At 64.3% G+C, this 113788-nt stretch carries 105 protein-coding genes, 1 tRNA gene, 1 other RNA gene, 1 pseudogene and 1 riboswitch (1 of these 109 running past the window's edge); of the genes and pseudogenes, 68 read left to right on the forward strand and 40 right to left on the reverse strand.

Going from position 1 to position 113788, the window contains the following annotated elements; genetic code table 11:
- Positions 1–198: a transfer-messenger RNA gene (gene ssrA / locus AC3WJM_RS03055) on the forward strand (it extends 171 nt beyond the left edge of the window).
- Between the two features lie 130 nt (positions 199–328).
- On the opposite strand, the gene AC3WJM_RS03060 is transcribed toward ssrA, so the two are convergent.
- The 3 genes from AC3WJM_RS03060 to AC3WJM_RS03070 are packed head-to-tail and all read right to left on the reverse strand — an operon-like array spanning position 329 to position 3369.
- Positions 329–1582, reverse strand: coding sequence for a hypothetical protein (locus AC3WJM_RS03060; protein WP_492271180.1), 1254 nt, complete (start codon positions 1580–1582; stop codon positions 329–331).
- Positions 1572–2327 (reverse strand): TIGR03943 family putative permease subunit, encoded by a 756-nt coding sequence (locus AC3WJM_RS03065; protein ID WP_059387585.1) that lies wholly within the window; start codon positions 2325–2327, stop codon positions 1572–1574. The genes AC3WJM_RS03060 and AC3WJM_RS03065 overlap by 11 nt, the downstream gene beginning before the upstream one ends.
- Positions 2317–3369, reverse strand: coding sequence for a permease (locus AC3WJM_RS03070; RefSeq protein WP_492271213.1), 1053 nt, complete (start codon positions 3367–3369; stop codon positions 2317–2319). The genes AC3WJM_RS03065 and AC3WJM_RS03070 overlap by 11 nt, the downstream gene beginning before the upstream one ends.
- A gap of 398 nt (positions 3370–3767) precedes the next feature.
- On the opposite strand from AC3WJM_RS03070, the gene AC3WJM_RS03075 reads away from it, so the two are divergent.
- On the forward strand, positions 3768–6275 hold the full coding sequence (locus AC3WJM_RS03075) for a polysaccharide deacetylase family protein (protein ID WP_492271181.1): 2508 nt from the start codon (positions 3768–3770) through the stop codon (positions 6273–6275).
- A gap of 839 nt (positions 6276–7114) precedes the next feature.
- Complete coding sequence (locus tag AC3WJM_RS03080) at positions 7115–8113, forward strand: S1C family serine protease (RefSeq protein ID WP_492271182.1); 999 nt, start codon at positions 7115–7117, stop codon at positions 8111–8113.
- 66 nt (positions 8114–8179) lie between these two features.
- On the opposite strand, the gene AC3WJM_RS03085 is transcribed toward AC3WJM_RS03080, so the two are convergent.
- On the reverse strand, positions 8180–8320 hold the full coding sequence (locus tag AC3WJM_RS03085; protein WP_172465476.1) for a hypothetical protein: 141 nt from the start codon (positions 8318–8320) through the stop codon (positions 8180–8182).
- Positions 8321–8434: 114 nt separating this feature from the next.
- Positions 8435–8815, reverse strand: coding sequence for a hypothetical protein (locus AC3WJM_RS03090; RefSeq protein ID WP_492271183.1), 381 nt, complete (start codon positions 8813–8815; stop codon positions 8435–8437).
- Between the two features lie 74 nt (positions 8816–8889).
- On the opposite strand from AC3WJM_RS03090, the gene AC3WJM_RS03095 reads away from it, so the two are divergent.
- Positions 8890–10341: an MFS transporter gene (locus AC3WJM_RS03095; RefSeq protein ID WP_441432446.1), complete on the forward strand. Its 1452-nt coding sequence runs from the start codon at positions 8890–8892 to the stop codon at positions 10339–10341.
- Between the two features lie 26 nt (positions 10342–10367).
- Here AC3WJM_RS03095 and AC3WJM_RS03100 read toward each other — a convergent pair whose 3' ends face one another.
- The 7 genes from AC3WJM_RS03100 to AC3WJM_RS03130 all read right to left on the reverse strand — a co-directional run bounded on the left by AC3WJM_RS03100 (position 10368) and on the right by AC3WJM_RS03130 (position 17565).
- The gene (locus tag AC3WJM_RS03100) at positions 10368–11081 is read right to left on the reverse strand and encodes a metal-dependent transcriptional regulator (protein ID WP_441432445.1); all 714 of its coding nucleotides are present in this window, start codon (positions 11079–11081) and stop codon (positions 10368–10370) included.
- 29 nt (positions 11082–11110) lie between these two features.
- Positions 11111–11887, reverse strand: a complete 777-nt coding sequence (locus tag AC3WJM_RS03105) for a class I SAM-dependent methyltransferase (RefSeq protein WP_492271184.1) — start codon at positions 11885–11887, stop codon at positions 11111–11113.
- 51 nt (positions 11888–11938) lie between these two features.
- The gene (locus tag AC3WJM_RS03110) at positions 11939–13351 is read right to left on the reverse strand and encodes an aminotransferase class V-fold PLP-dependent enzyme (RefSeq protein ID WP_284988441.1); all 1413 of its coding nucleotides are present in this window, start codon (positions 13349–13351) and stop codon (positions 11939–11941) included.
- A 35-nt stretch (positions 13352–13386) separates the two neighbouring features.
- A riboswitch (SAM riboswitch) is annotated at positions 13387–13499 on the reverse strand.
- Positions 13500–13658: 159 nt separating this feature from the next.
- A complete protein-coding gene (hisN, locus tag AC3WJM_RS03115) occupies positions 13659–14471 on the reverse strand; it encodes a histidinol-phosphatase (protein ID WP_078108436.1) in 813 nt (270 codons plus the stop codon).
- A gap of 59 nt (positions 14472–14530) precedes the next feature.
- A complete protein-coding gene (gene rsgA, locus AC3WJM_RS03120) occupies positions 14531–15646 on the reverse strand; it encodes a ribosome small subunit-dependent GTPase A (protein WP_284988440.1) in 1116 nt (371 codons plus the stop codon).
- Between the two features lie 2 nt (positions 15647–15648).
- A complete protein-coding gene (aroA, locus tag AC3WJM_RS03125) occupies positions 15649–17043 on the reverse strand; it encodes a 3-phosphoshikimate 1-carboxyvinyltransferase (RefSeq protein ID WP_284988439.1) in 1395 nt (464 codons plus the stop codon).
- A gap of 6 nt (positions 17044–17049) precedes the next feature.
- Positions 17050–17565, reverse strand: coding sequence for a DoxX family protein (locus AC3WJM_RS03130; RefSeq protein WP_059387593.1), 516 nt, complete (start codon positions 17563–17565; stop codon positions 17050–17052).
- A 217-nt stretch (positions 17566–17782) separates the two neighbouring features.
- On the opposite strand from AC3WJM_RS03130, the gene AC3WJM_RS03135 reads away from it, so the two are divergent.
- Complete coding sequence (locus tag AC3WJM_RS03135) at positions 17783–18622, forward strand: sigma-70 family RNA polymerase sigma factor (protein ID WP_059387594.1); 840 nt, start codon at positions 17783–17785, stop codon at positions 18620–18622.
- The gene (rsrA, locus tag AC3WJM_RS03140) at positions 18619–18876 is read left to right on the forward strand and encodes a mycothiol system anti-sigma-R factor (RefSeq protein WP_028264789.1); all 258 of its coding nucleotides are present in this window, start codon (positions 18619–18621) and stop codon (positions 18874–18876) included. The genes AC3WJM_RS03135 and rsrA overlap by 4 nt, the downstream gene beginning before the upstream one ends.
- Before the next feature lie 79 nt (positions 18877–18955).
- On the opposite strand, the gene AC3WJM_RS03145 is transcribed toward rsrA, so the two are convergent.
- The 5 genes from AC3WJM_RS03145 to AC3WJM_RS03165 all read right to left on the reverse strand — a co-directional run bounded on the left by AC3WJM_RS03145 (position 18956) and on the right by AC3WJM_RS03165 (position 25277).
- Entirely contained in the window at positions 18956–19030 is a 75-nt protein-coding gene (locus AC3WJM_RS03145) for a 50S ribosomal protein bL37 (protein ID WP_369299106.1), read from the reverse strand.
- A 109-nt stretch (positions 19031–19139) separates the two neighbouring features.
- Positions 19140–19754: a PadR family transcriptional regulator gene (locus AC3WJM_RS03150; RefSeq protein WP_492271185.1), complete on the reverse strand. Its 615-nt coding sequence runs from the start codon at positions 19752–19754 to the stop codon at positions 19140–19142.
- On the reverse strand, positions 19754–20602 hold the full coding sequence (locus AC3WJM_RS03155; protein WP_059387596.1) for a DUF4097 family beta strand repeat-containing protein: 849 nt from the start codon (positions 20600–20602) through the stop codon (positions 19754–19756). The genes AC3WJM_RS03150 and AC3WJM_RS03155 overlap by 1 nt, the downstream gene beginning before the upstream one ends.
- A 119-nt stretch (positions 20603–20721) precedes the next feature.
- The gene (locus tag AC3WJM_RS03160) at positions 20722–21321 is read right to left on the reverse strand and encodes a GDSL-type esterase/lipase family protein (protein ID WP_059387597.1); all 600 of its coding nucleotides are present in this window, start codon (positions 21319–21321) and stop codon (positions 20722–20724) included.
- A gap of 143 nt (positions 21322–21464) precedes the next feature.
- A complete protein-coding gene (locus AC3WJM_RS03165; RefSeq protein ID WP_307053590.1) occupies positions 21465–25277 on the reverse strand; it encodes a multifunctional oxoglutarate decarboxylase/oxoglutarate dehydrogenase thiamine pyrophosphate-binding subunit/dihydrolipoyllysine-residue succinyltransferase subunit in 3813 nt (1270 codons plus the stop codon).
- Positions 25278–25820: 543 nt separating this feature from the next.
- Between AC3WJM_RS03165 and AC3WJM_RS03170 the strand changes: the two genes are divergently transcribed.
- The 5 genes from AC3WJM_RS03170 (at position 25821) to AC3WJM_RS03190 (ending at position 31325) form a co-directional block, all read left to right on the forward strand.
- Positions 25821–27299 (forward strand): hemolysin family protein, encoded by a 1479-nt coding sequence (locus AC3WJM_RS03170; RefSeq protein WP_492271186.1) that lies wholly within the window; start codon positions 25821–25823, stop codon positions 27297–27299.
- Positions 27296–28366, forward strand: coding sequence for a hemolysin family protein (locus AC3WJM_RS03175; protein ID WP_059387599.1), 1071 nt, complete (start codon positions 27296–27298; stop codon positions 28364–28366). Before AC3WJM_RS03170 ends, AC3WJM_RS03175 begins: the two co-directional genes overlap by 4 nt.
- A 95-nt stretch (positions 28367–28461) precedes the next feature.
- A complete protein-coding gene (locus AC3WJM_RS03180) occupies positions 28462–29454 on the forward strand; it encodes a metal ABC transporter solute-binding protein, Zn/Mn family (RefSeq protein WP_492271187.1) in 993 nt (330 codons plus the stop codon).
- A 119-nt stretch (positions 29455–29573) separates the two neighbouring features.
- Positions 29574–30407 carry a metal ABC transporter ATP-binding protein gene (locus AC3WJM_RS03185; RefSeq protein ID WP_492271188.1) on the forward strand — a complete coding sequence of 278 codons (834 nt, stop codon included), beginning with the start codon at positions 29574–29576 and terminating at the stop codon, positions 30405–30407.
- Positions 30408–31325, forward strand: a complete 918-nt coding sequence (locus AC3WJM_RS03190) for a metal ABC transporter permease (protein WP_492271189.1) — start codon at positions 30408–30410, stop codon at positions 31323–31325.
- Here the strand turns inward: AC3WJM_RS03190 and AC3WJM_RS03195 are convergent.
- Positions 31322–31804 carry a Fur family transcriptional regulator gene (locus AC3WJM_RS03195; protein WP_492258878.1) on the reverse strand — a complete coding sequence of 161 codons (483 nt, stop codon included), beginning with the start codon at positions 31802–31804 and terminating at the stop codon, positions 31322–31324. The genes AC3WJM_RS03190 and AC3WJM_RS03195 overlap by 4 nt on opposite strands.
- A gap of 109 nt (positions 31805–31913) precedes the next feature.
- Here AC3WJM_RS03195 and AC3WJM_RS03200 point away from each other — a divergent pair, with 109 nt between their 5' ends.
- Positions 31914–32570 (forward strand): MBL fold metallo-hydrolase, encoded by a 657-nt coding sequence (locus AC3WJM_RS03200; protein ID WP_492271190.1) that lies wholly within the window; start codon positions 31914–31916, stop codon positions 32568–32570.
- Between the two features lie 15 nt (positions 32571–32585).
- Here AC3WJM_RS03200 and cds1 read toward each other — a convergent pair whose 3' ends face one another.
- Positions 32586–33674 (reverse strand): L-cysteine desulfhydrase Cds1, encoded by a 1089-nt coding sequence (gene cds1 / locus AC3WJM_RS03205; protein WP_306960956.1) that lies wholly within the window; start codon positions 33672–33674, stop codon positions 32586–32588.
- Between the two features lie 115 nt (positions 33675–33789).
- On the opposite strand from cds1, the gene AC3WJM_RS03210 reads away from it, so the two are divergent.
- The 3 genes from AC3WJM_RS03210 to AC3WJM_RS03220 all read left to right on the forward strand — a co-directional run bounded on the left by AC3WJM_RS03210 (position 33790) and on the right by AC3WJM_RS03220 (position 36329).
- Positions 33790–34644 carry a sulfurtransferase gene (locus AC3WJM_RS03210; RefSeq protein WP_306960954.1) on the forward strand — a complete coding sequence of 285 codons (855 nt, stop codon included), beginning with the start codon at positions 33790–33792 and terminating at the stop codon, positions 34642–34644.
- A gap of 78 nt (positions 34645–34722) precedes the next feature.
- The gene (locus AC3WJM_RS03215) at positions 34723–35904 is read left to right on the forward strand and encodes an NAD(P)-dependent alcohol dehydrogenase (RefSeq protein ID WP_492271191.1); all 1182 of its coding nucleotides are present in this window, start codon (positions 34723–34725) and stop codon (positions 35902–35904) included.
- A complete protein-coding gene (locus AC3WJM_RS03220) occupies positions 35901–36329 on the forward strand; it encodes an HIT family protein (RefSeq protein WP_306960950.1) in 429 nt (142 codons plus the stop codon). The genes AC3WJM_RS03215 and AC3WJM_RS03220 overlap by 4 nt, the downstream gene beginning before the upstream one ends.
- 167 nt (positions 36330–36496) lie before the next feature.
- Here the strand turns inward: AC3WJM_RS03220 and hrpA are convergent, their stop codons facing one another.
- The 3 genes and pseudogenes from hrpA to AC3WJM_RS03235 all read right to left on the reverse strand — a co-directional run bounded on the left by hrpA (position 36497) and on the right by AC3WJM_RS03235 (position 41723).
- Positions 36497–40498, reverse strand: coding sequence for an ATP-dependent RNA helicase HrpA (gene hrpA / locus AC3WJM_RS03225; RefSeq protein ID WP_492271192.1), 4002 nt, complete (start codon positions 40496–40498; stop codon positions 36497–36499).
- Positions 40499–40511: 13 nt separating this feature from the next.
- A pseudogene (locus AC3WJM_RS03230) lies at positions 40512–41498 on the reverse strand (helix-turn-helix transcriptional regulator).
- A gap of 60 nt (positions 41499–41558) precedes the next feature.
- A complete protein-coding gene (locus AC3WJM_RS03235; RefSeq protein WP_172465477.1) occupies positions 41559–41723 on the reverse strand; it encodes a hypothetical protein in 165 nt (54 codons plus the stop codon).
- Between the two features lie 80 nt (positions 41724–41803).
- Here AC3WJM_RS03235 and AC3WJM_RS03240 point away from each other — a divergent pair, with 80 nt between their 5' ends.
- Positions 41804–42772 carry a GlxA family transcriptional regulator gene (locus AC3WJM_RS03240; protein WP_492271193.1) on the forward strand — a complete coding sequence of 323 codons (969 nt, stop codon included), beginning with the start codon at positions 41804–41806 and terminating at the stop codon, positions 42770–42772.
- Here AC3WJM_RS03240 and AC3WJM_RS03245 read toward each other — a convergent pair.
- The 7 genes from AC3WJM_RS03245 to AC3WJM_RS03275 all read right to left on the reverse strand — a co-directional run bounded on the left by AC3WJM_RS03245 (position 42769) and on the right by AC3WJM_RS03275 (position 47703).
- Complete coding sequence (locus AC3WJM_RS03245; protein WP_306960941.1) at positions 42769–43092, reverse strand: protealysin inhibitor emfourin; 324 nt, start codon at positions 43090–43092, stop codon at positions 42769–42771. The genes AC3WJM_RS03240 and AC3WJM_RS03245 overlap by 4 nt on opposite strands.
- Positions 43093–43125: 33 nt before the next feature.
- Entirely contained in the window at positions 43126–44142 is a 1017-nt protein-coding gene (locus AC3WJM_RS03250) for a M4 family metallopeptidase (RefSeq protein WP_492271214.1), read from the reverse strand.
- 116 nt (positions 44143–44258) lie between these two features.
- Complete coding sequence (locus AC3WJM_RS03255) at positions 44259–44429, reverse strand: hypothetical protein (protein ID WP_492271194.1); 171 nt, start codon at positions 44427–44429, stop codon at positions 44259–44261.
- Positions 44430–44729: 300 nt separating this feature from the next.
- Positions 44730–44802 (reverse strand) — tRNA-Arg (locus AC3WJM_RS03260).
- 87 nt (positions 44803–44889) lie between these two features.
- Positions 44890–46410 (reverse strand): FAD-dependent oxidoreductase, encoded by a 1521-nt coding sequence (locus AC3WJM_RS03265; RefSeq protein WP_492271195.1) that lies wholly within the window; start codon positions 46408–46410, stop codon positions 44890–44892.
- Positions 46407–47279: an FAD:protein FMN transferase gene (locus AC3WJM_RS03270; protein WP_492271196.1), complete on the reverse strand. Its 873-nt coding sequence runs from the start codon at positions 47277–47279 to the stop codon at positions 46407–46409. The genes AC3WJM_RS03265 and AC3WJM_RS03270 overlap by 4 nt, the downstream gene beginning before the upstream one ends.
- Before the next feature lie 4 nt (positions 47280–47283).
- Complete coding sequence (locus AC3WJM_RS03275) at positions 47284–47703, reverse strand: FMN-binding protein (RefSeq protein ID WP_059387607.1); 420 nt, start codon at positions 47701–47703, stop codon at positions 47284–47286.
- A gap of 220 nt (positions 47704–47923) precedes the next feature.
- Here AC3WJM_RS03275 and argS point away from each other — a divergent pair, with 220 nt between their 5' ends.
- The 10 genes from argS to AC3WJM_RS03325 all read left to right on the forward strand — a co-directional run bounded on the left by argS (position 47924) and on the right by AC3WJM_RS03325 (position 60590).
- Positions 47924–49573, forward strand: a complete 1650-nt coding sequence (gene argS / locus AC3WJM_RS03280) for an arginine--tRNA ligase (protein WP_492271197.1) — start codon at positions 47924–47926, stop codon at positions 49571–49573.
- A gap of 5 nt (positions 49574–49578) precedes the next feature.
- Entirely contained in the window at positions 49579–51048 is a 1470-nt protein-coding gene (gene lysA / locus AC3WJM_RS03285; RefSeq protein ID WP_492271198.1) for a diaminopimelate decarboxylase, read from the forward strand.
- The gene (locus tag AC3WJM_RS03290; protein ID WP_284988417.1) at positions 51041–52357 is read left to right on the forward strand and encodes a homoserine dehydrogenase; all 1317 of its coding nucleotides are present in this window, start codon (positions 51041–51043) and stop codon (positions 52355–52357) included. The genes lysA and AC3WJM_RS03290 overlap by 8 nt, the downstream gene beginning before the upstream one ends.
- The gene (thrC, locus tag AC3WJM_RS03295) at positions 52358–53464 is read left to right on the forward strand and encodes a threonine synthase (RefSeq protein WP_059387608.1); all 1107 of its coding nucleotides are present in this window, start codon (positions 52358–52360) and stop codon (positions 53462–53464) included. It abuts the gene before it with no gap.
- Positions 53465–53466: 2 nt separating this feature from the next.
- On the forward strand, positions 53467–54441 hold the full coding sequence (gene thrB, locus AC3WJM_RS03300; protein ID WP_492271199.1) for a homoserine kinase: 975 nt from the start codon (positions 53467–53469) through the stop codon (positions 54439–54441).
- Positions 54442–54742: 301 nt separating this feature from the next.
- Positions 54743–56845, forward strand: coding sequence for a transcription termination factor Rho (gene rho, locus AC3WJM_RS03305; protein WP_492271200.1), 2103 nt, complete (start codon positions 54743–54745; stop codon positions 56843–56845).
- Positions 56846–57021: 176 nt separating this feature from the next.
- Entirely contained in the window at positions 57022–58095 is a 1074-nt protein-coding gene (prfA, locus tag AC3WJM_RS03310; protein ID WP_028264759.1) for a peptide chain release factor 1, read from the forward strand.
- A gap of 18 nt (positions 58096–58113) precedes the next feature.
- On the forward strand, positions 58114–58986 hold the full coding sequence (prmC, locus tag AC3WJM_RS03315) for a peptide chain release factor N(5)-glutamine methyltransferase (protein WP_284988414.1): 873 nt from the start codon (positions 58114–58116) through the stop codon (positions 58984–58986).
- Between the two features lie 12 nt (positions 58987–58998).
- Positions 58999–59814, forward strand: a complete 816-nt coding sequence (locus AC3WJM_RS03320; RefSeq protein WP_492258886.1) for an L-threonylcarbamoyladenylate synthase — start codon at positions 58999–59001, stop codon at positions 59812–59814.
- Entirely contained in the window at positions 59811–60590 is a 780-nt protein-coding gene (locus AC3WJM_RS03325; protein WP_306960921.1) for a WecB/TagA/CpsF family glycosyltransferase, read from the forward strand. Before AC3WJM_RS03320 ends, AC3WJM_RS03325 begins: the two co-directional genes overlap by 4 nt.
- A 22-nt stretch (positions 60591–60612) precedes the next feature.
- Here AC3WJM_RS03325 and AC3WJM_RS03330 read toward each other — a convergent pair whose 3' ends face one another.
- Positions 60613–61509: a glycosyltransferase gene (locus AC3WJM_RS03330; RefSeq protein WP_284988411.1), complete on the reverse strand. Its 897-nt coding sequence runs from the start codon at positions 61507–61509 to the stop codon at positions 60613–60615.
- Positions 61510–61722: 213 nt separating this feature from the next.
- On the opposite strand from AC3WJM_RS03330, the gene AC3WJM_RS03335 reads away from it, so the two are divergent.
- The 14 genes from AC3WJM_RS03335 (at position 61723) to AC3WJM_RS03400 (ending at position 75208) form a co-directional block, all read left to right on the forward strand.
- The gene (locus AC3WJM_RS03335) at positions 61723–62832 is read left to right on the forward strand and encodes an MraY family glycosyltransferase (protein ID WP_284988410.1); all 1110 of its coding nucleotides are present in this window, start codon (positions 61723–61725) and stop codon (positions 62830–62832) included.
- Between the two features lie 128 nt (positions 62833–62960).
- Positions 62961–63449 (forward strand): Cg1360 family ATP-synthase-associated protein, encoded by a 489-nt coding sequence (locus tag AC3WJM_RS03340; RefSeq protein WP_284988409.1) that lies wholly within the window; start codon positions 62961–62963, stop codon positions 63447–63449.
- Positions 63436–63774 (forward strand): hypothetical protein, encoded by a 339-nt coding sequence (locus AC3WJM_RS03345; protein ID WP_284988408.1) that lies wholly within the window; start codon positions 63436–63438, stop codon positions 63772–63774. Before AC3WJM_RS03340 ends, AC3WJM_RS03345 begins: the two co-directional genes overlap by 14 nt.
- Before the next feature lie 81 nt (positions 63775–63855).
- Complete coding sequence (gene atpB, locus AC3WJM_RS03350; RefSeq protein ID WP_059387612.1) at positions 63856–64656, forward strand: F0F1 ATP synthase subunit A; 801 nt, start codon at positions 63856–63858, stop codon at positions 64654–64656.
- Positions 64657–64738: 82 nt separating this feature from the next.
- On the forward strand, positions 64739–64957 hold the full coding sequence (gene atpE / locus AC3WJM_RS03355; RefSeq protein ID WP_028264751.1) for an ATP synthase F0 subunit C: 219 nt from the start codon (positions 64739–64741) through the stop codon (positions 64955–64957).
- 54 nt (positions 64958–65011) lie between these two features.
- Entirely contained in the window at positions 65012–65572 is a 561-nt protein-coding gene (locus AC3WJM_RS03360; RefSeq protein WP_078108476.1) for a F0F1 ATP synthase subunit B, read from the forward strand.
- Positions 65572–66399, forward strand: coding sequence for a F0F1 ATP synthase subunit delta (locus tag AC3WJM_RS03365; RefSeq protein WP_284988407.1), 828 nt, complete (start codon positions 65572–65574; stop codon positions 66397–66399). Before AC3WJM_RS03360 ends, AC3WJM_RS03365 begins: the two co-directional genes overlap by 1 nt.
- An 83-nt stretch (positions 66400–66482) precedes the next feature.
- Positions 66483–68120: a F0F1 ATP synthase subunit alpha gene (atpA, locus tag AC3WJM_RS03370; RefSeq protein ID WP_059387613.1), complete on the forward strand. Its 1638-nt coding sequence runs from the start codon at positions 66483–66485 to the stop codon at positions 68118–68120.
- A 93-nt stretch (positions 68121–68213) separates the two neighbouring features.
- Positions 68214–69101, forward strand: coding sequence for a F0F1 ATP synthase subunit gamma (locus AC3WJM_RS03375; RefSeq protein ID WP_059387614.1), 888 nt, complete (start codon positions 68214–68216; stop codon positions 69099–69101).
- Between the two features lie 86 nt (positions 69102–69187).
- Complete coding sequence (gene atpD, locus AC3WJM_RS03380; protein WP_059387615.1) at positions 69188–70642, forward strand: F0F1 ATP synthase subunit beta; 1455 nt, start codon at positions 69188–69190, stop codon at positions 70640–70642.
- A gap of 1 nt (position 70643) precedes the next feature.
- Entirely contained in the window at positions 70644–70928 is a 285-nt protein-coding gene (locus tag AC3WJM_RS03385) for a F0F1 ATP synthase subunit epsilon (RefSeq protein ID WP_059387616.1), read from the forward strand.
- A gap of 10 nt (positions 70929–70938) precedes the next feature.
- The gene (locus AC3WJM_RS03390; RefSeq protein ID WP_059387617.1) at positions 70939–71370 is read left to right on the forward strand and encodes a DUF2550 domain-containing protein; all 432 of its coding nucleotides are present in this window, start codon (positions 70939–70941) and stop codon (positions 71368–71370) included.
- A gap of 5 nt (positions 71371–71375) precedes the next feature.
- Positions 71376–72647: an alpha/beta hydrolase gene (locus AC3WJM_RS03395; RefSeq protein WP_492271201.1), complete on the forward strand. Its 1272-nt coding sequence runs from the start codon at positions 71376–71378 to the stop codon at positions 72645–72647.
- A 68-nt stretch (positions 72648–72715) separates the two neighbouring features.
- Entirely contained in the window at positions 72716–75208 is a 2493-nt protein-coding gene (locus AC3WJM_RS03400) for a bifunctional lysylphosphatidylglycerol flippase/synthetase MprF (RefSeq protein ID WP_492271215.1), read from the forward strand.
- 73 nt (positions 75209–75281) lie between these two features.
- Here AC3WJM_RS03400 and AC3WJM_RS03405 read toward each other — a convergent pair whose 3' ends face one another.
- The 3 genes from AC3WJM_RS03405 to nucS form a co-directional block, all read right to left on the reverse strand.
- Complete coding sequence (locus AC3WJM_RS03405) at positions 75282–75485, reverse strand: cold-shock protein (protein ID WP_028264741.1); 204 nt, start codon at positions 75483–75485, stop codon at positions 75282–75284.
- A 303-nt stretch (positions 75486–75788) separates the two neighbouring features.
- On the reverse strand, positions 75789–77036 hold the full coding sequence (gene nagA, locus AC3WJM_RS03410; protein WP_492271202.1) for an N-acetylglucosamine-6-phosphate deacetylase: 1248 nt from the start codon (positions 77034–77036) through the stop codon (positions 75789–75791).
- Between the two features lie 64 nt (positions 77037–77100).
- Complete coding sequence (gene nucS, locus AC3WJM_RS03415) at positions 77101–77796, reverse strand: endonuclease NucS (RefSeq protein WP_284988405.1); 696 nt, start codon at positions 77794–77796, stop codon at positions 77101–77103.
- Positions 77797–77865: 69 nt separating this feature from the next.
- Between nucS and AC3WJM_RS03420 the strand changes: the two genes are divergently transcribed.
- Together AC3WJM_RS03420 and AC3WJM_RS03425 are read left to right on the forward strand one after the other, a co-directional pair.
- The gene (locus tag AC3WJM_RS03420) at positions 77866–78198 is read left to right on the forward strand and encodes an Rv1322 family protein (RefSeq protein ID WP_284751215.1); all 333 of its coding nucleotides are present in this window, start codon (positions 77866–77868) and stop codon (positions 78196–78198) included.
- 18 nt (positions 78199–78216) lie between these two features.
- Positions 78217–79011 carry an alpha/beta hydrolase gene (locus AC3WJM_RS03425; RefSeq protein ID WP_306960904.1) on the forward strand — a complete coding sequence of 265 codons (795 nt, stop codon included), beginning with the start codon at positions 78217–78219 and terminating at the stop codon, positions 79009–79011.
- Positions 79012–79035: 24 nt separating this feature from the next.
- On the opposite strand, the gene AC3WJM_RS03430 is transcribed toward AC3WJM_RS03425, so the two are convergent.
- On the reverse strand, positions 79036–80226 hold the full coding sequence (locus AC3WJM_RS03430; protein ID WP_284988486.1) for an AI-2E family transporter: 1191 nt from the start codon (positions 80224–80226) through the stop codon (positions 79036–79038).
- Positions 80227–80525: 299 nt separating this feature from the next.
- Here AC3WJM_RS03430 and AC3WJM_RS03435 point away from each other — a divergent pair, with 299 nt between their 5' ends.
- From AC3WJM_RS03435 to AC3WJM_RS03470, 8 genes are all read left to right on the forward strand, one after another.
- On the forward strand, positions 80526–82352 hold the full coding sequence (locus AC3WJM_RS03435) for a DUF8094 domain-containing protein (RefSeq protein ID WP_441437143.1): 1827 nt from the start codon (positions 80526–80528) through the stop codon (positions 82350–82352).
- A gap of 36 nt (positions 82353–82388) precedes the next feature.
- Positions 82389–83354, forward strand: coding sequence for a tetratricopeptide repeat protein (locus AC3WJM_RS03440; protein WP_284988403.1), 966 nt, complete (start codon positions 82389–82391; stop codon positions 83352–83354).
- Positions 83354–84457 (forward strand): NADH:flavin oxidoreductase/NADH oxidase, encoded by a 1104-nt coding sequence (locus AC3WJM_RS03445; protein WP_059390253.1) that lies wholly within the window; start codon positions 83354–83356, stop codon positions 84455–84457. Before AC3WJM_RS03440 ends, AC3WJM_RS03445 begins: the two co-directional genes overlap by 1 nt.
- Before the next feature lie 97 nt (positions 84458–84554).
- Positions 84555–85346: an ABC transporter ATP-binding protein gene (locus AC3WJM_RS03450; protein WP_284988401.1), complete on the forward strand. Its 792-nt coding sequence runs from the start codon at positions 84555–84557 to the stop codon at positions 85344–85346.
- A complete protein-coding gene (locus tag AC3WJM_RS03455) occupies positions 85328–86899 on the forward strand; it encodes an ABC transporter permease family protein (protein WP_492271203.1) in 1572 nt (523 codons plus the stop codon). Before AC3WJM_RS03450 ends, AC3WJM_RS03455 begins: the two co-directional genes overlap by 19 nt.
- Before the next feature lie 93 nt (positions 86900–86992).
- Positions 86993–87775 carry a glucosamine-6-phosphate deaminase gene (nagB, locus tag AC3WJM_RS03460; RefSeq protein ID WP_059387621.1) on the forward strand — a complete coding sequence of 261 codons (783 nt, stop codon included), beginning with the start codon at positions 86993–86995 and terminating at the stop codon, positions 87773–87775.
- Positions 87776–87811: 36 nt separating this feature from the next.
- Positions 87812–88150: a DUF3039 domain-containing protein gene (locus tag AC3WJM_RS03465; protein ID WP_059387622.1), complete on the forward strand. Its 339-nt coding sequence runs from the start codon at positions 87812–87814 to the stop codon at positions 88148–88150.
- A 180-nt stretch (positions 88151–88330) separates the two neighbouring features.
- Positions 88331–90109 carry a DEAD/DEAH box helicase gene (locus AC3WJM_RS03470; protein ID WP_284988399.1) on the forward strand — a complete coding sequence of 593 codons (1779 nt, stop codon included), beginning with the start codon at positions 88331–88333 and terminating at the stop codon, positions 90107–90109.
- 24 nt (positions 90110–90133) lie between these two features.
- Here AC3WJM_RS03470 and AC3WJM_RS03475 read toward each other — a convergent pair whose 3' ends face one another.
- Together AC3WJM_RS03475 and AC3WJM_RS03480 are read right to left on the reverse strand one after the other, a co-directional pair.
- Positions 90134–90760 carry an isochorismatase family protein gene (locus tag AC3WJM_RS03475; RefSeq protein ID WP_059390254.1) on the reverse strand — a complete coding sequence of 209 codons (627 nt, stop codon included), beginning with the start codon at positions 90758–90760 and terminating at the stop codon, positions 90134–90136.
- Positions 90761–92089, reverse strand: a complete 1329-nt coding sequence (locus AC3WJM_RS03480) for a nicotinate phosphoribosyltransferase (protein WP_284988398.1) — start codon at positions 92087–92089, stop codon at positions 90761–90763. It lies immediately after the preceding gene.
- A 169-nt stretch (positions 92090–92258) separates the two neighbouring features.
- Between AC3WJM_RS03480 and clpS the strand changes: the two genes are divergently transcribed.
- From clpS to rdgB, 6 genes are all read left to right on the forward strand, one after another.
- Complete coding sequence (gene clpS, locus AC3WJM_RS03485; RefSeq protein ID WP_059387623.1) at positions 92259–92657, forward strand: ATP-dependent Clp protease adapter ClpS; 399 nt, start codon at positions 92259–92261, stop codon at positions 92655–92657.
- Positions 92650–93216: a DUF2017 domain-containing protein gene (locus tag AC3WJM_RS03490; RefSeq protein WP_284988397.1), complete on the forward strand. Its 567-nt coding sequence runs from the start codon at positions 92650–92652 to the stop codon at positions 93214–93216. Before clpS ends, AC3WJM_RS03490 begins: the two co-directional genes overlap by 8 nt.
- Before the next feature lie 95 nt (positions 93217–93311).
- Positions 93312–94382 carry a glutamate racemase gene (gene murI, locus AC3WJM_RS03495; protein WP_284988396.1) on the forward strand — a complete coding sequence of 357 codons (1071 nt, stop codon included), beginning with the start codon at positions 93312–93314 and terminating at the stop codon, positions 94380–94382.
- Positions 94379–95176: an MBL fold metallo-hydrolase gene (locus AC3WJM_RS03500; protein ID WP_284988395.1), complete on the forward strand. Its 798-nt coding sequence runs from the start codon at positions 94379–94381 to the stop codon at positions 95174–95176. Before murI ends, AC3WJM_RS03500 begins: the two co-directional genes overlap by 4 nt.
- A 43-nt stretch (positions 95177–95219) precedes the next feature.
- Positions 95220–95978 carry a ribonuclease PH gene (gene rph, locus AC3WJM_RS03505; RefSeq protein ID WP_078108499.1) on the forward strand — a complete coding sequence of 253 codons (759 nt, stop codon included), beginning with the start codon at positions 95220–95222 and terminating at the stop codon, positions 95976–95978.
- Positions 95975–96616 carry an RdgB/HAM1 family non-canonical purine NTP pyrophosphatase gene (gene rdgB, locus AC3WJM_RS03510; RefSeq protein ID WP_441437139.1) on the forward strand — a complete coding sequence of 214 codons (642 nt, stop codon included), beginning with the start codon at positions 95975–95977 and terminating at the stop codon, positions 96614–96616. Before rph ends, rdgB begins: the two co-directional genes overlap by 4 nt.
- 75 nt (positions 96617–96691) lie before the next feature.
- Here rdgB and AC3WJM_RS03515 read toward each other — a convergent pair whose 3' ends face one another.
- On the reverse strand, positions 96692–97456 hold the full coding sequence (locus AC3WJM_RS03515; RefSeq protein WP_492271204.1) for a VTT domain-containing protein: 765 nt from the start codon (positions 97454–97456) through the stop codon (positions 96692–96694).
- Positions 97457–97644: 188 nt separating this feature from the next.
- Between AC3WJM_RS03515 and AC3WJM_RS03520 the strand changes: the two genes are divergently transcribed.
- The 4 genes from AC3WJM_RS03520 (at position 97645) to AC3WJM_RS03535 (ending at position 101003) form a co-directional block, all read left to right on the forward strand.
- Entirely contained in the window at positions 97645–98883 is a 1239-nt protein-coding gene (locus AC3WJM_RS03520; protein WP_492271205.1) for an MFS transporter, read from the forward strand.
- A 147-nt stretch (positions 98884–99030) separates the two neighbouring features.
- A complete protein-coding gene (locus AC3WJM_RS03525) occupies positions 99031–99291 on the forward strand; it encodes a DUF4235 domain-containing protein (RefSeq protein WP_284988392.1) in 261 nt (86 codons plus the stop codon).
- A gap of 71 nt (positions 99292–99362) precedes the next feature.
- The gene (locus tag AC3WJM_RS03530; RefSeq protein ID WP_284988391.1) at positions 99363–100388 is read left to right on the forward strand and encodes a 3'-5' exonuclease; all 1026 of its coding nucleotides are present in this window, start codon (positions 99363–99365) and stop codon (positions 100386–100388) included.
- Positions 100389–100454: 66 nt separating this feature from the next.
- Entirely contained in the window at positions 100455–101003 is a 549-nt protein-coding gene (locus AC3WJM_RS03535) for a DUF4395 domain-containing protein (protein ID WP_284988390.1), read from the forward strand.
- Positions 101004–101015: 12 nt separating this feature from the next.
- Here the strand turns inward: AC3WJM_RS03535 and AC3WJM_RS03540 are convergent, their stop codons facing one another.
- Positions 101016–102101, reverse strand: a complete 1086-nt coding sequence (locus tag AC3WJM_RS03540; RefSeq protein ID WP_441437137.1) for an ADP-ribosylglycohydrolase family protein — start codon at positions 102099–102101, stop codon at positions 101016–101018.
- Between the two features lie 77 nt (positions 102102–102178).
- On the opposite strand from AC3WJM_RS03540, the gene AC3WJM_RS03545 reads away from it, so the two are divergent.
- The 6 genes from AC3WJM_RS03545 (at position 102179) to AC3WJM_RS03570 (ending at position 109794) form a co-directional block, all read left to right on the forward strand.
- Complete coding sequence (locus AC3WJM_RS03545) at positions 102179–102535, forward strand: YidH family protein (RefSeq protein ID WP_059387628.1); 357 nt, start codon at positions 102179–102181, stop codon at positions 102533–102535.
- Entirely contained in the window at positions 102532–102882 is a 351-nt protein-coding gene (locus AC3WJM_RS03550; RefSeq protein ID WP_059387627.1) for a DUF202 domain-containing protein, read from the forward strand. The genes AC3WJM_RS03545 and AC3WJM_RS03550 overlap by 4 nt, the downstream gene beginning before the upstream one ends.
- Positions 102883–103024: 142 nt before the next feature.
- The gene (locus AC3WJM_RS03555; protein WP_306960883.1) at positions 103025–103951 is read left to right on the forward strand and encodes an MIP/aquaporin family protein; all 927 of its coding nucleotides are present in this window, start codon (positions 103025–103027) and stop codon (positions 103949–103951) included.
- 90 nt (positions 103952–104041) lie between these two features.
- Entirely contained in the window at positions 104042–105229 is a 1188-nt protein-coding gene (locus AC3WJM_RS03560) for an exonuclease SbcCD subunit D (protein ID WP_307054199.1), read from the forward strand.
- Positions 105226–108258: an AAA family ATPase gene (locus AC3WJM_RS03565; protein WP_492271206.1), complete on the forward strand. Its 3033-nt coding sequence runs from the start codon at positions 105226–105228 to the stop codon at positions 108256–108258. The genes AC3WJM_RS03560 and AC3WJM_RS03565 overlap by 4 nt, the downstream gene beginning before the upstream one ends.
- Positions 108259–108393: 135 nt before the next feature.
- Positions 108394–109794 carry an MFS transporter gene (locus tag AC3WJM_RS03570; RefSeq protein ID WP_492271207.1) on the forward strand — a complete coding sequence of 467 codons (1401 nt, stop codon included), beginning with the start codon at positions 108394–108396 and terminating at the stop codon, positions 109792–109794.
- A gap of 156 nt (positions 109795–109950) precedes the next feature.
- Here AC3WJM_RS03570 and AC3WJM_RS03575 read toward each other — a convergent pair whose 3' ends face one another.
- Entirely contained in the window at positions 109951–110685 is a 735-nt protein-coding gene (locus AC3WJM_RS03575) for an IclR family transcriptional regulator (RefSeq protein WP_284988484.1), read from the reverse strand.
- Between the two features lie 148 nt (positions 110686–110833).
- Here AC3WJM_RS03575 and AC3WJM_RS03580 point away from each other — a divergent pair, with 148 nt between their 5' ends.
- Together AC3WJM_RS03580 and hpaB are read left to right on the forward strand one after the other, a co-directional pair.
- Positions 110834–111370, forward strand: coding sequence for a flavin reductase family protein (locus AC3WJM_RS03580; RefSeq protein ID WP_059387630.1), 537 nt, complete (start codon positions 110834–110836; stop codon positions 111368–111370).
- A gap of 64 nt (positions 111371–111434) precedes the next feature.
- Positions 111435–112889: a 4-hydroxyphenylacetate 3-monooxygenase, oxygenase component gene (hpaB, locus tag AC3WJM_RS03585; RefSeq protein ID WP_441437134.1), complete on the forward strand. Its 1455-nt coding sequence runs from the start codon at positions 111435–111437 to the stop codon at positions 112887–112889.
- Between the two features lie 169 nt (positions 112890–113058).
- Here the strand turns inward: hpaB and AC3WJM_RS03590 are convergent, their stop codons facing one another.
- Positions 113059–113712, reverse strand: coding sequence for a phosphoribosyltransferase (locus AC3WJM_RS03590; protein ID WP_492271208.1), 654 nt, complete (start codon positions 113710–113712; stop codon positions 113059–113061).
- Positions 113713–113788 lie beyond the last annotated feature (76 nt).

Here is a 113788-nt window from a genome sequence, read left to right on the forward strand (position 1 = left end):
CCGGATCCTGGCGTCATTTAGATAGCCACTGCTGTTTGCCTTCGTCATCGAGGCAAGCGGGACTCTTAGATGACTGGGCCCGGATCAGCTACTTGTTCGCAGGATAGCTGGGGCCGAGAAAGTCCGACGCGAACTGCGCCCGGAGAAGCCCTGACAACACGACATCGGACGGGGGTTCAATTCCCCCCATCTCCACTTTTTGTGATGAGTCGAGACATCCTTCATGGATGAGTCGGGTCATCGGTAACACCCCGGTCTTCGGACCGGGGTGTTTTTCTTTGCCCGCGGGAGCATCAGACCACGATGGCCGGCCGTTGCCCGGGTATGTTCACCCGCACCAACTGGGGAGGAAACCGGGAACGCTTTTCACGACAGTGCCCGATTTCAAGTCCACGAGGTCTGTCCGCATGGGAGTCGGTTCGGGGCGGACCGGGTATTGGTCGCCCGCATATTGGGGTGCCGCTGTTTCGACGGCGAGGTAGTCGCTGGCCGGTGAGACGCAGGTGTCCAGGATGCGCGACCAGGCAGCGTCAGGCCGGTAGAGCACGCGCGATCCGTTCCGGTCGGTGAGATTGACCAATGAGGTCTCCTTTCCGGCGTCGAACTTTCTCACCACCTGCGCAAACTGCCCCGAACCGCCGAGGACCACGGGCTGGCCCACGGTGGTCGTGGCGCTTTGGTTGTTCTCCGGGGCGGCGCCTCCCGCGAGGGTCGCCGGCGTGAGCGCACCGTTGGAGAGATTGATGGTCGAATACCGTGGCGGGTCGACGCCCACCTTCAGCCCCGGGTCGCTCACCGCAAGCTCGTTCGTCCCGGGGAATCCGAGGATTCCGGCATGCGTGCCCAAAGGGGACACCTTGCCGGAGTCGAGCGGATCGATGAGGAAGATGGATTGGTCGTCTGCCTGCGCCACCAAGGTGGCGGCGCCGGGAACAAAGCGCCAGTCCGTCGCAGTGACCGGACCGTGGATTCCCTGGACAGCCCACGGAGCGGACGACGGTTTGTCGACGTCGTAGACAAAGAGCGTTTTCCAGTACTGGCCAGTGGCAGAAGAAGCGGTGAACGTGAAGCCTATGAGGTGATTGGATCCTGCCGCGTGAAGGTTGGCCACCGTCCCGAGGCTTGGCAAAGGAACAAGCGACGGTGGGCCGCCGGTGAGCGGGACCATCTCAAGTGAGCTGGTGTTGTCATCGTTGACGGTGACGACGGCGAGGGCGGACGGCAGGGCAGCATACTCCTGGATGCGGGGGGCACTGACAATGACGGTGCCCTGATCGCTTCCGGAGAGGCTTGAACCGAGGATGGTGTCCGGCTTCTTCAGGCCTGAGTTGTCTTTGCCGGTGTCCCTCTGCAGGGTGTACAGCGAGAAGGCGGCCGGAGTGGCCGAGCGGGCCAGGGCCGAAGTGGAATGGGGGTGCGGTAGCTTCGAAAGGTTTGCTACGGTCAACCCGCCGGCAAGGACGGCAAGGATCGCGATGGCGCCGTAGAGGCGCCGGGCAAAACGGCGTCCGGCCAGTAGCTCTGCTGCGGCAGCAATGGCCGCGGCCCGCTTGGCTGAGACGGGACGGCGCTTAGTAGACATAGGGCTGTGCCGGCTGTGTGGTGGGCTTGATGGAGTCCGGTATCAGAACGATTGACTCCCGGCTGGCCGCATTGGGGTTGGCACGGAAGCTGCTGGTGACGGTGACCCAGCTGTCGGTTTTGTACTCGTTCTGCCAGCCGGGATGATAGACCGGAACACCGATCGGCTGGGCATCGACGGCGCAGCAGGTCACTACAAAACGGGTCACGAAGAATACATTTGGATCTGTCTTGTCCGCGCTGATGAACCCGGTCACGGTGGCAGTCTTGTCGGCAAAAAAGTCCTGCCCCGCGCCGGACCGAAGCAACGATGCCCAGTCCCTCACCGTGAAAGCGGAGTAGTCTCCCTTTCCGGGCAGCGCGGGGGCTTTCAGGGTCAGGGCGGATGCCGAACCGTTGAGGTCCCGTTGCGCGACGGTGGCAGTAGTAAGGGTCGACGGCGGCAGGATGAGTAAGGCGACGACGGCGGCGATGATGGTCAGCACGCTTCCGACCGGCCACAGCCAGCCCCATCGCGAACCGGGCTCATCGGTGTGCTCGTGCCCGTCTTGGGTGCCGGGAGCAAAGGCGAAGGCCGCGAGGGCAAGTACTCCTGCGATCACGGCCATGATGACCGTGAACACGAAATACCGCGGATGGATATACAAGGCAAGCTGCCCTGACACGCCCAGCCAGATCGTTGCGATGAGGCCGATCAGGCTGAGGACCACGCCCTGCCACCGGCCCACGAGCCGCCTAATGACCATAGTTGACCGCCAATCCGAGGACCGCCGCGCAAAGTGCCACCAGCAGGCTGAGCTGAAGGAGGGTTTTCGCGGTGAACGTGGTGCGCATCAGGGCGAGCATTTTCACGTCGATCATGGGCCCGAAGACGAGGAAAGCCACAATGCCCCCCGGCATGAAGGTTGCTCCGAAAGACAGGATAAAGAAGGCATCCACGTTTGAGCAGATCGCAACGACGAAAGCCAACACCATCAATGCCAAGACAGACCAGACCGGGTTGCTACCCAAGGCGACCAGCACTTCGCGGGAAACGGCAACTTGGATCAGCCCCGCCATGCCTGCACCAACAAACAGTGCAGGCATCATTGCGCGTGTCTCCTGGGCGAACATCTGCACGCTGCGCCTGATCCTTCCGGTAGAGCCGGCGTGGTGGTCTGCTATTGAACATGTCTCCTGGAACCGGGCGGTCAGCAGCTCACCTGGCCGCGGATGCCGGCTGTAGATCCAACCGACAAGGTTGGCGATGAAGAAGCCGCCCAGGACACGGGAGGCCAGGATGCCGTTGTCCCAACCAAACGCCTGCGCGGTGGTGACGATGGTGACGGGGTTCAGGATGGGTGCCGCGAACAGGAAAGTCATCGATTCCGCAACCGTCAGGCCGTTGACCACCAGACCCCGGGCAAGCGGAACATTGCCGCATTCGCAAACAGGCAGCAGCATTCCCAAAAGCGACAGGACGAGCCTCCGCAGCACCGCGTTCCGCGGCAGGCGGCGGAGCAGCATGCCCTCCGGCAGCCAGACCTGGACAGCGATCGAGAGGACGATCCCGAGGAAAACGAACGGCAGGGACTCGACGACGACGCTGATCGACAGTGTGGCGAAGTCGCGGGCAGCGTTGGGTAGAGCAAAGACCTCCGGCGTTGATGGTGCCAGCACCCGGACGGCCGCGAACAGTGCAATGAGGGCGAGCCCGACGATGAGACCGGCGGCAGACTTCGACGTGAAAGCACGTGACGGGCTTCCGTGCTCGCGTCCCGGCTGTTCGCGTTTGTCGACTGCAGGCAGCGTCACAGTCACTCCTTACTCCTCGGACCCGGTCGGGGACACCGGAAGGGGCTGCGAAAACCGACTGTACACGCCGCTCACGTTCGCGACTAGCCTGTCAGCCCTGCCGGTTTCCGAACCGGGCAGAGCTCCGCTACTCGCTGCGCGGGAGACCCGGACGAAACCGAGTGGCGTGTCCGAAAGACAGGTAGCCGACACTCAAGTCGCTGTGTGGGAACGACAGTATTTTGGGGAGGGTCGATCACTTGTGGGTGTGGGTGGCCGGCAGTGAGAATGCCCGTTCCGGTTTCGTTCGGGCCATATCCGGGCAGGACATGGGGGACGAACCGCATTTGTGAAACGAGTTCGGTCCTATGAAACGATCAAGGCAGAATGACGCGCCAGTCCAAAATACTTCTGTGGGGGCAGACCGGTGGACGGTTGCCTCAGTGCCCGAGCGGGGCCAGCCGTGGAAAATACTCGAGTGGTGGAAAATTCTCAAGTCCCGTGGCACCGCAGCCACGGCCATCGGCACAGTGGTGCTTGTCCTTGCGACATTCTTCAACGCGGTCCTGCTGGCGCCGGCAGCCCAGGCGGCAAGCCTCGTCACTGTGACCCTTACTTTTGATGACGCCCACGTGGATCAGATGGCAGCCGCTGCCTACATGAACTCGAAGGGCCTTCACGGAACATTCTTCACTCCGTCAGGCTTCCTGAACTCTGACTCCCTGCACATGACGACTGCTCAGGCACTCGCGCTTCAGGCAGCGGGTAACGAGATCGGGGGGCACACGGTGACCCACCCCGACCTCGCCCAGGCTGACGCGGGTGAGGTTACCCGTCAGGTTTGCGATGACCGCACAAACCTGACGAACATGGGGTTGCGCGTAACGAACTTTGCGTACCCCTATGCCTCGTCCACCCCGGCCATAGAGACGATTGTCCAAAGTTGCGGCTACAACAGCGCCCGTGGATTGGGTGACATTGCGAGCCAGATCCCCGCATCGGCCGGCATGCCGCTCTCTGAAACCATGCCGCCAGCCGACCCATATCTGACGAAGGCACCGGACCAGATCGACAGCACGTGGACACTTCAGAACCTGAAGGACCTGACCCTCAAAGCCGAGCCCGGCGGCGGGTGGATGCAATACACCTTCCACCACATCAACATCGCGAACAATCCGCTCAACGTGAGCACCGCAAACTTCAATGCCCTCATTGACTTCCTGGTGGCCGAGCAGGCCGCAGGCCGGATCATTGTCAAGACCGTCGACCAAGTGATCGGCGGCACTGTCAAGACCAACCCGGCCGGGCCGCCGCCGCCGGCGCCCATCACCTCCGGAAATCTTCTCCGCAATCCCGGTTTTGAGACCGCCGGCCCCGTCGCCGGAGGGGCGCCTTCGTGCTGGGTTCCGGGAGGCTACGGCAACAACACCTACACCTACAGCACGGTAACCGGGGCCCACACCGGGACTGCCGCTGAACAACTGGTCATGACCACCTACCTGGACGGTGATGCCAAAATATTGCCACCGCTCGATACGGGCCAATGCACTCCGACCGTGACGCCGGGCAAGAGATACACGATGTCGGCCTGGTACAACTCGACGGCGAATACCCAATTCGAGCTCTACTACAGGCTGGGTCAGGGCAACTGGCAGTATTGGACGTCGAGTCCGCTCTATCCTGCCTCCGCGGCCTACACCCAGGTCACCTATACCTCTCCACCCGTGCCTGCCGGCGCCACCGCCATGACCATGGCACTGACCCTTACCAGCCTGGGAACACTGGTTACCGATGACTACAGCCTGACGGAAGCAGTATTGCCGCCCGGCGCGTTCGAGCCGTTGACCCCGATGCGCTTGCTCGACACGAGGACCAGCAGCGGCCCGGTGGCTCCCGACGGGACCGTCTCATTCCAGGTCGCTGGAGTGAACGGAATACCGGCAAGCATCGCCGCGGTGACGTTCAACCTGACGGTCGCGAACTCAACCTCATTCGGGTTCGTCACGGCCTACGCCTCCGGCACCGTGAGACCTAACGCATCGAACCTGAATTATGACACGGGACAAATTATCCCGAATAGCGTCACGGTTCCGGTCGGGGCCGACGGAAAGGTCACGCTGTACAACCGGTCCAGCGGCACGGCACAACTGATAGCAGACGTTTCCGGGTACTACGTCGCAGGAACAGCGGCCGCCGCGGGCGCATTCCAGCCGATCGCGCCAACCAGGTTCCTTGATACCAGGAACACCCCAACGCCCGTGGCTCCGAACGGCACCGTTTCGGTCCAGGTTGGAGGAGTGAGCGGAGTCCCGGCAAACGTGTCGGCCGTGACCTTCAACCTGACGGTCGCGAACTCGACGTCATTCGGGTTTGTTGCCGCCTATGCCTCGGGAACCCTGAGGCCAAATGCATCCAACCTGAACTACGCCACCGGGCAAATCGTCCCGAACAGGGTGACGGTCCCGGTCGGAGCGGACGGCAAGGTCATACTGTACAACCAGTCCAGTGGCACTGCGCAATTGATCGTCGACGTCTCGGGATATTACCTGTCGGGCGTAGCAACGCTCCCGGGTACGTTCGAGCCGATCGCCCCAACGAGGTTCCTTGATACAAGGAACACCGCGGCGGTGGCAGGGGACGGAACAATCTCCTTCCAGGTGGGTGGCGTGGGCGGAGTCCCAGCTACTGCCGCTGCGACGATTTTCAACCTTACGGTGGCCAACTCGACGTCCTTCGGTTTTGTCACGGCCTATCCCTCCGGGGCGGCACTCCCGAACGCGTCGAATCTGAACTACGCCACCGGCCAGATTGTCCCCAACAGCGTCACCATTCCAATTGGACCGGATGGCAAGGTCAATCTGTACAACCGCTCCGGCGGCACCGCCCAACTCATTGCGGATGTCTCGGGTTACTTCCTCTAACCACGGCGCACGAACAAACCGTCTCACTGAAAACACCCCGGTCTTCGGACCGGGGTGTTTTTCTTTGACGTTGTGCTTCTTTGCCTCGGATCGTGATCCCGCCGAAGATTCGACGTTCCATTCCCGGGTGATCTTAATGATTCGGACTTCGGGCCGCGGGCTCGTCATCCGAGTTCTCGACGTTGTCCGTTGAACTTCCAGGTTCCCCGTTGCGATGTTTGGCAGTGCTCTTGCGATCAACCAGCCTCAGTCGCCGGTGTCCAAAGACCATCACAACGGCTACCACTGCGGCTCCGATGAGGACCATCACGACCCAAATCCATTGTTGCCCGTCCACGTTCGCCCCAATCTCAGCCCGTCGGCTGCGTCCCGCTTTGTACTACGAAAGGCCGTTGCCCTGCCTGCCTAGGCCGGAAGGCGGGCCCGCTGAGGAGTCAGTCTTTCTCCTGATGGTTTGCGTAGGCGATGCACCGACCCCGGTTTTTGAACTGTGGGTAGTCCACTCAGCAAGCCCCCTTGCCTTATTGGCTGCGACCCCTCGCCGGTCTGAGCCCAGTCGTTGCAATCCGCCCATCTGTTGTCGCATGGACGCTGACCGACACCATAGGACTGCGGGCGGTTGCCGTCTTGAGTGGTCCCTACTCGTTTTCGGGGATTCGTACGCGACCGCTGTTGCGGTCCGTCGAGTGTGGTTGTTAACCAGTTCAAAGAAGGTAACGACGGCGGCACTCACCGTGTCGGCGTGCAGTGGCAGAGTTCACCCACGGCGTAGGACGGAACGGACTAACCGAAGCAGCGTATTCGTTGATATAGACACCACCGGTTACAGGAGGTGCACGATGAGTACGTTGCCGGAACAAGTTTTTCCCGAGGACATCCCTGACGCCCCGTCAGATGACGAAGCCTTGGACGCCTACTCGCGGACAGTGATGCACGTCGCAGAGACGGTCACGCCGCATGTTGCAGCTTTGGAGATGAGCAGCGCCCGCAGGAACGGCCAAGTCAGGATTGGAAGCGGATCGGCTGTCGTGTTCACGGGGGACGGCTACATGCTGACCAACGCCCACGTGGTCTCGGGTCTCCGCTCCGGGCGGGCAATCTTCGCTGACGGAACCCACGCCGACGTCGAACTCGTCGGTGCGGATCCTTTGTCTGATCTCGCCATTGTCCGCGGGCGCCACACGCCGCCGCCGGCCATCCTGGGCAACGCGGAGTCGCTGCACGTAGGCCAATTGGTGATTGCCGTGGGTAACCCGCTGGGGCTGGCAGGATCAGTGACCGCAGGCGTCGTCAGCGGGCTCGGGCGCTCCATCCCGGTCAGGTCCGGACGGCACAGCAGGGTCATCGAGGACGTCATCCAGACCGACGCTGCGTTGAATCCGGGCAATTCCGGGGGAGCCTTGGCCGACACCCAGGGGCGGATCGTGGGAATCAACACTGCCGTGGCCGGCCTGGGCCTCGGACTTGCAGTGCCCATCAACACCACCACTCAACGGATCATCGCCGCCCTGCTGAGGGACGGCCGGGTCCGCCGGGCATACCTCGGCTTGGTGAGCACCCCCATTCCTTTGGATGCGAGTGCGGTGATCCGGACTGGCCAGAAGGAGGCGCTGCGGGTGGTGGAAGTCATTGCAGGATCTCCGGCCGAGCGGGCAGGACTGCTCGCGGGCGACCTGGTCCTCAGTGCACAGTCGCGGGCGGTATCCAGCGCCGAGAGCCTTCAAAAGCTCTTGTTCTCGCAGGCCATCGGGGAACCGTTCCTGCTGACGGTCCTGCGCGACGGCAAAGTCGACGCGATTGTCGCAGTTCCCAGTGAAATGACTGACGCGGATTCATGAGGAGCCGCGGACCTGATGGAGCCAGTCCGCGAAAAAGCCGGAGCCAAGCTGGCTCCGGCTTTTTTGCTACTTCTTCCGCATCCTCAAATGGGCCACCGGATCCACTGCGGCGTCGGATTCGTGCTTGGCACGCTTCACTGCCCGTTTCTCCTTGATGGACTTGATGCTCTTCTTCGTCTCGTGCTGGTGAGGCGCTTTGTCAGGCATGTCATGCTCCCTAACTACGGATCTTCCCTGCAGATCCTGCAAAGAGGGTCCTGAAAGGCCCTCTCCTTGTAAGCTACGCCTGTTTCACCCGAAATCAACCGACAGCCGGACGGCCTAGTGGCCAGCCCTCGGAGCCTGGACGTCCACGACGCCCACGAACCGGGAGCCGATTCCTTCGTACTCGCTGCGGACTTCGCCGGGCAGGATTCCGGGAACCTCGCTGTTCCGGTGGTGGCCACAGAAGACGTAGGTGAACTCCGGCCACCATTTCTTGGGACGCGCGGCCTCTGTGTAGCCGCACACGACGCAGCTCAAGTGGACCCAGACAGGGCGCTTGCCGGTGCGGTTGGCGCGGGATTGGACGAGCCACTGGGGCGGATTGTCTTGCAGTTCGTTCAGTTCGGCTTGTGAAAGCCTGGAGGGGATGCCGTGGCGTTGGGCCATTTCCATCGAAATATCAAGGGCCAGTGCGGCGTCACGTCTGCTAATCACCATTCAACGATACGGGACTTTCGCCGAGGCACGATCGGGCTGGGATCCGGACGGGAGCTGACAAGCAGGCGTAGGCTGTGCTCATGACCGACGCAGCGGCCCTGCAGCCAAGCACCCCGCTTCAAAAGCGGGTCCTTGTTGTGGCTATTGTGGCTTCCTTCATCGCCATTTTGGATGGCTTCGTGGTGAACCTCGCGCTCCCGGCGATTGGCCGCGAGCTGGGTGGTGGGCTTGTCATCCAGCAATGGGTGGTGGATGCCTACTTGTTGACCTTGGGCGCGCTGATCCTGGTCGCGGGATCCCTGTCCGACCACTTCGGCCGTGCACGCATCCTGGAATGGGGACTCGCCGGCTTCACCCTCACCTCCGTCACCTGCGGCCTCGCCTGGAACGGCGAGGTGCTGGTGGTATCGCGCGCCCTCCAGGGGATCGCCGGTGCCCTGCTTGTCCCGAGTTCGCTTGCCATGATCGTCACGTTCTTTTCCGGGCCCGCGCAGTCCAAGGCAATCGGCCAATGGTCCGGTTGGACCAGCGCGGCCGCCATCGTCGCGCCGCTGATCGGCGGCGCATCGGTCGATCTGCTGTCCTGGCGCGTCATCTTCTTCATCAATGTGATTCCGGCCGTCGCCGTCTGGCCGATCCTCGCCGGGCTGCGGAAGTCCGATGCCGCCACGGACACGAGCAAGAAGATCGACTACCTCGGCGCGTTCCTTGCCATGGTGGGACTCGGTGGCCCTGTCTACGCCTTCATCGAACAAGGGCGCATGGGCTGGGGCAACATGGTGGTCTGGATGCCGCTCGCCCTCGGAGCCGTCGGCCTGGTCCTCTTCCTGGTCCACGAAGCCAGGACCCCTGAACCGATGCTGCCCCTGAGGCTCTTCGGCATCCGAAATTTCGGCTGGGGAAACATTGCCACGCTCGCCATTTACGGCGCCCTGTCATTGGGCTTCTTCGCCGTGGGCATCTACTTGCAGCAGGTGGGAGGGATGAAGGCCACCACGGCGGGCATCGCGTTGCTCCCCGCGACGGTCCTCCTGATGCTCACGGCCTCATTCTTCGGCGGGCTGGCCGGCAAATACGGTCCGCGGTGGTTCATGACGGCCGGACCATTCATTTGCGGAATCGGTTTCCTCATGACCTTGGCCGTCCAGGAGCCCTTGAACTACTGGACGCAAGTGCTGCCCGGGCAGATCGTCTTCGGGATCGGCCTGAGCACCTTGGTGGCGCCCCTCACCGCGGCCATCCTCGGCGCGGTACCCACGGAAGAGGCAGGGATCGGTTCCGCAGTGAACAACGCTGTTGCCCGTATCGCAGGCCTGATCTGCATCGCGTTTGCCGGGCTCATCATCGGCCCGGTCTTCAGCCGCCAAGGCCTCATGAACGCCGTCGTGGTCACGGCCGTGCTGTTCTTCCTCGGGGCGGTGGCATCCGCCGTCGGGATCCGGAACCCGGTGCTGGGCGCTGCTGTAGTGGACTCTCCCGAAGGTCAAGCGCCCGACGACGGCGGGACGGCTGCCCAGCGCGCCTGAACAGTGCCTTCCACAACACAGCTTCGTTAGTGTTCCGCGAGGACGCAGCCGTCGTGTTCGACGTCGGTGGCCACCCAGAGCGCCGAGGCGACCTCATCCGCGAGATCATAGTCGCGGCTGCCCGGACCCTTTCCGATCCGGACCACAAGGGCACCACCGAACGGCTTGCGGCCAATCACCTGGATGGTGGCGTCGAGGTCGATTTCCTCTGCGGACAAGTACCGCAGCAACTCCGGGTTTTCGTCGCTGATCCGCGTGATCTTGCCGGAATGGCCGTCGTCGAGCTCGATCATGCGGTGCGCATGCGGCAGGCTCACCGAACCGTCCGCGGCAGGGATGGGGTCCCCATGGGGATCGCGTCCGGGGTTGCCCAGCTTGGTGGCCATGCGATCGATGAAGGTGTCCGAAACGGCGTGTTCGAGCATCTCGGCCTCGTCATGGACTTCGTCCCAGCTGTAGCCCAACTCCCTCACGAGGTAGGTCTCGATCAGGCGGTGGCGGCGGACCATGCCCAGGGCAAGCTGCATTCCCTGGGGGGTCAAGGAAATGGCGCTGTAGGGCTGGTGGTCCACCAGCCCTTGGTCCTTGAGCTTGCGGACCATCTCCGAGACGGAGGAATTGGCGACGCCGAGCCGTTGCGCGAGCTGTGAGGACGTGATGGGTTTGTCCTGCCACTCCGTGAAGGAGTAGATGACCTTGACGTAGTCCTCGATCGAGGAGGAGGGCGCACTGGTCTTCACGGTTCCAAGCCTATCGTGAACCGGCCGCATCAGACTTTCCGCGCCCGCCAGCTCTGCGTGAGATAGGGCAACGGGATGACCTCGCCCTCGGCATGGCCCAGATGCTCGAAAAGGTACCACTCGAGATTGCCCGTCACCTTGGCCCGGGTGGTCTCATTCGCCCTCAGGTAGTAACTGCGCGACTTCACGAGTTCGAGGATGTCCGCCGGAGTCACGGGATCCTCCCAACGCGTCACATGGCTTTCGAGGCCCGTGAACTCCCGGCCCACCACAGGCCGGAAGTCCGGTTTGTGGACATCGCCGGCATGCATGATGCGAGACAAACGATGGACCCAGGGCACCGACGTGTCCAGCTGGTTCCAGATCAAGCCGATCACACCCTGGGGCCGAAGGATCCGGGCGATCTCGGTGCTGGCGGCGAGGGGATCGCACCAGTGCCATGCCTGGGCAACGCTGACGACGTCGAATGCTGAGTCCGCGAGTCCAGTTGCCTCGGCCGTGCCCTCCAGGGCGATCACTTGTGGATACGTTTTGCGCAGTTGCGTGAGCATGTCCGCGGAGGGGTCCACTGCGGACACCGCCAGCCCGCGCTCGACGAGGAGCGATGTGAACTTTCCGGTGCCCGCGCCGATGTCTGCCGCGTCCCGCGCGCCTTCCGGCAGCAGCCAGTCAGCTGAATCCGCGGGGTATCCGGGCCGGACACGGTCATAGTGCTCTCCGCCGTCCTGGAAACTCTGACCGAGTTCAAGGCGCCGTTCCTCATAGAGCTTGGGGCCGGCTGACGTGCCTTTGGGTCGCGGGGCCACGCGGAAACTCCTTCGTAGGACAGGAAAAAATACCCTACGAATCTACCGCAATCAGTCGGTGCTGCACGGAGCTGCGCCCGCGGTCCCGGGAGTGTTGGGAGCCCATTCCGGGTAGCTGCGGTGATCGTTCGCGGGCACCCAACGGCCGGCGTCCACCACGTAGTCCCAACCGAGGCCATTGCTCTTGAGCGCCTGGATGCCCGCGATGAGCCGGGTGGCGTCTTCCAAACGCGACCCTACGCCGAAACTGGCCCGGAGGGATCCGGAGGGAAGGCCGAGGCGCTTGAGCAGCGGGTGGGCGCAGAAGCGCCCGTCGCGCAGGCCAATGCCGTGCTCGGCCGCGAGATAGGCCGCCACAAGTCCGGCGTCGTAGCCCTGGAGCGAGAAGTTCACGACGCCGATGGTGTCCTCGGGATCCGTGTCGCTGAAGATCTGGTGCACGGTCACGCCGTCGATTTCCTTGAGGCCTTCGACCAGGTGTGAGCGGATGGCGGCCTCGTGGGCGTGCCATTCGTCGTGGTCGAGGCTGGCGATGACTTGTGTGGCCCGGGCGAGGGTGGCCGCACCGAGAACGTTCGGCGAGCCGCCTTCGTGCCTGGCCGGTCCCGTGGCCCAGCTGACGGAATCGAGGCGCGCCTCCCGGACGGCGCCGCCTCCTGCCAGATGCGGCGTGCCGGCGTCGAGCCAGTCGGGACGGCCCACCAGGACACCCGCGCCGAACGGTGCATAAAGCTTGTGCCCCGAGAAAACCAAGTAGTCGACATCCGCGGCGGCGATGTTGATGCGGCGATGCGGGGCAAGTTGCGCCGCGTCCACCACAATCCGCGCCCCGAATTCGTGGGCCAAGGCAGCTAGTTCCTTGATGGGCAGGATTTCGCCGGTCACATTCGACGCGCCGGTGACAGCCAGGAGGCTGACGCCACCATGGGAGAGGGCTGTGCGGACATTGGCTACGGTCTCCGACAAGGTTTCCGCGGCAACAATGCTTCGGTGGGGGACGCCTTGCCACGGCAGCAGGTTTGCGTGGTGCTCGATGTCCAGGTAAAGGACTTCGTCGGTGTGCTTGCCGTCTGTGACCGGCAAGCAGCCGGCCAGGAGATTGAGGGAATCGGTGGTGTTGCGCGTGAAAATGACGGAATCGTCCGGCCGTCCGCCAACAAAGTCACGGACGATGTTGCGGGCGTTTTCGTAGACGGAGGTGCTGATTTGGGAGGCGTAGCCTGCGCCGCGGTGCACACTCGCGTAGTACGGCAGGATCTCGTTGAGGTACGCGGAAACAACCGTCAGGGCAGGTGCGGATGCGCCGTAGTCAAGGTTGGCGTAGCGGATGTGGCCGCCCTGGATCAGGGGTGCCTGCAACTCCGCGCCGGTGACCGCGGCCAGCGGGCGGGATGCCCGAGGCAGCTGCTGTGCGGTTTCGTGGTGCTGCGAAAGAGCCGTAGAAGTAATTGTGGCTGTGCTCATGGGACCTCACTCAAGAGGGACCCCTGCGTGCAGGGGGTCCGCGCTTGCCGCATCCGTTCCGGACCGGCCGGGTCGTCACCCGGGGCACCCCGCCGCGATGGAGGGTTGCCGGCCAGCAAACCGGGGTTTCGCGCTGGCACTCGTGACCTGTAAAGAGAGTAGGACACCGGCGAGGCGGGTTCCAATGTGACCGCGATTGTTAAGCGGATTGTTACACCGCCCGAAAAATGTGCCTTCAGCCGAAGAAAAAGCAGCGGACGCCCCTAAAAGGGGGCGTCCGCCGTCGTTTATTCAGTGAACAGGGGGGCTACAGAAGGTCGTCGAGTTCGGGGTTGAGCCTCTTGAGGACCTCGGAATGGAGGATCGAGTTCGTGGCGACGGCGTTTCCGCCGAAGGGGCCGTCCGCGCCATCCAGGGATGTGAAGCGTCCGCCGGCCTCGGTGACGATCGGCACCAAGGCGGCCATGTCGTAGACCTGGAGTTCCGGTTCGGCGGCGATGTCCACGGCGCCCTCGGCAACGAGGCAGTAGGACCAGAAATCGCCGTACGCACGGCTGCGCCAGACATCGTTCTCGAGGCCCAGGAAGTTGTCCAGCTTCCCGTGCTGCTTCCACTCGGAAAGCTCGGAGTAGGAAAGCGAGGCGTCTTCGAGCCGGGACACGTTGGAAACTTTCAACCGGGTGGCGGCGGCCAGCGACCGGCCCATGTAGGCGCCGGAGCCCTTGGCCGCCCACCAACGCTTGCCGAGCGCCGGAGCGCTCACGAGCCCCACTACTACTTCGCCCTCGTCCACGAGGGCGATGAGCGTAGCCCAGACGGGTACGCCGCGCACGAAGTTCTTGGTCCCATCGATGGGATCGATGATCCAACGCCTGGAGCCGTGGCCCGTGCTGCCGAATTCTTCGCCGAGGACGGCGTCGCGGGGCCGGGAGCGGGAGAGCTGCCCACGGATTGCTTCCTCGGCGGCTTTGTCGGCATCGGTGACTGGGCTCAGGTCGGGTTTGGTCTCCACCTGGAGGTCCAGCGCCTTGAACCGCTCCATTGTCAGGGAATCGACGGAATCGGCCAGCACATGGGCCAGCCGTAGGTCGTCGTTGTAGCTCGAATCGGGTTGGGTCATGGTTCCAAACTACCGTCTATTCGCCGGTGAGCCGGGGAGGTAGGACGGCATGCGCTGAGTTAGTTGACCGTACCCAGTTCCTTGGCCTCTTGGGCTTCCATGCGCGGGTCCGCACCAAGGAGCCTGCGGAGCGATGCAAGGCGGGCGGGGCCGGCCTCGCCCGCGTGGCCTTCGGCGACCCAGGAATCCAGCCCGCATCGAACGGCGGAGGCATCGTGCTTGCAACCACGCTCGCACCTTTCCGTCCCCGGCTCCAGGTCCGGGAAGGCGTGCAGGATGCGGTCCGGGTTCACGTGGGCGAGGCCGAAAGAACGGATGCCGGGCGTATCGATGATCCAGCTTCCGCCAGGGGCGTCGCTGAGCTTCAGTGCGAGGGCAGAGGACGAGGTGTGGCGTCCGCGCCCCGTCACGGCGTTGACCCCGCCTGTGGCGCGCTCGGCCCCGGTGAGGGCGTTCACCATAGTGGACTTCCCGACGCCTGAATGGCCCAGGAGGACGGTGACCTTGCCGTCGAGGTAGTCCCGCAACTGGCCGACGGCGTCACTGTCGAGGCGGGCGGACAGGCCGTCGTCGGAGCGGGCGTCGATTCCGGAGGCGCCTGCGTCGGCCGTCCGGCTGATGATGATGGGGAAACCGAGGCTCACATAGTTGGCGAGTAGTTCCGTCGGATCCTTGACATCTGCCTTGGTGACGAGCAGCAGCGGCTCGATTCCGGCGTCGTACGCTGCCACCAAGGCGCGGTCGATGAATCCGGTGCGTGGTTCCGGATTGGCTGCCGCAACCACCACCACGAGCTGGTCGGCGTTGGCGACGACGGCCCGCTCGATCGGATCCGTGTCATCGGCACTTCGCCGCAGGAGGGTCTTTCGCTCCTCGACGCGCACGAGGCGGGCGAGGGTGTCCGGTGCTCCGGACACATCGCCGACGAGCGCCACGAAGTCCCCGGGAACCACAGGGGAGCGACGGAGCTCCCGGGCGCGGGCCGCGATGACGATGCGCTCGTTGTCCGAGCTTTCGCCCACGATCGCGGTGTAGCGCCCGCGGTCGACTGTGATGATACGCCCGATCACGGCGTCGTCGTGGCTGGGGCGGTCCTTCGTACGGGGTCGTGTGCCCTTCTTGTTGGGGCGGATCCGGACATCGGACTCATCCCAGGAGCGTGCGTCGCGAGCCATCGTCAGTTGCTTGTCTCCATTGAAACGGTGTCCGCGGCAGCTGCGCCGGCAGTGAGCATCGACGCCCAGATGTGCGGGAATTCCGGCATGGTCTTTGACGTCGTTGCGATGTCTTCAACCTGGACACCCTCGACGGCGAGCCCCAGGATGGCGCCCGCAGTAGCCATGCGGTGGTCGGCGTAGCTGTGCACGACGCCGGCGTGCAGCGCTGCGGGCCGGATCACCAGGCCGTCGCTGGTTTCCTCGGCGTCGCCGCCGAGCCGGTTGATCTCGGCGACCAGCGCGGCCAGCCTGTCCGTTTCGTGTCCCCGCAAATGCGCGATGCCGGTGAGCCGGGAAGGACCGGTTGCCAGGGCGCACAATGCCGCTACGGTAGGAGCGAGTTCGCTGGTTTCATCGAAGTCCGCTCCCAGGATTTCCGGTCCGCCGGTGACCGTCAGTGTGCCGTTGTCCAGCGTGACGGTTGCACCCATGGTGGCGAGGATGTCCCGCCAAAGGTCCCCGACTTGCGTGGTGTTGGCCGGCCAGTTGGGGATGCGGATGGTTCCCTTCGTCGCCAACGCCGCGGCGAGGAAGGGACCCGCGTTGGAAAGGTCCTGCTCGATCCTCTCGTCGAACGCCTGGATGGTGCCGGGGGCGACCCGCCAATGGTTCGGCACGGAGTCATCCACCTGCACTCCGACGCCGCGCAGGACCGAGACGGTCATGTTGATGTGGTCGAGGCTCGGCACGGGCTTGCCGACATGCTCGAGGTGAAGGCCCTCATCGAACCGGGCGCCGACCAGCAACAGGGCGGAGACGAACTGCGACGAAGCGCTTGCGTCGATCACCAAGTGGCCGCCGCGGACAGAGCCTGTGCCGGAAACCTTGAACGGGAGGGAGTTCGCTGTATGCCCGTCGAGGCCGCTGACTTCCACTCCGAGTGTCCGGAGGGCTTCGATGATGGTGCCCATGGGACGAAGCCGCGCGTGGGGGTCGCCGTCGAACACCGAAGCGCCGTTGCGGAGGGCCGCGAGCGGCGGCACAAAGCGCATGACCGTGCCGGCCAGGCCACAGTCGATGGCGGTCTCCGACGCCGTGGCCGCGGGATCGATGGGGGTGACTTCAAGGTCCGGGCCGTAGTGTCCATCGCCGGGAACTTCGGTGATGGTGGCGCCAAGCTGGCGCAAGGCCTCGACCATCAAGGCGGAATCCCGCGAATGCAAGGGTGCCCGCAGCCTGCTTGGGCCGTTGGCCAAGGCCGCCAGGACCAGATAACGGTTGGTCAGCGACTTCGAGCCGGGAACCGTGACCGTGGCATCCACAGGGTGGCTGGCGAAGGGTGCCGGCCACAGGGGGAGTGCGGGCGCCGTGGCGCTTCCTGAATCGTCGGTCTGCGTGGCGGGGGATCCTGGCATGCTTCCTTATGCTCCAACTGCGTTGTCTACGGCCTTGCGGACGGCACGGTCTGTCTTCTTGAACTGCTTGCCCGTGGCCTTCTTGGCGTCCATGGCGAGGTGTTCGGCACGCCATGCGAGGCTTGGTTTGCCCGCGGTGTCGACGGCGGCGAGGAAAACGCCACCCGTCAGCGAAATGTTCTTGAGCAACTGGGCGCGGCGGGCGAGCCGGCCTTCCTTGGTGCTGATGTCGGCAGAACGCCACTCGACAAAAGTGTTCAGGACCGAGATGCCGGCAAGCACGCTTGCCGAGAACCGGGAGCATTTGCCGAGTGCCAGCAAGGCGCCGGCGCCCACTTGCGCACCGCCGATGACCCTCGCCAGCGTCTTCTCGTCCGCCGGGAAAGGCAGTGACTCGGAAGCGCGGCGGAGCAGCGGAGAGAGCTGCTTGGCAGTGTCATCCGCGTTCTTGAGCTTGTCCAGCCCTGCGACGACAAAACTGGAAGCCAACATTGGCCTGGCGAGAAAACGGACGAGGGACATGTTTTGCCTCCTGGATGGCGTGCCACGGTGTTCAGGTGGTGCTGCGTTCAAGTGGTGCGGTGTTCACGGGGTGCAGTCGGATCTAGTCTTGCATCTTTGCGGAATATTTGCCCGGAGCTTGCCGTTGTCAGAAGAAGGTGCGGTATGGGCTGGACCTTGGATTGTGGCGTGTGTGTGGTGCCGCGCTTTGTCATGTCGTTTGAGTGGAGATGGTTTTTTGGCCTTGGTTAAGGACCGCGAGGGACACTTGGCGCTTGGGCGGGAGCTGCCAGGGGACTCCCGGAGGGTGACAGTAGACTTGGATGCAATGAGCACCATGGATCCGGCCGCAGCGGCCATGTACAAGGCAGCGACCGAAGTCACGGACGCAACGTCCGACGGCGACGCGACGGTTGAGTCCGACGTCGAGATTGCGGTGGACTTCGCAACGGAGACCCCCGAACAACGGAGGGCGCGCTTCGAACGCGACGCGATGCAGTATGTCGACCAGCTTTATTCGGCCGCCATGCGCATGGCCAGGAATCCGTCCGACGCCGAGGACCTGGTCCAGGAGGCCTACACCAAGGCCTTCTCCGCCTTCCACCAGTACAAGCCGGGTACCAACCTCAAGGCGTGGCTGTACCGCATCCTGACCAATACGTACATCAACCTCTACCGGAAGCGGCAGCGCGAACCGTTGCAGTCGAATTCGGACACCATCGAAGACTGGCAGCTGGCGCGGGCGGAGTCCCATACGTCGGCGGGGCTGCGTTCTGCGGAGGCGGAGGCACTGGACCATTTGCCGGACTCGGACGTGAAGAGCGCCCTGCAGTCCATTCCGGAGGAATTCCGGCTCGCGGTGTACTTCGCTGACGTCGAAGGCTTCGCCTACAAGGAAATATCAGACATCATGAATACCCCGATCGGCACGGTCATGTCCCGGCTTCATCGCGGCAGGAAAATGTTGCGCGATCTGTTGGCGGACTACGCCGCAGAACGGGGAATCAGCGCCGGCGCGGAAGAAAAGGCCTTGGCCGTGGGCGCGGCCACAAGCAAAAAACAGGAGAAAAGGAAATGAGCTGCCAAGGATTGGGCGACTGCGACGATGCTCGGATGCAGCGTATCTACGAGTACCTCGACGGTGCGTTGACCCGCGAGGACATCGCAGAGATCAAGGTGCATCTGGAAGACTGCCCGGAGTGCACCGAGCAATACGACCTTGAGTGCGTCATTCGCACCGTGGTCAAGCGCTCCTGTACGGAAGCGGCTCCTGAGAATCTCAAGAACTCGATCCTGGACAGGATCCACGCTATGAAGTCCGTGGACGTCTAACAGCCTCAAACGGCAAGGGCCCCGGAAACCTGATGGTTTCCGGGGCCCTCCGCATTAAGTCTTACGCTAAGCCGCTGGCTTAGGTGTTGGGACGCTTGCCGTGGTTTGCGCCGCCGCGCTTACGGTCACGACGCTTACGTGCACGCTTGCTCATAGCTGGCCTCCTTAGATTCTTGATACTCAATAAAGCTGCCCTCCAGTCTCCCACATCACGGGGCCGCCCCGCGAACCGTGCCGGCCAACCGCGGAGGGAATCGGGGGACTCAGCCGCGCAGGGAATTCCGGATGGAGATCCTGGCCTGGTCCAGGACAGTGCGCACGGTCTCAAGGGCGACCGGAGTCAGGGCCTTGGAGCCGGCGTGCTGTCGCAGCTCCACCCGGATGTCATCACGGAAGGACTGGACCATCATTTCGGCTTCCTTCAGGATGCGGTGTCCCTCCGGAGAGTAGCTTCCGGCCCACGACTGGAAGTCCGTGGACTTCGCATTGGCTCGCGCGGCTTCGGCAGTCGCCGCCAGGTCTGCACGCAAGCCGCGCATGTTGCTGCGGATGTCGTCTCGGAGATTGTCGGCCAAGCGCCGCACGGAGGCGGAGATGTTGTCCTCGACGTCGGCCAGTTCCTGCCGTCGGCTGTTGAGTTCGGCCAGTCCGGCCGCGGTGATGGAGTAGTTGGTCCGGCGCCCGTCGCTGCTGGTGGCTACGAGTCCTTCTTCCTCGAGTTTGCCAAGGCGCGGATAGATGGTTCCGGCACTGGGCGAGTAGGTCCCGCCGAAGCGTTCGCCGAGGGCCTTGATGAGCTCGTAGCCGTGCTTGGGGCCTGATTCCAGGAGCGCCAGCAGGTAAAGCCGGAGGGCTCCGTGGGCAAAGACGGGCGGCATCAGGCTTCCTCTTCTCCGGGTGCTGAGTGCGTTGTTCCGGGGGCTGGCGCACTGCCATGGATGATGGAGGTCTTTCCGGACACGGAATTGGTGCGTGCCACCATGAGCCGCTCGTCAGGGCCAACGATGGTCTGGACCCTTCCACCTGACTGGGCATAGAGCTGGTCATCGATCATCACGGTGCCACTTGCCGTCTTGGCCACGATGTCCACGCCCACGTCATGCGGAAGGCGGACAGTAAGGTCCCCTGAAATGGAGTTGGCTCCGAAATCCTGGGTGTAGCCGTGAAGGTCGAAGCTGAGGTCGCCGCTGACAGTATTGGCCCGGATGTTCTTGAAACGGCCCGAAGCCGTGACTTCGCCCGAGACGCTCTTGGCGGTCATGACGCCGTCGTGGTTTCGGGCGATGACTTCGCCGCTCACGGTGTTGACGTGAAGCTCGCCCCGCGTGCCGTCCGCGAGGACTGACCCGGACACTGTGTTGAGGCGGATATGGCCGGTGACTCCCGACACCATGCCGTCGCCGCCCACGGTTCCTGCTTCGACGTCGACGCCGGCTGGCAGTGCGATGCTAATGACGATCGTGTTGGTGCTGGTGTTGTTGACGGTCCCCATCAGGTTGCGGAACCAGCCCTGGGGGCCGTGCAACTGGTGGCGGACCTCGAGCCGGCCGTCAATGAGGCTGACGCTCAGCGGATCGCCGTCGATCTCCGAGACTTCGATCCTGGTGATCGCCTCGTCGTGCGTGACGACGTCGAAGCGACCCTTGACGATCCCCAGCTTGAGTGAGCGGACGCCGTCGACGTCGATGGTCTGCGGACCGGTAACGGTCCAGTTCTCTTCTGACATGGCCCCTCCATTGCTGCGCTACCATTGTCGCGATATATCGCGTTGATGAATTCACGATATATCGCGATATCGCGCTTGGCAATGGGTCCCGAAAGCGAGAGGGGTGCCTCGGGCCCTGGCTATTCCGGCTGGGCGATCCTCAACCACTGGAACCAGCCGCGGTGCAACACGAGCCAGGCCATGAGCCCGTAGCCCGCTTGGCCCGGGGTGCCGCCATTCGCAGCGAGGTCGGTGCGCCACTGTTCGTGGTTGAGTAACGGCGAGAACGTGTCGACGTAGTGGTGGTTGCGGCGGGTGGTGACGTCCGCAAATGCGGCATTGAGTTCCGCGATCCGGCGGTTCTTGGCCGGGTCCAGCGTGGGGGGTGGACCGACGACGAATACTTCGATGTTGCTTTGGGACGCCCCGTCGAGGATATTGGCAAGATTCAGGCGGCTGCGTGCCGTGGAGACACCGAATTCGATGTCGCGGCCGGACAAACCGATCACGAGGCGGTTTTCGTGGACGTTGCTGAAGCGTCTCCCGGCTTCGTCGAGCCAGCGCGCCGCAAGGCCCTCCGTGCCCTCCATGGGGCAGGGAAGCGAGTAGCTCTCCACGGGAACGGAGTCCTGGGGAGTCCGCGCAAGAACCCTTCCGAGCCAGCCCAAGGCCCTGGGGTCACCGAGCCCGGCGAGTAGTTCATCACCAACAGCTGCGATGCGCAGCTTCCTGTCTTCCACGGTTACCTCTTCACCAAACGTTGCGGTCCTTGCACTGTGCCCGGCCGGGCGGCTGGATCACCGGGCACTTGTTCCATTAAACAGAACCGCCCGGCTGGAAGCGGGTATTGAACCTCCAGCCGGGCGGCCTTCTCTTTTGAGGGTTACTTGCGTTCGAATGCCTGCTTGAGCAACGTGGCCTGTTCAGCGCTGTGGCGCTTCATCGAACCGGCTGCCGTAGAGGCCGATGCCGGACGCGAAACGAGCCGGACCTTGCGGTCCAGTGCCTGCGGCAGGTTCAAGCCGATGAACGGCCACGGACCCTGGTTGGCGGGTTCGTCCTGCGCCCAGACGATGTCGGCGTTCGGGTACTTGGCCAGTTCCGCCTCGAGCTGGGCCTGGGGCAGCGGGTACAGCTGCTCCAGGCGGATGATCGCAGTCGACGTGTCGCCGGTCTTCTGCCGGTTCGCCAGAAGATCGTAGTACAGGCGGCCGGAAACCAGGATCACGCGGTCAACGCTCTGTGCCTGAAGGGGCTCGTGTTCGCCGATGACCGGCTTGAAGCCGCCCGTGGTGAAGTCCTCCACCGCTGAAGCCGCACCCTTGAGGCGCAAAAGCTGCTTCGGAGTGAAGATGATAAGCGGCTTGCGCGGACGGCTGTAAGCCTGCCGGCGCAACAAGTGGAAGTGCGAGGCAGCCGTGGTGGGGTTCGCCACGATCATGTTGTCCTCGGCACAAAGCTGCAGGAAGCGCTCGATGCGTGCGGACGAGTGGTCCGGTCCCTGGCCTTCGTACCCGTGGGGCAGCATGAGCACGAGCGAGGAACGCTGGCCCCACTTCTGCTCGGCCGAGGAGATGAATTCGTCGATGATGGTCTGTGCACCGTTGACGAAGTCACCGAACTGGGCCTCCCACAGCACCAAGGCGTCCGGGCGTTCCACGGAGTAGCCGTACTCGAAGCCCATGGCCGCGTATTCGGACAACAAGGAGTCGTAGATCCACAGCTTGGCCTGATCGTCGCTCAGGTTGCCCAGCGGCATCCACTCGCTGCCGTTGGCGCGGTCGTGGAACACAGCGTGACGCTGAACGAACGTGCCGCGGCGGGAGTCCTGGCCGGCGAGGCGGACGGGGACGCCCTCCATGACGAGCGAACCAAAGGCCGCGATCTCGCCGAAGCCCCAGTCGATGCCGCCTTCGCGGGACATCTGCTCACGCTTCTCCAGGAGCTGCTTGAGCTTGGAGTGGACCGTGAAGCCTTCCGGAATATCGAGGTGCGCCTGGCCGATCCGCTGCAGCATTTCGGCTGAAATGGCGGTGGTGGCCGGCGCGTTGGTGCCGAAGTCCGCCTGCTGGGCGATGGGACGCTCGATGTCCGACACCGCGGCGGAATCCGCGGTGATGATCGGGATGGGCGAAGTCTGTGCAGCATGTGTCTCCGCGAAGACGCGCTCAAGGCGTTCCTGGTAGTCGCGCAGCAACTGTTCGGCTTCGTCCTCGGTGATGTCGCCACGGCCGATGAGGGATTCCGTGTAGAGCTTGCGGACGGAGCGCTTGGCTTCGATGAGGTTGTACATGAGCGGCTGCGTCATCGAGGGGTCGTCGCCCTCGTTGTGTCCACGGCGGCGGTAGCACACCATGTCCACAATGACGTCCTTGTGGAAGCGCTGGCGGAACTCGTAGGCCAACTGCGCGATGCGCACCACGGCCTCGGGGTCGTCGCCGTTCACGTGGAAGACCGGAGCCTGGATCATCTTGGCCACGTCGGTGGAGTACGTCGAAGAGCGCGACGACGACGGTGCGGTGGTGAAGCCGACCTGGTTGTTCACGATGATGTGGATGGTTCCACCGGTGCGGTAACCGCGGAGCTGGGACAAGTTGAGCGTTTCCGCGACAACGCCCTGGCCGGCAAACGCGGCGTCGCCGTGGACCATGATGGGCAGCACGGGGAACGCCTCGCCCTGGTCCAGCCGGTCCTGCTTGGCCCGGACAATGCCTTCAAGCACGGAGTCAACCGCTTCGAGGTGGGACGGGTTGGCGGCGAGGTAGACCTTGGTCTCATTGCCGTTGTCCGACGTGAACGTGCCCTCGGTGCCGAGGTGGTACTTGACGTCGCCCGAGCCCTGCACCGAGCGGGGGTCCTGGGTGCCTTCGAACTCGCGGAACACCTGGGCGTACGTCTTGCCCGCGATGTTGGTGAGCACGTTGAGGCGCCCACGGTGGGCCATGCCGATCGCGACTTCGTCGAGTCCGTCGTCGGCGGCGTCGGAAATGATGGTGTCCAGCAGCGGAATCAGGGATTCCCCGCCTTCGAGGGAGAATCGCTTCTGGCCCACGAACTTGGTCTGCAGGAAGGTTTCGAAGGCCTCTGCTGCGTTGAGCTTGGATACGATGCGCAGTTGCTCTTCGCGGCTCGGCTTGGAGTACGGGTGCTCCACCTGGTCCTGGAACCACTTGCGTTCTTCGGGCTCCTGGATGTGCATGTACTCAATGCCCGTAGTGCGGCAGTAAGCGTCGCGGAGGACGCCCAGGATGTCGCGGAACTTGAGCATCGGCTTGCCGCCGAATCCGCCGGTGGGCCACTCGCGGTCCAGGTCCCACAGGGTGAGGCCATAGGTCAGCACGTCGAGGTCCGGGTGCTTGCGCTGGACGTATTCGAGGGGGTTCGTATCTGCCATGAGGTGGCCGCGGACCCGGTAGGAGTGGATCAACTGCTGGATCCGGGCAACCTTGTTGATTTCGTCAGCGGGGTCGACCTGGAGGTCGGGGCTCCAACGGACGGGCTCGTAGGGAATGCGCAGCGCTTCGAAGATCTCGTCGTAGAAGTTCTGGGCACCGAGGAGGAGCTGGTGGACGAGCTTGAGGAACTCGCCGCTTCCGGCACCCTGGATGACGCGGTGGTCGTACGTGGACGTCAGCGTGAGGATCTTGCTGATGGCGTTCTGGGCGATGATCTTCTCGCTCGCGCCTTGCCACTCGGCCGGGTAGTCGAGGGCTCCGACGCCGATGATGGCGGCCTGGCCCTTCGAGAGCCGGGGCACGGAGTGCACGGTGCCGATGCCGCCCGGGTTTGTCAGGGACACGGTGGTGCCGGCGTGGTCGTCCGCCGTGAGCTTGCCGTTGCGCGCGCGCTTGATGAGGTCTTCGTAGGTGTGCCAGAACTCCGCGAAGTTCATCGTTTCCGCCTTCTTGATGTTGGGAACCATCAGGAGGCGCGTGCCATCGGGCTTGGGCATGTCAATGGCGATGCCGAAGTTGACGTGCGCGGGCTGCACGGCAACGGGCTTGCCATCCACTTCGTCGTAGTACACGTTCATCGACGGGAACTGGGACAGTGCGCGGACCACTGCGTAGCCGATGAGGTGGGTGAAGGAAACCTTGCCGCCACGGGCACGGGCAAGGTTGGAATTGATGACAACGCGGTTGTCGATCAGGAGTTTGGCAGGAACGGCCCTGACGCTCGTGGCGGTAGGAACCTCAAGGCTCATGACCATGTTGGACGCAATGGCCTTGGCCGGACCACGGAGGACGGAGACGACGTCCTCTTCCGGCGGGGTGGGAGCTTTGGTGCTCTTGGGAAGCTGTGCCGGAATCGGCTGGGACTGGCTGCCGTCGGATGGCTTCTGCGCGCCGTCCTTGGCGACAGTGGCCGGTGCCTTCTTGACCGGTGCCGCGGGAGCAGCCGGAACAGGTGCGGGGGCGGCGGGGGGAGCTGCCGGGGCAACCACGGGCGCGACCGGCGTCATTGCCGTTGCGGCGGCCTGTGCCACGACAGGAATTTCGCGAGTGGGAGGGTTGGCAGGGGCTGCTGATGTTCCGTTGGAAGAAGTGCCGTCAGCGGTATCGAAGGACTCGAAAAGCGGCCACCACTTGGCGTCGACCGAATTCTTGTCCTGTTGGTACCGCTCGTACAGTTCGTCAACGAGCCACTCGTTTCCGCCAAATTCCTCGGGTAGACGGTGGCTTGGCTGCTCTGGCACTTGAAATACGCCTCTTCCATGAGTGTTGATTTCCAGCTGGCCCGGGGAACTGCAGGGGGGTGCAAGGCGAGCCAGGGTCCGGGTCCCGCGAACTCAGACCCTAGCCAGTCTAGTGACGAGCGGCGGCTATCTGCCAATAGTGGTGACCTAAATCATGCTGAAGGCGGGATGGCCCGGCTTTTGCGTCCGGAGGGGGGTCTTCTTTCCCGGGATTTTCCGGTCGTTTGCTGCGTCGCAGAGCCCGGCTTAGGCCGGTGAAGTCGCGTGAAGCTGCGTCTCGGCCGGACTGTAGACTTGAATTCTTATGGACAGTAATTCTAGGTGCCGGCCTGGGAGCTGCAGGGGAAGCCGTTCGGCAATCTCCGCGCAGCGCACCCGCCGAGCCGGCAATACCCGTACACATGCCCATCGCACTCCGGATCTCCTGGCCGGCCGGTCGGCGGATCGCTCATCCGCTGCGTCCGACCAACCCCCGCCGGGCCAACCAGCCTGTAGCCCTCCTGGTGCCCTGCTCCTGCCCTCCGCACGATCCGGCGGCCTCTAATGGAGTGGCTTTTCCTTCTCGCCGGCGTGCTCCTGATTCTGGGCACCGGCTTCTTCGTAGCCGTCGAGTTCTCACTCGTGGCACTCGACCAGTCAACGGTCCAAAGAGCGGTCGACGGCGGCGACCACGCCGCCGAGGCGTTGCTCAGATGCCTCAGATCCCTTTCTACCCAGCTCTCGAGCTGCCAATTGGGGATCACCCTCACCACCTTGCTGACCGGCTTCGTCATGGAGCCATCGGTCGGCTCCCTCTTGCACGGACCGCTTCTTTGGGCCGGGCTGCCTGAGGCTGCTGCCCAGTCCTTGTCGCTCATCCTGGCCATGGCCTTCGCTACCGGCTTGTCGATGCTGATCGGCGAACTCGTTCCCAAGAACATGGCCCTGGCCTTGGCATTTCCGCTCGGCCGGGCGCTGGCCCGCCCGCAACTGATGTTCACGGCCGTGTTCAAGCCCGCAATCATTGTGCTCAATGGCTTCTCGAACAAGGTGCTCAACCTTGTGGGACTCGAGGCCAAGGAGGAGATCTCTGGCGCGCGCTCGCCTTCTGAACTGGCCTCCCTGGTGCGCCGTTCGGCAGAGCTGGGAACCCTCGACGCCGGGACGGCCAACTTTGTTGCCCGGACCCTGAATTTCTCGGCGCGTACGGCGGCCGACGTCATGACCCCGCGCATCCGCATGGAAACCATCGACGCCGACCAGCCCGTGTCGGACATCATCGAAGCGGCCCGGCGGACCGGGTATTCGCGCTTCCCGGTCATCGGCGAATCGGCCGATGACATCCGGGGCGTGGTGCACATCAAGAAAGCCGTGTCAGTCCCGTCGGAACGCCGGAGCCGGCTGGAGGCCGGAGCCATCATGTCCGAAGTCCTGAGCGTTCCCGAGACCATCCATCTTGACGCCCTGCTTTTGGAACTCCGCGAGGGCAACCTGCAACTCGCCGTCGTGCTTGACGAGTACGGCGGAACTGCGGGGATCGCCACCCTTGAGGACCTGGTGGAGGAAATCGTCGGCGAGGTGGCGGATGAGCACGACAGGGTCCGGCCCGGATTGCTGCAGAGCGCCTCGGGGGATTGGTATTTTCCCGGACTATTGCGTCCGGACGAGGTCAGTGAACAGATCCCGGGCCTCACGGTTCCCGACGACCCCGCCTACGAAACCGTGGGTGGCTACGTCATGAGCCAACTTGGCCGGATCGCGATGGTCGGCGACGTCGTCGAGGCCGGCGGCGGCACGCTGGCCGTCACCCGGATGGACGGCCGCCGGATCGACCGCATATGTTTCCACCCCACGGCGCCCGACACTGACGGTGACGCCGACGACGAAGGCACCGGCGAAATTGGCACAGCGGAGAGCGATTCGGGCGGATGGCAAAGCAGGAAGCAGGCCAGCAAGCGGTTGAGCAAGGGGTCCGGCGGTTCTGCAGGCGATGCGGTTGGCAACCCTGTGGCCAAAACCAGCCGTAAAGGACGTGCCGCATGAGCGACTGGGCAGGAATCCTGTGGCTCGTGGTGCTGTTGATCGGCAACGCCTTCTTTGTCGGCGCCGAGTTTGCCGTAATGTCTGCGCGCCGCAGCCAGATCGAGCCTTTGGCCCAACGCGGGTCAAAGCGCGCGCAGACCACCCTGTATGCGATGGAACACGTCTCGCTGATGCTGGCGTGTGCCCAGCTTGGCATCACGGTGTGTTCTTTGCTGATTCTCCTCGTGGCGGAGCCTGCCATCCACCATTTGCTGGGGGCGCCGCTGGAGTCCGTGGGCGTCCCGGTTGAATTGGCGGACGTCATCGCGTTTGCGGTTGCCTTGCTCGCGGTCACCTTCCTGCATGTCACCTTTGGCGAGATGGTCCCCAAGAACATCTCTGTTTCGGTCGCAGACAAGGCGGCTTTGCTTCTGGCGCCGCCGTTGGTCCACGTGGCCCGCTTCGTGAAGCCCGTCATCTGGACGCTGAACTGGCTGGCCAACCGCATCCTTCGCTTGATGAAGATCGAGCCCAAGGACGAGGTGACCTCCTCCTTTACCCTCGAGGAAGTGCAGTCCATCGTGCAGGAATCGACCCGTCACGGGCTGGTGGACGACGACGCCGGCCTGCTGAGCGGCGCTTTGGAGTTTTCCGAGCACACCGCTGCGCACATCATGGTGCCGCTGGACAAACTCGTCACGCTCAAGCCTGGCTCGACGCCGCGGCAACTCGAGAAAGCGGTCAGCCGCACCGGTTTCTCACGCTTCCCCGTGTTGGACGACGACGGTGAGCTGACCGGTTACCTTCACATCAAGGATGTGCTTTCCATTCCCGAGGAAGGGCGCCGCTATCCGATCGCGGAAAGCCGGATCCGGTCCCTCGTGAACCTCGCACCGGAGGACGAGATTGAAGATGCGATGGCCGTGATGCAGCGGACCGGCTCGCACCTGGGTCGCGTGGTGGGGACGGGCGGTGCGACTCTGGGGGTGTTGTTCCTGGAAGACGTCATCGAACAGCTTGTGGGCGAGATCCGCGACGCCACCCAGGCCAGGGGAATCCGACGGCTGGGCGGAACGGAATCAGCGTAACCTCCTGCTGGCCTCCAACGGGGCCGGCAGGAGCCGCCCAAAATTCTAAATAGGAATCATTCCCATTTGCGGGTACACTTATGGAGTCCCCTGTTGTGCTTGATTCGGTAGATCCGAGGTTTTCCGTGCGTCGTGCCGCCGCCCGCCTTTCCCTTGCCGCCCGCCTTTCGCTTGCCGCTTCCGCGGGCCTGGCAGTCCTGCTTTCCGCATGCGCGGCACCCGCCGCGACGGCGCCGTCGTCGTCCTCCGGGGTGATCGACGTGGTGGCCTCCACCAGCGTGTACGGCGACATCGCCAAGAGCGTCGGCGGTGACAAAGTGTCAGTCGCCTCCATCATCAGCAAGACCAGCCAGGATCCGCACTCCTACGAGGCAAGCACCCAGGACAAGCTGGCCGTCTCCAAGGCCCAATTGTTGATCGACAACGGCGCGGGCTACGACGACTTCTTCAGCAAGCTGGCCGATGACACCAAGGTCGCGGCGGACAAGACCCTTACCGCCGTCAACGTCTCCGGGCTCCTTCCCGCGGCCACGGCCGGCACATCTCCCTCAGCGGTGCCGGAAGGGTTCAACGAGCACGTCTGGTACAACTTCGACGCGATGGCGAAAGTGGCCGATGCTATCGCTGCGAAGCTCGGAAGCCTGAACCCCGCCGATGCCAAGACCTTCACCGCCAATGCAGACAAGTTCAAGTCCTCGCTGACCGGCCTCAGCGCCAAAGTCGCAACGATCAAGGCTTCCAAGGGTTCCGCTCCGGTAGCGGTTACAGAGCCCGTACCGGGGTATTTGCTTGAGGCTGCGGGCTTGGAGAACAAGACGCCCGAGGAATTCAGCCATGCCATTGAGGTCGGCTCGGACGTTCCGCCGGCAGCAGTCAAGGAAGCGAGCGATCTGATTGCCTCGAAGTCGGTTCGCTTCCTCGCGTACAACGAGCAGACCGCCAGTGCTGAGACGGAAAAGCTGAAGGCCGCGGCAACTGCTGCCGGCGTCCCGGTGATCGGTTTTACCGAGACACTTCCCGAGGGCAAGGACTACGTTGCCTGGATGACGGACAATGTGGGCAACGTTGCTGCTGCCCTGAACAAGTAAAGGCCTATGCAGATACGAACAGACGGGCCCCGCAATCGTCCTAAGATATACAGGGCGGCTGCGGGGCCCTCCCTGTTCATCCAAGTGCAGGCCGGCAGCGACATCTCTTCGCGAACCCCATGGATCGAGGATTCTTTTTGACACCGGTAGTGAGCCTTCGTGGCGCGGGCCTCCAGTTTGGCCAACGGGCCCTCTGGAAGGACCTCGACGTGGACATCCGGGCGGGTGAGTTCTTCGCTGTGCTCGGCCCCAACGGCAGCGGCAAGACCAGCTTCCTCAAAGTCCTCCTCGGTTTGCAGCAGCTTCACTCGGGGACGGTGACCGTGGCCGGACAGGCCGTGGAACGTGGCAGCCGGAAAATCGGCTATATCCCGCAGCAGAAGTCCTTTGCGCCGGATACGCCCTTGCGCGCCAGGGACCTCGTGGCCCTCGGCGTCGACGGCCACCGTTGGGGCCTGCGGATCAAGGCCAAGGCCGTCAATGAGCGCGTCGACGCCCTCCTGGACTTGGTGGGGGCGAGTGACTACGCCCGCGTACCGCTTGGCCAATTGTCCGGTGGCGAGCAACAGAGGCTCCGGGTTGCACAAGCCCTTGCCGCGGAGCCTGAACTCCTGCTCTGCGACGAACCGCTGCTGTCTTTGGACCTGCACCACCAGCAGGCCGTAAGTGCCCTCATCAACCAGCAATGCCACGAGCGGAACAGCGCCGTGGTGTTCGTGACGCACGAGATCAACCCGGTCATCGACTACGTAGACCGCGTCCTCTACCTTGCCGGCGGCAGGTTCCGCGTGGGAACACCGGAAGAGGTCATGACCACCGAGGTCCTGTCCGAGCTGTACAACAGCCGCGTTGAGGTCATCCGCGCGAACGGCAGGATCGTCGTCGTCGGCCTTCCGGACGCGACGACGCATTACCACGATGACGCCCACGCCGGTGTGGAGGAAGGTCACTAAATGGATCTCGGAAGCATCCTGCACACCATCTTCAACTTTGAAAACTATGGCGAACTGCTGGCCCTGGTCCAGAATTCCATCTGGGCCGGTGCGGTCCTTGGCCTGCTCGGCGGGCTCATAGGCACTTTTGTCATGAAGCGGGACCTCGCCTTCGCGGTGCACGGCATTTCGGAGTTGTCCTTCGCCGGTGCCTCCTTTGCCCTGCTTATCGGGGCGGACATCATTTTCGGTTCGCTCGCGGGATCCGTTGCGGCTGCGCTGCTTCTGGGACTCATGGGCGTCCGGGCGCGGGACAAGAACTCGATCATTGGCGTCATCATGCCGTTCGGGCTAGGCCTGGGCATCTTGTTCCTGGCCCTCTACCAAGGCCGGGCGGCCAACAAGTTCGGGCTACTGACCGGCCAGATCGTCTCAGTGGACACTGTCCAGCTCCAGGTCCTGGCAGGCACGGCCGTGGTGGTCATGCTCGCGCTGGCCGCAATATGGCGCCCACTCAGCTTTGCGAGCGTGGACCCTGAGATGGCGGAAGCCAGGGGAGTTCCTGTCCGTGGTCTGGCGATTGCCTTCATGGTGCTGCTCGGCGTCAGCGTTGCCTTGTCCATCCAGATAGTCGGCGCGCTTCTGGTGCTGGCCTTGCTGATCACGCCCGCTGCCGCTGCCCTGCGGGTCACCACTTCGCCGCGGCTCGTGGTCTTGTTGAGCGTGGTCTTTGCGATCACGGCCACTGTGGGCGGCATCCTCCTGGCGCTCGGCAGCAGGATTCCCATCAGCCCGTATGTCACCACGTTGTCGTTCCTGATCTATGCGGTGTGCCGGGTCATCGGCAACGTGCGCGCCAAACGGGGGATCAACGGCCGGATCGTCCGTCCCCACGCTGCCGTGGGCCAGGCAGTGGAAGACCAGGCGGTAGCCGGCTAGAGCAGGCCCGCGGCCTTCTTGGCAGTGCACTCGGGGCAGAGCCCGAAAATCTCCACCGTGTGCGCCACTTCGGTGTAGCCGTTCTCGGCAGCCACCCGGGCTGCCCACGTCTCCACCGCCGGAGCTTCCACTTCGACGGCCTTGCCGCAATTGCGGCACAGCAAATGGTGGTGATGGCCTGTGACCGCGCAGCGGCGGTAGACGGCTTCGCCATCGGCATTTCTCAGGACATCGATCAGGCCGTCGTCGGCAAGTGACTGCAGGATGCGGTAGGCCGTGGCCAGGGACACCGAGACGCCTTGGTTCTGGAGGAGCCGGTACAGTTCCTGGGTGCTCACGAAATCGTCGAGTTCGTCCAGGGCGGCGCTGACGGCCAGGCGTTGCTTGGTGACGCGCTGCTCTTTGACGGCGGGATCCTTGGCGGCCGGAAGCGGCTCGGCTGAGGGCCCGGACGTGGCGGCATGGGCGCCCTGTGACATTCGTGGACTCATTTCGATGTGGATGTTCGCAAACACCAACGTTACCAGCCGGCCACGCTTGGACGCCGGTTCGTGGACACCATCGGAGGCCCGCCCCTAGGCTGGCTCCATGAAGCTCACCAAGTTCACCCACGCTTGTGTCCGCCTGCAAAAGGACAGCCAGGTCCTTGTGATCGACCCCGGGACTTTTTCCGAGTCCGAGGAAGCCCTTGCGGGCGCCCACGCGGTGCTGATCACCCATGAGCACGCCGACCACGTGGACGTGGACGCCGTCGTCGGAGCCCTCAAGGGAAACCCAGGGCTGCAGGTGCACGCACCCTCCGGTGTCGCGTCCCAACTTGCCGAGAAGGCGGGCGACGACGGCGAGCGTGTACACGCCGTCGAACCCGGCACCTCTTTTGAAACCGGGGGCTTCGCGATCCGTTCCTTCGGAGGGCAGCATGCCCTCATCCACCCGCAGATTCCGGTGGTGGCCAACATCGGCTACCTCGTGGACGAAAATGTCTTCCACCCCGGGGACTCATTCGTCGTCCCCGATGGCATCGACGTGCAAACCCTGCTGGTGCCCATCCACGCGCCGTGGTCAAAGGTGGGCGAAGTGGTTGACTTCGTGATCGCGGTCCGCGCACCCCAGGCCTACCCGGTCCACGATGGCCTGCTCAATGAACTCGGACGCGGTTTGGTGGAAGGCCACGTAACCCGGATCGGTGCGAAGTACGGTACCCGCTATGCGAGGTTGTCGCCGCTCGAGTCCGTGGAGGTCTAGCTCAGTCTGCGCCGCCTACATGCTGCCTGGCCACGTACCCGTCTCGAAGAAGTCGGCCAGTACGGCCTCGTATGGGGCGGGATCCAGGCCGCGCTCAGCGAGCCAGTCCGGATTGTAGTAGCTGCCCGCGTAGCGATCACCGGCGTCGCACATGAGTGACACGATGCTGCCGCGCTTTCCCTGGGCCACCATCTCGGCAATCAGTTGGCAAACACCCCACAGGTTGGTTCCCGTGGAGGGCCCGGCGTGCAGCCCGGCCAGCCTGCGCAGGTGCCGCATGGCGGCCACAGAAGCGGCATCGGGGACCTGGATCATGGTGTCGATGACGTCCGGGACGAAGCTGGGTTCCATGCGCGGCCGTCCGATGCCTTCGATCCTGGATGGCATTCCCGTCGAGTAGTCCGAGACGCCGTCGCGCCAGCCGGGGTAGAACGCGGAATTTTCAGGATCGACCACGGCCAGCCGCGTTGAGTGGCAGTGGTACCGCAGGTACCGGCCGATCGTGGCGCTGGTGCCGCCGGTGCCGGCGCCCACCACGATCCACTCGGGCACCGGATGTTCTTCGAGGGCGAGTTGCTCGAAAATCGATTCCGCAATGTTGTTGTTGCCGCGCCAGTCGGTGGCGCGCTCAGCAAAGGTGAATTGGTCCATGTAGTAACCGCCGGACGTCCGGGCAACCTCCTCGGCCATTGCGTAGACCTCAGAGGCGTGATCCACGAGGAGGCAGGCGCCGCCGAACTCTTCGATGAGGGCGATCTTTTCCGGGCTGGTGGTCCGGGTCATCACGGCGATGAACGGAAGTCCGATCAGCCTGGCGAAGTACGCCTCGGACACGGCGGTACTCCCGCTGGAAGCCTCCACGATGGTGGTCCCTTCCGTGATCCATCCATTGACCAGGCCGTAGAGGAAAAGCGAGCGGGCCAAGCGATGCTTGAGGCTGCCCGAACGGTGCGTGGACTCGTCCTTGAGGTAGAGCTGGACACCCCAGTGTTCGGGGAGCGGCACTGCGTAGAGGTGCGTATCCGCCGAGCGGTTGTTCTCGGCTTCGATTCGTCGGATTGCCTCGCTGGCCCATGCCCGGTCCTGGTTGCGTAGAGTGCTCACCGATCCAGCCTACCGGCGGAGGCTGCCGCCCAAGGATAGGCTGGTAGCCGGTCGGCAGCTGCACGGCGGCAGCGTCGCAATCGTTTGGTAGACACAGCAAAACAAAGGAGATTTGATGGCCACGATCATTGACGCAGCCGCACTCAAGGACCGCATGGATGCGGGCAAGCGGACTGTGTTGCTCGACGTCCGGTGGGTGTTGGGCGATCCGCACGGCCATTCGCACTTCCGCCAAGCCCACATTCCTGGCGCGGTCTATGTGGACCTCCATCACGAACTCGCCGATCCCACGGCCGAGGGCCAGGGGAGGCATCCGTTGCCGTCCACCGCTGCTTTGCAGCGGAGCGCCCGTGCCTGGGGGATCAACGACGGCGATACCGTGGTTGCCTACGACGACAGCGGCAGCACTGCCGCGGCACGGTTGTGGTGGCTGCTGCGGGACGCCGGTTTCCATTCCGTCTTCCTGCTCGACGGTGGACTGGGTGCCTGGCGCGCCGCAGGCCACCCGCTGGCGCAGGACGAGCAACCGCCGGTTCCGGGCGACGTCGTGCTTGGACACGGCCACATGGATGCCATCAGCATGGAGGACGCGGCTGACTGGCACAGCCGTGGAATCCTTCTCGATGCCCGGGCGGGGGAGCGCTACCGGGGCGAAATCGAACCCATTGATCCCCGCGCGGGACACATTCCCGGCGCGCTGAGCGCCCCCACCAGCGGAAACCTCGGACCGGACGGCACGTTCCTCCGCGCAGCGCAGCTCCGCAATAGATTTGCTGCCCTGGGCATCGACGAAGGCAGCAAGGTAGCGGTTTATTGCGGCTCCGGGGTGACGGCAGCCCACGAAATCGCCGCCCTCGAAATCGCCGGATTCAGGGCAGCCCTCTTCCCGGGCTCCTTTTCGCAATGGTCCTCGCTCGACGCCAACCCGGTTGTCACCGGTGCAGCGCCGCTAGGCACTCCGGGCCCATGAGTCATGGGTCCGGTGACGCCGGAGGGGTACGGCAGCGCGGAGTGGCAGAAAAACCGCACGCAGGGGTAGCGTCGAGGCATGACTCCCGGACGCCCCGTTCCTCCGCCCCTTGGCAAGCCTCTCGTCGTGAGTGACGAGACCGCGGAGGCCAGCCCCGCTCCACCCGTGGCCGCGAAAGGCATGCCGACCCTGGCGGCCGCATACGGCGCCACTTCCGCGGAAAGCGGTCTTGTCCCGCTGACAGTGGCCCGCCGCGTTCCCAAGGAAGACGACGTCGAAATCGAGATCGACTTCTGCGGTCTTTGCCACTCCGATGTCCACGCGACGCGGGGCGAATGGGGTGCCCAGAGCTATCCGCTCGTCCCAGGCCACGAAATCGTGGGCCGGGTCCGTCGGGTGGGCTCCGCCGTCGACGACTTCGTGCCCGGAGACCTGGTGGGCGTCGGTTGCTTGGTGGACTCCTGCCGCGAGTGCGATAGCTGCCTCGAAGGCTTGGAGCAGTATTGCGAACGCGGAAACGTCGGCACCTATGGGGTGAAGGATTCCCGGAACGGCGGCGCCATCACCCAAGGCGGTTACTCCACTTCCGTGGTGGTTGACCGCCGCTTCGTGTTGCGCGTTCCCGAGGGCCTTGACCCGGCCGCGGCGGCGCCCTTGCTGTGCGCGGGCATCACCACCTACTCGCCGCTTCGCTACTTCGACGTCGAGGAGGGGGACGTGGTGGGCGTCGTCGGACTTGGCGGACTCGGCCACATGGCGGTCAAGATCGCGAAGGCCATGGGGGCGCAGGTGGTGGTCTTCACCACCTCGGATGCCAAGGTCGAGGCGGCAATAGAGCTCGGTGCGGACGACGTGATCCTCTCGAAGGACCCCGAAGCCATGGAAGGCGCCGACCGCACTATCGACGTCATTATCGACACCGTCGCGGCGCCCCATGACCTGAACCCGTACTTCCGGACCTTGCGGCTGAACGGCGCCCTCTTCCAGTTGGGGCTGCCTCCCACCGACATGCCTCCGGTCAGTCCTGGCGCGCTGATCCGGCGGCGGCTCTCCTATGCAGGCTCGTTGATCGGCGGCATTGCCGAGACCCAGGAAATGCTGGATTTCTGCGCTGAGCACGGCGTCGTCAGCGAAGTCGAAGTGGTCACCGCCCGGCAACTCAATGAAGCCTACGACCGCATGGTTGCCGGCGACGTCAAATACCGTTTCGTCCTCGATACCAAGACCCTTCAGCCCCCTTCGGAAAAGGCAGACGTATGAGCACCCTCTTCACCAAGATCATCAACGGCGAGATTCCCGGACGTTTTGTCTGGAAGGACGACGACGTGGTGGCTTTCCTGACCATCGCCCCGCTGACCGATGGCCACACCCTCGTGGTGCCGCGCGAAGAGGTGGACCGCTGGACCGACGTCCCTCCCGAGCTCCTCAACAAAGTCATGTCGGTCGCGCAGACAATCGGCAAGGCACAAGTGGAGGCGTTTGGCGCACCACGGGCGGGGCTGTCCGTGGTGGGCTTCGAAGTGGAGCACTTCCACGTGCACGTCTTCCCGGCAACGTCCCTGGCCGATTTCGACTTCGGAACCGTGGAGCACAACCCGGACCCTGCCCGGCTCGACGCGAATGCGGCAAAACTCCGCGCCGGGCTCGTCGCCGCCGGACACGGCGAGTACGTTCCAGCAGATTGAGTTGGGGCAACGCTCGCTCACCTTTGGTGGTGTTTTCCCAAACGCTCGCTCACCTTTGGCAAGGCAATGCCATATAGGTGAGCGGGCGTCTTGGGATTTGGCCATATAGGTGAGCGGGCGTCTTGGGATTTGGCCATATAGGTGAGCGGGCGTTGGTACCGCCCCGGCTACGCGGGGGCCAGCGCCTGGTTGAGAACCGCGCGGATGCGCTTTTCCGAGACCGAGTAGGCCGTGCCGAGTTCGACGGCGAAGAGGCTCACGCGCAGCTCCTCGATCATCCAGCGCACCCGTGTTAATTCAGCTCCTGCCCGTCGGCCCGGCAGCAGCGCGGAGACAGCGTCGTCGTAGTCGTCCTCCAACGCCTGAACAACGGACATATTCAGCCCGTCACGCTGGACATTGTTCGGGAGCTTTTCGAGGCGCTTCTCGATTGCGGCCAAATACCGCGGCAGCTGGCTCAGTTGGGCGTAGCCCGTCCGTGCCACAAAACCGGGGAACACGAGTTGCTCCAGTTGGCTCTTCATGTCGTTGAGCGCGCTGATCAAGGCGAGGCTCGTGCTGCCCTTGAGTTGCTTCTCGATCCGCCGTGTGCTGCCCAAGATGCGTTCGACGACGGCGGTCACCGTGAAGACGGTGTCGATCAGTTCCGCCCGGACCAGCTCGTACAGGGCGTCGAATGCCTCCTTTTCCCACGGAAGTTCGGCCGGAGTCAGCTTGTCGATGGCCGCGAGGACGCAGTCGGCAATCAAGGCACTTACCGAACCATGGGGATTCTGGCTGAACGTCAACTTCTCCGTGTTGTTCAAGTGTTCCAGGACGTAGCGGTCCGGGGCGGGAACCCGCAGCGCGAGCAGCCGGATAACGCCGCCGCGCATTGCCGGCTCCTGCTCCGCCCGGGTCTGGAACACCCGCAACGCAACGGATGTGCCCTCATCCACGAGAGCGGGAAAACCCGTGACATCGTGCCCCTTCACTGTGCGCGTCACCTGGCGTTCGATAGCTCCGAAAGTCCACGCGGTGAGCCCGGTTTGCTCTGAGAGGAAACCGGCGGCCTGCGGGGTCGAGCCGCCGCTGCCGTTTCCACTGGGGGATCCGGCACCGCCGGCATGTGCAGCGCCCTTCGGACCTTTGGTGCGCGCCGTCGTCGCGGGTGTTGCGCCGAGGGATTCGGCGATGGCACGGCGGGTAGCCGGAGCCAGCTGCTCCTGGAGAGCGGCCAGGTCCTTGCCTTCGTCGAGCACCTTGCCGCGGCTGTCCACTACCTTGAAGCTGACGCGCAGGTGCGCCGGAACGGCGTCCCAATTCCACGATCCCGGAGGAACGATGTGTCCCCGGATACGGCGCAGCACCAGCTCAAGTGAGGCCTCAAGATCGTCCGAGGCGGGAGCGAAGTCGGTTTCCAAAGCAGCAGCCGCTTGCCGGGCAACATCCGGGGCAGGCACGAAGTTCTTGCGGATGTGTTTGGGCAGCGACTTGATCAAGGCGGTGACGAGCTCCACCCGCTGGCCCGGTATCTGCCAGCGGAAAGGGGCGTCGTCGAGCTGATTAAGGAACAGCACGGGGACCTCGGCTGTGACACCATCCGACGGATTGGGCGGCGAGCCGGGAGCCACTGGATGGAACTCGTAGCTCAGGGGCAGCTCAAAGCCCTTATGCAGCCAGGTTTTCGGGTAGGCGGAATCATCCAGGGCTTCCGCGTCCTCGCTGATGAGCAGCGATTGGTCGAAGTCCAGCAACGTGGGGTCCTGCTGGCGGGCTTCCTTCCACCATTTGTCGAAGTGGCGTTCAGAGACCACGTCCTTGCCGATTCTGGCGTCGTAGAACTCGAAGAGCGTGTGGTCGTCCACGAGGATGTCCCGGCGGCGCATCCGCGTCTCGAGCTCCTCGATTTCGTGGAGCAAGGCGCGGTTGCGGTGGAAGAACTTGTGGTGGGTTTTCCAGTCGCCTTCGACGAGGGCATGCCGGATGAAGAGTTCGCGGCAGAGCTCGGGGTCGATCCTGCCGTAGTTGATGCGGCGGTTCGGGATGATGGGAACTCCGTAGAGCATCACCTTCTCGTGGGCCATAACCGAGCCCGTCCGGGTGGACCAGTGGGGTTCGCTGTAGGAGCGCTTTACGAGATCCGGTGCAACCTGCTCCGCCCACAAGGGATCGAACTTCGCCGCGACCCGGGCCCAGAGCCGGCTTGTTTCAACCAATTCCGCGGCCATAACGAAGGCGGGCGACTTCTTGAACAACGCCGAGCCCGGGAAGATGGCGAAACGGCTGCCGCGTGCTCCGGCGTATTCGCGCTTGCGTTCATCCAGCATGCCGATGTGGCTCAGCAGTCCGGAGAGCAAGCTGATGTGGATTCCCTCGTTGTTGCCTACGGGGTCGGCCTCGCGCTTGTTGTCGATGGTGATGCCCAGCGGCTTGGCGAGCTGGCGCAATTGCTGGAAGAGGTCCTGCCATTCGCGGACGCGCAGGTAGTTGATGAACTCGTTCCTGCACAGCCGGCGGAACTGCGTGGAGGAGAGCTCCTGCTGCTTTTCCTGGATGTAGTTCCACAGGTTCAGGAATCCGGTGAAGTCCGAGTTCTCATCCCTGAAGCGTGCGTGCTTCTCGGCGGCAAGCTGCTGCTTGTCCGTCGGACGCTCGCGCGGATCCTGGATCGTCAAGGCCGCCGCCAGGATCATGACTTCCTTGACGCAGCCGCGCTTTCCGGCCTCGACAATCATCCTGCCGAGCCGGGGGTCCACCGGGAGCTGGGCCAACTTCTGCCCGACGGCGGTCAGGCCGCCGCGGTTGTCGGTGCCGCCCCCGCGCGCGCTGCGGCCGTCGACGGGTGGGGGAGCGCCGCCGTCGCCCGTGCGGGCCGCGCTCAAGGCGCCGAGTTCGCGCAACAGCGTGACGCCGTCGTTGATGGCCCGGGAGTCCGGCGGCTCAACGAAGGGGAAGTTCTCCACGTCCTTGGGGCCGCGGGCAACGCCCATGGCAGTCATCTGCAGGATGACCGCGGCAAGGTTGGTCCTCAGGATCTCCGGATCAGTGAACGGGGGGCGTGACTCGAAGTCCTCCTCGGAATAGAGCCGGATGGCGATACCCTCGGACACGCGCCCGCAACGGCCGGAACGCTGGCTTGCCGATGCCTGCGACACGCGTTCAATCGGCAGCCGTTGCACCTTGGTGCGGTGCGAGTAGCGCGAGATGCGGGCCGTGCCGGTGTCGACGACGTATTTGATGCCGGGAACAGTCAAGGACGTTTCCGCGACGTTGGTAGCAAGGATGATCCGCCGCTTGCCGCCCGGGTTGAAGACCCTGTGCTGCTCCTGCAGGCTCAAGCGGGCGAACAACGGCAGCACCTCGGTGCCCGCCAGCCTGCGGTTGGCCTGGATCCGGCCGTTCAACGCCTCGGCGGCGTCGCGGATCTCGCGCTCGCCGGAGAAGAACACCAGGATGTCTCCGGGAGCCTCAAGCGCGAGCTCGTCGACGGCGTCGCACACGGCATCGAGTGGGTCGCGGTCTTCCTCGAGCTCGTCGTCGGACGCGTCCTCATCCTCGCCGGATGCACCGCCGGCCGGTTGGGACAGCGGCCGGTAGCGGATTTCCACCGGGTAGGTCCGGCCCGAGACCTCGATGATCGGCGCGGGTTCTTCCTCGCTGCCGAAATGCTTCGCGAAACGCTCGGGGTCGATGGTCGCCGAGGTGATGATGACCTTCAGGTCCGGCCTTTGCGGCAGGATCCGCTTGAGGTAGCCCAGGATGAAGTCGATGTTGAGGCTGCGCTCGTGTGCCTCGTCGATGATGATGGCGCTGTACTTACGTAGCAGCTTGTCCCGCTGGATCTCAGCCAGCAGGATGCCGTCGGTCATCAGCTTGATTTTGGTGGCCTTGCTGACTTCGCCGGTGAAACGGACCTGGAAGCCCACTTCCTGCCCGATCTCGACGCCCATCTCGAAGGCGATGCGTTCTGCGACGGTGCGCGCGGCAAGGCGGCGCGGCTGGGTGTGGCCGATCAGGCCCTTGTCGCCGAGGCCGAGTTCCAGGCACATTTTGGGGATCTGCGTGGTCTTGCCGGAACCGGTCTCGCCGGCGATGATGGTCACCTGGTTTGCGGCGATGGCCGCCATCAAGTCCTCGCGGCGCTCGGAGACGGGCAGCTCTGCGGGGTAGGAAATATGAAGTGTCATGGCTGCTGACAGTCTACTGTGGCGGCGCCTCGGCACGCAGTGCGCGCTTTCCCGCGGCCTTTTCCAATCGCCCGGCCATGGTGCGGGCGTACTCCTTGAATTCTTCAGGAGAGATGATCTCAAAGTCCATGTCCAGCGCCGCGAGGTGCGCCGCCGGCTGGGCCAAGCTGTCCCAGCCGGCGCGGAGCAGGGTTGCGCTCCCGCCGTCGTCGCTCAGGCTAGCGAGCTGCGGGCCGACGACGGCGGCCACGTCGCCGATGGGGGCGTGGAGGCGCACGACGACGTCTTAACGGTAAGGCGAGCGGGTCACGGAGCGCTGGACGTAGTCCGCGAGGTCCTCGGCAGGCAGGGGGCGCGGCACATACTTTTTCCGTTCGGCCGGAAGCGTGGCGATGCGATCGGCACGGAACGTGCGCCAGTCTTCCCGGTCCACATCCCATGCGACCACGTACCAGCGCCGCCCGGTGTCGACGAGCCGGTATGGCTCCACCAAACGCCGGCCAGCGTCACCGTCTGCCTTGACATAGTCGAAACTGAGTTGTCGCTTGTCCGCGATCGCCGCGGAGACCACAGTGAGCTGCTGGGGGTCAACCGACGCCGCGTTGCTGGGCAGTGTGGTGACCGCGGCCTTGAGCATCGCGAACTTCGGGCGGAGACGTGAGGGAAGCACCTGCTCGAGCTTGGCAAGGGCGCGGACCGATGCTTCGCCGATACCGGCCACGGGACCCGCCGCCACCGAGTTCAGTCCCAGGGCGACGGCGAGAGCTTCATTGTCGTCAAGGAGCAGCGGCGGGAGCTGGGCCCCGGCGCCCAGTTGGTAGCCGCCGGCTATCCCAGGCGAGGCGTGGATGGGATAGCCGAGGTTCCGGAGCTTGTCGATATCGCGGCGGACGGTGCGCTCCGTGACACCCATCCGCTTGGCCAATGCCGGGCCGGTCCATTCACGCCGGACCTGCAGCAAGGACAGCAATTGCAGGAGCCTTGCGGACGTTTGGATCATGGCACTGAATCTAGCCCACCATGCGGACAAAAGTCGTCCGTGTTGAGGGGCAGGCTGTCCTTAGAACGCGCGCAGTGTCCAGCACGAGTTGTCAGGCAGGTCCCTCGCCGTCCAGGGCTCGGAACGGTCGGGAAGGCGGCCGCGGCCGTCCCGAAGGACCGCTGAGATGGAAGCGGCGGCAGTGATGATGAGGATGATGAAGAGCAAGACTCCGATGAATTCCATGACTCCATCGTGTTCCTCATGCCCCCAAGAAACAGTGGCAGAAATGACCCATTTAGGCAATTTTCTGCCACACTGGATCTATGTTGAAAACGGTGGCAATCATTGTTGTTCCCAACTTCTCGATCTTCGAATTCGGGACCGCCTGCGAGGTCTTTGGCATTGACCGAGCGGACCGGGGGAGTGGCGTTCCCGGCTTTGACTTCAGGGTCTGCACCCCCGTACCGGGAGACGTGAAGATGAAGTCCGGCCTGTCGATGCATGTCGGACTGGGCCTGGAAGCTACGGCCGATGCCGACCTGGTCATCATGGCCCCGTATGGACGGGACGAGGACGTCCCGGAGCCTGTATTGGATGCGCTACGGGCGGCCCACACGCGCGGGGCTTGGGTCTTGTCGATCTGCTCCGGGGCGTACGCGCTTGCCCGTGCGGGCCTCCTTGACGGGCGCCGCTGCACCACGCACTGGCACTATTCACAGGACCTCGCCAGCAGGTACCCGCAGATTCATGTGGACGAAAATGTGCTTTACGTCCAGGACGGAACGATCATCACAAGTGCCGGCACGGCCGCCGGCATTGACGCCTGCCTCCATCTTGTCCGCGTCGAGCTTGGCGCAAACGTTGCTGCCGCCATCGCCCGCGACATGGTGGTTCCGCCGCACCGCGACGGCGGCCAGGCCCAGTTCATCGACCGGCCCATGCCCACGTGCGGCTCTGCGCCCATGGAGGCATTGCTGCGCTGGATGGTGGAAAACCTCGAGCATGACCACAGCGTCAACGAACTGGCTTCCCGGCTGCACATGTCCGCCCGGACCTTCGCCCGCCGGTTCCGGGCCGAAACAGGTGCCACACCGGCGGCGTGGCTCAATTCGCAACGGGTGCTCCGGGCACAGGAGCTCCTGGAAAGCACGGAGTTGAACATCGACGAAATTGCGCGCGAAGCAGGATTCGGACATTCCGTGCTGCTGCGGCACCACTTCGCCAAGGTCCTGGCCACGAGCCCGCAGTCTTACCGGAGGGCTTTCCGCGGCCAGTTGGCGGAAGTTGGCTAGCGGCGGAGGGTCTCGTGGCCTTCTACCTTGGCGTTCTCCACGAGGGTGTGCCATGGCCCGGTGAGCTCGGTCTCCGGGAGCGTGGCACGGTGTTGTCCGGCGCGGATTGAATACATGAACCGGTCGGCTTGCCCGGCAGCTTTCCCGGGTGCCCGGGCGGCCGCCTGTGCGCTGGCGCGACCGCGGGACGGCACTTGGTCCCAAGGGCAGGCCTCCACGATCGGCATCCAGCGCTGCTTATCTTCGGAGGTGGCGGCATCCACGGTCCAGACGCGTGTGATCGCGGCGACGCCACCGCTGCGCTGGACAGTGATTTTCATGTTCTGCGGCTTCCACTGCTCCGAAGGGTGCTGCTAGAGCTTTACCTTCACAGTTTCCCACGCCGTACGGACGGCGTCATGCTCGTGTGAGCCGGCGCCGAAGAGCTCCTCTGCCGAGGCCACTGTGGCCTTGGCGAAGCGTCCGAAGGTGCACGTGGCAGGCAATGAGCCGCTGGTCAGCGTGTTGTACCAGATCTGCCCCGGAGCCTCCCACGCATTGCCACCCAGCTCCAGGGCAAGAAGGGAGAACGCCCGGTTGGGGATGCCTGAATTGATGTGGACACCGCCGTTGTCCGCGGTGGTGCGGACGTACTTGTCCATGGAGTCCGGCTGCGGATCCTTGCCCAGAACGTCGTCGTCATACGCGGTGCCGGGTGCCCTCATGGAACGGAGCGCGGTGCCTTGGACGGCGTCGGTGAACAAGCCCTCGCCGATCAGCCAACTGGCCTCCGCAGCCGATTGCTTTTTGGCGTATTGCTCCACCAAGGCCCCGAAAACATCCGACATGGACTCGTTGAGGGCTCCGGCCTGGTTCCGGTAGGCGAGGGCTGCCGTGTATTGGGTGACGCCGTGGGCAAGCTCGTGCCCTATGACGCTGAGCGACTTCGTGAACCTCTGGAAGATCTCGCCGTCGCCGTCACCGAAGACCATTTGGCTGCCGTTCCAGAAAGCATTGTCATACAGCTCGCCATAGTGGACAGTGGCATCAAGTTTCAGCCCGGCGCCGTCGATCGAATTACGGCTGAACGCACCTGCATACAGCGCGTGGGTTTCGCCCAGTCCGTCGTACGCTTCATCGGCGGCGGGGTCGCCCGTTGCCGGACCTTTTTCCTTGCGGACGAGCTTGCCGGGCAGGGCTTCGGTGGAGCCAGCGTCGTAGATGGTCCGCTTGGGCGGGCCGGGCTTCGCCTGCCGTGCCGTCGGCACGGGGGCCGGCACGGGAAGCGCGCGGACCGCCTGGAGGTTCTTGATGTGGAGCAGGGATTCCTTGGCCGCCCGTGCGATCACCCGCAGGCGGGGCTCGTGCTGTGCCGCCAGCCTTCGCAGCATGTAGGGAGGAATGATGGAACAGATCACGGCGAACCCTTTCGTACCTGTTGGACGGGTACGAACAGCTTAGGAGTGGCTACTGACTTTTTAGCCGGGCCGGTGCGGCATGTCCGGGATCACGACGACTCGGAGGCCTCCTGCAAGCACGTCGGCAACAGTTCCTCCTCAAATTCGGGGCCCTTCAGGATCCGTTGCAGCTTGCCGAGGTCCACGATGCCATTGCCCCAGGCCAGTTCGATTTCGTAGAGGGCTTGCTTGTTGCGGCGGGCGGCTTCACATTCAGGCATCGGTGTCCACGGGTTGTGGGCAAAGGATGGTTGCGAGATGTGCTGCTGGGAGCCGCGACAGCTTCTTGGCGAGAACCGGGGCAATGGACTCGAGCTCGGGGAACGCTGCTGCGGGCTCCTGTTGAGGTGTCTGCCCTGGTCTTTTTGTTGTCTGCACAAGAACGTTGTGCTGGCAGGCGGCCAATCGTGACGCAGTTTTCCACTTTTTGTTGCCCGACTGGCAAGCGGCGAGGCTCCTCGGCAAGCGGTGAGGCAAAGAAAAACCCCGCCGGTTCCTTGAACTGGCGGGGTTTTCTGTTGTGCCCTCGATAGGATTCGAACCTACGGCCTTCTGCTCCGGAGGCAGACGCTCTATCCCCTGAGCTACGAGGGCATCCGGGGCTCCCGTCCGTTGCCGGAGGGACGTCCACGAGCTTAGCAGGTCACCGCGCCGCAATGGAAAACGGGCGGGGGCGAGCCGTCAGTAGCCCGCGAAAGCGTCCACATGGATGCGTCCGGCTCCGGCATGGCGGGCGGCGGAGCGAAGGGTGTCCACGTTTGCCGGGGACCCGGAGACGTACACGTCCCGCTCGGCCACATCGGGGATGAGCTCCCGCAGGGAGTCGCCGTCGATGCGGCTCCGCCCGGCGTCGTGCATGAACGACGGCGGCGGGGAACCGTCCGAAAGGCGGGCGATGACCCGCGCGCCCGAGGCCTCCAGGACATCTCTCCCGGCAAGTTCTGCGGCGCTGGGGGCGAGATACAGCACGACGATGTCCCGTCGCGCGGAGCTGCCGGACGCCAGCTGGGAAAGGAAAGGCGCAATCCCGATTCCGGCCGCGATGAGCAGCACGGGTTTGCCGGCGTCGGGCGGCAGGACAAAGTCGCCGCCCACCGCGGTTCCGCTGACGCACTCTCCAGGCTCAAGCGCGAGCAACGCACGCTTGGCGGCGGAGACTGGTTCCGCCGTGCCGACGCCGAATGTCATCTCGGGCGAGTCGGGCGAGCTGGTGATGCTGAAGACCCGTCGCCGCCCTTTACCGTCCGAGCGCGAGTGCGGAAGGTTGAGTTCCATGAACTGCCCCGGGAGGAAACGGACGGGCCGTCGTGGCTCAAAGCGGAACTCGGTGGTGAAGGGCGTTAGGGGGCGCGAACCCTTGAACGTCAGCATGATCCCGCCCCGCTGCCCCACGAGGAATGCGAGGAGGTTTCCGATCAGCAGAGCGAGTTCCGGCGAATTGGCCACGCCCGCCACGTTGTACGGCACAGCAAAAAACAAGGCCACGACGGCGGCCAGTACCATTTGCTGCCATCGGCGGGGAGGCAGGGTGAGGGGCTCGGTGAGCATGAAACCGACGAAAAAGAGCAGTGGCTGCTGCGCGATCGGTTGCCACAAAGCGGGTCCGAAGGACATGCCGCCGCGCAGGAGCACGGCGCACACCACCGACAGCGCCACCGCGAAGAAAGTGCAGGCCATGAGCACCTTCAGCGTCCGGTACAGCACCAACAGCACGCCGGGAACCAGGAGCCACAACATGGCCGGGGTTGCCGCCCACCACGTGGCGATGTTCAAACCGGTGAGCCCGGCGATGAAGGCGCCCGCCGCTGCGGGATTGAATATATGCCGGCCTCGGAACGCCAAGACGTATTTGGATGCCGAGGCCAAAACGCATGCCACGGCGACTCCGGCCAGGTCGAGGACCTGGACCGAAGGAATCAGCTCGGAGGGCCAGAACAGGAAGTACAACAAGAGGCCCGTGACGAGCGAGGACTCCGAGTGCGGCTGGACCTTGAAGGGCATGGCCATGAGCCGGTTGGATGCATACGTCAGGCCCAGGCACAGCACAAGATGGACAACCATTTCAGGCAGCCCGAAGCTCAACCAGCCCAGGGCGTTCAACACCATGCTGTACGCCGCGAGAACGGCAAGGACCCAAAGAATCAGCCGGTACATCGTGAAATGGCCGAGCCAGGCGTCCACTCGCGCTTTGATGGCAATCATGAGAACAGTGTCCCTTCGAAGCCGGCCGAATAGGCGGCGTGTCCGTCCGAATAGACCATGAGCCAGGAAAACTCGAATTCTCGCTCAAGTACTTTCGGATCCACCATGAAGAGCGCCGTGGCCAGCGCATCGGCTTCCATTGCGGTGGTAGCCATGGTCCATGTGGCCACCACGGTCTCCACCGGGCGCCCGGTGGCGCCGTCGAGGACATGGTGCAGCCCGTCGCCCCACGCGCGGCGGTTGGCGGCTGAAGCGCACAGCGCCCCGTCAAGGAGTTCGACGACGCCGATCGCCTGGGTGGGGTCGTAGGGGTGTTCGAGGCCCACGCCCAACGGCTCCGCCCCGGAATGAAGCATGTCGCCGCTGGCATCGACCAGGAACTCCGTGGTTCCCGCTTCACGCAGGACCGAGGCCAGAAGGTCCACCAATTGGCCCTTCCCGGCAGCACCGATGTCCAAAACCACAGGGACGGAAGCGGAAATCTCCGTGCCGTTCCATACAAGGGCGTCTTCCCAGCGCGGTGCCGGCACCGGATGGCCGAGGGGCCGCAAGGCATAGTCCGCCCCGTAGCCCAGGTGCTCGAGGCTGCCGCCGATGAGCGGCGTCATGGTGCCGTCGCTGAGGCGGTACAGCTTTTTGAAAAGCCGTTCCAGCTCGCCTGCCCCGGCAGGGAGGGTCACGGTGCCGGGTTCACGGGCGAGCGGCGCAACCAGGGAGTCGTCCCGGAAGCGCGAGTAGCTTCTGTCGTAGTCCTCCACGATGCCGAGCAAGCCGGCGCGCACCTCCTCGGCGAGTTGCTCCGGCGTCGAGATTTCCCACGTGGTTCCGATCCCGTCGAAGCCGAACACGCTCCAGCCCGTGTGCGCCATGCGCCTATTTGGCCTCGGACTTGATGGTTTCCACGGCCTTGTTGAATCCTTGGCTGGTCAGGGAGGAGCCGGCGACTTTTGAGACGTTGATCTCATCCAGTTTCTTGCCGACCACCTGCGCCGCGATGCCGTTCTTGAACTGCCCCTGGAATTCCTTGGTGTTCGGGTTGTTGGCATGGACTGTGATGTCCACCGCGGAAATGGTGCCACCGGCCAATGTCAGCTTGACCCCCACGGTTTCACCGCCGTTGGGTGAAATGTAGTCACCGTCCGCACTATAGGTACCGTCCTTGTAGGGGCCGGAAATCGTGGAGGTCTTTTGCGGGGTGCTGCCTTGTGCCGAGGGGGCGCAAGCTGCCACCGAACTGGCCAAAGAGAGGCCGGCGGCGCCCACCAGGAGGCCCTTGCGGAGTGGCGTAGTCATGGTTCTGCTCGTTTCAACTGGACTCGAAAAGTGGTCAATGCGCGTTCCTTCGGGCCGTGGGCCGATCACACCACTGACGGTGATTTCAGCCTATCGGTTCAGTCTGGGAGCTTTACTGGCCGAAGCTGGGCGCCGGCTGGGTGCGCGCTGGTGCCCGCGTGTGCGCATTGCTAAGCATTAGAATTCCACCACTTGCAAGCCCCACCGGTAGGCTAGACGGGTGACTCCCGAAGAACTCTCAGCCGCCATATCCGCCTGCCTGAAAGACGCTGTCGCCGCCGGCGAGCTTGCGCTTTCCGAATCTGCCCTCCCTGAGGACGTGCGCGTGGAGCGACCCAAGAACCGGGAGCACGGCGACTGGGCCACGAACATTGCCTTGCAGCTTGCCAAGCATGCCGGGACCAACCCGCGTGAATTCGCCACAATCCTGGGCAAGCGGCTGGAAGCGATCGACGGCGTCACCGCCGTGGACATCGCGGGCCCGGGCTTCCTGAACATCACCGTGGACGCGGCGGCCGCCGGTGCGCTGGCCAAGGCCATCGTCGAGGCGGGAAGCTCCTACGGAACCAACCAGGCGCTCGCAGGCCATGTGGTCAACATGGAATTCGTCTCGGCCAACCCCACGGGACCGCTGCACATCGGCCACACGCGTTGGGCGGCCCTGGGAGATTCGATTGCCCGCGTCCTCCGCGCCTCCGGTGCGGACGTCACCGCGGAGTACTACATCAACGACGCGGGCTCGCAGATGAACGTTTTCGCGAACTCGGTGCTGTCCCGCCTGCACGGACGCGGCGTTCCGGAGGGCGGCTACCCCGGTGAGTACATCCGGGAACTCGGCGACGAGGTGCTCAAGGCCCATCCGGCAATCCGCGAGCTGACCGACGAGGCCGCACTGCCGGTGATCCGTTCCGCGGCCTATCAGGCCCAGATGAAGGACATCAGGGACACCCTGGCCGGGTTCGGCGTGGCTTTCGATGTCTTCTTCTCCGAGCAGGAACTGCACGACGGCGGTGCGATCGAGTCCGCCGTCGCCCGCCTCCGCGAGCAGGGCCACGTGTTCGACGACGGCGGGGCGGTCTGGCTGCGCACCACGGACTTCGGCGATGACAAAGACCGCGTGATGATCCGGGCCAACGGCGAACCCACGTATTTCGCCGCCGACGCCGCGTACTACCTGTCGAAGAAGGACCGCGGCTTCACGGAGAAGATCTACCTGCTCGGCGCCGACCACCACGGCTACATCAACCGGCTCAAGGCCATCGCAGCCTGTGCGGGCGACGACCCCGAGGTCAATATCGAGGTCCTGATCGGACAGTTGGTCTCGGTCAACGGCGCCAAGCTGTCCAAGCGTGCCGGCAACATCATCGAGCTCAAGGACTTGATCGAATGGCTCGGGAAGGACGCCGTGCGTTACTCGCTGGCCCGCTTCCCCGCCGATTCTCCGCTGACGCTGGATCCGGAACTGCTGAAGAAGAACAGCAACGAAAACCCAGTGTTCTACGTGCAGTACGCGCATGCCCGCTCCCGCGGCACGGCACGCAACGCGATCGAGGCTGGCGTCGACCACAGCGCCTTCGACGCGTCCTTGTTGGACCACGCCACCGAGAACGAGCTGCTGTCCTACCTCGGCAGCTACCCGTCCATCGTTGCCAAGGCCGCCGAGCTCCGCGAACCGCATCGTGTGGCCCGCCACCTCGAGGTCATCGCCGGTGCCTACCACCGCTGGTACGACGCTTGCCGCGTCTCACCGCTCGGCGACGAGCCGGTCCAGGACGTCAACCGCACACGGCTGTGGCTCAACGACGCCACGAGCCAGGTACTTGCCAACGGACTCGAACTCCTCGGCGTTTCAGCTCCGGAACGGATGTGATCAGCGTGCAAAACAACACCGTCGCCTCGCGCCTTGCCCCCGAGTGGCTCGTCGTGCCGGAGGACGTGAACGCGCTTCACGCGCCGATGTGGGCCGAAGGTGTCCAGAGGACCGACGACGGCGAGCTCGCCATTGACGGCGTTCCCGTCAGCGAGCTCAAGGCGCAGTTCGGCACTCCGCTGTTCGTCATGAGCGAGGGTGATTTCCGTGCCCGCGCCCGCTCCTTCAAGGACGCCTTTGACGCAGCTTTTGAGGACATTTGCGGAGGAGTGGACGTCTACTACGCCGGAAAGTCCTTCTTGTGTACTGCCGTGGCCAGTTGGGTGGCCGAGGAAGGCCTGCGCCTGGACACGTGCTCGGGCGGCGAACTCGCCGTCGCGGCCCGCGCCGGCATCGACGGCGCAAATTTGGGGCTGCACGGCAACAACAAGTCCGACGCCGAGATCAACCGGGCACTGGACATGAAGCTCGGCCGCATCGTGGTGGACAGCCTCGATGAGCTTGAGCGGGTCGCCAAGATTGCCTCCGGCCGCGGCGAGACGGCGAAGGTCATGCTGCGGCTGACTCCGGGCGTGCACGCCCACACCCACGAATTCATCGCCACGGCCCACGAGGACCAAAAATTCGGTCTCTCCATGGCCGGGGATACCACGGAGTCAGCCGGCCTCTCGGCCGCCGAAGAAGCGGTCGCTGCGGCGACTTCGTACTCCAATGTGGAACTCCTGGGCCTGCACTGCCACATCGGTTCCCAGATCTTCGAGCCTGACGGTTTCGCCCTGGCAGCCGAGAAGCTGTTGGGATTCCTCGCCGCGATGCAGGCGAAGTACTCCATCGTCCTGCCGGAACTGGACCTCGGCGGTGGCTACGGGATCGCCTACACGCCCGTGGACACACCCCGCCCGCCGGCCGAAATCGCGCAGGCGATGGCCGCCGTCGTTCGCTCCAAGTGCGCTGAGCTGGGAATCGCCTCGCCGCGCATTTCGATCGAACCGGGCCGCGCAATCGTGGGCACCAGCACCTTCACCTTGTACGAGGTCGGGACGCTGAAAACCGTCCGCGTGGACGCGCCTGTAGATGCCGGTGGCAACCAAAACGTTACGTTCCCGCGCCGCTATGTGTCGGTGGACGGCGGCATGAGCGACAACGCCCGTCCGGTGCTGTACGACGCGGATTATTCGGCCATTCTCGCCTCGCGGACCTCGGACGCTGCCGCGCAACTGTCCCGAGTAGTGGGCAAACATTGCGAGAGCGGCGACATAGTTGTTAGAGATGTATATCTGCCCGAAGACGTGGCAGCCGGTGATCTGCTCGCTGTACCGGGAACCGGCGCTTACTGCTGGGCCCTCTCAAGCAACTACAACTATCTGGCCAGGCCTGGCGTTGTCGCTGTGCGCAATGGATCCGCCCGGCTGATCGTCCGCGGGGAAACCGAAGAAGATCTCTTGAACCGCGACATGGGAGTGGCGAATGTCTGAAGTGCGAACCCTGAAGGTGGCCCTGCTGGGCTGTGGCAACGTGGGAGCCCAGGTAGCGCGGATTCTCCTTGACGACGCCGACGCCCTTGCGGCCCGCACCGGCGCACGCTTGCAGCTGTCCGGCATCGCCGTGCGGAACCTTGATTCAGAGCGCGACGTCGAACTGCCGCGCGAACTGTTCACCACCGACGCCGACACCCTGGTCAAGGACGCCGATCTGGTGATTGAGCTCATGGGCGGCATCGAGCCTGCCCGTTCGCTCATCCTGACCGCCATGCAGAACGGCGCCTGCGTCGTCACGGGCAACAAGGCACTCCTGGCACAGGACGGCCCGACCCTCTACGAAGAGGCCGACAAGGCGGGCGTCCAGCTCTCCTACGAGGCCGCCGTCGCCGGAGCCATTCCGATCCTGCGACCCATCCGCGACAGCCTCTCCGGCGACCGCATCACCAGGGTCCTGGGCATCGTCAACGGCACCACCAACTTCATCCTCGACCAAATGGACAGCACCGGTGCGCAGTTCGCCGACGCGCTGGCCGAGGCCCAGCGGCTCGGATACGCGGAAGCCGACCCGACTGCCGACGTCGAAGGCCATGACGCCGCGGCGAAGGCCGCCATCCTCGCGTCGTTGTCCTTCCACACGCGCTTCGCCCTCGAAGACGTGTACTGCGAAGGCATCACAAAGGTCAGCGCAGCGGATATTGCCGCCGCGAAGGACGCAGGCTTCGTCATCAAGCTGCTCGCCATCGCGGAGAAGATCACCAACGCAAACGGCGACGGCGGCATTTCAGTCCGCGTCCACCCCACCCTCCTGCCCCGCGAGCACCCGCTGGCGGCCGTTCGCGGTGCGTTCAACGCAGTCTTCATCGAGGCCGAGAACGCCGGCGAGCTCATGTTCTACGGCCAGGGAGCCGGCGGAACCCCGACGGCGTCTGCCGTCCTGGGCGACCTCGTCTCGGCAGCCCGCCGGGTGGTACTGGGCGGTCCCGGCCGTACCGAGACCACCACGGGCTACGTGCCTGCGCTGTCGATCGATGCCTCGACCACGAGCTACTACATCGGCCTCGACGTTGCCGACCAGGCCGGCGTCCTGGCCCGGATCACCCACATCTTTGCGGAGCACGGCGTGTCGATCGAAATCATGCGCCAGACGATCCACCGCGACGCCGCCTCGAAGGTTGAGTCGGCCGAGCTGAAGATCGTCACCCACCGCGCATCCGAAGCCGCACTCGCGGCAACCGTCGAGGCCGTCAAGGGCCTGGACGTCATCAATTCTGTGACATCCGTCCTGCGGGTAGAAGGGGTCTAAATGGCTCACCAATGGCGCGGAGTAATCCGCGAATACGCTGATCGTTTGCCTGTAACGGAAGCCACGAAGGTCATTACCCTCGGCGAGGGCGGAACTCCGCTCGTCCACGCGCAGAAGCTCTCCGAACTCACCGGATCCACCGTGTACCTCAAGGTGGAGGGCATGAACCCCACCGGGTCCTTCAAGGACCGCGGCATGACAATGGCCATGACAGCTGCTGTCGAAGCAGGCGCCAAGGCCGTTGTTTGCGCCTCCACGGGCAACACCTCGGCCTCCGCCGCAGCCTACGCCACCGCCGCCGGGCTCAAGTGCGCCGTGCTGGTCCCCGAAGGCAAGATCTCCATGGGCAAGCTCAGCCAGGCCATCGCGCACGGCGCGACCCTCCTGCAGGTGGACGGCAACTTCGACAACTGCCTCGACATCGCCCGCAAGCTCGGCGAGTCCTACCCGGTGTTCCTCGTGAACTCGGTCAACCCGGCGCGTATCCAAGGCCAGAAGACCGGTGCCTTCGAAATCGTCGACGCCCTCGGAGACGCTCCGGACATCCACGTCCTGCCGGTAGGCAACGCGGGCAACATCAGCGCGTACTGGAAGGGCTACAAGGAGTATTCCGCCCCCTTCGAGTCCGCGACCGCCGGCACCCTTCCCGCCGTCTCCACCAAGACGCCAGCCATGTGGGGATTCCAAGCGGCAGGCGCGGCACCGTTCGTGGCAGGCCACCCCATCACCGAACCGGACACGATCGCCACGGCCATCCGCATCGGCAACCCGGCTTCCTGGGACACGGCCATTGCGGCGCGTGATGAATCCGGCGGCTTCATCGACGCCGTGACCGACGAGGAAATCCTCGATGCCCACCGCTGGCTCTCCGCCAAGGAAGGCGTCTTCGTGGAACCCGGTTCCGCAGCAGGCGTAGCCGGGCTCATCAAGAAGCACGCCGCAGGCGAGGTTCCCACCGGCAAGACGATCGTCATCACCGTCACCGGACACGGACTCAAAGACCCGCAGTGGGCACTCCGTACCGAAGACGGCAGTGAGGTCCAACCGGTCAAGGTGCCGAACGACGTCGTAACCGTGGCATCCGAACTGGGACTGGAAGAAAACTAAGAGTGGAAACCACGCAGCCCACCGCGACGGGTCTCACGCTTGTCGCGGCAGGCCAGCAGCTGACCGTCAGGGTCCCGGGCACCAGCGCCAACCTGGGCCCCGGCTATGACAGCCTCGGCCTGGCATTGTCGATCTACGACACCCTGACCGTCGAAACACTCACCACCGGAGAGCTCGAGTTCGAGCTCTCCGGTGAGGGATCCGATTCCCTTCCCCGGGATGCGAGCCACCTCGTCGTGCGTGCCCTCAACACGGCCTTGGAGCGGCTCGGTTTCCGGCACAGCGGCCTCAGGATCACCGCGGACAACGTCAACCCGCACGGCCGCGGACTTGGCTCCTCGGCGTCGGCCGTGGTTGCCGCCGTGACCGCGGCCAACGCCTTGGTGCCCGAATCCGCACAGCGCGACCGCGACTGGATCCTGCAGCTCACGAGCGAGATGGAAGGGCACCCGGACAACGTCGCACCCGCGATTTTCGGCGGATTGGCCCTGTCATGGCAGGACAGCGAGCAGTACAGCAGCACCCGCGCAGAAGTGGTCCCGTCGGTCATCCCGATCGTCGCCGTGCCTGACTACGAATTGTCCACCGAGACCGCCCGCGGTTTGCTGCCCGCTTCCATCGGCCACCACGCAGCAGCCATGAACTCAGGACGCGCGGCGCTCCTCATCCACGCATTGACGGCCGACCCCCGTTTCCTGCTTCCCGGAACCGAGGACTACCTTCACCAGAGCTACCGCGCCGAGGCAATGCGGCCCAGTGCGGCGCTGATCAAGGCATTGCGGTCTTCGGGCCATGCAGCCGTGGTCTCGGGAGCGGGACCCACGGTTCTGGCACTGGCCAACGGCGCGGATGAAGCCGAGGCGATCGCCGAATTGATTAATTCGTTCACCGCGGACAACACTCCGGATGTTGCGTGGCGCGTGATGACACTGGCAGTGGACGTTGAAGGTGCTAGAGTGGACTTGCACCGGCGGTAGAACCGCGGGCAGTTCCCTGACATTGGATCCCGGCTTATTGCCGTTCCCGTCTCCTACTGTGTCGAAGTCTGCCGGTGTCGTCTCCTTATCGGCCTGCCGCAGGTGCCACAGAACCCTTTCTGTTACCCGAGCGGTCAGCCCGCGCCCCGCCCGCCGGAGCATCGAAGACGTATTAGTATCCGGCCCTGCTGAAACTAAACCGGCAAGACCGAAATCACGGCTGCAGATCTGAACTGCAGTCCAGAACAAATCATCGCGTCCAGCTCTAGGTCTGGACGCCGTCGAGGGGGAAGGATCCTTCGTGACAGAAACCACTGAGCTGGCTTCAGCTGTGGACACAACATCTTCTGCAGCTGAATCAACGGCCGCAACCGCTAAGAGCAGCGGCCTTGCAGGCCTCAAGCTCGCGCAGCTCCAGGCTCTCGCCAGTCAGCTGGGCATTTCGGGCGGATCCCGGATGCGCAAGGGGGACTTGGTCTCGGCTATCTCGGCCCACCGTGCCGGTGCAACCACCAGCAAGGCTCCCACCGCGGCCAAGGCCGTGGCAGCAAAGGCCGCGCCTGCAGCCCCGGAAGCTGAGACCGCTGCCGCACCTGCCGCAGCACCTGTTGAAGCTCCTGCGCAGGACGGCACCCGTGCACGTGGCCGTGGCCGAAGCCGTCGCGCCACCAGCGATGGCGTTGTTGCCGCTCCTGCCGCCACGGAAACCGCGGAGGCTCCCGCCGCCGTCGTCGAGGCTCCCGCCGCTCCCGTCGCGGAAGCAAGCGAGGCCGCCGGCGAACGCCGCCAGCCGCGCACGCGGAACCGTCGTCGTGGCGAGGCCGCTCCGGTAGAGGCCGGTGAAGCCGCCGAGACCCGCGCCGCAGAGCAGCCCCAGGCCGAACAGCCCCGCGTAGAACAGCGCCAGCCTGAACAGCGCCAGACAGAGCAGCGCCAGCCCGATCAGCGTCAGACACAGCAGCGCCAGGGCGAGCAGGCCTCTGTCGAAGCCGGCGAACCCGGCCAGCGCGAACGCCGCGACAACACCCGTACGCGTCGCGAAGACACGAACGACGGCGATGACACCGGCAACCGCCGCAATCGTCGCAACCGTCGCGACCGCAACGATCGTCCGGGTCCGCAGGACAACCGTGACAACCGCGATGGAAACACCCGTAGCGACCGCTTCCGCGACCGCAACGAACGCCGCCGTGGCCGTGGCCAGGGTCCCGACGTCGACGACGTCGAGGTCACCGAGGACGACGTCCTGCTGCCTGTTGCCGGCATCTTGGACGTACTGGAGAACTACGCGTTCATCCGCACCTCGGGGTACCTGCCCGGCGCCAACGACGTGTACGTGTCCCTCGCCCAGGTCAAGAAGTACAACCTGCGCAAGGGTGACGCCGTCGTCGGCGCAATCCGCGCCCCGCGCGACGGCGAGGACCGCAGCCAGCAGTCCGCGCGCCAGAAGTTCAACGCGCTCGTCCGCGTCACGTCGGTCAATGGCAAGACGCCCGAAGAGCTCAAGGACCGCGTCGAATTCGCCAAGCTGGTTCCGCTGTACCCGTCCGAGCGACTGCGCCTCGAAACGGACCCCAAGAAGATCGGCCCGCGCGTCATCGACCTCGTGGCCCCGATCGGCAAGGGCCAGCGCGGCCTGATCGTCTCCCCGCCCAAGGCCGGCAAGACGCTCATCCTGCAGTCCATCGCCAACGCGATCACCACCAACAACCCTGAGGTCCACCTCATGATGGTGCTGGTGGACGAACGTCCCGAAGAAGTCACGGACATGCAGCGCACCGTCAAGGGCGAGGTCATTGCCTCCACCTTCGACCGTCCTGCCGATGACCACACCACGGTTGCCGAGCTTTCCATCGAACGCGCCAAGCGCCTCGTGGAAATGGGCATGGACGTGGTAGTCCTCCTGGACTCCATGACCCGCCTGGGCCGCGCCTACAACCTGGCAGCACCGGCCTCCGGCCGTATCCTGTCCGGTGGTGTCGACTCCGCTGCGCTCTACCCGCCGAAGCGCTTCTTCGGTGCTGCGCGCAACATCGAAAACGGTGGCTCGCTCACTATCCTGGCAACCGCGCTCGTGGAGACCGGTTCCAAGATGGACGAGGTCATCTTCGAAGAGTTCAAGGGCACGGGCAACATGGAGCTCCGCCTGTCCCGCCAGCTGGCGGACAAGCGCATCTTCCCGGCCGTGGACGTCAACGCTTCGGGTACCCGTCGCGAAGAGAACCTGCTTTCGGCCGAAGAAGTCAAGATCATGTGGAAGCTGCGCCGCGTCCTCTCCGGACTCGAGACCCAGCAGAGCCTTGAACTCTTGACCAACAAGATCCGGGAGACCGGGAGCAACGTCGAGTTCCTCATGCAGGTACAGAAGACGACTCTTGGAGCCAAGTCGGATAACGACAAATAGCTGTTTTAGGGGCGGGCGCTGGTTCGTTCGTGCGGTTGGTGCCGCGCGGATGTTCCGCTCCCGCCCCTTCCCTTTGCAACGCGGGGTCACTTACGGCCCATGCCGAGGGCCTGGATGGGCCGTAAGTGACCCCGCGTTGCGTTATTAGACTTGTAGAAGTCGAAAGAGGTTTGAAAATGTTTGAGTCCGTACAGGGATTGCTTGACGAGCATGCTGCTATCCAGGCGCAGTTGAGTGATCCTGCCGTTTATGCCGACCAGGCTTTGGCCCGCAAGTTGGGGCGGCGCTCTGCCCAGTTGCAGGGCATCGTCGAGGCGTACAACCGTTGGCGCGGGCTCATGGACGATCTCGAAGCGGCCAAGGAAATGGCTTCCGAGGACGCCGAATTTGCTGCCGAGGTAGACGAAATCGAGGCGAAGCTTCCGGCAGCGCAGGAGAAGTTGCGCAGGCTGCTGATCCCTCGCGATCCCGACGACGCCCGCAACGTCATTCTTGAGGTCAAGGGCGGCGAAGGCGGCGACGAAGCTGCGCTCTTCGCCGGGGACCTGCTGCGCATGTACATGCGTTACGCCGAGTCCCGCGGGTGGAAGACCGAACTCATTTCGGCCACGGAATCGGACCTGGGAGGCTACAAGGACGTCCAGATGGCCGTCAAGGGCAACTCGAACGATCCCGCAGAAGGCGTCTATGCCCGCTTGAAGTTCGAAGGCGGCGTGCACCGCGTCCAGCGTGTTCCCGTCACGGAGTCGCAGGGCCGCATCCACACGTCCGCGGCCGGCGTACTCGTGCTTCCCGAAGTGGATGAGCCTGAAGAGCTCGAAATCAACCAGAACGACCTCAAGATCGACGTCTACCGGTCTTCAGGTCCCGGCGGCCAATCCGTCAACACCACGGACTCTGCCGTCCGCATTACGCACCTCCCCACGGGCATCGTGGTGGCCATGCAGAACGAAAAGTCCCAGCTCCAGAACCGTGAAGCCGGCATGCGCGTCCTTCGTGCCCGTATCCTGGCACACCAGCAGGAGCAGATCGACGCCGAGAACTCGGCCCAGCGCAAGTCGCAGATCCGCACCATGGACCGTTCCGAGCGCATTCGCACGTACAACTTCCCCGAAAACCGGATTGCCGACCACCGGACGGGCTACAAGGCCTACAACCTCGACGCCGTCATGAACGGCGACCTGGAGCCGGTCATCCAATCGGCCATCGAAATGGATGAACAGTCGCGCCTGGATGCCCTGGGCGAGTAACAGCCTGCAAGGATCTTCATGACGTTCTTTCCGGGCCAAAGCCTCGCCGACGCTGTCCGCGAGGCAACAGCCATCCTGTCCGACGCCGGAGTCCCCACTCCGCGCGTGGACGCTGAACTCCTCGCGGAACACCTCCTGGGCGTCGGCCTCGGCCGCCTGCGCGCCATGCTGCTGGGCGATTCCGAGGCCCCGGAAGGCTACGCGGACTTGGTGGCCGAGCGGGCCCAGCGCGTCCCGCTCCAGCACATCACCGGCGTCGCGCACTTCCGCTACCTCACGCTCGCCGTGGGCCCTGGCGTGTTCATTCCGCGACCGGAAACGGAATCCGTGGTCCAGCTCGTCATCGACCACCTCCAGGGACTCGAGCACCCCAAGGTGGTTGACCTTGGTACGGGCTCCGGCGCCATCGCGGCGTCGATCGCCCACGAAGTGCCCGGGGCCGAGGTCCACGCCGTCGAATTCAGCACGTTCGCCCACGCCTGGGCCGCGAAGAACCTGAAGCCCCTCGGGGTGAAGCTCGTTCAAGGCGACCTTCGCAATGCACTGCCCGAACACGATGGAACGTTCGACGTCGTCGTTTCCAATCCGCCCTATATCCCGGCTGAAGCAATTCCGAACGAACCTGAAGTGGCGCTGCACGATCCGCCGGAGGCACTGTACGGCGGGGGAGCGGACGGAATGGAGCTTCCGACGGCGGCTGCAGCCTCCGCTGCCCGGCTCCTCAAGGGCGGCGGCTACTTCGTGATGGAGCACGCGGAAGTGCAGGCGGGCTGGATTGCCGAACACCTGAAGGCTGCCGGTTGCTGGACGCACGTCGCCACCCACCTCGACCTCAATGGCAAGGAACGTGCCACGAGCGCAGTGTTGGCAATCGCTGCCTCCGGGAAATGAAAGAATAGCGCTGTGACCACAAGCTACAACTGCACGTCAGAGGAACAACGCGCCGAAGGCCTGGAGCATGCGCAGCGCGCCATCAGCGAGAAAAAGTGTGTCGTCATGCCGACGGACACTGTCTACGGCATTGCCGCCGACGCTTTCTCGCCGCAAGCCGTGACCATGCTGCTTGTCTCGAAAGGCCGCGGCCGCCATATGCCGCCCCCGGTGCTGATTCCGCGGCTCAATGCGCTGGACGGGCTGGCAACCGATGTATCGGAAGAAGCCCGCAAGCTCGCGGAAGCCTTCTGGCCCGGCGGCCTGACGCTGATCTTCCACGCCCAGCCGTCCTTGGATTGGGACCTGGGGGAGACCCGCGGAACCGTGGCCCTGCGCATGCCCGACGATGAAATTGCGCTTGAACTGCTCAACCGCACCGGACCGCTAGCGGTGTCCTCGGCAAACCGCACCGGCCAGGCCGCCGCGCAGACAGCCTCCGAGGCGAGGACCCAGCTTGCTGAATCGGTCGAGGTGTACCTTGAGGGCGGCTTCCGGCCTGTCGAGGGAACCGAGTCCGTAGCGTCCACGATTGTCGACGCCACCGCGCTGCCGCTTCGGGTGGTCCGCGATGGTGCGATTTCCCTGGAACGCCTCCGCGAGATTGTTCCCGGGGTGCTGGCCCTCGGGGAAGCGGCGCCCGAACCCGCGGCTGAAGCCGCACCTGATACTGAACCGGCGCCTGAAACGGCCGCGGCTGAAACAGCGGCGGAACCGGCGTCCGAGACGGAAAAAGCCCCGGAGGAACAGGCCGAGACCCCTGTCCACACGGAGACCAGGGCCGAATGAGCCTGGTCCGGGATCGCGTTCCCCTTCTGGACGTAGACGTCACCGCACTGTGCGCCGACGAACTCATCGAGGCCATCAGCGGGTACGTTTCGGACGGCACCACCAAGGTTGTCCTCGGGCACAATCTGCACAGCGTCACGCTGTTCCATTCGAGCCCGGATTTCCGCCGCCTCTATGAACGCAGCGATGTGGTGCTCATGGATGGTGCGCCTGTCGCCATGCTCTGGGGACTTGGACGGCGAGGAGCTTCACGGGGCGATGCCGCGGGGTTGATGGAATACCGTCTGGGATCCACTGACTGGGTGCCGGCGCTAGGCGGCGTCGAAGGCCTGCGCAGGATCGCCGTCGTCGGCGCCGGCCCGGAGGCCAACAGCAAGACGGTGGAGCGACTCCGCAAAATCGTGCCGGGCGCCGAGGTCTCCGGGCGGCCCGGTGAGAATTGGGACGATGACAGCGAAGAGGCCGCCGTCGCCTGGCTCGCGGAATTCCGCCCGCAACTCGTGCTTCTTGGCCTTGGAATGCCGCTGCAGGAATCGGTCCTGCACCGCCGTCTCGACGAGCTTCCGCCTGCCGTCTACTGCACCGTGGGTGGCGCCATCGAGCAGTTGGCGGGCCTCCAGAAGCTCGCTCCACGCTGGCTGGGCCGCCTCGGGCTCGAATGGGCATGGCGGCTCGTCCTGCACCCGGGACGCGTCGCCTACAGGGTCTTCGGCGAGCCGTGGGTGCTCCTCGGCCTGCTGGTCCGCCGTCGGCTCTCCGGCAGGAACAGCGCCTGAACCGAAGCGCCCGGCAGGACCGCTAGAACTTCTGGTCCTCCAGGGGGCCAAAGCCCTTGTCCCGCAAGCCGGCGGAGAACGCCCGGAACCATTCGGCGAGCCCGCGGAAGTCACCCCGGGGGAGGAAGTAGCCCAAGTAGCCTCCGACGTCGGCCACCATGGATTTTCCGCGGCGGTAGCGGCGGATCAAGTAGCCGCGGTTGCGGTAGTAGAAGTATCGCTTGAACGCCGAATCCGGCACGATCACGTGCCAGCGCGCGCCGAAGACGTGCTTTGTCTCGGAAAACGCGTGCGGGTGGCTGATCCAGGCCGTCGCGACGGTACCGAAGCGGATTCCCGCTTTCCTGAGGCGGATCATGAAGTCCACCTCGTCGCCCCGGATGAACAGCCGGATATCCGGCACTCCCACCTTGAAGAACACATTGGAACGGATGAGCGCGCCGTTGAAGAAGTGCCCGACGTCGGGCAGGAACCCCGCCTTCTCGACTTCGGCGCGTTCGTGGGTCACCTTGCCGTCGATGCGGAAGAAGAAGGAGAGCTTGTCCGGGTGGCCGGGCGCAACGACGAGCGGCACGACGGCGTCGAGTCCGCGGGCGTCTGCTTCGCGAACCAGGGTTTCAAGACAGGCAGGATCGCCGGGTTCGGCGTCGTCGTCCATGATCCAGACCCATTCGGCGCCGCTGGCGACCGCCTTGAGGATTGCGAGGGCGAAGCCGCCCGCGCCGCCCAGGTTCGCCTCCGAGCGGACGTAGTCCACTTTTGGATGGCTTGACGCAAGCTCCCGCGAAGGAATGGTTCCGCTGTCCACGAGGCAAATGGTGTCCACGGGCATGGACTGCTTGTTGATGGCGTCGAGCAAGACTGCTAGCTCTCCGGGGCGGTCAAAGGTCACAGCCGCTACGGCAACGGAGACAGTCATGTAGGGTTCCTTCCGGGCACTCGCGGGGAGGGTCCTCCCGGCTCGCCCTAGGGGCGCGTGAAACGGAGCAAAGCCGCCGTTGACGCTAGTATCTTGACAGAGTCCAACTGTAGTACAGCAATATTCGGCGGTGCGCAGAGGTGTTGCAGGTGTTGTGCCGGCAGCTAGTCGCCAGGGACATAATCCACCACCACCGCCAACAGGAGCCGCCACGTGATCATGTATTCGCTCATGATGCTCACGGCTGCCGTCGTGTCGTATCTCGCTACGTGGGTAGCCCGCCAGATGGGTAACAAACTCCGGCTTTTCGCCCCCATCCGCAGCCGGGATATGCACTCAGTCCCGATTTCCAGGCTCGGAGGCCTGGGACTCTTCGCAGGCTTCGCCGTGGCCCTCGTGGTAGCCAGCAATTCGTTCTTCGTGAAGGACATCTTCCACGGAAACGGTGCGCCGTGGGGAATCCTGGCGGGTGCCTTGGTGATCGTCGCGGTCGGTGTTGCCGACGACGTGATGGACATCCGCTGGTGGGTCAAGCTGATCGGTCAATGCACGGCGGGTACGATCGTTGCGGTCTGGGGCGTGCAGATGTCCGTGATTCCTTTTGTTCCGGAACCCATCCGGATCGAGGCGGAACCGCTGCGGATTGTCCTGACTGCGCTCCTCATCGTGACCACCATGAACGCCGTCAATTTCATCGATGGCCTCGATGGCCTCGCGGCCGGCGTCGCCGCGATCGGCGGGGTTGCGTTCTTCCTGACGGCGTATTGGGTCCACCGCAATGCAACGCTGACGGACCGCTCGGATCTGGCGGCGCTGCTGATGGCCATCATCGTCGGTTGTTGCATCGGATTCCTGCCGCATAACTGGTTCCCGGCCAAAATCTTCATGGGCGACTCCGGCGCCATGCTTCTGGGCCTCGTGATGGCCTCGGCCGGTGTGGTGTCCACGGGCCAGATCAGTTCCGGACTCTACGACCGCGCCAACGGTATTCCGACCATCGTGCCCATCCTGCTGCCGTTCGCGATTTTGTCGCTGCCGTTGCTGGACCTTGGCTTGGCGGTGTTGCGGCGGACAGCTCGCGGCCAATCGCCATGGTCTGCGGACCGCGGTCACTTGCACCACAAGCTCATCGAGCTCGGCCACACCCACCGCACGGCGGTGCTCATGATGTACGTGTGGACCTGCATTCTGGCGTTCGGAGGCCTCGCGTTCGCCATCTTCCCCTGGCAGATGGTCCTCACGGTCGACATCGTGGCCGCATTGATCATGGCCGGGGTGACGGCCTGGCCCTACTTTGTCCGAAAAGGGCGCGCTGCCCAGTAGACGATGTGTGACGAGGGCGTTAACATCACAGTTCTATCTCATGTAGAATTCTAGGGCGGACAGTCACTCGCCCGCGCACCCACCCTTTTTGAGACTTTGGCATTCTTGCCACGACGATTGGCATCCCCATGACCTCCAACGCCGGCGGACAGCAGTCCGACTCAAGCGGCGTTGCTGCCCCCCGCTCCATGTCTTCGCTGTGGCTCCGGCTTCTTTTCCTCAGCTCGACGACGGCGGTGGCGGCCCTCGCGGCAACGTCGGCTGTTGCGGCGGTCATGAACGGTGGCGTAGGGGTGCTCTCTGCCGCATTCGGCGGGGCGATCGTGATGGCATTTTTTGCTATCAGCCTCCTGATCGGCCATTTCGTCGGCCGGGATAACCCCTCCGGCGCGGTGGGCCTTTTCGTTGCCAGCTACTTTGTCAAGGTGGTCGGCTTCGCGGTGGTGCTCTTCGTCGTGGGAGCGCCCGCCTGGCTGCACGGACGCTGGTTCGTGATCGGCGCCGTCGTCACGGTTGTCTCGTGGCAAGCCGCCGAAATCTACGGCTTCAGCAAGGCCCGGCTCCAGATCTACAACGACCCCGCAGCGGGCAAAGGGGGCGGCGATGTTCACTCCTAGGAACAAGCGACGCTCCGAGACATCCAATGCCCCAAAAACCGGCGATTCCGCTGAGCAAGTGAGCGACGGAAGCGACGGCGGATACAACGCCGGCATAGCCGTCTTCAGCTACATTGTTGGCGGAATCATAGTCTGGAGTTTGATAGGCTGGGGTCTGGATAATCTGTGGGGGACTCGCTGGATTGTGCTCCTTGGCGCTCTGCTTGGAGCCGCAGGAGGGTTCTATCTTTCCCATATGCACGGCCTCACAAGTCATCGCTCGTCTTCCGGTGGAAGCAAAGCAGACAGTGGTCCGTCCCAGGACGGGAACAGTAATGCCAAATAATTTCACACGGGAAATGGCTGCAAGAAACGCGGCCGGATCCTCAACAACGCCCAATGATGGACACTGCAGAGAGGAAACGCGTTGATCGCGCTTGCGCTCCCGGCCCAGGATTCAGGGACCTTCACTCCTCCCGGAATCGACCAAATGCACCTGCCGGCTATCCTGCCGTGGGGTGCGAGCGATGGCTTCTCCAAGCAGATGTTGCTGGTGATCCTGTCGGTGGTTCTTATCGCCACATTCTTCATTGCTGCTGCACGCAAGCAGCAGTTGGTTCCCGGCAAACTGCAGTTCGCAGGCGAGATGGCCTACGGCTTCGTCCGCAACAGCATCGCCAAGGACATTATCGGCGGCCGCGACTTCATGAAGTTCGTGCCGCTTCTGTTCTCCTTGTTCTTCTTCATCCTGGTGAACAACATCTACGGCGCCATTCCCGTGATCCAGCTTCCGAGCTTCTCGCACGTCGGCGGGGCCTATGTGCTGGCCGCAGTCGTGTACGTCACCTGGATCGGCATCGGCATCAGGAAGAACGGCCTGAAGTACTTCAAGCTGGCCACGGTTCCTTCCGGAGTTCCTTGGTACATCCTGCCGATCGTCGTACCGATCGAAATTATCTCCAACTTCCTGGTCCGGCCCGTGACGCACAGCCTCCGTCTCTTCGCCACCATGATGGCCGGACACCTCATCGTGATGATCGCCGGCTCCGGTATTGAGTTCCTTGTCATGCAGGAGAACGTCCTTCTCAAAGGCGCATCCGTGCTGGTACTTGTTGGCGCCGTCGCCATGTACATGCTCGAAGCCTTGATCATGGTGCTTCAGGCATACGTCTTCACCCTTCTGACTGCGATCTACATCGAAGGCGCGCTCCACGCCGACAGCCACTAGGCACAACCCCTCAATCTTCCCCTTCGGGGGTTGAAGCAAACCAAACAACCTGCCGCGACTGCGGCATCTTGAAAGGAATACAATGAACGGCGACATCAACGGCTCCCTTAACCTCATTGGCTACGGTCTCTCCGCAATCGGCGGTGGTATCGGTGTGGGTCTCGTATTTGCTGCTTACATCAACGGTGTTGCACGTCAGCCGGAAGCCCAGCGCGTGCTCCAGCCGATCGCGTTCCTTGGTCTGGCTCTGACGGAAGCCCTCGCCATCCTCGGCCTGGTCTTCGCTTTCGTTCTCAAGTAAACCGCTAAGAACCAAGCGAACATTCAGAACCGAGTAGATAAGGACGGGTGAAACATGAATCAGCAGATCATCTCAGCCGCCGCTCAAGGTGCCGCCGAGTCGGCTAATCCGCTCGTTCCCAATCTCTGGGAAATGGGCGTCGTCTTCGCCGGCTTCGTGGTCCTCTTGTACATCGTGGTCAAGTTTGTTGTCCCGATGTTCGAGAAGACCTTTGCCGAGCGCGCAGAGGCGATTGAGGGCGGCATTGCCAAGGCTGAAAAGGCCCAGGCCGAAGCTTCTGCAGCTCTCGAAGAGTACAAGCAGCAGCTCCACGATGCCCGCGCCGAAGCCAACCGCATCCGCGAAGAAGCTCGAGCCGAAGGTGCCCAGATCCTCGCGGAGCTGAAGACCAAGGCAGCAGCCGAGTCGGCTCGCATCACTGAGCAGGCGTACGCCCAGATCGAATCGGAGCGCCAGGCAGCTGTTGTCTCCCTGCGTTCCGAGGTGGGCACCCTTGCCACGACTTTGGCAGAGCGCATCGTTGGCGAATCGCTCAGCGATGACGAGCGTGCCGCCCGCGTGGTGGACCGCTTCCTTGCAGATCTGGAGACCCAGAGCGCAGGTGCAGCTAAGTAATGGCAGGTGTATCGAGCGAATCGCTGACCAAGGCGCTGGAGCAGTTGGAAGCCACGCTTCCGACGGCCTCGCTGCAGTTGGCTAAGGACCTCTTCGGAATCCTGGGAACGGTGGACAGCTCGGCTGGCTTGCGCCGCGCCCTGACTGACCCCTCCCGCAGCGGAGAAGAAAAGTCGGCGCTGGTCAAGCAGCTGGTTGGCGGGAAAGTCTCCGCTGATGCTGCGGAAATCGCGAGTGGATTGGCCAGCTCACGCTGGGCATCGGCACGCGATATCGGCGATGCACTCGAGACTCTTGCCGCCACGGTGGTCATCGCCGTGGCTGAGAACAAGTCGGCCGTTTCTGCCTCCGGAATCACGGGGCTGGAAGAGCTGGAAAACGATCTGTTTGCTTTCAACCAGACCGTTGCTTCCAGCCACGAGGTACAACGTGCCCTGGGAGAGTCGCAGGCAAGTGCCGCGGCCAAGATCAGCCTGGCTGAGAAGTTGGTTCCTGGCGCAAGCCCGGAAGCCCAGCTCCTCATCGCCCAGGCCGTATCGCAGCCACGCGGCGTCAAGCCGAGCAAGCTCATCGACAATTTCGCCAAGCTTGCAGCCAAGCGCCAGCAGCGCTGGATCGCAACTGTCCGCGTTACCCGTCCGTTGACGGATGCGCAGGCCAGCCGTCTGCAGGCCGGGCTTGATGCCCTCTACGGCCGCGAGCTGAAGGTCAACGTCAGCGTTGATCCAACTCTGATCGGTGGAATCCGGGTCCAGGTGGCAGACGAAGTGGTTGACGCTTCCGTCGTAGCCCGCCTGTCCGAACTCCGCCGGCAACTCGCTGGCTAGCCAGACAAGCACAACTTAACTGATACAAACACCGGTCATCGTGAGCAACGATGATCACGAAAACAGGAGAGCAGGGACTGCAGATGGCCGAATTGACCATCAACGCCGACGACGTCCGTAATGCGTTGAACGAGTTCGCGGCGTCCTACGAACCCGGAAACGCAGAGCGCGTAGAGGTCGGCCGCGTGACCGCCGCAAGTGACGGCATCGCCCGTGTTGAGGGCCTTCCCTCGGTCATGGCGAACGAGCTGCTTCGCTTCGAAGACGGCACCCTGGGCTTGGCCCAGAACCTCGACGTCCGCGAAATCGGCGTCATCATCCTCGGTGACTTCACCGGTATCGAAGAAGGCCAGGAAGTCCACCGCACCGGTGAAATCCTGTCCGTCCCGGTAGGCGACGCCTTCCTTGGCCGCGTAGTTGACCCCTTGGGCCAGCCGATCGACGACCTCGGCGAGATCAAGGCCGAGACCACCCGTGCCCTGGAACTCCAGGCTCCGGGCGTGACCCAGCGTAAGTCGGTTCACGAGCCCATGCAGACCGGTCTCAAGGCAATTGACGCCATGATTCCGATCGGCCGTGGCCAGCGCCAGCTGATCATCGGTGACCGCCAGACGGGCAAGACCGCCATCGCCGTCGACACCATCATCAACCAGAAGGCCAACTGGGCTTCGGGCGATGTCAGCAAGCAGGTGCGCTGCGTTTACGTCGGTGTCGGCCAGAAGGCTTCCACCATTGCCGCTGTGCGCCAGACCCTGGAAGACCACGGCGCGCTGGAATACACCACCATCGTGGCTTCCCCGGCATCCGACCCCGCAGGCTTCAAGTACTTGGCTCCGTACGCCGGCTCGGCCATCGGCCAGCACTGGATGTACGGCGGCAAGCACGTCCTGGTGATCTTCGACGACCTGTCGAAGCAGGCCGAAGCCTACCGTGCAGTGTCCCTGCTGCTCCGCCGCCCGCCGGGACGCGAAGCGTACCCGGGTGACGTTTTCTACTTGCACTCCCGTCTGCTGGAGCGTTGTGCCAAGCTCTCCGATGAGCTCGGCGCAGGCTCGATGACCGGTCTTCCGATCGTGGAAACCAAGGCGAACGACGTCTCGGCCTACATCCCGACCAACGTCATCTCCATCACCGACGGCCAGATCTTCCTGCAGTCGGACCTGTTCAACGCCAACCAGCGCCCCGCTGTTGACGTCGGCGTGTCCGTGTCCCGTGTTGGTGGTGCGGCACAGGTCAAGTCCATGAAGAAGGTCTCCGGTACCTTGAAGCTGGACCTGGCGCAGTACCGCGACATGCAGGCCTTCGCGATGTTCGCGTCCGACCTCGACGCGGCGTCACGCCAGCAGCTGACCCGTGGTGCCCGCCTGATGGAACTGCTCAAGCAGGGCCAGTACTCGCCGTTCCCGGTCGAGGACCAGGTTGTCTCCATCTGGGCCGGTACGAAGGGCTACTTGGACGACGTTCCGGTTGAGGATGTCAGCCGTTTCGAGTCCGAGTTCCTGGAGCACCTCAAGCACAAGTCCTCCATCCTGACCACGCTGGCGCAGACCAACGTCCTGGACGACGACACCGCTGAAGCGCTGAAGTCCTCGATCATCGACTTCAAGAAGGGCTTCTTCGGGGAGGGCGACAACCGCTTGGTTGGCGCCGGCCACGAAGAGCACGAAGCGATTTCCGGTGGCGAAGTCGACCAGGAAAAGATCGTCAAGCAGAAGCGCTAGAGCATTGGTTACCGGGCCTGCGGAATCCGCAGGCCCGGTACCTTCGCCAAAGCCTTAGCCGCTGATCCATCGGGATCTTAGGAAAGGAAATGTATGGGAGCCCAGATCCGGGTCTACCGCCAGAAGATCAGCTCGACGACGTCGATGCGCAAGATCTTCAAGGCGATGGAACTGATCGCTACCTCGCGCATCGGTAAGGCCCGCGCCCGCGTTGCAGCTTCGACGCCCTACGCAAACGCGATTACCCGTGCTGTTTCTGCTGTCGCAAGCCAGAGCGAAATCGATCACCCGCTAGTCACCGAGCCGGAGCAGATCCGCCGTGCCGCCGTCCTGGTCATCACCTCGGACCGTGGCCTGGCTGGTTCTTACTCCGCAAGCGTGCTCAAGAAGGCTGAAGGTCTCAACGAGCTTCTCCGGGCAGAGGGCAAGGAAGTCAAGACCTACCTGGTTGGCCGCAAGGCCCAGGCATACTTCGACTTCCGCAGCCGTTCGTACTCCCGCGTGTGGACCGGCGGAACGGACGCACCGGAATTCGAGACTGCCAAGGAAGTCGGCGCCGCTCTTCTCGAAGAGTTCGCCAACGACTTCGCTGAGGGTGGCGTGGATGAGATCCACGTCGTTTACACCCGCTTCAAGTCGATGGTGACGCAGGAGCCCACGGTTGTCCGTCTGCTGCCGCTCGAGGTCGAAGAGCAGGCAGTCAGCGAGTCCGAGCTTCTGCCGCTGTACGAGTTCGAACCGGAGTCGGAGCAGGTGCTTGACGCTCTTCTTCCGCGTTACATCGAGTCCCGCATCTTCGCGGCAATGTTGCAGGCAGCGGCTTCCGAGCTCGCCGCCCGCCAGCGCGCCATGAAGTCGGCAGGCGACAATGCGACCGAACTGATCAAGAAGTACACGCGTCTGCGCAACACGGCCCGCCAGGCTGAGATCACGCAGGAGCTTTCCGAAATCGTGGCCGGCGCCGACGCCCTGAGCGCGTAGTTGCCGGTGCATGGTTCGGCGCAAGCTGCACCTGCACCAAATAGATAAACTTAACCCCACGCCATCTACTGAGTGAAGTGAGAGAGATGACTGCCACCGCTACCGAGCACGCAGCCGCAACGGCCGGCGCCACCGGCCGCATTGCCCGCGTCATCGGCCCGGTTGTCGACGTCGAATTTCCGGCTGACGCAATCCCGTCGATCTACAACGCACTCACCACCGAGGTAACCCTCAACGGTGAGACCAAGACCATCACGTTCGAGACCTCCCAGCACCTGGGTGACAACCTCGTCCGTGCCATCTCCCTGCAGGCCACCGACGGACTCGTCCGCGGCACCTCCGTGCAGGACTCCGGCTCCCCGATCTCCGTGCCTGTCGGCGACGGCGTCAAGGGCCACATCTTCAACGTTCTCGGCAAGCCGCTGGACGTTGACGAGTCCGAGATCAACGCGGACGCTTACTGGCCGATCCACCGCAAGGCCCCGGCCTTCGCGTCCCTTGAGGGCTCCACGGAGATGCTCGAGACCGGCATCAAGGTCATCGACCTTCTCACCCCGTACATCAAGGGTGGAAAGATCGGTCTGTTCGGTGGCGCCGGTGTCGGCAAGACCGTTCTGATCCAGGAAATGATCACCCGTGTGGCCCGCAACTTCGGTGGTACTTCGGTATTCGCCGGCGTTGGCGAGCGTACCCGTGAAGGAAACGACCTCTGGGTTGAAATGGAAGAGGCAGGCGTCCTCAAGGACACTGCCCTTGTATTCGGCCAGATGGACGAACCGCCGGGAACGCGTTTGCGTGTGGCATTGTCTGCGCTCACTATGGCGGAGTACTTCCGCGATGTGCAGAACCAGGACGTGCTGCTCTTCATCGACAACATCTTCCGCTTCACGCAGGCGGGCTCCGAGGTCTCCACCCTGCTCGGCCGCATGCCGTCCGCAGTTGGTTACCAGCCGAACCTCGCTGACGAGATGGGCCTCCTGCAGGAGCGCATCACCTCGACGAAGGGCCACTCGATCACGTCGATGCAGGCTATCTACGTGCCGGCTGATGACTACACCGACCCGGCTCCGGCAACGACCTTCGCACACCTCGACGCGACCACGGAACTTTCCCGTGAAATCGCCTCCCGTGGTCTGTACCCGGCTGTTGACCCGCTGACGTCGACTTCCCGCATCCTAGACCCGCAGTACATCGGCAAGGACCACTACAACACGGCTGTCCGTGTGAAGCAGATCCTGCAGAAGAACAAGGAACTCCAGGACATCATCGCCATCCTCGGCGTCGACGAACTGTCCGAAGAAGACAAGATCGTCGTGTCGCGTGCACGCCGCATCCAGCAGTTCCTGTCCCAGAACACCTACACCGCAAAGCAGTTCACCGGCGTCGAAGGCTCCACCGTGTCCATCAAGGACACTGTCGAAGGCTTCACGGCGATTTGCGACGGCGAGCTGGACCACATCGCAGAGCAGGCGTTCTTCAACGTCGGCGGCCTGGATGACGTCGAGCGCCAGTGGGCCAAGATCCAGGAACAGACCAAGTAGTATGGCTGAGCTCGAGGTTGAGATTGTCGCAGCGGACCACTTCGTGTGGTCCGGTGCGGCCAAGATGGTCAAGGCCCGTACCAGCGATGGTGAAATCGGGATCCTGCCGGGCCACTCGCCGCTCCTCGCCATTCTGGCCGCGGGCGAGCTGGCCATCGAGCCGGTTACCGGAGACCGCCTTGCAGTAGTTGTGGACGGCGGGTTCTTCTCCGTCGACAACAACCGCGTGGTGATCGTCGCTGACAACGCCCAGTTGGGCGATTCAGCTACTGCGGGGATCCGATAGCAAGACCTTGATGGACGACTCTGCTATTCCGTTCATCGCCTTGGCAACGGCGTTTGCGTTGCTGATCTTTACACTGTGCCTCGTCGGGGTGCGCCGCTTCAATCTGCGGCGCGCCCTGGGCACGGTCGACGCCTCCATTTGCACGGCTGGAAACAGCTGGCGGATGGGGGTTTGTCGTTATCAGGACTCGGAGCTTGAGTGGTTCCGCCTGCTTTCCCTTAGCTTCCGTCCAAGACACAGCTTCCGCCGCAGCTCCCTGGAACTCTTGGGCCGCCGGAAGCCAACGGAGGAAGAACTGACGAGGCTGCAGCCCGACGTCGTGGTCGTCGAACTCCAGCACGAAGGCCAGCGGTTCATGCTGGCAATGAGATTTGATGCCTACGCCGGGTTGTCATCCTGGCTGGAGGCCGGCCCCGTGGTGGGCGTCGGCACCTGGCGCTGAGGACAGTGGAATTCCTGTACAACCTGAGCCTTGTTGATGGTCCCTTCTATTGGACCATCTTTGGCGCTGGAATTGCCGGGAGCGCATTCCTTCTCCTGCGATGGGACCGGCGCTGGCTGCTTTCCATTGTTGTGTCGCTTATCGCCGCAAGTGGAGTTGTTGCGGTCATTCATTGGCTACTCGTCAACGTCCTCACCGTCTTCCCGGAGGATCTCCCCTTCGATGTCCTCGCTTGGTCGACGGTTGCCTTTTCCGCGCTGTCCCTCTTCCTTTTTCGGCTTCCGGGTTCCTCGTGGCGCGGCAGGAGCGCCGCAGGGTTCTCGTTCTTCGCGGTCCTGCTCCTCTCCGCGTTTCAGATCAACAGCTACTTCGGGCTTAACCACACGGCGGCTGATCTCTTCGGCCACAATGTTGGACGGATCCCACAGCTTGAGGAGGGGTTCAAAAGGGGTTCTTCCCGAACCCTCCCGGTGTCGCTGCCTGAGGGGGGACTTGTCCGCAGGGCGTCGATCCCCGGAATCGAATCCGGATTCACGGCCCAGGATGCTTTCATCTACCTGCCGCCGGCCTACCAATCCGCTGACCGCAGCCAACTACCGGTGCTCGTGCTCTTTGCCGGCCAACCCGGACGTCCCGCCGACTGGCTGACCGGCGGTCTCCTTGAACCGGCCATGAATACTTTCGCCGCCCGGCACGGAGGCGTGGCGCCCGTCGTCGTGGTGGTCGATCCCAACGGTTCCGATACCGCAAACACGATGTGCATGGATAGCCGGATCGCACGTGCGGATACCTACCTAGCGATCGATGTTCCGCGTTGGATCAATTCGACGCTCGAGGTTTCGGCCGACCCAAGGAAGTGGACGGTCGGCGGGTTCTCCTTCGGCGCAACGTGTGCCGTGCAGATGACTACGCTGCATCCCGAAATCTATCCTTCGTTCATCGCGTTCTCGGGAGAGCGGGAGCCTTCACTTGGCCCGGACCGCCGGCGGACCATCCAGACCGCATTTGGCGGCGACTCTACGGCCTTCGACGCCCTGACACCGTTGAACCTGATGAAACAGCGAAGCTACGACGGGCTTGCGGGCTTCTTCGCCGTCGGGGCCTCGGACGGCGAATTCGTCGGCTACGCCACCGAGCTTGCGGCGGCCGCCCGCACCTCCGGCTTCGACATCCGGCACGCTTCAGTTTCCGGAGCCGGCCATTCGTGGGCGGTCGCCGTGCAAGAGCTTCCTTCCGCCATGGAATTCCTGGCCCCTCGCTGGGGACTCGTCCAGTGAGCACCCAGGAAGCCCGGTTATCCAAGGACCAGGCGACTGATCCCGAAGAAGGCAAACCCGCCCGGAAGATGGTGGCAACGCTTGCCCGGGCCATCCTGGGCAACGTGGCTGCCCACATCGGGGCAATCCCGTTCACCGTGATTGTGCTCGCCCTGTACCTTCTCACTCCCGCGATCTTCGACTCAGATCTCGGGTACGGTCCCGACGTCTTGCGGCACCTTTCAAGCGTGAGCGGCGGAGGATTGAAGTCGGGGGACTGGTGGTCCATCTGGACGTCGATGTTCTTTGCAGCCAACCCCCTCGATTACGTGATGAGCTCGTTGTTGTTTGTCGTGCTGTTGGGCTCTGCAGAGCGCAAGCTGGGGTGGTTCCGCACGGCGGCGGGCTTCTTTGGCGGACAGTTTGCCACGGTCACCGCTTTTCTGTTGGTGGTCCAGTTGGCAGCCTACGCCGACGACGGCTGGCTGGGGCGGATGATGGACGCCAGGACTTCCGGGCCGCTTCCGGCAACCCTCTTCGTCTCGATGGCGGCCAGCGGCCTTCTCCCGACCCTGTGGCGCAGGCGCCTGAGGGCGACCGCTGTGTCCTTGGCGCTCCTCTTGGTCCTGTACGTCGGCGACCCCTCAGCCGTCATGGCCCTGGCCGGAGCCGTGCTCGGACTGGGGGCGGGCCTGTGGCTCCAGCTCGACCACGGGATTCAACCGAGCCACCGGGCGACCAGGCGTGAAACCCGAAACCTGTTGTCCCTCATGGTGGCGATTTTCGGCGTCGGGCCCTTGGTGGCGGGCGCGGTGAGGAGCCCCGCGGGGCCGCTCGCGTTGCTCCGCGAAATGGTCCTGAACCCGGTCCCGACGCTCAACCAGTTACAGGCGAACTGCGGTGGAACCGTGGACATCAGCTGCCTTGAGCTTGGACGCCAGGGCTATCCCGGGCCCGCCGGCGTGGCCCTCGCGGTGGTGCCCGCGTTGCTTCTCCTGATCTGCGCGGTGGGCATGCGCCAAGGAAGGCGCTTGGCATTGAAAATCGCCATCGCCGTGCAACTCGGTGTGGTGGCTTTGTCCTTTGCCTATCTGGTGTTGTTTGCCAGCATTCCGCATTTTCCAGGGCGGGGCCGCACGGTAGTCATGGGCTCCGCGGTGTTCCACATTCTGACCCTCGCCCTGGTTCCCCTTATCCTGGCGGTCCTGCTCTTCCTTTTCCGGGGCAACTTTGTGGTGGGCTCCAGGGCGCCGCTCCGCCGGAAAATGGCATGGCTGGTTGGCGGTACGTGGCTCATCTTGGCGAGTGGCTACACCGGGGCCTGGCTCGGCTCGGGCGGTATGGCGCACGACGGCGGCATCCTCGGCCTCATTGCGGAACTCGCCCGGCAGTATCTTCCCTTGCCCATACCCACGGCCTTCGGTCGAGTGTTCGCGGAACGTAGCGCCGCCGAGTCGATATTGTTCGCGTGGTCCGGGATCATCTTCTGGCTCGTGGCCATGGCAGCGGTGTGGACGCTGCTCCTGAAACGGCAGCACGGGCCCGGCGGCGACGATCCGGCCCGCCTGACGGCCAAGGCTTTGGTCAAACGCGGCGGGGAGTCGCTTTCGTGGATGGCGCTGTGGGAGCCGAACAAGTTCTGGTTCACTCCCGGAATGGACGCTGGAATTGCCTACCAGCAGCACGGAAACGTGGCACTGACCCTTGCCGGACCGTTCGGTGATCCCGCACAAGCCCCTGCCGCGACCGAGGGGTTCCTGGACTACTGTGCGCACCATGCATTGGTGCCGTGCCTCTATTCCTGCACCGAGGAATTGTGGCCGATGCTGCAATCCGCGGGATTTCGCCGAATTGCGGTCGCCCAGGAAACCCGGCTCTCCATCCGTGACCTTGAGTTCACGGGCAAAGCGTGGCAAAACGTCCGTACAGCAAAGAACCGCGCGCTAAAGGCCGGCGTTGAAGCCCGGTGGGGGCGCTATTCGGAGTTTCCGCAACACGTACGCTCCCAACTCGGCGAAGTGTCGGAAGAGTGGGCCGCCAGGAAAAAAGTACCCGAAATGGGCTTTACCTTGGGTTCCCTCGACGAGCTGATGGACGATGAAGTGCTGTGCTGCATCGCCGTCGACCGCAAAGGGTTTGTCTATGGGGTCACCAGTTGGCTGCCGGTGTTTCGTGACGGGCGGGTGATCAGCTGGACCTTGGATTTCATGCGTCGGCGAAGCGATGCCTTTCCTGGCCTCATGGAATTCATGATTGCCTCGGCAGTGCACGAGTTGCGGCAGGGAGTGGAGGTCATTTCTTTGTCGGGCTCTCCTCTTGCCGGCGAGACCGAGGAATTCTCCAGCGGGGAAGCCGGCCTGGCGGGCATTCTCGACCTCGTGGGCAGGACCCTGGAACCTGTTTACGGATTCCGCTCATTGGCCCGCTTCAAATCGAGGTTCCAGCCGGAGTACAGGACTTTGTATATGTACTATCAGGACAGCCTGGAGATTCCCGCGATCGGCGCCGCGCTAAGCCGCGCATATTTGCCGGGGCTATCCGTTCGCCAAACTGCCAGGCTTCTCCGCACCCTGGTCACCTGAAAAGGAAAAGGGGTCCCGCAGCCTGTGCGGAACCCCTTCCCTGAACCTGCCAAGCAGAATTCAGGCAGTCAAACTAGACGGCGGTTACGCCGGTGGCCTGCGGGCCCTTTGCGCCCTGACCGATCTCGAACTGAACACGCTGGTTCTCGTCGAGGGTGCGGAATCCGCCGGTCTGGATCTCGGAGTAGTGGACAAAGACGTCGCCTTCAGCGTCGTCCGGGGTAATGAAGCCGAAGCCCTTTTCAGCGTTGAACCACTTGACGGTGCCCAGTGCCATTTTTGTTTCTCCTCATTGTGGAACTATTAAGTCCGGCACACCGCGTGCCGGCCTTGGTTACTCCGCGAGAAGACCTGGTATTCCGTCCAAGCAAGGCCTGGTTGGCTTCGCAGGAGCTTCACGCTCGCAACACGTCTTGCGAGCATGAATCACACCTACACAAAGACTGCTACAACACTTTCATGGCGGATAGTGGAGGTCAACGGTCTGCTGGGGAATTCCGACAAATTTTAAGTAAAAAGAAGGTAACGGAAGAAAGCGCGCCGGCCACGGGATCCGCCATAGGGAGCACGCAAATTCGGCCTAGGCCAGCCAATCCCCATTGCGCAATACGCCAGCGAGTTGAAGCTCCTTGTCCACGACGACGAGATCGGCCCGCAAGCCCCTGCGAAGGCCGCCAAGTTCATCGGAGAGCCCCAGGACCGCGGCGGGAACCGCCGTCGCCGAGGCAACCGCGTCGGCGAGCCCGACGCCGGCCGCAACCGTGCGCCTGACGACGTCGAGCATGGTGGCGGTGCCACCCGCGATGGATCCCGTGGCATCCAAGGTAGCGACGCCGTCCGTCACGGTCACGGGGGAGGGGCCAAGCATGTAGTTTCCGTCGGAGAGTCCCGCCGCCGCCATCGAATCGGTCACGAGGACAACGTTTGCTGCGCCTACCAGCTGAAAGACGGTTGCGACCGTGCTTGGGTCCAGGTGCGTGCCGTCCGCAATCAGTTCCACCACGGCCTTGCCTTCCTGGGCCGTGCGAAGGGAGGCGGCCACGGGGCCGGGGGAGCGGTGGTGCATGGGAGGCATGCCGTTGAACAAGTGCGTGACGGTGGGCAGAGAGCTGACGCCGTCGAAACCGGCGGATTCCAGGCCCTCGCGCGCCGCAGTGAGGGAGGCTGCCGCCGTCGCGTCGTCGCAATCCGTGTGGCCAAGGGACGGCGTTACTCCGTGGAACGTCATCAGGTCCACGAGTGCCGCGGCGCCCGGAAGCTCTGGGGCATAGGTCATGGTTGCAAGCTTGCCTGCAGCGGCTTCAACGAGCTCCGTCATGAGGTCCAGGTCCGGTTCCAGCAAATAAGCAGGGTTCTGGGCGCCGCATCGTGCATGGGAGAGGAAGGGCCCCTCAAGGTGGATTCCCGCTACGAGTCCTTCATCGGCCAGGCGCACGAAAAGCTCGATGGCGCGGAGCAGGTCCTCCCGGGGCGCCGTGACCATGCTGGCGAGGAGCGTGGTGGTTCCGGAGCGGTGCAGGAAATCGATGGCCTTGCGCGCCGACGATTCATCAGCCCCGGGGAAGTCGCCTCCATTGCCGCCATGGCAGTGCACGTCCACGAATCCGGGAACGATATACCGTTCAGCGGGGAAATCGGTCCGGGGAGTTTCCTCGAACCCCTCGAAGGCTGCTTCGTGGAATTCGGCGGCCGGCCCGGCGAAGGCGATGCGGTCGTCTTCCACCGCCACCAGGCCATCTTCGATCACCGCACCGTCGCTGACGATGGTTCCGGTGATCAGGTGGCGCACGGGCGCAGAAGAAGATACAGGCCGGTCTGGGACAGTCATGTTTTGATTCTAGTTGCCGGGGCCCGCGCCTGGCCCGGTTTAACCGGGATGAAGGCCGGGACCGCTAGAACAAGCGGGACTCGCTGTCGTCCACGCCCCGCATCGCGTCATAGTCCAGGGTGACGCAGTCGATTCCGCGGTCGTTGGCAAGGACCTTCGCCTGCGGCTTGATCTGCTGGGCGGCGAAAATGCCCCGCACCGGGGCCAGCAGCGGATCGCGATTGAGAAGTTCGAGGTACCGCGTGAGCTGCTCGACGCCGTCGATGTCGCCGCGCCGTTTGAGTTCGACGGCGACCGTCCTGCCGTCGCCGTCGCGGGCGAGGATGTCCACCGGACCGATGGCAGTGAAGTACTCGCGCCGGATGAGCGAATAGCCGGCACCAAGTGTTTCGATCTGCTCGGCGAGCAGTCGCTGAAGGTCGGCCTCGACGCCGTCCTTGATGAGCCCGGGGTCCGTTCCGAGGTCGTGGGACGTGTCATGGAGTTGCTCGTAGATGTTGATGATGAGCCGGTCATCGGTCTTGGCCGACTGCACGGTCCACTGCTCCACCACGCCTTCTTCCACTTCGGTCTCTTCCGGCGTCGTCACCCGGAGGGTTGCGGGCGGGCTCATCCAGTTCAGCGGCTTGTAGGAGCCGCCGTCGGAGTGGACCAGCACCGAACCATCGGATTTGACGAGCAAAAGCCGGGTGGCAAGGGGGAGGTGGGCCTTGAGGCGGCCAACGTAATCTACGGAACAACGGGCTATGACGAGTCGCACCCGCTCCACTTTACTTCCTCTGCCGCATCCCCTGCCCCGCGCAACTAGCGACTGGGGCAGAATGGAGTCATGCCCCGCTCCAACCGCCCCCGACGCACCGAATCAGCCAAGGCAAGCTGGAAACGGACAGGCGAGTCGCCGGAACTGGACCTGGAACGTGCCCGCTCGGGCATTGCCCGCAGGGAAAGCGCCCCCGACGGCGACTGGATGGTCCGGACCATGACCGCACGCAATGCCGAGAAGACGTATATATGTCCCGGCTGTTCGATGGCCATCATGCCTGGCATCGCCCACCTGGTGGTGTGGTCCGAGACGCACCTCTTCGGCGACGCCGCAGGCCTGGCGGAGCGCCGCCACTGGCACAACAACTGCTGGACCGGCCGGACCTACAGATACCGCTGAGCGCTTAAGCTTGGAAGCATGAGTTTCGATCCCGCTTCCCTCGTTTTCAGCCAGCCGGAGTCTGCCACGGACATCAGGGCATCCACCGTTTTGCCGGCGCACCGCGAAAACGTGGAATTCCGCACCGAAGACGGCAAGTTGCTTGTGGGTGAGCTGGCGCTGCCGGAATCCGGCGAGATCTCGGCGACCCTTATTACCCTGCACCCCCTGCCAACGCACGGCGGATTCATGGATTCGCACGTTTACCGGAAGGCGTCCTATCGGCTTCCGGCGCTGGCCGGCGTCGCGGTTCTGCGCTTCAACACGCGGGGAACGCATTCGCCCCGGGGTACCAGCCAGGGGCACTTCGACGAGGGCATCGGCGAGCGGTACGACGTCGAGGCTGCTGTTCGCTTCGCTGTGGAGCGCGGGCTTCCGAACCGCTGGTTGGTGGGCTGGTCCTTCGGCACCGAGCTGGCCTTGATGTACGGTGCGGTGGAACCGGTGGCTTCCCAAGTGGAGGGCGCCGTCCTGCTGTCTCCGCCGCTGCACCGTGCAACGGACGTGCATTTGAAGGAATGGGCTGCTTCGGGAAAGCCGCTGACGGTCCTGGTTCCGGAACACGACGACTATCTTCAGCCCGCCGAGGCCGCGGAACGATTCAGTTTGGTGCCCCAGGCCCGGGTGGTGGGGATCGACGGCGCCAAGCACTTGTGGGTCGGCGAGAAGTACGCTGCCCGGGTTTTGGACGAGATTGTGGACGACGTGACGAAAGCCGGTGCAGGACCCCATGGCTTGCCTCGCCAGTGGGCAGGCCCAGTGGCCACGGCCTAATGGCTACGGTTTAACAGTCACCGCTTAGTGGCGGTCCTGGCGGACGATGAAGACTTCCTTGATCAGCAGCATGATGGCTGCGGCCGTCGGGATGGCGATCAATGCACCGAGCACGCCCAGCAGGCTGCCGCCCGCGATCACCGAGATCACGGCGACAGCACCCGGGACGGCAACTGCCTTCTGCATGATGCGCGGAGAGATGAAGTAGGCCTCGAACTGCAGATAGGCGAAGTAGCAGATGGCGTAGATCACGGCGGTCTGCCAGCCGGCGGTCAAAGCTACCAGGATGACCACCACAGCGGCAATCAGCCCGCCTACCAAGGGGATGAAGGCAAGCAGGGCAACCACGAACGCCAACAGGACGCTGAACGGAATGCCCAGGATGCTCATGACGATGAACGCGAACAGCGCGTTGAGCAAGGCAACACAGACCTGGCCGATCACGTAGTTGCCCACCGAGCGCGTGATTTCTTCGGATAGCGCTTCCACCCGGGGCCTGCGCGAGCGTGGTGCGAGCCTGTATCCCCATCTCTTCATGGCAGGCAGGGCACCGAGGAAGTAGAGGCTGAGGACCAGGACGATCAGGGTCCCGAAGACCCCGTTGGCCACCGTGGATCCGAAGCCGACGACGCCGCCGAAGATACCGCCCATGGCGTCCGGGTTTTTGACGAACTTGTCGAGTTCCTGGCTGATCTTGTCGCGGACGCCGAATTGGCTGTCCAGGGAGCGGAAGAAATCCGAATCCACGAAGCCCCGGATCCAGTCCGGAGCCTGCCGGACGATCTGTGAGACCTGTTCCACGATGGTGGGGATCAGGGTGGCGAAAAACGCCGCCACTCCGGCAACGAGGACCCCGACGGCGATGACGACGCCGGCCGGGCGCGGCACCTTGCGCTCTTCGAGCCCGCGGACCACAGGGTCAAGTCCCAAGGCAATGAACAGGGCCGTCACGATCCACAACAGCAGTTGGGCGGTGTTGGTGCCGATGTAGTACAGCATGAGGGCGACGCCTACGCCGGCCGTGCCCATGAAGCCGACATACAGCGGGTGTTGCGCGGACATCCTCGGGCCAGGGGAACCGAAGCGCGGGCCGTCGGATTCATCCAAGGCGGGTTCGGCGGTTGCATCGTGCTCAAGTTCGGGAGGCATTTCGAAACGGACCCGCGGTTGGGCGCCGGGAATGGGCTGGCGGAGGCGGCGCACGAAGGACGCCATCAGGCCCTCGCCGTGATCCCTGCCGTCGTGGGCAGACCCATCATCCAAGCCACCCGGGCTGGTGCCGGGCCCTTGTTCGGCGGGTGTGGGATCCTTGCGCTCTTTCACGTGTTTCAGCTGCCTTTTCGTTCCGCGGTCAGGCTCGAGGGGTGCCCGATGTCATGTTGTTCGCCACACTATCAGCAGGCCGGAATTGCCGAATTCTAGAGGGTAAGCCCTCCGGCGGGAAGCCCTCTGGGAGGACCCCGAACTGACTCCTTGGTAACAAAACCGTTACCCTTGAAGTTCAACGACCGCTGATGATTGGTATTCCTGTGCGATTGAAGACTGCAGTTTCGCTGGTGCTGCTTGGCCTGCTGACACTGTTGGCCGGCATTGGCCAGCTGACCTTTTGGGCCCCGGCCGAGACCGTAACCGCGTCCGCCCCTGGCGACTCCAAAGCCGCTCCGCTGACGGTGATCACCCAAGACGTGTTGACCCACAAGGGAGGTCCGAGACAGATCAGCGTCAAGGGCGACGGCAAGTTCGTGTTGGCTGTGGGACGTCCGGATGACGTCGATGCGTGGGTCGGCAAGACCGCCCACAACACCATCAACGGCGTCTCCGAGGACGGCAAGTCCCTCCAGCTTGCAGGCACCGACGGCGAAGCAAACGCCCCCTCTCCTGCCGGATCGGACTTGTGGGTGCAAACGGAGAACGCCGACGGACAGCTGGAGTACACCTTCACCCCTCCCGCGAGCGGCAACTGGTCACTCCTTCTGGCGAGCGACGGAACCAAACCGGCGCCGTCGTCGGTCTCCATTACATTCGCCAATGATGCCACCATGCCGTGGGCCGTACCGCTTATCGTCATTGGCGCGATCCTCATTGTCGCGGGTGCGGCGTTGCCGTTCGTCAGCAAGTTCACCAAGGGCCGGGGCGGCCGCCCCAACGGTCCGCGGGGCGGCGTAACCACCGGAAACTCCCCGGAGACCGCCAGCAAAGGCACCGCCGATGAAACCGACAAGGACCCCCTGGGCGAGGACACACCTGCCGGGGACGCACCTGCCCAGGACACCAACAAAGGCACAGCCGCGGGTCCCGCACTTCGTATTTCGCTTGTAGCCGCAGCTGTTGTGACGGCCCTCGTCGGTGGCACCGCGGCAGGTGCCCAAGCGGCCGAGACTCCTTCTCCCTCCGGATCCGCGGCGCCGGGCTCCGGATCCGCGACGGCGAGCCCCGCGGGGACCGCCGGAGCGCAGAACGTCCCCGTCTTGGTGGACGCGCAGCTCAAGCGCATCCTGGACCAGGTCGCCGGCGCCGTGGCGGCCGGAGATGCCGCACGCGATGCCTCCAAACTTGCTCCCAGGGTTGACGGCGCGGAACTGCAGGTGCGCACGCAGAACTATAAAATACGGTCCCAGGTTGCTACTCACGAGGCGCGGATGCCCGTCCGGTCCAGCAAGTTGCTGGGCAGCGTCATCTCCAACCAGCGAACCTGGCCCCGCACTGTGATCGCCCTGACCCAGGGCGATGGCAACGTGGTTCCCCAGGTCCTGACCCTCGTGCAGGCCTCGCCGCGGGAGAACTACAAGCTGAAGAGCACTTCCCCGCTTCAGCCGGGAACGTCCTTCCCGGCGATCCCCTTGGGCGGAACCGCGCAGTTGGCGGCCGGAGACAAGTCCGGGCTGCAGTACAGCGGGACCGAGGCGATGGCAGCCCTGGGCGATCGCTTGACCAAGGCCGATTCGGCATTCAAGGACAAGCTCGTGGAAGGCACCAACTCGCCCTACATAGCCGATGTCCTTGACTACCAGGCGAGCACGGTCAAGTCCGGTACCAACGGCAATTTCACCTTCACGCACACGCCCTCTCCGACGGATACGGCAGTGTTCCGCACCTCCGACGGCGGCGCCGTGGTGGTGGGAAAGCTGAACTTCGATTTCACCAGCAAACCCAAGTCGGATGGAGACACGCTGACCGTGGACAAAGCCGCGGCAGTGCTCGCGGGCGGGGATTCCACGAAAGTCGGCCTTGTGCAGACCTTCTCGGAGTCGGTAGCCGTTTACATTCCGCCGGCAGGCTCGACCGCTCCCATGAAGCTCGTCGCCGCGGTCCGCGGCCTGGTGGGAGCCAGCTTCCAGTAGGCAAATGCTGTCGGCGCAGCGGCTAGAGTGGACGGTATGAGTTCGCCAGGATCCCGTCCCGTCTCTCCAGCCGCTGCCAGCCAGCTCAACCTGCGCGGCGCCGTCGACCTCTCTGCATTGCGGCGCCCTGCGCCGGCGGCACCGAGCGGTGCCCCGGCTGCCTCCGGCGGAAGCCCGGGAAGCGGCCAGCCCCTTCGCGTAGATGCCACCGAGGCCAATTTCCAGGACCTCGTCCAGCTCTCCGCGCAGATTCCCGTCCTTTTCCTCTTGTGGTCCAATCGCTCCTTGGAGGCCTCGACCCTCCTCCATAGCCTCGAAGGCGTCGTCGAAAGCTACGCCGGCAAAGTGGTGCTGGCCGCGGCGGACGTGGACGCGTTCCCGCAGCTTGCGCAGGCATTTCAGGTCCAGGCTGTCCCCACCGCCGTCGCGGTCCTGAAGGGCCAGCCCGTGCCGCTCTTCGAGGGGCCCGCGTCGGACCAGGAAATCCGTGCCCTCATCGATGAACTCCTCAAGGTGGCCGAAGCCAACGGCGTAACGGGCAGCATCGGCGCTGGCCCCGCTGCTGCGGAGGCCCCTCCTTTGCCGCCGCTGCACCAGGCAGCCTTCGACGCCATTGAAGCGGGGGATTACGCCGCCGCCGCCAGTGCCTACCGCCAGGCGCTGGCCGAGAAACCGGCTGACGCCGAGGCGAAGGCCGGACTTGCCCAGGTGGAACTCATGGGCAGGATTGAGCTCCTGACGGCAACGGATGCCGAAGCCATGCGTCAGCGTGCGGCGGAGGAGCCGGACGATATCGAAGTACAGCTCACAGTGGCCGACCTCGACATCTCGGGCGGACACATCGAGGACGCGTTCAACCGCATCATCGCATTCATTGGCCGCAACTTCGGGCCCGAGCGCGAGACGGCTCGTGTGCGCCTGCTGGAGCTGTTCGACGTCGTCGGCATTGCGGACCAACGCGTTGCCAAGGCCCGGCAAGGTCTGGCGCGGGTCCTCTTCTAATGACGCAGCCGGCGTTGTTCAGTCCGCTTCAATTGCGCTCCTTGACGTTGCCGCATCGCGGCTGGGTTTCCCCGATGTGCCAATACAGCTGCTCGCCCGACGGCGGGGGCGGCGTGCCGAACGATTGGCACCTGGTGCATCTTGGAGCATTTGCCACGGGCGGCGCGGCGCTCATCCTCACCGAGGCGTCGGCCGTCAGCCCGGAGGGCCGGATCAGCCCGCGGGACGCCGGACTGTACACGGACGAGCAAGCGGGCGCCTGGGAGCGGATTGTGGACTTCGTCCACCGCAACAGTGCGGTGGGCGGCAAGATCGGCGTCCAACTGGCGCACGCCGGCCGCAAGGCTTCCACCTATTGGCCTTTCGCCGAAGAGAGCGGATCCGTAGCGGAGTCCGACGGCGGGTGGGTTACCCGCGGCCCCGGAGTTGAGGCCTTCGCCGGGCTTGCAGCTCCTCGCGCCATGAGCGAGGCGGACATCCACGCCGTGATTTCGGATTTCGCCGCGGCGGCCGGACGGGCTGTGGACGCCGGGTTCGACACGGTGGAGATCCACGGCGCGCATGGCTACCTCCTGCACCAGTTCCAAAGCCCGCTCATCAATAAGCGCGAGGATTCCTGGGGAGGCAGCGAGGCGGCACGAAACCGCTTGATGCTTGCGGTCGTTGACGCCGTCCGTGCGGTCATTCCGGATTCGATGCCGTTGCTGCTGCGGATTTCCGCCAGTGATTGGGCCGAGGGCGGCATCGACATTGACGCCTCGGTGCGTCTCGCGAGGGCCGCGGCCGAGCGCGGCGTGGACTTGGTGGACGTCTCCAGCGGGGGTGCGGTGGCCCATCAGCGGATCAAGGCCGGCCCGGGATACCAGACGGGATTCTCCGAACAGATCCGGCGCGAAGCGGGAGTTCCCACCGGAGCCGTCGGATTCCTGACATCCTCAGGACAGGCCGAACACACTGTAGCTACGGGCCAAGCCGACGGTGTATTCATGGCACGGGCAGCCCTCCGCGATCCGCACTGGTGGCTCCGCGCGGCATTTGAACTCGGCTTCCCCTTGGATTGGGCGCCGCAGTATCAGCGCGCGGTTCCACGGCACAGCTTCTAGGAGCTAGTCCTTTGGGATGAGGCGGATCCGTAAAGGCGCCCCGTAGTTCCCCCTCCGGGACGACCCCTGGCGCGGCCCCCGGGGCTAGGCTGACTGCATGACTGTCCAGCTTCCCGGTTCCCCTCCCACATCCCCGGTGCCCGCCTTGGCCCTGCGCGGACTGGCGAAACGCTTCGGCGGCAAAATCGCCGTCGACGGCATCAGCCTGGACGTCCCGGCCGGCTCCTTCTACGGCGTCGTTGGTCCCAATGGGGCGGGCAAGACCACCACGTTGTCCATGGCCACCGGCCTCTTGCGGCCGGATTTCGGGACGGCCTACATCCACGGCGTGGATGTGTGGACGAAGCCGCTCGAAGCCAAGAAGCTGATGGGGATACTGCCCGACGGCGTCCGCCTCTTCGACCGCTTGACGGGTGAGCAGCTTGTTACTTACGCCGGCTTGCTCCGCGGCATGGACAGGGACGTCGTTGCCCAAAGGGTGGGAGAGTTGATGGCCGCCCTGGATCTCAGCGCCGACGCCGGCACCCTCGTGGTGGACTACTCCGCCGGCATGACGAAGAAGATTGCCCTCGCGTCGGCGCTCATCCATGCGCCCAGGCTGCTGGTGCTGGACGAGCCCTTTGAGTCCGTGGATCCCGTCTCGGCAGCCAATATCAGGGGAATTCTTGACAACTATGTGGCCTCGGGAGGGACGGTCATCGTCTCGAGCCACGTCATGGACCTTGTGCAGCGCATGTGCGACCACGTAGCCGTCGTGGCTGCCGGCAGGGTCCTCGCCGCCGGTACCGTCGACGAGGTCCGCGATGGCGCCACGCTCGAGGACCGCTTTGTGCAGCTCGTGGGCGGCGGAAACCAGACGGGGGGCCTGGAATGGTTGCGCACCTTCTGAGCCTGAAGTGGCGGCTCCTGCTGAACGGCTTTCGGCGCAGCCCCGGCCAGCTTGTGGGAATCGCGATCGGAGGGCTCTATGCGCTGGGGGTCGTCGCGACCCTCGTGGTGACGCTCGTCGCCCTGCGGTGGGCCGACGCCGAGACGGCCCACACCGCCGTCGTCCTCGGTGGCGCCGCCGCGATCCTTGCCTGGGCAATCGTTCCCCTGATGGCCTCGGCCGCCGATATGACGCTTGACCCTTCCCGCTTCACGACGTCGGCGATTCCCATGCGCCAGCTGCTGGCCGGGCTTACCCTCGCCGGATTCATCGGATTGCCGGGCTTGTCCACGACGATTGTGGCCTTGTTCACTGCGGCCACATGGTGGCGCAGCGTGCCGGCGGCGCTCGGCGCCCTGCTGGGTGCCGTGCTGGGCGTGCTGAGCTGCGTGGTCCTGTCGAAAGTCATCACGACGGCGACTGCAAGCCTCGCGGCCTCCCGCCGTTTCAAAGACGTGAGCAGCATTGTGGTCTTTGTGCCACTCGTGCTGATGGGACCGATCGTAGCCGGCGTCTTCAGGGGAGTATCCGGTTCCACGGGCTATCTCCCGGAACTTGCCCGGACGGTCTCCTGGACTCCACTCGGAGCTTCCTGGTCGCTTGGCGGGGATCTGGCGTCCGGAGATATTGCCGCCGCCGGCCTGAAGGCAGTGATCGGCCTCGCCACTCTCCTCGTGTTGTTTGCCGCCTGGAATGCGTTGCTCAAGCGGGCGCTGGTCACTCCGCCATATTCGGGTGGATCAAGGAAACGCGGCGGCAAACTTGGCTTGTTCGGACTGCTGCCGGCAACTCCCACCGGTGCCATTGCCGCACGCTCCCTCAGCTACTGGGTCCGCGATCCGCGCTACGCAGCTTCGCTGATGGTGGTCCCGTTGTTGCCCGTGATTTTCCTGTTCCAGTCAGCGCAGTCCGGAAGCTACTCCATGCTGGTGATTCTGGGACCCATGGCCGCCTTTGTCCTCGCATGGTCTATTTCCGCGGATGTCTCCTACGACAACACCGCCTTTGCCTTGCATCTGGCCACCGGGGTCCGCGGCATTCACGACCGGCTCGGCCGGGCCTTGGCCTGCCTGGCATTCGCCCTCCCGGTGGTGTTGATCTTCGCCGTCGGGCCCTTTTTCCTGACCGGCGACTGGGGCTGGTTGCCCGGTGTCCTGGGTCTTTCCCTCGGTGTGCTGTTCACCGGCCTGGGCCTGGCCTCCATCGTGTCGGCACGGTACACGTCCACCGTGCCGTTGCCCGGTGACAGCCCGTTCAAGAAGCCGCCGGGAAACGTTGCCCAGACACTGGCGGTCCAGTTCGGGGGAATGGCAGTCTTGTTCCTCCTCGTCCTTCCGGAGCTTGTCCTGGTGATTGTCCAGTCGGTCACGGGCGATCCACTGTGGGGATGGATCAATCTGGCAATTGGTACGGTTCTCGGAGCGGCATTGTTCGTTGCGGGTGTCCGGATCGGCGGCCGATGGCTTGACCGGCGCGGGCCGGAGCTCTTCGCGCAATTGAGCGTCAACCGTTGATTCCATGAACGACAATGACAAGTTATGGGACATGGGATAACCTCGAGTTTGAACCAGTCGATCCGGGAAACACAGCTAGAAAGGTCGTGGACGATGGAAGTTGTCATCCTTCCGGGAAGCAAGCAGATCGGGGCGCTTGCCGCGGATGCCATCGAGGCGCTGCTCCTCCGAAAGCCGAATGCCGTTCTGGGCCTGGCCACAGGGTCCTCTCCGCTCCCTGTCTACGACGAATTGGCGCGCCGCCATCAGGAAAGGGGCCTCGACTTCAGCCAGGCACACGCCTTCGCCCTTGACGAATACGTGGGGCTCGAGCCTGGCCATCCGGAGTCGTACCGTGAAGTCATCCGCCGTGAATTCACGGACCGCGTCAACATCGACCCCTCCAACGTCCACAGCCCGGACGGTACCGCGGCCGACCTTCCCGCGGCCTGCCAAGCGTACGAGGACTCCATGCGCGAACTCGGCGGCGTTGACTTGCAGATCCTCGGCGTGGGCACCGACGGCCATATTGGATTCAACGAGCCCGGCTCATCGCTCGCTTCGCGGACCCGGATCAAGACGCTGATCGAGCAGACCCGCAAGGACAACGCACGGTTCTTCAAGAGCATCGACGATGTTCCCCACCACGTGGTCACACAGGGTTTGGGAACCATCATGGATGCCCGGCACGTGGTCCTGATCGCTACGGGTGCCCAGAAAGCCCAGGCCGTCAGGGACTTCGTCGAGGGGCCGGTTGCGGCCATTTGCGCGGCATCAGTGCTGCAGATGCACCAGCACGCCACCATCTTGATCGATGAGGCTGCGGCGTCCTCGCTCAAGCTCGCCGACTACTATCGCCACACCTATGACAACAAGCCGAAATGGCAGAGCATCTGACACGGTGCATCTGATCGCGAAGCTGCAGCGGCTAAGATGGATGGCATGACGACGCTGCCTCCGGACCCATTCGAAAACGATCCCATGCGCGAGCTTTCCGGAGCCGGAACTTCCACTGCAACCATTGAGCGCGAGGAATTGCGCCAAGAAGTGGAACCCGGTGACCGGGAGCGTTTCTCGCACTATGTCCGCAAGGAAAAGATCATGGAGTCCGCCCTGACGGGCGAACCCGTGATTGCGCTGTGCGGTAAAGTGTGGACCCCTGGCCGGGACCCGCAGAAGTTCCCGGTCTGCCCCGAGTGCAAAGAAATCTATGAAGGACTTCGCCCGGGTAACGACGGCGGAGACAAAGGCGGCTCGGGCGGCTCCAAGTAGCGAGTAAGCCCCAGTAGTCGGGTATTTCCTGGTAGTAGGCGGGGGAGCGCTTTCCCCTGCCTGTGTGCTGCCCTGCGTGATTCGGCGCATTCGGAACAGATTGGTGTTTTTTGTGGTTATTTGGGTTTCGCTGGCTGCAGCGGCCTTGCTTGGAATCGTTGCTGGTCGGGGGGAATCCGCGTGACTGAAACACTCTTCGGCGGCCCGGCGCTGCCTCCGGCCTATCCGGAACGCGCAGCCTGGGGAACCGCCCCGAAGCTGCGCGCCTGGCAGCAGGAAGCGCTGGACCTGTACTTGAACGCGAGCCCGCGCGATTTCCTCGCCGTGGCAACGCCGGGCGCGGGTAAGACCACCTTCGCCCTGCGGATTGCGTCCATGCTCCTTGACAGCGGAACCGTGAACCGCGTGACGATCGTCGCCCCAACCGACCACCTGAAACGGCAGTGGGCGGACGCCGCCGCCAGGGTGGGCATTGCCATCGATCCGAACTTCAAGAATGCGGACGGCCAGCACGGCCGGGGGTTCGTCGGCGTCGCAGTGACGTATGCGCAGGTGGCCAGCAAGCCCATGCTCCACCGGGCCAAGACCGAGGCAGCCCGCACGCTGGTCATCCTCGACGAAATCCACCACGGTGGCGAAGCGTTGTCCTGGGGCGACGGATTGCGCGAGGCATTCGATCCAGCGGCTCGGCGCCTGGCCCTCACAGGAACGCCTTTCCGTTCCGACACCTCACCCATCCCCTTCGTGGAATACGCCGAAGACCGTGACGGCATCCGCCGCTCGAAAGCGGACTACACCTACGGTTACGGCAATGCCTTGAGGGACCACGTCGTCCGTCCCGTGCTGTTCATGGCGTATTCGGGCCAGATGCGTTGGCGCACCAGCGGGGGAGACGAAATGGCGGCTTCCCTCGGCGAGGCCGCCGTGACCAAGGACATCACCTCCCAGGCGTGGCGGACCGCGCTGAACCCCAGCGGCGAATGGATCCCCGCCGTGCTTGCTGCCGCTGACAAGCGCCTCAGTGAAGTGCGGCGCACCGTGCCCGACGCCGGCGGTCTGGTGATTGCCACGGATCACGACGACGCCCGCGCCTACGCTGGTCAGCTCAAGAAGATCACGGGTCAGTCGCCCACCGTGATCCTGTCCGATGATTCCAAGGCTTCGCACAAGATCGAGGAGTTCACCGCCAGCGACAAGCGCTGGATGGTTGCCGTCCGCATGGTGTCCGAAGGCGTCGACGTCCCCAGGCTTTCGGTCGGCGTCTACGCGACGTCCACCTCCACGCCGCTGTTCTTCGCCCAGGCCGTGGGCCGCTTCGTCCGTGCCCGCAAACGCGGGGAAACGGCGTCGGTCTTCCTGCCCTCCGTGCCACCCCTCATGGCCTTGGCCAACTCCATGGAAGCCGAGCGGGACCACGCGCTGGACCGGCCTGAGAAGGAAGATCCGGACGGCCTCTTCAACCCCGAAGAGAACCTGATGGCTGAGGCCAACCGCGAAGAGAAGGCCTCGGACTCCCTGGAGAAGGGCAAATTCGAGGCCCTCGATTCGCAGGCATCCTTTGACAGGGTGCTGTTCGACGGCGGCGAATTCGGTACGGGAGCCGATATCGGCTCCGAGGACGAACTTGATTTCCTCGGGATCCCCGGGCTGCTCGACGCCGAACAAGTGGGAACGTTGCTCCGGCAGCGGCAGCATGACCAGCAGTCGAGGAAGAAACGCCAGTCTCCGTTGGCTGCCGCTGCGTCACCCGCGGTTCCGGACCACCGCATGCTGATGGACCTGCGCAATGAGCTCGCAAAAAACGTCGCGGCCTGGTCGGCCCGTACCGGCACCCCGCACGGCGTCGTCCACAACAAGTTGCGCGAAGTGTGTGGCGGACCGGCAGTCGCGCAGGCGAACGAGGAGCAATTGCAGTCGCGCCTGCGCAAGCTCCAGGATTGGTTCATCGGACGGAAGTAGAAGTGCTTGGCAGGGCTCCTGCCCTTAGCGCTGCCCCAGCTCGACGCCGTTTTCTTCCAGTTCCGCGTAGGTCTCGTCAAGATCTTCCGCGATTCCGGCGGTGAGTTCACCGATCACCGTCACCGAGTAGCCCGCCTGCACGGCGTCCAGCGCGGTGGCCCTGACGCAGTAGTCGGTCGCGATTCCCACCACGACGACTTCTTCCACTCCGTGGCTCTGCAGCCAGTCATCGAGCCCGAGGGCGTCCTCGTCCAGCTCGACGGAGGGGACGGCGCCGGGTGCGAGTTCGCCCATGGGCACTTCGTCTTCGGGCGCCAGGACTCCTTCGAATCCCGAGTAGGCGGCCGTGTACTGTCCCTTGCGGAAGTAAGCCTGGACGTATTCGGCGTCGAGATCCGGGTGGAGCTCGGCGCCCTTGCTCCCGGCGCGGCAATGCGGCGGCCAACTGTCCACGAAGTCCGGAGTTTCCGAAAAATGGCTGCCCGGGTCCACGTGCCAGTCCTGCGTAGCCACGACGTGGTCGAAGTGCTGATGGTTCGCGTCCAGGTATTCGCTGATAGCAGCCGCCGTGGCGGCGCCACCTTCCACGGCGAGGGAGCCGCCTTCGCAGAAATCGTTCTGGACGTCCACGATAATCAGGGCACGGGACATTCAGTCCTCCTCATAGACGGTGGGGATTGCCGGCTCACCGCGCTGCAGCCTGCGCACTACCGGAGGCAATTCGGCCATGGTGGCAGCGTGGCGTTCCTGTGCCCGGACTACGCCCTCGTGTCCGGTCCATCCCGGGAGCAGTTCACCGTTCTTGATGAACTGCTGGAGCAACTGGCGGTCGTTGCCATCGTCTTCCGGGCGATGTCCGATGCCTACGATCTCCTGGGTTGCGATGCCGAGTTCGTTGAGCTTGCGCAGGGCGTATTTGCGGCCGCCCACGCTGGCCTTGTTCTTGGCTACCTTGGCCACGGGAACGAATTCCCCGGCATCGTTGGTCCGGCTGACGAGCTTGTAGACCATGCTGGCGGTGGGCGCTCCCGATCCTGTGACCAGCGAGGTGCCCACGCCGTACACATCCACCGGGGCCGATTGCAGGGCCGCGATCGCGTATTCATCGAGATCCGAGGTGACGACGATCCGGGTGTTGATGTTGCCGAGGTTGTCCAGCAGCTCGCGGACCCATTGGGCTTGGGCCACGAGGTCTCCGGAGTCCAGCCGGACGGCCCCGAGTTTGTCACCCGCGAGTTCCACCGCGGTCCGTACCCCGACCTCGACGTCGTACGTGTCCACCAGGAGCGTGGTTTCCGGTCCGAAGGCGGCGATCTGGGCTTCGAAGGCCTCGCGCTCGGTGTCGTGCAGGAGAGTGAACGAGTGGGCGGCCGTGCCCACGGTCTTGATGCCGTAACGGCGTCCGGCTTCAAGGTTGGAGGTGCTGCCGAAACCGGCGATGACCGCGGCGCGGGCTGCCGCCGTCGCGGACTCCTCCTGGGTGCGCCGGGAGCCCATCTCGATGCAAGGCCGGTTGCCGGCCGCGCTGGTCATCCGGGAAGCAGCAGAAGCAATCGCGGTGTCATGGTTGAGCACGGACAAGATGTACGTTTCCAGGATGCAGGCTTCCGCGAACGTTGATTCGACGATCAGGATGGGCGAGCCGGGGAAGTAGGCCTCGCCCTCCGGATAGCCCCAGATGTCGCCGGAAAACCTGTAGTCGGCGAGGAAGTCCAGTGTTTGCCTGTCAACGACTTTGTGCTGATCGAGGAACGCGAGCTCGGCATCGCCGAAACGGAAGTCCTTGATTCCCTCAAGCAGCCGGCCGGTGCCGGCGACGATGCCGTAGCGGCGGCCGTCGGGCAGGCGGCGGGCGAAGGCCTCGAAGACCGAGCGCCGGTGCGCCGCGCCCGAATGGAGGGCGGCTTCCAGCATTGTCAGCTCGTAGTGATCGGTATACAACGACGTGCGGGGGTGGTCCCAGGCGACGGATCTACTCACGAATTCACTCTAGTCCCCACCGCCTCCCACGTCTCGCTTCGCTCAACGCGGGGCCCTCGGCGGTGTGGGCCCACCCACCGCCTCCCACGTCTCGCTTCGCTCAACGCGGGGCCCTCGGCGGTGTGGGCCCGTCATTAGCTCGCCCATCCATCACCATTAGAATGGACAGATGACCACTACCGTCGCCCCCGGCATTTATGCAGCCACCTGCACAGTGACAGACGCAGGCTTAAAGGGAGAAGAACGGACGGACATCTCGGAGCAGTCGTCCACCGACCTCCTCAGTGCTGCTGATATCCCTTGGAACCTGGTGGTCTGGAACGACCCCGTCAATCTCATGAGCTATGTGAGCTACGTGTTCCAGAGCTACTTCGGCTATTCCGAGGCCAAATCCAACAAACTCATGCTCGAGGTCCACAAGAAGGGCCGTTCCATCGTGGCGCACGGAGGCAAGGAACAAGTGGAGCAGCACGCGGTTGCCATGCACGGCTACGGTCTGTGGGCAACGGTTGAAAAGGCAAGCAGCAGCGGCGACGGCCGGGGACGCAAGGGCGGCGCACGTGGCTAAGGCTTTCAAGTACGGACTCAAGGGCATCACCGGCTATCTTGAGCCCGCCGAGCGCGAACTCCTGCGCGGACTCGTGGATGATGTCATTTCGATGCTGGAACCGGAGCTGTCCAGCAACGAAGATCCCCTGACGGCTTTGATCGGCCTGGATATGAACGTCAAGGAACCGTCCGATCGCGCCCTTTTGCGGCTCTTGCCGAACGTCATGAAGAATGACGACGCCGCGTCCCTCGAGTTCCGCCAGCTCACCGAGCGCTCGCTGCGGGAAGGAAAAATCGGCGCCCTTCGAGCCGCTGCCATGGGCCTGGACCGCAACGAGCTCGTCCTCACCCCGGAGGAGGCGAAGCTCTGGTCCATGGCCCTCAACGATGTTCGTTTGGTGCTGGCGGAGCGCCTCGATATCCGCGACGAAGCGGATGCCGACCATGTCCATGCCATGCAGGACTGGTCCCAGGCCGAAGACGTGGAGAGCTACCTGGCGCTCGTCTACAACTTCACCACGTGGCTCCAGGAATCGTTGGTCCAGGCCATGATGGCCTCGATGGACCGGAAGCCCTGAGTGGGGCTTGTGGGCGTCCGTGTGACAAAACAGACACGAGGCCCCCGCCACATGTCGTCGCTGCAGCACATGCCTTGGCTTATTCTCTAAGAATCATGAACTCAGCATCGGACGCGGTATCGGATGGGGAGAGCGCCGCAGCGGCGTTGGAATCCCAGCGCACGCCGGAAACACTGAACAGCACAGCACCCAACCCCTTGCTGGGATCACGCCCCATCGGTGTCTTCGATTCCGGAGTCGGCGGACTCACCGTGGCACGGTCCATCATCGACCAATTGCCCCATGAGTCGATCATCTACGTGGGAGACACAGCCAACGGACCCTACGGGCCGCTCCCCATCGCCGAAGTCCGGGCCAATGCCCTCGGCGTCATGGACGAGCTCGTGGACTCCGGCGTGAAACTCCTGACCATCGCCTGCAACTCAGCCTCGGCCGCCGTCTTGCGCGATGCCCGCGAACGCTACACGGCCCGCTACGGGATTCCCGTCATCGAGGTCATCCAACCCGCAGTCCGCCGGGCGGTGGCCGCGACGAGATCCGGCAGGATCGGCGTGATCGGGACATCGGCCACAGTGGGTTCCCGCGCTTACGAGGACACCTTTGCCGCAGCCCCGGACCTCAGCATCACCTCGGTAGCCTGCCCCGAATTCGTGAGTTTCGTGGAGGCCGGCATTACGACCGGCCCCGAGCTGCTGGCCGCGGCCCACGAATACCTGGAACCGCTCAGGGAAGCCGGCGTGGACACCGTGGTGCTCGGCTGCACGCACTATCCCTTGCTTACTGGCGTGATCTCCTACGTCATGGGGGACGACGTCACTCTTGTGTCGAGTGCCGAAGAGACCGCCAAAGACGTTTACCGCGCCTTGGCCACCCACGGGATCCAGCGGACCGATGCCGGCTTGCCCCGGCACGACTTCATGGCCACCGGCGACGCCGTCCAGTTTGAGACCCTGGCGCGCCGTTTCCTCGGCCCGGAGGTCCTGTCCGTGCGCCACGTGGACCATGTGGCCGCCCAGTACCCGACCGGAAGCCTCGCCCGCATCACCCCGGAAATGTTGGAGGCCGCCCGCGCGGGCGGCCATCATGCGAGGACGTCCAATTTCGTTGACCCCGCAGCCTTCACAGTGAACGAATTCGGCGCGGCCCGCGGAGGCCGCATCCAGTGAAACTGACCATTGTTGGCTGCACGGGTTCCTTCCCTGGTCCCGGCTCTCCGGCGTCGTGCTATCTGCTGACCGCGCACGACGGTGAACGCCAGTGGAAGATCGTCATGGACCTCGGCAGCGGCGCCCTCGGGGCCATCCAGCGGTACACGGACCTCGAAGACATCGACGCTATCTTCCTGACCCACCTGCACCCGGACCATTGCATGGACCTCTGCGGACTGCACGTAGCCGTCCGCTGGAAGCCGGGCGGTTGGGGACGGGACAGGATCCCCGTCTGGGGGCCCGCCGCGACGGCCGACCGCATGGCCACCGCCTACGGCCTTGAGCTGGACCCCGGAATGCACGAGGAATTCGACTTCAGCAACTGGAGCGAACGGCAATCCGTGCAGCTCGGACCCTTCATCGTGACCCCGTATGCCGTGAACCACCCGGTGGAAGAGGCCTACGCTTTGCGCGTCGAGGTCACCGAGCCGGACAAAGAAGGCAAAGCGGTCAGCAGGGTCCTCACGTACTCGGGGGACACAGACTCGTGCCAGGGCCTTGAGGACGCGGCCCGCAACGCCGATCTCTTCCTCTGCGAGGCCGCCTTCGAAGAAGGGCGCGACGACGACATCAAGGATGTGCACTTGACCGGCAAGCGCGCAGGCCAGGCAGCGACAGCCGCCGGAGCCCGACGCCTCCTCTTGACCCACATCCCGGTCTGGACATCGCAGACCAAGGTCATGGCCGAGGCGCGGCCCGAGTTCGCCGGCGATGTCGCCGTCGCGGTTGCCGGAGTCCACTACACCGTCTGAACCCGCAGTCCAGCGGAGGCCGGGGGATCGCTAAGCTTGCAGTATGACTTCCGAAGCCACATCTGTCCCCGTCATCCGTGCCGACGGCCGCACACCCGATCAACTCCGTCCCATCAGCATCACCCGCGGTTGGTCCAAGCAGGCCGAAGGTTCGGCCCTGATCGAATTCGGCAACACCCGGGTGCTGTGCACGGCTTCCCTGACCGAGGGCGTTCCGCGCTGGCTCAAGGGCGAAGGCCGCGGCTGGGTCACGGCCGAATACGCCATGCTGCCGCGGGCCACGAACACGCGTTCCGACCGTGAGTCCGTCAAGGGCAGGATCGGCGGACGCACCCACGAAATTTCGCGCCTGATCGGCCGCTCGCTGCGTTCCATCATCGACACCAAGGCCTTGGGCGAGAACACGATCGTCCTGGACTGCGATGTCCTGCAGGCCGACGGCGGCACCCGCACCGCCGCGATCACCGGGGCCTACGTGGCGCTCGCCGAAGCGATCCGCTTCGCCCGTGAGAACAAGATGATCGCCAAGAACGCACAGCCGCTGATCGACACCATCGCTGCCGTTTCTGTGGGAATCATCGACGGTATCCCGATGCTGGACCTGCCCTATGTCGAGGACGTGCGCGCCGAAACCGACATGAACGTGGTGGTCACGGGCTCCGGCAAGTTCGTGGAAGTCCAGGGCACCGCCGAGGGAGCCCCCTTCGACCGCGATGAACTGAATGCCTTGCTGGACCTTGCCCTTATCGGCACGGGCGAGTTGGCAGCCATCCAGCGTGAGACCCTGGCCGAGGCCCCGTGAGCGGGGCAACTGCGCCGCGACTCGTCCTCGCCACGCACAACAAGGGAAAACTGCGCGAACTCAGGGAACTCCTCAGGGGGCAGGTACCGGGACTCGACGTCGATACGCAAGTGATTGACGCGGCTGCGGCCGGTGCTCCCGACGTTGCCGAGACCGGCGTGACGTTTGCCGAGAACTCCCTGCTCAAAGCACGAGCCGTGGCTGAAGCCACGGGAATAGTGGCGATTGCCGATGACTCGGGGTTGGCCGTGGACGTCCTGGGTGGAGCTCCGGGCATCTTCTCGGCCCGCTGGTCCGGCCGGCACGGTGACGACGCCGCCAACCTGCAGCTCTTGCTGGCGCAACTCTCGGACGTCCCCGACTCGCACCGGGGAGCCGCGTTCGTCTGCGCGGCGGCACTCGCTGTACCGGCCGCCGTCGACGGCGGGGCACGCGAGGTGGTCGAGTACGGCCAGCTGGAAGGCACTCTCTTGCATGAGCCCCGCGGCGCGGGTGGATTCGGTTACGACCCCGTGCTCCAGCCGCAGGGACTGGACCGCAGTTGCGCGGAGCTGAGTTCGGAGGAGAAGAACGCGATCAGCCACCGTGGCAAGGCGTTCAGGGCGCTGCTCCCGGCGATCGTGGACGCCCTGCGCTAGAACCTGCGCCAGCATTAACGAGAGAGGCACCCCGCAGACAAAGTGCGGGGTGCCTCTTCTGTTGAAGCAACGGGCCTAGCGCTCGCCGTGCTTTCCGGCTTCGCGTCCGTCGACCAATTCTTCGGCGGGTTCTGCTCCGCCGTTCGTTGGCTTGCGCTTGGCCAGCAAGCCGCGGATGACTTCCACGGCCACGGGGACCACCGAGATCAGGACGATGACCACGAAGATGATGTCGAGGTTGTCCCGGACCCACGGAACTTTGTCGCCGAGCAGGTAGCCGAGCAGCGTGACGCCACCGCCCCAGAGCACCGCCCCGATGACGTTGAAAATGAAGAACTTGCGCTTGTCCATTTGCGCGACGCCAACAATCACCGGGACGAAGGTGCGGATGATGGGCACGAAGCGGGCCAGGATCAGGGCCTTGCCGCCGTGCTTTTCGAAGAAGGCGTGCGCACTCTCGACGTTTTCCCGCTTGAACAGCTTGGAATCAGGCTTGTTGAAGATGGCCGGTCCGGCTTTGGAACCGATGAGGTAGCCACTCTGGTTGCCGATGATCGCGGACACGATGATGAGGGCCGCGAGTGCCCAGATGTTGAATTTGATGGTATCCGTGGCGACGAGGAGCCCAGCGGTGAAAAGCATCGAGTCGCCGGGCAGGAAGAAGCCCACCAGGAGTCCCGTCTCGGCGAACACGATGCCGCACACGAGAAGGACTACCCATGGCGCCAAGGCGGGGTCGGCCAGGAAGATCTGGGGGTTCAACCAGTCGGGGAGGAGCGCGGACATATGCGGCTGCACCGGTCCTGCACCCACCAAAGCGGATACGGCAAAGTCGTTCATCGCAGAAAGGGTCACCCTTCAAGGGTACGGGACAACCGCCGTCGGGCCCTTGACACATCCGCTGGGGGTGTCTGACAGACACTGCCTCCACTCGCCCGACATGCGTAGCGTGGTGGACGTGGGCAGAAATGACGAGAACTTCTGCGTCCGCAGCTAACTGAACATGAATGACGAGGAAGAACTTTTTGATGCGCGACGTAGCTATACCCGAAACAGCGGCGACGGCCGCTCCTGCGTCAGCCCCGGTGTTCCCGTGGGGCGGTCTCCTGATCCTCGCGGCAGCAGGCTTCACCGCGGTGACTACGGAACTCCTCCCGTCCGGGCTGCTGCCCCGGATCAGCCGGGACCTGGGAGTAGACGAATCGGCCGTAGGTTCCCTGACTGCCGCCTATGCGGCAGTTATCGTCTTCACGGCGCTTCCGTTGTCCAGGCTGCTCGGCGGACGGGTTCCCCGCAAGGCGCTGTTGATCGGGACCGTGCTCGCGTTCGCACTCAGCAACGTACTGTTGGCGTCAAGCCCGAGCCTGGGATTGGCAGTTGCCGCGAGGCTCCTCGGGGGCGTCGCCCACGGCATGCTGTGGTCAAGCATGGCCCCCTACGTTGCCAGGATCGTCCCGGCGCACTCGGTCGGAAGAGCAATGGCCATGGTCTTCAGCGGTAACAGCATCGCGCTCGCCGTCGGCGCTCCGATCGGCACGCTCATGGGCTCGGTCCTCACCTGGCGCGCCTCTTTCCTGATCCTGGCCGGAGTCGGCGCGGTTCTCGCTTTGCTGGCCATTTGGGTACTCCCCGCAGCCCCCGACGAGGACGGCCATGCGACGCCGACCCTCCGCGGAGCTCTGAAGCTGCCGGGCGTGATCGCCGTGGCCACAGCTTGGCCGCTCTTGCTTTTGGGCCACTTCACGCTCTTCACCTACATAGCGCCGTTCCTCCACGTCTCCGGACTGCCGGATGCCTTCACGAGCATTTCGTTGTCCGTGGTGGGGGCTGCCAGCCTCGTGGGGATTTGGATCGCCGGCCTCACCGCCGATTCCCATCCGCGGCGCTCCCTGATTTCCGCGGTCGCCCTGCTGGTGCTGGCCTTCGGCCTCTTGCCGCTGCTTGGCGGCACGTGGGTGGGTGAGCTTGTGCTGGTGACCGTGTGGGGAACCGCCTTCGGGGCCATCGGCATCTACAACCAGGCAGCTATCCTTCGCGCCGGCGGAGAGCACAAGGACGCCGCGAACGGCTTGACCGTGGTGACCATTCAACTGGGCATCGCCGTGGGCGCCGGATATGGCGCCCTGGCCCTGACCGCTGTCGGCGCGCTGTGGGTGCCGTTAGCCGCAGCCGTCCCGACGGCGGCAGCGCTCGCAATCATCCTGGCGAGCCGCCGCGGCGGCTACCCCGCCGGTCCCCGGGAGACGAAACTGACGAGACGTCGGTAAGTCCCACCGGTGCTGCGCACGGCGTCGCAGGCACGGCCCGCATCGGGGAAGAGAAGATAAGCATGCTGATAATCTTGTGTCCAGGCGGCTGCGTTGGCGTATTTCCCAGCCGCGGACCACACGTCTGGCCACAATCGGAGGAACGAGATGAACGTCCTGATCAAACTACTTGGCCTGGTGGTGGGCATGGGCGCCGGAGTTGCGGCGAACAAAGCCCTCGAGGCCATCTGGAGCAAGTCGACCGGAAAGCCCGCGCCGAAGGATGCGACCAATCTGGAGGACTCCTTGCCTGGAGTGCTGCTGTTCGCCTTCGCCGGGGGCGCGGTAGGGGCGGTCATCCATGTCCTGACCCAAAGAACAACCAAGAAGGCCCTGACCAAGCTGCAGGAGACGGCGGACGAGGTCTGAAAGACGCTCCGGGGCAGGGGGCGGCCGTCACCGGCGCCATTGGGGCCGCTTTCCACCTGTAACCTTGACCAGTGGCATTGGACTTTACGGCGATCGACTTTGAAACTGCGAACGGCTTCAGGGGTTCTCCGTGCTCGGTCGGCCTGAGCAAGGTCCGCGGCGGCGTCGTGGTGGAGGAAGCCTCCTGGCTCATGCGGCCGCCGGAAAACCACGACCACTTCGAGTACCACAACACCCGGATCCACGGCATTCGAGCCGAGGACGTCGCCGGGGCTCCGCGCTTCGGCGAACTCTTCCCTGAAATCGGGGCTTTCATCGGCGGGGATATCCTTGCCGCCCACAATGCCGCGTTCGATCTGGGCGTGATCCGTTCCGGACTCGAAGTTTCCGGCCTGCCTGGCCCCGCTTACGAGTACGTCTGCACGGTGATGTTGTCCCGGCGCTGCTACTCCTTGGTATCCAATTCGTTGCCCTACGCCGCGGAGGAGGCGGGCGTGCCCCTCGTGAACCATCACGACGCCGCGGAGGACGCCCGGGCCTGCGCCGGAATCCTGGTGGACATCGCGCACAGGAACAACGCCAACAGCATCGCAGAGCTCTACTTGTCCCTCGGCCTGGCCATTCCCAAACAGCAGGCCTTCCAGCCAGGAGACGGACTGTCCAAGCAAACGCTCGCTGCGCTCGCTGGGGCCGGTGGAGGGCGCGACGCGGCCGCGGGCCGGTCCGGCGTCGGGAATGGTGCCGGCCAGCTTGGACGCGCCTGGAGCAATTGGCCTGAAGAAGGCGACAATCCGGAGCCCAACCCTGCAGCGGAACCGGGCCACCCCCTGTTCGGGCAAACGGTCGTTTTCACAGGTGAGCTTGCGATTGCCCGGCCGGAAGCGAAACAGCGGGCAGCGGAGATGGGTGCGCGTCCGGAGAGCCGCGTGACCGGAAGGACAACGGTCCTCGTGGTGGGCGACGGCTTCGTGGCAGGCGATCTCCGGAACGGTCGCCTCACTGGCAAAGCCAAAAGGGTCCTGGAATTGCACAGCCGCGGCCAGCAGATCGAGGTGTTGTCCGAGGGGGAGTTCCTGCAGATGGTCGGCGGACGCTAGCCGCGCCAATATTCACACGGAGCAACAAAGCTTCCCGTTGTGTCGCGGCGCTCCTAGCCTTGAGCCATGACACAGGGAAGACAGGCTGACACTGCAGCGTTCGCCGTAGGAACGCCGGCTCCGGCGGCCACCGGATGGCGCGCCGTCTTCGCTTTCCCCAATCCGGTCAACGAATACGCCGCGAGGATCACGGCCGGCCTGGTGGTTGTTGCCGCAGTGGCCACCCTCGTGAGCGGCGTCGGCTGGGGACTCGTGCTGATCGCGGCCGGCTTCTGGCTGCGGGTGTTGTTCGGGCCGAGGATCTCGCCGTTTGCCCTGCTATCCGTCAAGGTTTTGGCTCCCCGAGTTGGCCCCGCCAAACTCGTCCCGGGGCCGCCCAAGCGTTTCGCACAGGGAATCGGCGCGGTGCTCAGCACGGCGGCCGTGGTCCTGTTCTTCGCCGGTTTCGCCTTAGGTGCCTGGATCCTGCTCGCCTTGCTGATCGTCGCGGCGTCCCTCGAATCGTTTGTGGGATTCTGCCTGGGCTGCGCCATTTTCGGGATCCTGCAGAGGCGCGGACTCATTCCCGCGGACGTCTGCGAAGCGTGCAACAATATCGCGCTTCGCAGGCTTTGAACCGTTTGGCTCTTAGCCCACTGTGACGGCGATGAGCCGTTGCGCCATCCCGCGGATCACTTCCGGGGCTTCAAGGGCTTCAAGCCAGTCCGACGGTAGTGCCTCTTCGCCGTGGAGCGCCCCAAGGATATTGCCCGCGATCGAGGCGGTGGAGTCACTGTCACCGCTGTGGTTCAGCGCCACGGTTATGGCCTGGCGGAAGTGGGCGGCCGGATCACTCCGTGTCTCCGCTGCCCGCGCGGTCGCCAGCACCGCATAGAGCCCGACGGCGAGTGCCTCCTCCGCGACCCAGCCCTCGCCCAGTTGCGCGGTGAGTTCTTCCGGGCTGAGCAGCGTGCCGGTGGAAGACAGTTCCAGCGCCTCCCGGAGGCGCCCCAGGAGCTCGGGGGCTGGATCCGGCAGTGCTGACACCACGCTCAGGGCATGCTCAGCCGCAGTCCGCACATCTGAGCCCGCGGTCACCTTGTGCACGAGCACGCTGAAGGCACCCGCGCTTTGCCGTGCCGAAGGGTGCCCGTGGGTCAAGCACGCGGCATCGGTGCTCAGCTTGTAGACCGCGGCCTCGGAAATATGCGGGACCAGGCCAAAGGGAGCCGAGCGCATGACCGTGCCGCAGCCCTTCGATTCCGGATTGACGGGCCGGAACTTGGTTCCCATCTCGCCCGTAGAGAGTCCGCTCAGGCACGCCTTTCCCGGGTGCCTGCGGTGCCGGAGCACCTCCTGGCCGTCGATCCACCGCGGTTGGGGAACGGGGGCGGATGCCGGCAACGCGACGCCCTGGCTCGCGAGCCATCGCAGGTAAGCCAGCCAGAGACATGCAGTTTCATCCGCGGCTACGCCGTCGTTGGCCCACTCCAGGGCTTCCACGAGGCCGTCGACCGTGTACAGCGTCATCTGGGTGTCGTCCGAAAAGTGGGTGCCGCCGTCGAGCTGGCCGAAAGAGGTGAGGCCCGCTGCGCCGAAGCGGGTGCGGATGGTGGCTACGTCGTCGAACTCGACGGCGTAGCCGAGCGAATCGCCCAAGGCACCGCCCAGCAGGCAACCGTTAACCCGGGACTCGAAGGATGGCACGGCGGAGGGGGATGGTTCAGCGCTCATAGTGGTAATTTACCGTGGCTGCCCGGCCGGTCTTCACCTGCCCGCTGATACGGTGGCTCGTGAACCAGGAGGCAATGATGCGTGAACCCGCGTGGCGGAAAACCGGAAAGACCCCGGACTACAGATTCTCCCTCGCAAATGAGCGGACCTTCCTCGCGTGGATCCGTACGTCGTTGGCCCTGTTGGCCGGTGCCGTCGCCATCGACCAGCTTGCTCCGAACATCGCGCCCCAGCCCGTGCGCATTGTCTTGTGCGTCGTTCTTTCCATGATCGGCGCGGGCCTCGCGACGCTCGCCTACCGCCGGTGGGCGCAGATGGAGGCGGCCATGCGGAACGACCAGGCCCTGCCGTTCTCACGGGTCATGCTGCTCATGACCATCGTGGTTGCGGTGGCGGCATTCACTTTTGCCGTGCTGATCCTGGTGGCGCGTTGACTGTTGAATCCAGGGATCCGGGGCTGCAACCTGAGCGTACAACGCTCGCTTGGCGCCGGACCCTGATTTCGCTCCTGGTGGTGGATCTCTTCATCTGGCGCAGGTGGTTGACGGCCAAATCCGGTGCGGGGCAACTGCCCACCGGGATACCGGGGCTCGACTACCAGGGAATCTGCGCCTTGACCGCCGCCGCAGCGACGATCGTCCTCGGCTGCGTTGTGTGGGCCAGGTCCCACCAGTTGCACCATGGCGCGGAGGAAGCGTCGGCTGTCTTGATGCTTGCAAGCGCCGTGTCCATCATCGCGCTTGCCGGCGCTGCGGTCGCCGCAATCGCCTTGGGCGGCTAGGCTCGGATTCAGGAAGCGTCCAGACTCGGCTGACAGGATGCTGCGGGGCAAGAAAGCGGTCCGCCGCACGGCTTCTTGCCTTGCCCGGAGTGTCCGCCTCCGCAACAGACCACCCGAACTTCGAACAAAGGAATCCTTCGACATGACCACAACTGTGTCCGCTCCCTCCTCCCGCGGAACCCGGCTCCTAGCCCGGGCGTCCGCTGAAGCTCTGGGGACGCTGTTCCTTGTGGTTATTGGCTTGGGTGTGTTGATCTTCATCAACCCCCAGGCGGTTCCGATGCCGGCGTCGCTGGCCAGCGGCCTGACCGTCACTGCTGCCATGTTGGCCTTCGGTTACCTGTCCGGCGGCCACTTCAACCCGGCCATCACGGTTGGTCACCTGGTTGCCGGCCGGATGAAGCTTGTGGATGGGGCCGCGTACCTGGGGGCCCAGATTGTGGGCGCTTTGCTGGGCGCGTTGGCGATTTTCGCCGTCGTCCGAACTGTACCGGGGATCACGGACAGCCGGACTGTGTTTGACACGGCGACCTCCGGCTTCGGTACGCACTCCAGCTTCCAGGTTCCCGTGACCGGCGTGATGCTCATTGAGGTCCTCGGCGCCGCGCTCCTGGTAGGGGTCTTCCTGGGTGTCACCGCTCGACGCAATCCCAGCAAGCTCGCAGCACCGTTCGCCGTCGGCCTGACAGTCGCGGTCTTGCTGCAGCTTGGCCAATCCACGGGCAACCTTGCCTTCAACCCCGCACGTGCCACTGCCTCCGCAATCTTCAGCTCGAGCTGGGCAGTGGAGCAGCTCTGGCTCTTCTGGGTCGCACCGCTGGTCGGAGCGGCGATCGCAGGCCTCATCTTCCGCGGTTTCGGCGAAACCACCCCGGTTGCCGTGGCTGAGGTCGAGGAGCCGTTGCCGGCCGACGGCTGGGAGGAAAAGTCCGACGACGACGCTGAAGCGGCTGTCCCGGAAAGCGCGGCCGAGGTTTCCACGCCCGCTGCGGAGTCCGCCGTGGCACCCGTCGAAGAGAAGCCAGATGTCGACCCGGCCCGCGATTTCTTCGACGGCAAGCGGGGCTGACGCAGGAATTCAGCTGTCCGGAAGGCCCTGTTACGGCCGGTGCCGCCGCGCCGCACCAATAATGTCGGGGCCTCCAGTTAGCTTGAAAACATGAGGCTTTTGCACACTTCGGATTGGCACCTGGGACGCTCGTTCCATGGCGTCGGGATGCTTGACGCCCAGCGCAACTTCATTGAGCAATTGCTCGCAGTCGTCCGAGAACAGTCGGTGGACGTCGTCTTGATCGCGGGCGACGTCTACGACCGTGCGCTGCCTGGCCTGGATGTCGTGAAGCTCCTCGACGACGCCCTCGTACGGATCACGGATGCTGGAGCCAAGGTGGTGCTGACCAGCGGCAACCACGATTCCGCGATCCGCCTTGGTTTCGCTTCACGCCTGCTGGAGCGCGGGGGAGTCCACTTGCGGACCCGCGTAGAGGATCTCGATTCGCCCGTCCTGTTTCCCCTGGATAGCGACCACGGTGCAGCTCAGCCGGGTGCGCCCGTGGTTGCCGTCTATGGAATTCCGTACCTTGAACCGCGGCTTGTCGCCGAACGGCTCGGCACCCAAACCCCGAGCCACTTTGACGTCACGCAGGCCGCGGTGGAGCTCATCCGTGAGGACATTGCCCGGAGAAGCGAAGCGGGGCCGGTGCACTCCGTTGTGCTGGCACACACCTTCGCGAGCGGCGGCATCACCTCGGACAGCGAACGCGATTTGAGCATCGGCGGTTTGGGGGCAGTGCCCCTGGATCTCTTTGATGGCTTCGGCTACACGGCCCTCGGACATCTGCACGGGCGGCAGGAACTTTCGGAGCGCGTCCGGTATTCGGGTTCGCCGCTGGCGTATTCGTTCTCCGAGGCCAGGCATCGGAAGGGTGCGTGGCTGATTGATATCGGCGTCGGCGGTGTTGAGAGCGTCGAGGAAGTTCTGTGGAAAGCACCACGGGAGCTGGCGATTCTCCGGGGGAAGCTCGCTGAGCTTCTGGAGTCGGAGGAGCATTCCTGGGCTGAGACTGCGTATTGCCAAGTCACCCTCACAGACTCCTCGCGGCCTGCGCAGGCCATGGAACAGCTGCGAGCCCGGTTCCCGGACACGCTGGTGCTGGGCTTTGACCCTGAAGACGCCGCGGGAAAGGTCAAAGCCAGCTACAGCAGCAGGCTTGCGGAGGCCGAAGACGATCTTGGTGTTTGCTGCGGCTTCCTCGACCATGTGCGCGGGAGGCCGGCTGATGAGACTGAACTTTCCGCCCTTCGTGAAGCCTTGGAAGCGGTCCGGTTGGAAGGGGCAGAGCTGTGAGAATCCACCGCCTTGAAATTGAGGCTTTCGGGCCGTTTGCCGGGGTTCAATCGATTGATTTCGATCTGTTGGGCGCCCAGGGCCTGTTCCTCTTGAACGGTGCCACCGGCGCGGGAAAGACGAGCGTGCTCGACGCCATCTGCTTTGCGTTGTACGGCTCGGTACCGGGCGCCCGCCAGGACGGAAAACGCTTGCGCAGCGACCACGCGGAACCGGCTGCGGAGCCGCGGGTCGTTTGCGAATTTTCGGCGCGCGGAAGACGCTTTGAGGTCACCCGCTCACCGGCGTGGGACAGGCCAAGTGCCCGTGGACGCAAGGGCTTCACCACCCAGCAGGCCAAAACCCTCCTGCGTGAACGGGTTGATGGCTCGTGGGAAGAAAAGGCCTCCCGCAACGACGAAGCCGGCATGGAAATCGGAGATGTCCTGGGGATGGATCGGGAACAATTCACCAGGGTGGTCATGCTCCCGCAGGGAGACTTCGCGGCTTTCCTGCGTTCCAAGGCGTCCGACCGGCTGGATCTTCTGCAGAAGCTCTTCGGAACCCAGCGTTTTGAAGCGATCGAGCAGCAGTTGGCACTCCAAGCAAACGCCGCGCGCGCAGAAGTGCAGGACAACCAGAACGGACTTAAGCTGCTCGCGCAGCGGGCAGAGTCCGAGTTCGCGCAACTCGGCATTGACGAGGCGGCTGACCCGGATCTTGATGACGCAGGATCCAACGCAGGCTCCAACTATTCCACGCCCGAACTCCGGCTCGGGACCCTCGAGGCCCGGGCCCGTGCCGAATCTCTCAAGCGGCAACAAGCCGCTGGCTCTGCCGAAGCCGTCCGGCTTCAGCTTGCCGACAAGCTCAACTCCGCGCGGGAACGGGTCCAACGGCACGCGAAGCTCGACGCCGCCACTCGCCGGCGCGAAGTCCTCGCCACACGTGCGGCTGAAGTGAAGGAATTCCGCGAGCGGCTTGGACGCCACCGTAAGGCCGCCGTCCTCGGCGGACAACTCGACGCCGTCGACCGCTCTGCCAAGGCCTTAGACATCGCGGGCGCGAAGGCGGAGTCGGCGACGGCGAAGCTGCTTGCCGCCTCTCTTGACGCAAGCGAGCCGGGCACGTCGCTGGCGAGGATTCAAGAGACCATGGCTGTCGTTGAGGCCCGGGTCGGGGACGAACAGAAGCTCGAGGACATCACTGCCAGGCTTGATGCCCTCGACGTCGCTGCACGGCAGCGCGAGTCGGCCAAGGCAGAGCGGTCCCTTGCTCTGGCCGGGCTTCGCTCGGATGCGGCTGTTTTGGAAGGTGAGCTGGGCCCGCTGGAAGCGGCCGCTGTGGAGCTGCCCCTCCGGGAAAGCGAAGCGGCAGCAGCGCAGAACACCGTCAAGACAGTTGCCCGTTACACAAGCGCCCTGGATTCCCAGTCCGCGGCAGTGAAGCGCCACGCTTTTGCACGCGCGCTTTCCCAGGACCTCCGGCAACTCTGGCTGGATCTCCGCGAATCCCGGCTGGCCAATGCCGCCGCCGAACTCGCCGCAAAGCTGAACGACGGCGATCCATGCCCCGTCTGCGGAAGCGCCGAACACCCGTCCCCGGCAGCCGCAGGGCTAACCGCACTGGCCCTTGCGGAGGAAGAGCAATCCGCCCACGAACGCTATGACGAAAGCGAGCATGAACTTCTCCAAGCGGCAGGCGAGCTGGCGGCCGCCGAGCAGGAAGTTGCCGTGCTCGCCGCCCAGGGCGGAGGCATCGATCCCAAGGAAGCCGCTTCGGCGGAGGCCTTGGCCAAAGACGCCCTGGCCTTGGCGCGTTCCGCCGTCGACAGCCTCAAACGTGGCAAGGCAGAGCTCGCCCGCATGACGGAGCGGATTGCCCGCTTGGAGGAAGAACAAGTCCAAGAGGACACCGCTGCGGCGCAGGCCGGGTCCACCATGGCCCTGCTGGGTGAGCAACGTGAGTCCCTGGAGACCTTGCTTTGCGGGCTGCGTGATGGCTTCGACACGCTGCACGAGCGGATCGATGCCCTGACCGGGCATCGCGAACTCCTGCAGTCCGCTGTCGCCGCGGGAGTGCAACTTGAACGTGCCCGGGAGGCTTTGGACGATGCGTCTGCGGCCTTGGAAACCGCCCTTGCAGCGAACGGATTCGACACCGCGGATGCTGCGCGCCTCGAAATCCTCGACGAGCAGCACGCTGCAAGGCTCGACGAAGCCATCAGGTCCGCGGAGACCGAGAGCGCCCGGCTCGCAGAGCTCTTCGAGTCCGAGGATCTCGTTCTCGCGGCCAAGGAAGCCCAGATCGGTGAGGTGCCACTGACCGCCGTCGAGCTCGCAGCCCTCGAACAAGACGCCGGACGGGCGGAAGAAACAGCCCGACGGCTGGATCTTGCTGCAGGACTCGCTGCCCGCACGGTGACCAGCCTGGCTGCGATCCGCTCGCAGTACGAGGAAGCTGCGGCCTCCGGGCGCGGCCCCCGGGATCGCGCCCGGGTACTCAACGAGCTCGCAGAAACCGCAAGAGGGGCGGGCGACAACGGCTACAAAATGAGCCTCAACAGCTATGTGCTGGCCGCCCGCCTCGAACAGGTCGCGGCGGCGGCGTCGGAGCGGCTGATCGCCATGAGCGATGGCCGATACACCCTGCAGCACACAGACGCCAAGGCAGCCCGGGGCGCGAAATCAGGCCTGGGACTGGAAGTGGTGGATGAGTGGACTGGCCAGCGGCGGGACACCGCAACCCTGTCCGGCGGGGAGTCGTTCATGGCTTCGCTCGCGTTGGCCCTGGGGCTCGCGGACGTGGTCCAGCAGGAGGCCGGCGGTGTGGACATCGAGACCTTGTTCGTGGATGAGGGCTTCGGAAGCCTTGATGAGCAATCCCTTGAGCAGGTCATGGATGCGCTGGAGGGACTGCGCGACGGCGGCAGGGTAGTGGGGCTGGTCAGCCACGTTGCGGAGATGAAGCAGAGAATCAGCAGCCAGCTGCAGGTAATCAAGAACCGGAACGGTTCCACCGTTCGAATCGTCGACGCCGCGGCCGCCTAGGCACCGGTTTTGGGGCGCTTCGTCGTGTATGGGCCCGCTTGAGCAGGCGCAGCCGTCCGGTAGACTTGGAGGGTTACACCGGGTCGCGCGCATCGGGAGGAGGGACGATGCGCACCATTCAGCGAACCCGGAATCATGAACTCCTCCCCACAGAAGTCCGCGGCGAACACCGCCCTTAAGCCGCACCCTGAATTTCCTTCCGCGCCGCAGTCGGCACTGCCCCTGTCGGCCGCGCCGCGCCGTTCGCGTCTGCCTGGCCGCTTCGCCCGCTTGCCCGAACTCGCAGGCCGGAACTTCCTCCCATTGGGTCTCTTCGCTAGGTTGCCACTCGCGATGCTGACCGTTGGCACCCTCACCCTTGTCACAGCTGTCAGCCATTCTTACGCCATCGGTGGCCTGGCCGCCGGAGCGGTCGGCATTGGCTCGGCCTTGGGCGCGCCGGTGCTTGGCTCCCTTGCCGACCGCTCAGGCCAGCGCCCTGTGCTCCTCGTGGCCGCGGTTGTCAACGCCGTGACCGTCATCGCCTTGCTCGTGGCCGCCTACCTGACGCCCGATTTCAACGCCCCCACGGACGCGATTGCCATTTTGGTGACGGCTTTCCTGGCTGGAGCGAGTTGCCCTCAGGTGGGGCCCATGGCCCGTGTCCGTTGGATGGCCCTGACCACTAGGAACCTGAACACCAACGGTCCTGGAAGTGTGGCGTCCAGCCGCGCAGACCTGGACACCGCGTTGTCCTATGAAGGAACCGCGGACGAGGTCACGTTCGTCCTGGGGCCGGCGCTGGTCGGTATTCTTGCGAGCCTCGTAGCCCCCTGGCTTCCGCTCGCATTGGCGGCCGTCCTGACGGCCACGCTCGTGCCGTCCTTCGCCGTCCATCCCTCGCAGTTGGCCGTGGTGCCTGCAAAGCGCAAGGCGCGCGCCGCCGTCGGGAGCGTCCCTGCACAGCGGCAGTCAAGTGTCCGATCCGTGGCCTGGCTGAAGGTCGCCGTTCCGGTGCTGGCCATGGTCTGCATGGGTACTTTCTTTGGTGCAACCCAGAATGCGTTGAGCGCCTTCTCCGCCCAGTTCGCCACGGCTGAAATTGCGGGGCTGATGTATTCCGTCATGGGCCTGAGCTCCGCCGTCGCGGCGTTGTCCGTTGCCTATTGGCCGCAGCGCTTCGGGCTGGCCATCCGCTGGGTGCTCGCCGCGGCCGCGATGACGGCGTTCTCCCTACTGTTGTTCCTTCCCGCCGGGATCTGGCCGATGGTCATCGTTCTGTTGGTGCTCGGAATTCCCGTGGGACCGGTCATGGTGACGGTCTTCAGCATCGGGGGAGTCGTGGCACCGGCCGGCCGCATGGCGACCGTCATGACCGCCTTGGCTAGCGGCATCGTGGCGGGTACGGCGCTGGGCGCCTACGTTGCCGGCCAGTTGGCCCAGACGCAGGGTCCGGGCGCCGCATTTGTGGTTTCCACGTCCGCTTCCGGCGCGCTTTTGCTGCTCGGCATCGTTGCAGGACTGGTCCTCCGGCGCCGGCCAAACACGCAACCATAACGACGCCCGCTCACTTATGGGCCACTTTTGGGAAACCCTCGCTCAGATCATCTGAGCGCGCGTTTCAGGTTTTGGCCCTATAAGTGAGCGAGCGTCGGAAACAGGACGAACGCGCGCACCAATGGTGAAAAGCCCCACGAGTCCATCGGCGGGTCCTTACGCCAGCTGGGACTCTATCCGGGACGCGCTCGCTGCCAGTGCTTCGCCGACGGCGGCCTGGTCCTGTTCGCGGCGGATGTAGACGACGGCGATCGCGGCGGGCCGCCCGCCTGGCACCCGGATCGGGGCGGCCAAGGATGACAAGCCGGCGATGACTTCGTCGTGGCTCGCCGCATAGCCGAGCCGGCGCGCTTCTGCCGCTTCCGGACGATACGGCAGGCCCGGCGCGCGGGCGGCCCATTCTTCTTCGCTCATGGTGGACTGGATCGCGATTCCAGGCGCCCCGGTGTTCACGGGGTGGCGGGTGCCGGGATGCTGTGCCAGGGTCGCGGCTGAGTGTCGGGGCTCGACCGTGACCAGCGTGACGCAGTCCTGATGATCCCAGACCGCGACGAATGCCGTCATGTTCAGGGCGTTGGCAAGCTGGGTCAGTTCCGGTAGGGCGGCCGTCTGGAGGTCGCGGGAGACACCCCGGGCCAGCACCGCAAGGCCGGGACCTGGCTGAACTCGGCCGGCGTCGTCGCGCACCAGCAGGGAATGATCCTCCAGCGTGCGAAGGATCCGGTAGGCCACCGAGCGATGAACGCCCAGGGCGCCGGCGAGTTCTGCAATGGTCAATGGGCGCTCTGCTGCCGCCAGGATTTCCAGGGCCTGGATTCCGCGGGAGAGGGTCTGCGAAGGCGAGACCGTCGCCGTCGTGTCCTGCAGACTTTTTGCGGCGCTGGGAGACATCATGCGCTCCATCCTATGTTGGGGCCTAATGCGACCGGCCCGCCGTCTTGTGCTGTCACTCACAAGAGACTATGGTTCTGTATGAGAATTTGTTGTTCAAATATAGAACAAATTCACATATAGAACAATCGCTAGCCAGGAATCAACGATGATTGCCAAGTCCAGCCATAATGCGGAGCCCGGTCCCTTGAGCCGCACTTCGCGGCCGCGGGCACATCATTTCCGCGGCAGCCTGGGCCGCTTCGCCACAGGTGTCGCTATCGTGACGTTCGACGGCGCCACCAAGCGGCACGGTATCACCGTCAACTCTTTCACCGCCGTATCTATGGAACCGCCGCTGGTCCTGGTCAGCATCGCCCGCAACGCCAAAGCCCACGATGAGCTGGCCGGGCGCCCCTTCAGCGTCAATATTCTGGGTGCCGAACAGAAGCAACTCGCCCTGCATTTCGCGGGCCGACCCGGGCCCGAGCCCCTTTGGGTAGAAGGCGACACGGCGCCCCGGCTATCCAACGTCCTCGCTTATTTCGAATGCACGCCCTGGGCGGCTTACGACGGCGGAGACCACACCCTCTACGTGGGTGAAGTGGTGGACTTCAACTACCGCAGCGGCGACGCGCTCGCGTTCGCCAACAGCTCTTTCACCACTATCCCTGAAAGCCAATTGGGAATGGAGGATCTTCTGTAGTTGCCGGCGCCCGTCGACGCCGCATCCGTATGCCGTTTCAGCACAACCATCATTGGAGACAACCATGGGAATCCGGACCGGACAGCAGTACCTGGACAAGCTCAACTCGATGAACCCCCACGTCCTGATCGACGGCGAAATGGTCACCGGGAAGATCGCCGACCACCCGTCCTTCAGGAATGTGGCCCGCACGTACGCGAAGCTCTTCGACATGCAGCATGACCCGAAGTATGCGGACGCCCTCACCTACGAGTCCCCGACGACGGGTGACCGGGTGAACGCCTCGTTCCTGGTGCCGCGCACCAAGGAAGACCTCGAACATCGGCATGCGGCCATCCGCACTTGGGCGGAGTACTCCCTTGGGTTCCTGGGCCGGACGGGTGATTACATGAACGGCGCCCTTACGGCACTCGCGGCCGCAGAAAAATGGTTTGCCCAGGCCGATCCGATGTTCGGCGAAAACATCCGCAAATACTATGAGCATTGCCGCGAGAACGATCTCCTTGCGACGCACACGCTGATCCCGCCGCAAGTCAACCGTTCGGTGTCAGGTTCCGAACAGCTCGGCGGGCAACTCTCGGCCAGGGTCGTCGAGGAGCGGGAAGACGGCATTGTGGTCCACGGCGCACGTATGCTCGCCACCATCGCGCCGATCGCCGACGAGCTCCTCGTGTTCCCTTCGACGCTCCTTCGCTCGACGCCGGAAGATGCTCCCTACTCCTACGCGTTCGCCCTCCCGAACGATGCGCCGGGCATGCGTTACCTGTGCCGGACCTCGCTCTACAACGGCGGAGGCACCCACGACGAGCCGCTCGCCAGCCGCTTCGAGGAGATGGACGCCGTCGTCGTTTTCGACCACGTATTCGTTCCGAACGATCGCATCTTCATGCTCGGCCATCCCGAGCTGTGCAATGCCTTCTACTCCGAGACCGGCGCCGGGGCCCTCATGACCCACCAGGTGGTCACGAGGACCATCGCGAAGAGCGAGTTCTTCCTCGGCCTGGCCTCGGAGATTGCGGCGTCGATCGGGATTGACGGATTCCAGCACATCCAGGAAGACCTCGCGGAGCTGATCGAGACCGTCGAAATCGGCAAGGCCCTCATGGTTGCCGCGGAGGCCCAGGCAGCTCCAAGCCCGGATGGCGTGTTGTTGCCGCATTGGCCCACACTGAATGCGGCACGCAACTGGTACCCCAAGGTTGCCCAGCGGTTCCCCGCGATCATCCGGAAGTTCTCGGCGTCAGGCCTCATGGCCCTGCCGGGCGAAGCGGACGTAGCCAGCGAGGCATTGCCGGACATCGAGCTGTACCTGCAGGCGAAGACCCTGACCGGCCCGGAGCGCGTGCGCCTCTTCAAGCTCGCTTTCGATGCCAGCATTTCCGCGTTCGCCGGGCGCCAGGCCCTCTATGAGTACTTCTTCTTCGGCGACCCCGTCCGCATGGCTGCCGCCCTCGTGAACAGCTACGACCGCGAGCCGGCCCGCGCCCGGGTGCGGGAGTTCCTCGAGCGGAAGGACTGAACGCGCCACGGCGCGTCCGACGACGACGGCGAGCTATCGCCGTCGTCGTTCGCACTCCGACGCTCGCTCAGCTATGACGCGAAATTCTCCGACGCTCGCTCAGCTATGACGGGAAATTCATCGACGCTCGCTCGCGTTTGGCGCGAATCGCAACCCAGCGGCTTGCGAACTACCCCGCCTGCTCCAAAAGCCGCACCGCGTCGTCGTCGGTCAATTGTTCGAAGTGCTCGTAGAACGCGCCCACGGCATGGAATTTGCCCGGCGTGTGCAGGCACATCATGAAATCGCACACCCGGCTGATGGACGCTTGGGCTTCGAGGGATGACACGGGGACGGCGGTTACCACAGTCGCCGCGCCTCCCGCGCGGACGGCCTCGACGGCGGCGCGCATCGTTGCGCCCGTGGCGAGTCCGTCGTCGACAAGGACAACAGTCTTGCCCGAGAGATCGAAGCTGATACCCGGGTAGGTCTTCACTCGCCGCAGGAGTTCTCCGCGCTCGCGTGCCTCGACAGCGTCGAGCGAAGCCTGGGTGATTCGATGCCGAAGCATGCGTTCGGCGAGGGGCCGGTTGAGGATGCGGACGATCCTGCCGTTGGACCAGGCGAGGGCGCCGAACGCAGTTTCCTCGCGGCCCGGGATGCCGAGTTTACGTACCAGCATGGCGCCGTATGGCTGGTGGAGCTCGACGGCGGCAGCGGCCGCCACGGGGACTCCACCGCGGGCGAGGCCCAGCAAGATGGTGTCCGGGCGATGCCGGAGCTGCGGGAGCCCTGCTGCCACGCGGCGTCCGGCGTCCGCACGGTCCTTGAAGCGCATGCCCATTCGTCTCACTTCCACGTCATCCAGCGCTGAATCAAGCCTACCTTTGTTGCCGGGACCGCTCTGCGCTGCCACGATG

The organism is Arthrobacter sp. FW306-1B-G06A (genome assembly GCF_058781765.1).

Bases quoted from the DNA above. Each gene is read 5' to 3' on its own strand.
- AC3WJM_RS03250 (WP_492271214.1), bottom strand. From the start codon at position 44,142: ATGCTGCGAAGGCTGGCGGCACAGCACGAGCCCCGCCTGCGGGTGATC.
- AC3WJM_RS03185 (WP_492271188.1), top strand. From the start codon at position 29,574: ATGGATCGAGGATTCTTTTTGACACCGGTAGTGAGCCTTCGTGGCGCG.
- AC3WJM_RS03425 (WP_306960904.1), top strand. From the start codon at position 78,217: ATGAGTTTCGATCCCGCTTCCCTCGTTTTCAGCCAGCCGGAGTCTGCC.
- AC3WJM_RS03560 (WP_307054199.1), top strand. From the start codon at position 104,042: ATGAGGCTTTTGCACACTTCGGATTGGCACCTGGGACGCTCGTTCCAT.
- rsgA (WP_284988440.1), bottom strand. From the start codon at position 15,646: ATGGCTCGCGACGCACGCTCCTGGGATGAGTCCGATGTCCGGATCCGC.
- AC3WJM_RS03200 (WP_492271190.1), top strand. From the start codon at position 31,914: ATGAAGCTCACCAAGTTCACCCACGCTTGTGTCCGCCTGCAAAAGGAC.
- AC3WJM_RS03580 (WP_059387630.1), top strand. From the start codon at position 110,834: ATGATTGCCAAGTCCAGCCATAATGCGGAGCCCGGTCCCTTGAGCCGC.
- AC3WJM_RS03275 (WP_059387607.1), bottom strand. From the start codon at position 47,703: ATGACTACGCCACTCCGCAAGGGCCTCCTGGTGGGCGCCGCCGGCCTC.
- AC3WJM_RS03475 (WP_059390254.1), bottom strand. From the start codon at position 90,760: ATGTCCCGTGCCCTGATTATCGTGGACGTCCAGAACGATTTCTGCGAA.
- AC3WJM_RS03450 (WP_284988401.1), top strand. From the start codon at position 84,555: ATGACTGTCCAGCTTCCCGGTTCCCCTCCCACATCCCCGGTGCCCGCC.
- AC3WJM_RS03465 (WP_059387622.1), top strand. From the start codon at position 87,812: ATGGATGGCATGACGACGCTGCCTCCGGACCCATTCGAAAACGATCCC.
- aroA (WP_284988439.1), bottom strand. From the start codon at position 17,043: ATGCCAGGATCCCCCGCCACGCAGACCGACGATTCAGGAAGCGCCACG.
- AC3WJM_RS03375 (WP_059387614.1), top strand. From the start codon at position 68,214: ATGGGAGCCCAGATCCGGGTCTACCGCCAGAAGATCAGCTCGACGACG.
- AC3WJM_RS03220 (WP_306960950.1), top strand. From the start codon at position 35,901: ATGAGCACCCTCTTCACCAAGATCATCAACGGCGAGATTCCCGGACGT.
- AC3WJM_RS03575 (WP_284988484.1), bottom strand. From the start codon at position 110,685: ATGTCTCCCAGCGCCGCAAAAAGTCTGCAGGACACGACGGCGACGGTC.
- AC3WJM_RS03240 (WP_492271193.1), top strand. From the start codon at position 41,804: ATGTTGAAAACGGTGGCAATCATTGTTGTTCCCAACTTCTCGATCTTC.
- prmC (WP_284988414.1), top strand. From the start codon at position 58,114: ATGACGTTCTTTCCGGGCCAAAGCCTCGCCGACGCTGTCCGCGAGGCA.
- AC3WJM_RS03440 (WP_284988403.1), top strand. From the start codon at position 82,389: ATGAGTTCGCCAGGATCCCGTCCCGTCTCTCCAGCCGCTGCCAGCCAG.
- AC3WJM_RS03420 (WP_284751215.1), top strand. From the start codon at position 77,866: ATGCCCCGCTCCAACCGCCCCCGACGCACCGAATCAGCCAAGGCAAGC.
- AC3WJM_RS03535 (WP_284988390.1), top strand. From the start codon at position 100,455: ATGACACAGGGAAGACAGGCTGACACTGCAGCGTTCGCCGTAGGAACG.
- AC3WJM_RS03570 (WP_492271207.1), top strand. From the start codon at position 108,394: ATGAACTCCTCCCCACAGAAGTCCGCGGCGAACACCGCCCTTAAGCCG.
- AC3WJM_RS03435 (WP_441437143.1), top strand. From the start codon at position 80,526: ATGATTGGTATTCCTGTGCGATTGAAGACTGCAGTTTCGCTGGTGCTG.
- AC3WJM_RS03340 (WP_284988409.1), top strand. From the start codon at position 62,961: ATGACCTCCAACGCCGGCGGACAGCAGTCCGACTCAAGCGGCGTTGCT.
- AC3WJM_RS03360 (WP_078108476.1), top strand. From the start codon at position 65,012: ATGAATCAGCAGATCATCTCAGCCGCCGCTCAAGGTGCCGCCGAGTCG.
- atpE (WP_028264751.1), top strand. From the start codon at position 64,739: ATGAACGGCGACATCAACGGCTCCCTTAACCTCATTGGCTACGGTCTC.
- nagA (WP_492271202.1), bottom strand. From the start codon at position 77,036: ATGACTGTCCCAGACCGGCCTGTATCTTCTTCTGCGCCCGTGCGCCAC.
- AC3WJM_RS03590 (WP_492271208.1), bottom strand. From the start codon at position 113,712: ATGGGCATGCGCTTCAAGGACCGTGCGGACGCCGGACGCCGCGTGGCA.
- AC3WJM_RS03290 (WP_284988417.1), top strand. From the start codon at position 51,041: ATGTCTGAAGTGCGAACCCTGAAGGTGGCCCTGCTGGGCTGTGGCAAC.
- AC3WJM_RS03390 (WP_059387617.1), top strand. From the start codon at position 70,939: ATGGACGACTCTGCTATTCCGTTCATCGCCTTGGCAACGGCGTTTGCG.
- AC3WJM_RS03060 (WP_492271180.1), bottom strand. From the start codon at position 1,582: ATGTCTACTAAGCGCCGTCCCGTCTCAGCCAAGCGGGCCGCGGCCATT.
- hisN (WP_078108436.1), bottom strand. From the start codon at position 14,471: ATGACCCAACCCGATTCGAGCTACAACGACGACCTACGGCTGGCCCAT.
- AC3WJM_RS03555 (WP_306960883.1), top strand. From the start codon at position 103,025: ATGACCACAACTGTGTCCGCTCCCTCCTCCCGCGGAACCCGGCTCCTA.
- AC3WJM_RS03245 (WP_306960941.1), bottom strand. From the start codon at position 43,092: ATGAAAATCACTGTCCAGCGCAGCGGTGGCGTCGCCGCGATCACACGC.
- AC3WJM_RS03365 (WP_284988407.1), top strand. From the start codon at position 65,572: ATGGCAGGTGTATCGAGCGAATCGCTGACCAAGGCGCTGGAGCAGTTG.
- AC3WJM_RS03455 (WP_492271203.1), top strand. From the start codon at position 85,328: ATGGTTGCGCACCTTCTGAGCCTGAAGTGGCGGCTCCTGCTGAACGGC.
- AC3WJM_RS03445 (WP_059390253.1), top strand. From the start codon at position 83,354: ATGACGCAGCCGGCGTTGTTCAGTCCGCTTCAATTGCGCTCCTTGACG.
- rsrA (WP_028264789.1), top strand. From the start codon at position 18,619: ATGAGCTGCCAAGGATTGGGCGACTGCGACGATGCTCGGATGCAGCGT.
- AC3WJM_RS03520 (WP_492271205.1), top strand. From the start codon at position 97,645: ATGCGCGACGTAGCTATACCCGAAACAGCGGCGACGGCCGCTCCTGCG.
- murI (WP_284988396.1), top strand. From the start codon at position 93,312: ATGAACTCAGCATCGGACGCGGTATCGGATGGGGAGAGCGCCGCAGCG.
- AC3WJM_RS03065 (WP_059387585.1), bottom strand. From the start codon at position 2,327: ATGGTCATTAGGCGGCTCGTGGGCCGGTGGCAGGGCGTGGTCCTCAGC.
- AC3WJM_RS03405 (WP_028264741.1), bottom strand. From the start codon at position 75,485: ATGGCACTGGGCACCGTCAAGTGGTTCAACGCTGAAAAGGGCTTCGGC.
- AC3WJM_RS03080 (WP_492271182.1), top strand. From the start codon at position 7,115: ATGAGTACGTTGCCGGAACAAGTTTTTCCCGAGGACATCCCTGACGCC.
- AC3WJM_RS03170 (WP_492271186.1), top strand. From the start codon at position 25,821: ATGGAGTGGCTTTTCCTTCTCGCCGGCGTGCTCCTGATTCTGGGCACC.
- atpA (WP_059387613.1), top strand. From the start codon at position 66,483: ATGGCCGAATTGACCATCAACGCCGACGACGTCCGTAATGCGTTGAAC.
- AC3WJM_RS03155 (WP_059387596.1), bottom strand. From the start codon at position 20,602: ATGTCAGAAGAGAACTGGACCGTTACCGGTCCGCAGACCATCGACGTC.
- AC3WJM_RS03325 (WP_306960921.1), top strand. From the start codon at position 59,811: ATGAGCCTGGTCCGGGATCGCGTTCCCCTTCTGGACGTAGACGTCACC.
- AC3WJM_RS03255 (WP_492271194.1), bottom strand. From the start codon at position 44,429: ATGCCTGAATGTGAAGCCGCCCGCCGCAACAAGCAAGCCCTCTACGAA.
- AC3WJM_RS03270 (WP_492271196.1), bottom strand. From the start codon at position 47,279: ATGGCGCACACGGGCTGGAGCGTGTTCGGCTTCGACGGGATCGGAACC.
- AC3WJM_RS03525 (WP_284988392.1), top strand. From the start codon at position 99,031: ATGAACGTCCTGATCAAACTACTTGGCCTGGTGGTGGGCATGGGCGCC.
- AC3WJM_RS03085 (WP_172465476.1), bottom strand. From the start codon at position 8,320: ATGCCTGACAAAGCGCCTCACCAGCACGAGACGAAGAAGAGCATCAAG.
- AC3WJM_RS03090 (WP_492271183.1), bottom strand. From the start codon at position 8,815: ATGGTGATTAGCAGACGTGACGCCGCACTGGCCCTTGATATTTCGATG.
- clpS (WP_059387623.1), top strand. From the start codon at position 92,259: ATGACCACTACCGTCGCCCCCGGCATTTATGCAGCCACCTGCACAGTG.
- AC3WJM_RS03235 (WP_172465477.1), bottom strand. From the start codon at position 41,723: ATGGAATTCATCGGAGTCTTGCTCTTCATCATCCTCATCATCACTGCC.
- AC3WJM_RS03265 (WP_492271195.1), bottom strand. From the start codon at position 46,410: ATGATTGCCATCAAAGCGCGAGTGGACGCCTGGCTCGGCCATTTCACG.
- AC3WJM_RS03195 (WP_492258878.1), bottom strand. From the start codon at position 31,804: ATGTCACAGGGCGCCCATGCCGCCACGTCCGGGCCCTCAGCCGAGCCG.
- AC3WJM_RS03210 (WP_306960954.1), top strand. From the start codon at position 33,790: ATGGCCACGATCATTGACGCAGCCGCACTCAAGGACCGCATGGATGCG.
- AC3WJM_RS03345 (WP_284988408.1), top strand. From the start codon at position 63,436: ATGTTCACTCCTAGGAACAAGCGACGCTCCGAGACATCCAATGCCCCA.
- rph (WP_078108499.1), top strand. From the start codon at position 95,220: ATGACTTCCGAAGCCACATCTGTCCCCGTCATCCGTGCCGACGGCCGC.
- nagB (WP_059387621.1), top strand. From the start codon at position 86,993: ATGGAAGTTGTCATCCTTCCGGGAAGCAAGCAGATCGGGGCGCTTGCC.
- AC3WJM_RS03540 (WP_441437137.1), bottom strand. From the start codon at position 102,101: ATGAGCGCTGAACCATCCCCCTCCGCCGTGCCATCCTTCGAGTCCCGG.
- AC3WJM_RS03150 (WP_492271185.1), bottom strand. From the start codon at position 19,754: ATGCCGCCCGTCTTTGCCCACGGAGCCCTCCGGCTTTACCTGCTGGCG.
- AC3WJM_RS03110 (WP_284988441.1), bottom strand. From the start codon at position 13,351: ATGAGCACAGCCACAATTACTTCTACGGCTCTTTCGCAGCACCACGAA.
- AC3WJM_RS03175 (WP_059387599.1), top strand. From the start codon at position 27,296: ATGAGCGACTGGGCAGGAATCCTGTGGCTCGTGGTGCTGTTGATCGGC.
- atpD (WP_059387615.1), top strand. From the start codon at position 69,188: ATGACTGCCACCGCTACCGAGCACGCAGCCGCAACGGCCGGCGCCACC.
- prfA (WP_028264759.1), top strand. From the start codon at position 57,022: ATGTTTGAGTCCGTACAGGGATTGCTTGACGAGCATGCTGCTATCCAG.
- AC3WJM_RS03215 (WP_492271191.1), top strand. From the start codon at position 34,723: ATGACTCCCGGACGCCCCGTTCCTCCGCCCCTTGGCAAGCCTCTCGTC.
- AC3WJM_RS03515 (WP_492271204.1), bottom strand. From the start codon at position 97,456: ATGAACGACTTTGCCGTATCCGCTTTGGTGGGTGCAGGACCGGTGCAG.
- AC3WJM_RS03330 (WP_284988411.1), bottom strand. From the start codon at position 61,509: ATGACTGTCTCCGTTGCCGTAGCGGCTGTGACCTTTGACCGCCCCGGA.
- hrpA (WP_492271192.1), bottom strand. From the start codon at position 40,498: ATGACACTTCATATTTCCTACCCCGCAGAGCTGCCCGTCTCCGAGCGC.
- hpaB (WP_441437134.1), top strand. From the start codon at position 111,435: ATGGGAATCCGGACCGGACAGCAGTACCTGGACAAGCTCAACTCGATG.
- AC3WJM_RS03545 (WP_059387628.1), top strand. From the start codon at position 102,179: ATGCGTGAACCCGCGTGGCGGAAAACCGGAAAGACCCCGGACTACAGA.
- AC3WJM_RS03130 (WP_059387593.1), bottom strand. From the start codon at position 17,565: ATGTCCCTCGTCCGTTTTCTCGCCAGGCCAATGTTGGCTTCCAGTTTT.
- AC3WJM_RS03430 (WP_284988486.1), bottom strand. From the start codon at position 80,226: ATGGCGTCCTTCGTGCGCCGCCTCCGCCAGCCCATTCCCGGCGCCCAA.
- AC3WJM_RS03190 (WP_492271189.1), top strand. From the start codon at position 30,408: ATGGATCTCGGAAGCATCCTGCACACCATCTTCAACTTTGAAAACTAT.
- AC3WJM_RS03385 (WP_059387616.1), top strand. From the start codon at position 70,644: ATGGCTGAGCTCGAGGTTGAGATTGTCGCAGCGGACCACTTCGTGTGG.
- thrC (WP_059387608.1), top strand. From the start codon at position 52,358: ATGGCTCACCAATGGCGCGGAGTAATCCGCGAATACGCTGATCGTTTG.
- AC3WJM_RS03400 (WP_492271215.1), top strand. From the start codon at position 72,716: ATGGTGGCAACGCTTGCCCGGGCCATCCTGGGCAACGTGGCTGCCCAC.